This window comes from Micromonospora sp. NPDC049203, assembly GCF_043197215.1.
Taxonomy (GTDB): domain Bacteria; phylum Actinomycetota; class Actinomycetes; order Mycobacteriales; family Micromonosporaceae; genus Micromonospora.
In genome coordinates, this window is the sequence record NZ_JBICSV010000007.1 from 224,004 (window position 1) to 337,639 (window position 113,636).

A 113,636-nucleotide genomic window follows, 5' to 3' on the forward strand; every position below is an offset into this window, starting at 1 on the left:
GGTCGACGGTGCGGCCGTCGCGCAGGCGTACCCCGGTCACCCGGTCCCCGGCCGTCTCGACGGCCGCGACCTCGCCCTCGACCACCGGCACGCCGCGGGCGGCGAGCTGCTCGGCCTGCTCGTCGGTCAGCGGCGGCGCGGTGTGCCGCAGGTAGACCACGTCGTCGCTCCACTGCCGGAACAGCAGCGTCTGGTGCACCGACATCGGGCCGCTGCCGATCACCCCGATCGGCCGGTCCCGCACCTCCCAGCCGTGGCAGTACGGGCAGTGCACCAGGTCCCGGCCCCAGCGCTCGCGCAGGCCCGGCACCTCGGGCAGCTCGTCGACCAGGCCGGTGGCGACGAGCACATGACCGGCGCGTACCCGCCGGCCGTCGGCGAGCGTCACCTCGAAACCGTCGCCGTCGCGGCGTACCGCCTCGACCCGGCCCTCGGCCAGGTGCCCGCCGTAGCCGCGGACCTCGTCCCGGCCGCGCGCCAGCAGTTCGGCCGGCGGTACGCCGTCGTGGCCCAGCAGCGCGTGCACGCCGTCGGCGGGCGCGTTGCGCGGTTCGCCGCCGTCCACCACGAGCACCGACCGGCGTGCCCGGGCCAGCATCAGCGCGCCGCTCAGCCCGGCCGCGCCGCCGCCGATCACCAGTACCTCGTAGTTCTCGGTCATCGTGACCACCTCCGCGACCAGACTGCGGCGGGGAAGCGCAGAACCGCAAACTCTCTTGCTGATGTGGCAAACTGGGGGCATGGACGTCGACCTCGACCAGGCCCTCGACGCGGTCGGTCCCCGGCTGCGCGCGCTGCGGCGTGAGCGGGAGACCACGCTCACCGATCTCTCCGCCGCCACCGGCATCTCGGTGAGCACGCTGTCCCGGCTGGAGTCCGGCGGCCGCAAGCCCACCCTCGAACTGCTGCTCCCGCTCGCCCGCGCGCACGGCGTGACGCTGGACGAGCTGGTCGGCGCCCCGCCCACCGGCGACCCGCGCGTCCACCTGCGGCCGGTCGCCGCGTTCGGGATGACCATGCTGCCGCTCACCCGCCGCGCCGGCGGCATCCAGGCGTACAAGCTGATCATCCCGGCCGGCGGCCGGTCCGAGCCCGAGCCGAAGACCCACGAGGGGTACGAGTGGGTCTACGTGCTCAACGGGCGGCTGCGGCTCGTGCTCGGCGAGCACGACCTGGTGATGGTCCCCGGTGAGGCGGCCGAGTTCGACACCCGCGTACCGCACTGGTTCGGCCGCGCCGACAGCGAGGGGGTGGAGTTCCTCAGCCTCTTCGGCAGCCAGGGCGAACGCGCCCACCTGCGCGCCCGCCCCCGCGCCTCCCGCTGACTCACCCCACCAGGGCCGGGGCGTCGGCGCGTTTCGCCGTGCGGGGGCGCAGCAGCGCGTACGCGAGCACGACGGCGACCACCACGAGCCCCGCGCCGGCCGCGAACGCCGCGTGGAAGCCGCTGGTCAGTGCCGTGGCCCGGTCGTCGCCGAGCGCGGCCCGGTCCGCGGTGCGCGCGGCGGCCAGCGTGGACAGCACCGCGACCCCGAACGCCATCCCGAGTTGCTGGGTGGTGTTGAACAGCCCGGAGGCGAGACCGGCGTCCTCGGTGCGGGCGGCGGACATGCCGAGCGCGGTGAGCGCCGGCAGCACCAGCCCGAACCCGCCGGCCAGCAGCATCACCGGCAGCACGTCGGGCAGATACCGGCCGTCCACCGGCACCCGGGCCAGCAGCCCGAACATGGCCACCAGCAGGACGAGCCCGGCGGTCAGCACGGCCCGCTCGCCGAAGCGGGCGTTGAGCCGGGCCGAGACGCCGAGCGACACCGCGCCGATCACCACGGCGGCCGGCAGCAGCGCCAGCCCGGTGCGGGTGGCGTCGTAGCCGAGCACCTGCTGGAGGTAGAGCGTGACGAGGACCTGGAACGCGAACGTCGCGGCCACGGTGAGGACCTGCACCACGTTCGCCACCGCGACGCCGCGTGAGCGCAGCAGCCGCAGCGGCATGAGCGGGCGGCGCGCGGTGGCCTGCCGGGCCACGAACCCGGCGACCAGCGCGACGGCGAGCGCGCCCAGGCCGAGCGTGTGCGCCGACGTCACCCCGTACCGCTCGATGGTGACCACCGTGTAGATGCCGAGGACCAGCCCGGCGGTGACCAGCAGCGCGCCCGCCACGTCGGCTCCGGCGGCCAGGCCCAGACCACGGTCCGCGGGCAGCGTGCGGACCGCGAGGACGATGGTGGCCAGCCCGATCGGCAGGTTGATCAGGAAGATCCAGTGCCAGCCCAGCGCGTCGGTGAGCAGGCCGCCGGCGACCTGTCCGATGGCTGCCCCGGCCGCGCCGGTGAAGGCGAACACGGCGAAGGCCCGGGCCCGCCCGGCGGCGTCGGGAAAGAGCGTGACGAGGATGCCGAGGCTGACCGCCGTCGCCGCCGCGCTGCCGACGCCCTGGAGGAAGCGGGCCGCGACGAGCGTGGCGCTGTTCGCCGCCAGCCCGGCCAGCGCGGAGGCGGCGGTGAACAGCGCGGTGCCGCCGAGGAACATCACCCGGCGCCCGATCAGGTCGCCGAGCCGGCCGGCGAGCAGGAGGAGGCTGCCGAACGCGATCAGGTACGCGTTCACCACCCAGCTCAGGCCGGCCGGGGAGAAGTGCAGGTCGCGCTGGATGGCCGGCATCGCCACGGTGACGATGCTGCCGTCCAGGATGGTCATCAGGGTGCCGGTGGCGAGCACGCCGAGGGCGAGCCGGCGGGAGCGGGGAGCGGACATGGAGTCCTCCTGTCGAGAGGTGCGACAGGAGAGACCGTAACGGATGGTTCCGTTGCAGACAATCTATTGACGAACTATTGGCGGGCGCGGCGCGCCGGTTTCGGGCTCTGCACCGGCGTGGCCAGGTGCCCGGCGGTCAGGCGCCGAAGCGCGCGCAGGAAGACCTCCCGCTCGTCGTCCGGCAGGCTCGCCAGCGTCTCGGCGTGCACCCGGTCGACGATCTCCTGGCTGCGGGCGGCCACCCGGGCGCCCTCCTCGGTCACCGCGATGATCCGCGCCCGCCGGTCGGTACGCGACGGGCGCCGCTCGGCCAGCCCGGCCCGCTCCAGCGCGTCCACCGTCACCACCATCGTCGTCTTGTCCATGTCGCCCATCTCGGCGAGCTGGATCTGCGTACGCTCCTCGGGCAGCGCATGTGCGAGCACACAGTGCATCCGGGCGGTCAGCCCGATCTCGGCGAGCGCCGCCGCCACCCGCGTACGCAACACGTGGCTGGTGTGGTCGAGGAGGTACGACAGGTCCGGGCTGCTCATCCGCCCAGCGTACCGATGCTTCCGTGCCGGACGATCCGGCTCGGACCCGGTCCGGGCCGGATACGATCTTGTGAGAAGTCGTCGGCGAGAGGGGTTTGGTGCGGTGAGCGACGTGCAGGTCAGGCAAGTGGTGGTGGGTTACGACGGGTCTCCGGCCGCCAGTGCCGCCATCGAGGCGGGAGCGCTGCTGTTCCCCGGCGCGCACGCGTGGATCGGGCACCTGTGGACGCCCCCGTTCGCCAGCGAGGAACTGCGCAAGCGGCTCTGGACCGGCAACCGCAACATCAACGTGTTCGTGGAGGCCATCGAGCGCGAGGGCGGCCGGGAGGCCGACCGGATGACAGCGGTCGGCGTGATGCTGGGCCGCGCCGCCGGCTGGGACGCCGAGCCGCTCGTGTGCCGCAGCTACGGCGGTGAGGGGCTCCGGCTCGCCGAGCTGGCCGACGAGAAGCAGGCCGACGTGCTGCTGCTCGGCTCACGCGGCCTCGGCGGCGCCCGCGCGGTGCTCGGCAGCGTCTCCGACATGGCAGTGCACTACAGCCCGCGTCCCGTGCTCGTGGTGCCGCACCCGCTGCTGACCGACGAGCACGACGCGCTCGCCGCCGGGCCGGCGGTGGTCGGCTGGGACGCCTCGGCCGGGTCCGAGGCCGCGCTCGCGGCCGCCCGACGTCTCCTCCCCGAGCGGGAGATCATCCTGGTCGCCGTCGACGGCGACGAGGGGGACACGCCGGAGACCCTCGACGGGCAGCCGGTGACCACAGTGCGGGTACGCGCCGGTGGCGGCGCGCCCGGGCGCGCGGTGGCCGAGGCGCTCTCCACGGTCGCCACCGAGCGTAAGGCGAGCCTGGTGGTGGTCGGCTCGCGCGGGCGGACGGCGGTCCGCAAGATCCTGCTCGGCAGCGTCGCCATGGCCACCCTGCACCGCGCGCACCGGCCGGTGCTCGTGGTGCCGCAGAGCCCGGTCCGCGAGGCGGAGTAACCCTTCTCCGGCTTCGTTCGCCGTGCGGGTGGAACGCCGTGGGTGCCTCCGGAACCGGCAGGCACCCACGGTGTTCCACTCGCCGTCCGGCGTGCGGGACCCGCTGCCGGGTGAGCGGTCTGCACGCTGGCAGCGGTCGATGTGTGGCCACTATCCTCGGTCGTGGAGAGCCAGTCGCCATCCGACGGAGTTGTCGATGCTGAAAGGTCTGGCAGCAGACCGGCACGCGCAGGGGGACAGCCGCCGGCTCAACCTCGGCGCGCTGCTGCGGCGTGTCCACCTCACCGGCCCGGTGACGCGGGTCGAGCTGGCCGACTGGATGGGCGTCAACCGCAGCACGGTCATGGGGCTCACCGCGGAACTGGCGGCGGCCGGCCTGGTCCGGGAGGTGGCGGCGGGCGGCAGTGGCCGGGCCGGGCGTCCCTCGCGTGTGGTGCGTCCCGCCTCCGACACCGTCTACGTCCTGGCCTTCGACATCGCCGTGGACCGGCTCGTGGCCGCCCGCGTCGGGCTCGGCGGGGTGGTGTCGGCACGGCTGGAGGCGGAGCGCCCACGTGCCGGGGCCGACCTCGACTCCGTGGTCTCGGTGCTCGCCGACTTCGGGCGGGCCCTGCACCACGCCGCGCCACCCGGGTCGGTGTGCGTGGGTGTGGGCGCCTCCTACTGCGGCATGATCCGGCCGGGCGACGGGATGGTCCGGTTCGGACCGGACATGGGGTGGGTGGACCAGGCGTTCGGCGCCGAGCTGGCGCGGCGGCTGGATCTGGGCCTGCCGGTCCTGGTCGGCAACGAGGCGCACCTCGGTGCGCTGGCCGAGCATCAGCGCGGGGCCGGCGTCGGCGTGCAGAACCTGGTCTACCTGCACGGTGACGTGGGTGTCGGCGGCGGCATCATTGTGGGCGGGGAACTGCTCGACGGCGACGGCGGGTACGCCTCCGAGGTGGGGCACATGCTCGTGAACCCGTACCAGGGGCGGCCCTGCGGCTGCGGCTCGCGCGGGTGCCTGGAGGCCGAGGTCGGGGAGCGGGCGCTGCTCGACGTCGCGGGCCGCCCGGCGCGGGAGAAGGGGCGCGAGGCGGTACGGGCGGTCGTCGCCGCCGCCGCGCGGGGCGAACCCGCAGCCCAGGACGCGCTGCGGCACATCGGTGACTGGCTGGGCATCGGCGTGGCGAACGTGATCAATTTGTTCAACCCCGGCGTGGTGATCTTCGGCGGCACGCTGAGCGAGGTCTTCCCCGCCTCGGCGGCGCACGTACGCAGCCGGATCGCCGCCAACGTGCTGCCCATCTCCCGCGACAAGGCCCGCCTGCGCGTCTCCGCACTCGGCTACGACGCGACCTTGATCGGCGCCGCCGAACTGGGCTTCTCCCCGTTGTTCGCCGACCCCCTCGGCACCCCCGCCCGCGCATAGCCACGCGGGGCGGGTCAGGAGGGCAGGCGGTGGGTCAGCCAGGGGAGCAGGGACTCGCCCTGTAGGCGCTGGAACGCGCGTACGGTCGGGATGCCGGGTGGTGGGGGCTGGCGGGCGCCGTCGAGGAAGAAGCCGGTGAACCCGGCCAGCACTCCGGTCAGGTCGGCCGCGTCGACATCAGCCGTCAGCCGTCGGGCGGCCAGCAGCGCGTCGGGGTCGTGCCCGCCGTACACCTGCACGTTGACGACGGTGAGCAGGGTGTCCAACCAGGCCGGCCCGCGACAGGCCCAGGGCCAGTCGACGACGGTGACCGACCCGTCCGGGCCGAGCAGCAGGTTGTCGGCGCGTACGTCGACGTGGCAGAGCGTGTCGCCGGTGAGCGCGGCCAGTCCCCGGTCGGCGGCGGCGCACAGTTCGGGCAGGTGGGACCGGGCCCACGGGTCGAGGCCGGCCGGCGGGTCGGCGGCGAGGCGTCGCCACCCGCCGAAGTCGTGCGCGAGCAGTTCGGCGGCGGTGGGCACGCTCACCCCGGCGGGTGCCGGAGTGAGCGCGGCGGCCATGGCCTCCAGCGTGCACAGCACGGCGGCCAGCTCGTCGGCCCGCCACGGGGTGGCCGGGTGCCGGCCCTCCACGTCGGTGAGGACGAGCGCTATCCAGTCGCCGTCGTCGTAGCTGCCGAGCAGCCGGGGTGCGGGCGCGCCCGGCGGCAGGGCGGCGGTGATCCGTGCCTCGGCGCGGTACAGGCCGGGGCTGCGGTCGTTCTGCGCCGGGCTGACCGCCTTGACGAAGGCCCGGCCGCCACCCGCGGTACGGACCCGGTCGGCGGTGCCGGGGGAGAAGCCGCCCGGCTGTGACACCGCCGCCACCACCCGGTCGCCGAGGACGGCCTCGACGGCGTCGCGGACGTGCGCGGGCAGTTCGGGCCAGTGCAGCCGGATCTTCGTCACCGCTACACGGTGCGTGCCGCCCGCCGTCCGGGGCAAGCGGGTTAACCGTGGCGTGTGTAGCGCAGGACCACCACGCCGGAGTCGAACGGACGCGTCGAGGTGAGCGTGAGCCGCCGCGTGTCGAAGCCGCTGTCGACGAGCTTGATGCCGCTGCCGACGAGCACCGGGTTGAGCTTGACCACCAGCTCGTCGATCTCGTCGAGGAGCTGACCGGCGAGCTGCCCGCCGCCGCAGAGCCAGATGTCACGCCCGGGCCGGCTCTTCAGCTCGCCGACGAAGGCGGCCGGGTCGCCGTCGACGACGTGCACGTCCGGGTAGTCGGCAGGGGGCAGGGAGCGGCTGAACACGTACTGCTCCAGGTGCGCGTACGGGCTTGTCGCGCCGATCTTCAGGCCGGGCTCGTAGGTGCCGCGGCCCATCAGCACGGTGTCGAAGCGCCCGCTCGGCGGGGAGTCGACGCCGAGCTGGGCGTGGGCGAACGTGGGCAGCGTCTGGGGCCACTCGGCCACCAGGTAGGGCGCCACGTCGGGCATCAGCGGGAGGAAGTCGAACGACCCGTCGGGCGCGGCGATGAAGCCGTCGAGGGTGCTGGCGACGAAGTAGACGAGCTTGCGCAAACCGGCTCCGATGTCCGAGGTGATCCACGACGGCTGTCGTGGTTCGGTGGCGAATGTACAACACCTGTCGTGGTTGTTGCTAGTGTGTTCGCGTGGCCAGGAACCCGGAACGCCGTACCCTGCTCGCCGACGCCGGCCTGCGGGTGCTCGCCGACGCGGGCGCGCGCGGGCTGACCCACCGCGCGGTCGACGCCGAGGCGGGCGTGCCCACCGGCACCACCTCGAACTACTTCCCGTCCCGCGCCGCGCTGCTCGCCGGCCTCGCCGAACGGATCTTCGACCGGATCGCGCCCGACCCGGCCGTGCTGGCCGACCTCGGCCGCCGCGAGCCGTCGCTCGCGCTGATGACCGACTACCTGCGCGACATCGTCACCCGCACCACCCGCGAGCCGGGCCTCACCCGGGCGCTGTTCGAGCTGCGGCTGGAGGCCGCGCGCCGCCCCGAGTTGCGGTCCGCGCTCGGCGGCGTGCTGCGCCAGGGGTACGCGGACGACGTCGCCCACCACGCCGCCGCCGGGCTACCAGGCGGGGCGTACGAGGTGGCGCTGCTGCACTACGCGGTCGACGGGCTCCTGCTCGACCTGCTCACCACCTCGATCGACGCCGGGTTCGACACCGATCAGGTGGTCTCCACCCTCGTCTCCCGTCTGGTCGGCGACACCACCGGTTGAGCGTCCTCGCCGCGCGTTAACCCGGGGTGGCCAGCGGGAACGCTGGCCCGGACGCCCCTGGGAAGGAGCAACGGATGAGGGAACGCACCGGACTGACCATCGGCGTGCTCGGCTCCTACGGCGGTCGCAACCTCGGCGACGAGGCGATCCTCACGGGTCTGCTGGACGATCTGCGCCGTCACGAGCCCAACGCCCGGATCATCGTCTTCTCCCGCAACCCGGCGCACACCGCGCTGGCTCACCCCGAGGTCGAGGCGGTGCCGTGGGAGGGCGTCAGCCGGGTCGACTCGTCCCCGGTGCTCAACCAGCTCGACCTGCTCATCCTCGGCGGCGGCGGGATCCTCTACGACAAGGAGGCCCGGCGCTACCTGCGGGTGGTCCGGGTGGCCCAGGAGCGAGGGCTGCCGCTGCTCACGTACGCGGTAGGGGTCGGCCCGCTCACCGACACGCTGGACAGCGGCATGGTGCGCGAGACGCTGGCGCAGGCCGTCGAGGTGACAGTCCGCGACCAGGAGTCCCGGATGGTGCTGGAGGAGGCGGGCCTGGTGAACCCGATCACCGTCACCGCCGACCCAGCGTTCCTGCTCGAACCGGAGGAGTTCCCCCAGCAGTGGCTGCGCGAGGAGGGCGTACCGGCCGGGTCCCGGCTGGTCGGGCTCAGCGTGCGTGAGCCGGGCCGGGCGGCCGAGCGGCTCGACGTGGACGGCTACCACCGCCTGCTCGCCCAGATCGGTGACTTCCTGGTGCACCGGATCGACGCGCACGTGCTGTTCGTGCCGATGGAACGCGACGACATCCGGCACTCCCACGGCGTGCTGTCGCACATGACCGCCGCCGACCGGGGCCGGATCCTGCACGGCGACTACCGCCCGGCGCAGATCCTCGGGCTGATGCGCCACTTCGACCTCGCGGTCGGCATGCGCCTGCACTTCCTGATCTTCGCGGCCATGATGGGCACGCCGTTCCTGCCGCTGCCGTACGCCGGAAAGGTCTTCGACCTGGCCCAGCGGCTCGGTGTGCCGGCGCTGCGCGGCGTGGAACGCGAGGTGGAGGGGCCGTTGCTGGCCGAGGTGGACCGGCTGTGGGACGAGCGGGCGGCCCGGGCCGACGAGACCGCGCGCCGGGTCGCGGAGGTGTGCGAGCAGGCGCGCGGCACCTCGCAGGTGACCCGCAGCGTGCTGGACAGCATCAGGGCCCGCACGCTGACGCACGCGCTGTGAGCCGGGCCGTCAGACCGCCGGGCCGCGCCAGGCGTAGACCCACTCCCGGCCCGGCCGGTCGTCCGACTCCAGCTCGTAGATCTGCGCCTCCGCCAGACCCTGCGCCCCGAGGTGGTGGTGGGTCAGCGGCGGACGGCCGTTGCCGTCAAGCTCGACGGTGACGGTCTCGCCGTCGGCCGCGCCGCCCACCAGAGGGATCTGCACCGAGGAAGCCATGCGCCCATCCTGCCCCGGCCGGCCCGGCCGCGCAGGGGATCACGCGGGGCAGCGGGCCGAGCACACCGCGTACTAGGGTCCGGGAATGGCGCACCCGACGATCGATCCGACACTCGGTCCGGTCCTCGCCCGCACGGGCGGCGAGCGGGCGATCCTCGACGCGTTCCTCGATTTCCACCGGGCCACCGTGCTGCGCAAGGTGCGCGGCCTGACCGACGCCGACGCCACCCGGCGTCTGGTGCCCTCGCTGACCACCCTTGCCGGGCTGCTCCAGCACCTGACGGTGGTCGAGGGGAACTGGTTCCGCTGCCTGTTCGACCCCGAGCCGGGTGACGTCTACGTCACCTCCCAGGCCGACGCCGACGCCAGCTTCGCGCTGCGCCCCGGCGACACAGTCGAGGCGCTCGCCGCCGCGTACGAGGCGGCGTGCGAACAGTCCCGCCGGGTCGCCGCGCGGTTCGACCTCGACCATGTGGTGCCGCACCCGCAGCTCGGCGAGGTGTCGCTGCGCTGGGTGCTGGTGCACCTGGTCGAGGAGACCGCCCGGCACGCCGGGCACGCCGACATCCTGCGCGAGCTGACCGACGGCGAGACCGGCGCGATCTGACGGGTCACTCGCGGGGCAGCAGCCCGTCCGGGTACTCCATCCCGTCGTGCGTGCACGCGGCGGCGGCCACCCGTGCGGCGTACCGGGCCGCGTCGAGGACGTCCGCGCCACGCAGCCGGGCGGCGATCACCCCGGCCGCGAACGCGTCCCCGGCGCCGTTGGTGTCCACCACCGGCCCCGGCGGGGTGGCAGCTGGGACGTGCGCCGGCGGCGCGCCGGGGGTGTGCAGGGTCGCGCCGGCCGCCCCGCCGGTCACCAGCACCGTGCGCGGCGCCAGCCCGGCCGCCTCCGTCCCGGCCCGCTCGCCGAGCCGCGTGTCGCTGACGAAGACCAGGTCAGCGATCCGGGCGAACGGGCGGTGGTAGTCGTTCTCGCCGTCCCAGTCGTGCAGGTCGGTGGAGACCGACGAGGCGGCACGCAGCACCGGCAGGGCGTCCCGGGCCCAATCCATGATCGACAGGTGGACGTGGGCCGCCTCGGCGACCAGCGCCGCCAGCTCCGCCTCAGCGAACGGCGCCGGCCCCGACCACGGGCGCGGATCGTGCAGCGACATCCGCCGGCCGTCCGGGTCGACCAGGTTCACCGAGCGGCGGGTGCCGGCCGGCGCGTCGGCCAGTGTGGTCCGGATCGAGGTACGCGCCAGCGCCGCCCGCACCACGTCACCGGCCGGGTCGGCGCCCAGCACGTCGACGAGCGCCACCCGCAGGCCGAGCGCGTGCGCGGCCAGGGCCACGCCGGAGCCGGTGTTGCCGATCCGCAGGTCGATCGGGGGCACCAGCAGCGAGTCGGCCACCGGTGGCGGCAGGGCGGGCACCCGGGCACGGATGTCCACGCCGAGTCCGCCGATCACGAGAAGGTCGACCATGGCGCCGACGATATCCGCGCCCGGCGGCCTATCCTGACTCCCCGGGGCGCCGTCCTTCCGCCCCGGGTTGCGAGGGGGAGCAGTGCTGGTCATCCACGGGTTGTGGCTGCCCGGCGCCGGACTCGCCCTGTGGGCCGAGGACAGCACGCTCCCGGCCCGCGCGCCGCGCCGCCCCGGCCGCGTGCCGCGTGAGCGCCCGCACCCGTTCGCCGCCGACCACGCCACGCTCGCCGCCGCGCTCGACGGCATGCCGGGCGAGCCGGTCTCCGTCCTGCTGGACCTGCCGACCCGGGCCGGCTCGCCGCTGGACTCGCCGGAGCTGGTCCGGGCCACAGTCACCGAACCGGTCCGCGGCCCGGTCACCCGCGCCGGATGGCGGGCACCCGCCCTGGCGTACGCCCCGGACGCCGCGTACGCGCTGCTGCGCGCCCCGATGCCGGGCCCGGCCGGGGCGAGCCTGCGTCACCTGTGCGAGCTGGCCGACTTCGCCGCCGATCTGGTGACCCGCGGCCGGCTGCTGCCGGTCGCGCTGGAGGCGTACCCCATTGGTGTGGCCGACGGAGGGCCGGCCTTGACCGGCGGACGGACCTCGGCGCGGCGGTCACCGACGGTCCCGGGCGTCGCCGGCTCGGGCGGGGCGGCGGCCGGGCGGCGGTCCGTGGGGGCGGGTGCGGCCGGTGCGGTCTCGGGTGTCGCGGGGGCCGGGCGGCGGCTGCGGGCCGTGGGCGCGGACGACGTGGCGACGGGATGGGCGCTCTGGCGGCCGCTGCTCACCGGCACCGACGCGGCCTGGGCGCGTGACCTGGCGCTGGCGTTGCCACCGGCGGCCCGCGCCGCCCGGGAGTGGCGACCGGAGCCTCCGCTGAGCGGGTCTGCCGCGACGACGGACGCGTGGGACGGGCGGGCCGACGACGTCGGGGCCGGTGCGCTGGTGGCGGAGGCGCTGGACGCGCTCGTCGACGCCGCCGCCCGGGTGGCGCTGGCCGACACCCGGCTGCACCGGGGGATGCGCCCGGTCGGCGCGGTGCCGCGCTGGCTGGCCGCGCTCACCGGACCGGAACGCGCCTTCCCGGCCGAGCCGGACGCGCTGGCGACGCTGCGCGAGGAAATGGACGCCTGGCAGCGCGACGCTGCGGGCGGCGCGGTACGGGCCACGTTCCGCCTGGTCGAACCGGCCGTCGACCCGGTCGCCGAACTGGTCGAGGACGCGGTCTGGCGGGTCGAGTTCGGCCTGCACCCCGCCGACGAGCCGGGGCTCGTGGTGGACGCCGCGCACATCTGGCAGCGGCCCGCGCCCGCGCTCGCCGCCCGGGGCGTGGAGCCGCAGGAGACGCTTCTCGCCGAGCTGGGCCGGGCCAGCCGGCTGTGGCCGGAGGTGGACGCCGCGCTGCGTACCGCCGCGCCGGAGGGCATGGAGCTGGACGCCGAGGGCGCGCACCGGTTCCTGCGCGAGGGCGCCCCGGTGCTGCACGCGGCCGGGTTCGGGGTGCTGCTGCCGTCGTGGTGGCGGCGTTCCTCGTCCCGGCTGGGAGCACGGTTGCGGGCGCGCAGCCGTACCGCGCCGGGTGCGGTCGCCACCACCGCCGGGAAGCTGGGGCTGGACGCGCTCGTCGACTACCGCTGGGAGCTGGCGCTCGGCGACCAGCCGCTGACCGCCGAGGAACTGGCGACGCTCGCCGACCTGAAGTCGCCGCTGGTCCGGCTGCGCGGCCGGTGGGTCGAGCTGGACCCGCAGCGGCTGGAGGCGGGGCTGAAGCTGCTGCGCTCCTCCGGCGAGCTGACGGTGGCCGACCTGCTGCGGATGGGCCTGTCCGGCGACGACAACGCCGGTGAGCTGCCGGTGCTGGACGTCGTCGCCGACGGCGCGCTGGGCGAGCTGCTGGCCGGTGAGGCGGAGCGGCGGCTCACCCCGGCCGACCCGCCGCCGGGCTTCAGCGGGACGCTGCGGCCGTACCAGCGGCGTGGACTGGCCTGGCTGGCGTTCCTCCAGTCGCTCGGACTCGGCGGGATCCTCGCCGACGACATGGGCCTGGGCAAGACCGTGCAACTGCTCGCACTGCTCGCCGGTGACCCGCCGGAGACCGGGCCCACGCTGCTTGTCTGCCCGATGTCGCTGGTCGGCAACTGGCAGCGGGAGGCGGCGAAGTTCGCCCCCGCGCTGCGGGTGCACGTGCACCACGGCGCCGAGCGGGCCCGGGGCGAGGGCTTCGCCGCCGCCGTCGGGGAGGCGGACCTGGTGCTCACCACGTACTCGGTGGCGGCCCGGGACGCGTTCGAGCTCTCCGGCGTCGACTGGCACCGGGTGGTGGTGGACGAGGCACAGGCGATCAAGAACGCCGCGACCCGGCAGGCCGAGGCGGTCCGGTCGCTGCCCGCGCGGCACCGGGTCGCGGTCACCGGTACGCCGGTGGAGAACCGGCTGGCCGACCTCTGGTCGATCATGCAGTTCGCGAACCCAGGGCTGCTCGGCCCGGCCGCCACGTTCCGCAAGCGCTTCGCCGAACCGATCGAGCGGCACGGCGACGCCGAGGTGGCCGAGCGGCTGCGCCGGATCACCGGCCCGTTCGTGCTGCGCCGCCTCAAGACCGACGCGACGATCATCACCGACCTGCCGGAGAAGCTGGAGATGGAGGTGGTCTGCAACCTCACCGCCGAGCAGGCCGCGCTCTACCGCGCAGTGGTCGACGACATGATGGCGAAGATCGAGTCCAGCGACGGGATCGAGCGGCGCGGGCTGGTGCTGGCCACCATGACCCGACTCAAGCAGGTCTGCAACCATCCAGCCCAGCTGCTGCACGACGGCTCCGCGCTGGACGGCCGGTCCGGCAAGCTGGAACGCCTCGACGAGATCGTCGACGAGGTGCTCGCGGCGGGGGAGAAGGCGTTGCTGTTCACCCAGTACGCCGAGTTCGGCGGCATGCTGCGCGGGCACCTGTCGGCGCGTACCGGCCGGGAGGTGCTGCTGTTGCACGGCGGCGTCGGCAAGGCCGAACGGGACGCCATGGTGACCCGGTTCCAGTCGCGGCAGGGGCCGCCGCTGTTCGTCCTTTCGCTCAAGGCCGGCGGCACCGGGCTCACGCTGACCGCCGCCAACCACGTGGTGCACGTGGACAGGTGGTGGAACCCGGCCGTCGAGGACCAGGCCACCGACCGGGCGTTCCGCATCGGACAGCGCCGCCGCGTCCAGGTACGCAAGTTCGTCTGCGCCGGCACCGTCGAGGAGAAGGTGGCCGCGATGATCGCCGACAAGCGCAGCCTGGCCCGCTCGGTGGTGGGCAGCGGCGAGCAGTGGGTCACCGAGCTGTCGACCGAGACGCTGCGCGACCTGTTCCGGCTGGAGTCCGGGGCGGTGGTCGAGTGAGCCCCGGTTTTGACGACTACGGTCCGCCGGTACGGGTCGAGGGCGGGCTACGGGCGCGCAGCACCCGGGGCGCGATCGGGCAGTCCTGGTGGTCCCGGCGGTTCGTGGAGGTGCTGGAGTCGTTCGCGCTGGGCTCCCGGCTCACCCGCGGCCGGGCGTACGCGCGCCGTGGGCAGGTGCTCCGGCTGGACGTGTCACCGGGAACCGTCACCGCCGAGGTGCAGGGCTCCCGGCCGCGTCCCTACCCGGTGCGGATCGGGCTGGCCGCGTACCCGGAGAAGACGTGGCGGCGGATCGAGGCGGAGCTGGCCGGGCAGGCGTTCTTCAGCGCCCGGCTGCTCGCCGGTGACCTGCCGGCCGAACTGGAGGAGCTGTTCGCCGAGGCGGGCGCGCCGCTGTTCCCGGCCGACGTCGACGAACTCGACCAGCGGTGCGGCTGCCCCGACTTCGCGGTGCCGTGCAAACACTTGGCGGCCACGTTCTACCTGCTCGCCGAGGCGTTCGACGCGGACCCGTTCCACCTGCTGCACTGGCGCGGACGGTCCCGCGCCGACCTGCTGGACCGGCTGCGTACGCTGCGCGGCGCTCACCCCGGCTCGGCCGGGACCGGCGGTACGGACCGGGCCGGCGGCGCGGATGGGATTGGCGGCGCGGCGCGTGCCCTGGCCGGGTTGCCGGCGGTCGAGCCGGACGACGAGCTGGACCGGTTCTGGCTGGCGCCGGTGGCGCTGCCGGACCGGCCACCCACGCTCGCCACCGGCCCGGAGCTGCTGTTGCGTCAGCTCGGGCCGCCCGGGGCCGCAGTCGGCGGGCCGGGCCTGGCCGAGCGGCTGCGCCGGGCGTACCGGGAGTTCGGCAGCGGCGGAGCCGCGTCCCCCAGGGAGTTCGGTCGCGCCGAAGGCGAGTGTTAACAGGGGGCCCTTCCTCTACCGAATGCGTTAAGAAGGGGCCCTTCCTTACGCCTACAGCAAGCGGCGGCGGAAGCGCCACATCACCGCGGCGTTGGCGACCAGCACCACCGCGCAGATCGCCCCGGCCAGCCGCCCGACGAGCACTGTCATCGCCGGCAGCGAGGCCCACAGCACGATCGTCAACAGCATCATGTACCGGCCCCGGCGGCCCTTGGCCCGGTTGTTCAACCGGGCGAAGAACCGTGGGTCACTCTCCCGTAGATGGCGGGTGATCTGTTCGAACCTGCGCTGATCCTCTTGGCTGAGCATGGCGGTGCCTTCCCCTCACGGCTTCAGCGGTTCGGCGGCATACCCGGATCGGAGGCCGGTCACGCGCCGCCGCTGCTGCTGTTTCGGCGGGCCGGACAGGCGGAACGAGGTTCTCAGCGCAGGCTTATCCGTACCTTAAGTTTCGGTGAGGTGGTGAACGCGCCCGGCGGCGTCGCCGGGGTGCGAAACCTCGCATCCGGTCGGTGCGGGCCCGGGTCGTCCCTGCTCCGGAAGCCGCCGTGCGCCGGCCGTCGCGACCGGTCTCTCCCGTCGGTTCTCAGCACTGTCTTAAGTGCGCTCACGAGCGCGTTCGGCGCGCCTTGAGTGGCCGGGACGGCATGGCTACTTTCCCGTAGGCAACTTCTCCGGCAACCGTCGCCGCCCCTGCGTCACCCGACCCCCCGGGTGGCAGCGTGCCGGCGCTCGAAGAAAACGGGACAGCTACATGGCCGACCAGAACGTGCCACCGCGTCGCCCCCGGGACGACCGCGGCTGGGACGGATACCAGCACCCCCAACCGGACGGGTACCGCGACCTGGACGCCGCACCGTACGCCGGCGGTCACCCCGCCCCGGGCCCGCAGTGGGTCGGGCCGAACGGTTTCGCCCCCGCCGCGCCGGCCCCCGCCGGCTACCCCCAGCCCGGCGGATACGCCCAGCCCGCCGGCGGATACGGCCCGCCGACCGGCGGTGGACTGCCCGACCTGGACGACGACGGTGACGGGGCCCCCAAGCGGGGCCGGCGCCGGGCGCTGGCCACCCTCGGCGGCGCCGTGGTGGTCGCCGGTGGCGCCGCCCTGGCCATGTCCCCGCAGGTGCGTGGCCTCTTCAGTGACGCGCCGGCCGGTGACGCCACCGGCACCGTCACCACCGACGGCAGCTCCGCCCGGCCCAGCGGCCAGCAGCCCAGCACGGTACGAACCTACACCGAGCAGAACGAGAGCTACATGGGCTCCCGGGCCGGTGAGGCGCTCAAGCGCAACGCGCCGTCCGGTGGCCGCCTCTACGGCAGCCCGGCCGCAGCCGCCGAGGCGACGAAGGTGACGGTGAAGACGGTCCTCGCCAAGGACCCGATCCGGCACCTCGCGGTCCGCACCACGTTCGGCGCCACCCCGAAGGTGATGGCCGACATCAAGCGGCTCGGCATCGACGACTGGCTGCGCGAGCAGCTCGAACCGGAGAAGATCGCCCCGACGAAGGCCGAGCTGAAGCTGGCCGACCTGCAGTCGCTCAAGCTCAGCCCGACGCAGCTGCGCGACCAGCGCGAGCAGCTCAACGAGAAGGGCGTCGACCCGGCCCGGGAGACGGTGGACGCCACCATCGCCCGGCAGATCTGGTCCGACCGGCAGCTGTTCGAGGTCATGGTCGACTTCTGGAACGACTTCCTGCACGTCGCCGCCGACTTCGACGGCGGGGAGAACTACCGCAACGCGTTCGACCGGGACGTCATCCGCAAGCACGCGCTGGGCAGCTACCCGGAGATGCTCGTCGCCGCGAACAAGCACCCGGCGCTGCTGCTCTACCTGAACCAGGTCGACTCGCGCAAGGACGCGGTTAACGAGAACCTGGCCCGGGAGAACCTGGAGCTGTACTCGGTCGGCGTCGACGGCGGTTACACCGAGAAGGACGTCCGCCAGGCCGCGCTGCTCCAGACCGGACGCGGCGTCGCCGACGGCAAGTACAAGTTCTTCGCCGAGCGCCACTACCTCGGCAAGGTGAAGATCCTCGGGTTCAGCCACGCCAACAACTCCGACGACCCGGTGGCCGCCGACAAGGTGATCGACTCGTACATCCGCTACATCGCGATGCACCCGTCGACAGCGCGGTACGTGGCACAGAACCTCGCCACCCGGTTCGTCTCCGACACCCCGCCGAAGTCCGTGGTGGACCGCCTCGCCAAGGCGTACACCACGAACAAGGGGCAGATCCGCCCGGTGCTGGCCACGCTGTTCAGCTCCTCGGAGTTCTGGGCCGCGGTCGGCCAGAAGGTACGCCGCCCGATGGAGTACCTGGTCGCCACGTACCGGGCGCTGGGTGTCTCGCCGGAGGCTGCCCCCGGCTACTCCTCCGGCGACAACCGGCGTACCCCGTTCGGGCAGGGCCTGCGGCAGATCCAGGACAAGATGCGCGAGCTCGGCCAGTACCCGATGGGCAAGCCCACCCCGGACGGCTACGCCGACGTCTACCTGGCCTGGACCTCGGCCGGCACCATGATCGACGGCTGGAACGAGGCGGGCGACCTGATCGCCGGCTACCGCAAGCAGTTCACCTTCGCCAAGCCGGAGAAGCTGGTGGCGAAGCCGCCGGCCACCGCCGGGGCGTACGTGGACGCGCTGGCCCAGCGGCTGGTGCAGCAGAAGCTCAGCGCCAAGGAGAAGAAGCTCGTGCTCGCCGTGGCCGGCGTGTCCGAGAGCGCCAAGGTCGACGCCACCTTCAACGGGGCCATCGCCGCTGTCGCGCGGACGATCCTCGCGTCCCCCCAGCACCACCTCCGGTGAGGCATTCGATGGAGATGACCGTGAACCCGTACCCCCTGCACCCCGAATGCCCCGACCTGCGGCGGCTGGCCGACAACCCGGCCGAGGCGCTGCTGCGCGCGGAGGCGGACATCGTCGCGGCCGAGAACGCCGCCGAGGCCGACCGGTACCGCCGGCTGGAGGAGGTCGAGGAGGCGCAGCAGGACGGCCGGGGCGTCACCCGGCGTACCTTCGTCGCCGGCGCCGCCGCGACCGCCACCGCGCTGGCGACCGCGCAGTTCGTCACCACCTCGGCGTCGTTCGCCGCGACGAAGACCGGCACGCTGATCCACGTCTTCCTCTACGGCGGGCTGGACGGGCTGAGCCTTGTCGCACCGGCCGACGACCCGGTGCTCGCCAAGGCCCGCCCCGACCTGCTGCTCGGCGACGACTCGCTGGCGCTGGCCCGTGGCTTCAAGCTGACCAGCGCGTTCGCGCCGCTGGAGAAGTGGCTCAAGGCCGGGCAGCTCGGCTTCGTGCCGGCCGTGTCCGACCCGCGGCTGTCGCGCAGCCACTTCCAGGCCGCCGACGCCTGCAACCTGGGCGGCCTGCCCGGCGAGACCGGCGGCCGGGGCTGGCTGGACAGCCTGGTCGACTCGCTCGGCAAGGGCACCGCGTTCCGCAGCGTCGGCATCGGCAGCACGCTGCCGCGCTCGCTGGTCGGCGTGAACGGCGCGATCTCCCTCAACAACGTCGGCGACCTGCGGCTCAACGGCGACGACAAGTTCCGCGCGGCCACCGAGAAGGCCATCCGTGGCCTGTTCACCGGCATCAACCACCCGGTCGAGGAGGCGGTGCAGGAGGGCATGGGCGCGCTGGCCACCGCCCAGAAGCTCGCCGCCAAGCCGTACGCCGCCGCCGAGGGCGTCCAGTACCAGGGCGTCGGCAACGCGTTCAAGCAGCTCGCCCAGCTCATCAAGGGCGGCGCGAACGTCCGGGTGGCAACCGTCGGCATGGGCGGCTACGACACCCACGAGAACCAGGGCACCCGCGAGGGCGGCCAGCTCTGGCGGCGGCTGAACGAACTCGCAGGCGCAATGGCCGCGTTCTTCACCGACCTGGGCGACCAGGCGGCGGACGTGACGATCATGGTGTCCAGCGAGTTCGGCCGGCGGGTCGGCTCGAACGGCGGCGGCACCGACCACGGGCACGGCGGCGTGGTCACCGTGCTGTCCGGCCGCAAGCTGGCCGGTTCGCTGCTCGGCACCTGGAACGGCCTGGACAAGCTGGACAGCGGCGACGTGCCGGAATACAACAACATGTTCAACGTCTACGGATCGGTCGCGCAGGGCCGCTTCGGCCTGACCACCGCCCAGGTGGACAAGGTCTTCCCCCGGCAGAAGTTCGCCCCGGTCAAGATCTACGCGTGACGTACCAGGACACCCACGCCGCCGGCCGCCGTACCGGGCATCCCACCCCGTACGGCGGCCGTCCGGCTGCCCCCGTACCCCCGGGTCGTCCCCGGCGCGGACCCGGCGGCCGGCGTACGCTCGCCGCGGTGTTCTGGCTGGGCCTGGTCGCCGCCGTCCTGCCGTGGTGGCTGGACACCCCGGCGGGAACGCTCGCCGACACCGCCGACCTGCTCACCGCGGGCGGCCGGATCACCGGGCTGATCGCCGGTTACCTGCTGCTGGTGCAGGTGCTGATGATGAGCCGGCTCGGCGTGCTGGAACGCGCGCTCGGCGGCGAACGGATCTCCCGGCTGCACCGGGACCTCGGCGCGACGCTGCTGGTGGCGGTGCTCGCGCACATGTCGCTGCTGGTGGTCGGCTACGCCCGCCAGGAACGCAAGACGGTGCTCGGCGAGGTCGGCGCGCTGCTGACCGACTACGACGACATGATCACCGCGTTCGCCGCGGCCGGCGTCCTGGTCACCGTCGCGTTCACCGCGGTACGCGCCGTGCGCCGCCGCCTGCCGTACGAGCTGTGGCGTCTGCTGCACGCGGCCAGCTACCTCACGCTGCTGCTCGGCTACGCGCACCAGTTCAGCAACGGCGCTCAGCTCTACGAGCCGGGCCCGGTGCGTACCGGCTGGATCGCCGCGTACCTGCTGGTGGTGGCCGCGCTGGTGTGGGGCCGGGTGGTCGCGCCGCTGGTGTTCAACCTGCGGCACCGGCTGCGCGTCGCGGACGTGGTGGCGGAGAGCCCGGACACCGTCTCGGTCTACCTGACCGGGCAGCGGCTCAACCAGATCGACCTGCTCGGCGGGCAGTTCTTCCGCTGGCGCTTCCTCAACCCCGGCTGCTGGTGGCAGTCGCACCCGTTCTCCGTCTCCGCCGCCGCCAACGGCCGCTGGCTGCGGATCACCGTCAAGGTCGTCGGCGGGTACACCGCCGAGCTGCGCGACCTGACGCCCGGCACCCGGGTCTGGGCGCAGGGCCCCTCCGGCACGTTCACCGCCGCGCACCGCACCCGGGAACGGGCGCTGCTCATCGCCGGGGGCAGCGGCATCGCTCCACTGCGGGCGATGCTTGAGGAACTGCCGCCCGGCGCGGCGCTGATCTACCGGGCGCGTACCCCGGCCGACGTGCTGCTGCACCAGGAGCTGGACTGGCTCGCCCAGGCCCGGCAGACCTCCGTCTGGTACGTCGTCGGCCGCCGCGGCGACCCCGGCCCCCGCCAGGTGATGAACCCCGACGGCCTGCGCCGGCTGGTGCCCGACCTGACCCGCCGCGACGTCTACCTGTGCGGCCCGGGCGGCCTGGTCGACGAGGCGGTCGCCGCGCTGCGGGCCGCGGGCGTGCCCCGCCGCCAGATCCACCTGACCGCGTTCGAGCTGTAGGAGAGGCACCGCCATGCGTCGCGCGCTGTTCGCGATCACCGGCCTGGCCGCCGGCACCACCGCGCTGGTGGTGCTCAAGGGCGCGCCGGGCGCCGGGCAGACCGCGCCGGACGTACCGGCCGCGCTGGCCCCCGTCGTACCGGGCGGCTCGGCCGCGCCCGAACCGCCGTCGCCCACCGGCTCCGCGCCCGCTTCCACCCCGCCGGGAACGCCCCGGGCCTCGGCGAAGCCGACGGTCAAGCCCAGTGCCGACCGCAGCGCGGCCAGCCGGGGCGGCACCGGCACGCGCACCACGCCGGCCGCGCCCCGGACCACTACCAAGAGCGCGCCGAAGGTCACCACCCGCACGGTGACCGGACCGTCCGTCACCTACGAGTACGGCTCGCTCCAGGTCCGGATCACGCTCAGCGGCAGCCGGATCGTCGACGCCACGGCGATCGGACTGCCGCTGGGCGGGCAGTCCGGGCAGCGCAGCGACGACGTGCAGGCCCGCTACAGCGGCACCTCCGGCGAGGTGGTGGCCCGGCAGAGCGCCAACCTGAGCACCGTCTCCGGCGCCACCTACACCAGCACCGCGTACAAGCAGTCGTTGCAGGCCGCGCTGGACAAGGCGTGACGGTGCCGGCTCGTGCCGGCGCCGCCGTCGGTCCCGGTCCGTCCGCCGTCGGTCCCGGTCCGTCCGCCCGGCGCGGCCTGCGCCGGGTCGAACACGTCATGGGTACGGCGATCAGCCTCGACCTGGCCGACGACCTGCCCGCGTCCACGCTCGACGAGCTGGCCGAGGAGACGTTCGGCTGGCTGCGCGAGGTGGACGCGCGGTTCAGCACGTACCGGGACCACAGCGAGGTGTGCCGCGTCGACCGGGGCGAGCTGCGGGCCGCCGACGCGTCCGCAGACCTGCGGGCCGTGCTGGCGGCCTGCGCCGACCTGTGGACCGCCACCGACGGGTTCTTCGACGCGTACGCGACGGGCCGGCTCGACCCGTCCGGCTACGTGAAGGGCTGGGCGGCGCAGGTCGCCTCGGACCGGCTGGTGGCCACCGGCGCACCGAACCACTGCGTGAACGCGGGCGGCGACGTGCGGGTACGCGGCCACGACGCGACCGGGCAGCCGTGGCGGATCGGGGTACGGCATCCCTGGGACGCGACGGCGACCTGTCTGGTGCTGACCGGCACCGACCTGGCGGTCGCCACCTCCGGCGTGTACGAGCGCGGGCACCACGTGCTGGACCCGCGCCGGGGCGTACCGGCGACCGGTCTGCGCTCGGTCACCGTGGCCGGCCCCGACCTGGGCACAGCCGACGCGTACGCGACGGCCGCCGTGGCGATGGGCGAGTCGGGCCTGACCTGGCTGGACCACCTACCGTCCCCCTGGCAGCACGCCGTGGTCACCGAAGACGGTCACCTGCACCACTCCCGCGCGCTCCCCACCCTCCCGCCTTCCTGACCTGCCCGCTGCCCCGGCCGTCGGCGCGGTGATCAAGGAGTTTGTGTCCTCCAGGGCGCGCTGGGCGGACACAAACTCCTTGATCAACCGGTGGGGGCGGGGCGGGGGCGGGGTGGGAGCGGGGTGGGTCAGCGGAGGGGGCGGTGGAGGGTGGCGGGGCGGGAGCCTGTGGGGCGGGGGCGGCCGGGGCGGACGCCCAGGGGGCGGGTGAAGCCCCACGGGTGCCGGCGGCGGCGGGGCCGCGCCGGCTCGGTACCGCCGGTGTGGCGGGCAGCGTCGTCCCTGGACATGGTCAAAACCCCCGCTCTGGCGCACACGCGCCCTCGCCAGGTTCAACGAGTCCGGTGCCGGGGAGGTCGCTGTCGGACACCCGTCCGGGTCACCGGACCGGCCGTGACCAGGAGGAGCGTCAGCGGCCCCGGCGGGGCAGCGGCAGGTGGCCGGGCAGCAGTTCGGTGCCGAACGTGACCCCGGCCGCGCGCAACGCGGCGATCAGCGCGTTCTGCACCAGATAGGAGTCGGGTAGCCGCCAGCGGGCGTGCTCGGGCGCGACCACCCAGCGCACCGTCCCCTCGGGCAGCCGGGTCGGCGGGGCGGGGATCCACGAGCCGGGTCCGTGGCGCACCACGTGGAAACAGTGCTCCAACTCGGGCCGCAGCGGGTCGCCGGGGCGTACCAGGAACATCCAGCGGCCGGTCGGGGTGACCAGCGCGGGCCCGCGTACGCCGAAGCCGGCGGGATGGGTGGCGACCGCGTCCAGCACCTGCCGGCCCAGGTGGGCGGCGACCTCCAGGACGTCGAACGCGCGCCCGGTGGGCAGCAGGATGCCGTGCGGGCGGTTGCGCCACCAGGCGGCCACCCGGGCCGGGTCGGCGCTGGCGGCGTGCTCCCAGTCCTCGAGCGCCGGGTGGCAGCCCACAGTGGGGCAGCCGGCCCGGCCGCAGACGAACCGGCTGTTCGCGAGGCAGGCGCCGGGGGTGACCGGCCAGTGGTGCAGCGCGTACCGCATCGCGACCCGGCGCAGCCGGACCCGCTCCAGCGGCGAGAGGTGAGCGACGCGCGGTCGGACGTTCCTCCACATGTCTGCCGTCCCCTCTGGCCCCGCCGGACCCTCCACGAAATAGCCCGCCGGACCGTCCACAAGATGGTCCGCCGAACCGTCCACAAGCCATACGTCGAAACCCGTCACTGCCGTAACCCCCGCTCGTTGTGCTGACGAACGGCCGGTGCAACTTGCACGAAAGCTACGAGAACTGGCTGGACGGTGGACGCACAACCTGTGCGATCGGCGCAACCTGTGGGACGTGGGGGGACCGGCCGGCACCGTGAGGGGGAGGGAGCGGGGATGGACGAACTACCCATAGGCCGGCGCGTGGCGTACTGGCGGAGTCGCCGCAAGATGTCCCAGCAGGTCTTCGCCGATCGGCTCGGCAAGTCCAAGAGCTGGGTGGACAAGGTGGAGCGCGGCGTCCGGCGGCTGGACAAGTTCTCCGTGCTCTACGAGATCGCCGACATCCTCCAGATCGACGTGCAACTGCTGCACGGCCGGGACCCGGAACGGCGTACCGACGCGCTCAACTGCATCGACCAGGTCGAGGTGGAGGAGATCCGCACCGCCCTGGAGCGGTACGACTCGATGAGCGCCTACTTCGACGCGGCACCCTGCCCCCCGCCGCTCGCCGACATGCGCAAGGCCGTGAACCACGCCTGGCTCACCTACCAGTACGGCCGGTACGGCATGCTCACCCGCGCGCTGCCCAAGCTGCTGCGCGACGCCCAGGCGGCGGACGCCGGCTGCGCCGGTGACGACCAGGTACGCGAGGCCGCCCACCTGCTCGGGCAGGTCTACCAGATCGCCTCCTCGGTGCTGCGCAAGCTCGGCGAGTGCGACCTCGCCTGGCTCGCCGCCGACCGGTCGATGGCGGTGGCCCAGCGGGCCGACGACCCGCTGCTGGCCGGCATCGCCACCACGAGGGTCTGCAACGCGCTCGTCGCGATGGGCCGCCCCCGGCCCGCGCTGGAGCTCAACGTCCGCATCGCGGGCCGGCTCGCGCCCGGCGGCGACAACGACGTCACACCGGAACGGCTCTCCGTGTACGGCCTGCTGCTGCTCCAGGGCGCGATGGCCGCCGCCCGGATCGGCGACTCGGCGACGGTGGACGACCTGCTCGCGGGCGCCGGTGAGGCGGCCACCATGCTCGGCGGCGACCACAACCACTACTGGACCTCGTTCGGCCCGACCAACCTGGAGCTGCACCGCGCGGCGGCGGCGGTCGAGCTGGGCGACGGCGGCCGGGCGGTGGAGACGCACATGCGGTTGTCGGTGCCCGCGTTCAACGCGTTGCTGCCGGAACGGCGCGCGCATCACCTGCTCGACCTGGCCCGGGGCTACTCCCAGATCGGTGACGTCGCCAACGCGGGGGACATGCTGCTGCGCGGCGACCGGCTCGCGCCCTCCGAGATCCGGTGCCGCCCGATCGCGCACGAATTGATGTCCGAGATTCTCCGTCGCACACGTGGTGCGCCGCCTCCGCCGATCGCGGAGTTGGCTGAGCACATGGGAGTCGGAGTATGAGCGATCCGCGCATCGCCAGCGGGCACCGGCGCGTGCTCTACGTCATCGCCTGCGGTTCGCCGCTGGCCCGTCACGTCGGCCGGCTGGTCGACCTCGCCCAGCGGGAGGGCTGGACGGTCTGCGTGGTCACCACGCCGGACGGCGCGAAGTTCGTCGACCGGACGGCGCTGGCCCGGCAGACCGGCCATCCGGTGCGTACGCACTACAAGAACCCGGGTGACCCGGACGTGCTGCCCCCGGCCGACGCCATGCTGGTGTGCCCGGCGACCGTCAACACGATCAACAAGTGGGCGGTCGGCATCACCGACACCCTGGCGCTCGGCCTGCTGATCGAGGCGCAGGGAATGGGGGTGCCGATCGCGGCCGTCCCGTACACGAACGAGGCGATGGCGGCGCACCCGGCGTTCCGGGCCAGCCTCGACCGGCTCGCGCAGTGGGGCGTCCGGGTGGTCTTCGGCGACCACGTCGTACGCCTGCACCCGCCCGGCACGGGTGAGCGACGCGCGGACGCCTTCCCGTGGGACGCCGGCCTGACCGCCCTGCGCGGCGCGGACCGGCCGGTCGCCCCGGTCGCCTGAGCGGTGGGCGTGGTTCCCGGGCTCGCCCGGGGACCACGCGCGGCGGCGGTCGGCGTGTACCGGCGCGGACGCCGGTAAGCTGGCCGCCCGTGAGCACAACCGTCGCCGACGTGGTGGCCGCCCTGGACCGCCGTTATCCGCCTGCCTGGGCCGAGGAGTGGGACCGGGTCGGCCTGGTGCTGGGGGAGCCCGACAACCCGGTACGCCGGGTCGCCTGCGTGGTGGACGTGGTCCCGGAGACCGTGGACGAGGCGCTCGACGTCGGCGCGGACATGATCGTCGCGCACCACCCGCTGCTGCTGCGCGGCGTCTCCTCGGTGGCCGCCACCACGTACAAGGGCCGGATCGTGCACCGGTTGATCAAGGCGGACGTCGCGCTGCACGTGGCGCACACGAACGCCGACGTGGCCGACCCGGGGGTGTCCGACGCGCTCGCCGCCCGGTTCGGGCTCACCGGGCTGCGCCCGCTGCACCCGCCCCGCCCCGGCTCGCCCGCTGCCGGGCCCGGCCGGGGCATCGGCCGCATCGGTGAGCTGCCCACCCCGATGACGCTCGCCGAGCTGACCCGGCTGGCCGCCGCCGTGCTCCCGGTCACCGCCTGGGGAGTTCGCGCCGCCGGGGATCCCGGGCGTATGGTTCGTACCCTCGCCGTCAGCGGCGGCTCGGGGGACGGCTTCCTCGCCGAGGCGACCGCGGCCGGGGTGGACGCGTTCCTCACCGCGGACCTGCGCCACCATCCGGCCGGGGAACACCTCGCCGCCGGTGGCCCGGCGCTGCTGGACGCCGCCCACTGGGCGACGGAGCGACCCTGGCTGGACGACCTGGCCGCCTTCCTGGCCGCCGAGCTGGACGTCGAGACCGTGGTGTCCGACCTGGACACCGACCCGTGGACCGTGCACGCCGCCGCGCCCCGGCCGGACGACAAGGAGCCCCGACGTGAAGGCTGACCCGAAGGTGCAGCGCCGCCTGCTCGACCTCCAGGCGATCGACACCGCGCTGGCCCAGCTCGCGCACCGCCGCCGCAGCCTGCCGGAGCGCGCCGAGCTGGAGGCCCTGGCGCGTGAGCTGTCCGCGCTGGAGGACGAGCGGGTCCGCGCCCAGGTGGCGGTCGACGACCTGGACCGGGACATCGCCCGGATCGAGAAGGACGTCGACCAGGTGCGGGCGCGCAAGAGCAAGGACGAGGCCCGCCTGGCCTCGGGCAGCGGCCCGGCCCGGGAGCTGGAGGCGATCCAGCACGAGCTGGTCTCGCTGAACCGCCGGCAGAGCGACCTGGAGGACGCCGAGCTGGAGCTGATGGAGCAGCGGGAGACCGCGCAGGGTGTGCTCGACGGCATCGAGAGCCGGCTCGCCGAGACCCGCGAGCGGCGTGCCGCGACCGAGCAGCGCCGCGACGAGACCCTGGCGGAAATCGCCAAGGAGGAGGAGTTCAAGCGCACGGCCCGCCAGCCGCTCGCCGGTGACCTCCCGGCGGACCTGGTCGGCCTCTACGACAAGATCCGCGAGGACACCGGTATGGGCGCCGCGCTGCTCACCGGTGGCCGCTGCGGCGGCTGCCGGCTGGAGATGTCCGGCGCCGACCTGGCCCGCATCCGCAAGGCCGACCCGGACGACGTGGTCCGCTGCGAGGAGTGCCGGCGGATCATGGTCCGGACCAACGAGTCGGGACTGTAGCCGCCGTGGCGGTGCGCGCGGTCGTGATCGAGGCCGACGGCGGCTCCCGGGGCAACCCCGGCCCGGCCGGCTACGGCGCCGTGGTCCGGGATCCGGAGACCGGCGAGGTGCTCGCCGAACGGTCGGAGTCGATCGGTACGGCGACGAACAACGTGGCCGAGTACCGGGGCCTGATCGCCGGGCTGGAGGCCGCCGCCGAGCTGGGCGCGGCCGAGGTCGAGGCGCGGATGGACTCCAAGCTGGTGGTCGAGCAGATGTGCGGCCGCTGGCAGATCAAGCACCCCGGGCTGCGCCCGCTCGCCGCCCAGGCCGCCGGGCTGGTCGGCCGCTTCACCGCCGTACGGTTCACCTGGGTGCCCCGGGAGCGCAACCGGCACGCCGACGCCCTGGCCAACGCGGCGATGGACGCCGCCGCGTCCGGTGCCGCGCCGGAAGCGAAGGCCGAGGCGCGGGCGGCGACTGTCGTGCGGGCCACCGGCACCGATCCGGCCACCACGCCCGCCTCCTGGGAGCCGCGCCCGACCGAGGAGGCCACCCGGCTGATCCTGGTGCGGCACGGCGAGACCGAGCGCACCGTGCAGAAGCGCTACTCCGGCCGGGGCGACGTGCCGCTCACCGAGCGCGGCCGCGCCCAGGCCCGGGCCAGCGCCGCCCGGGTGGCCGCGCTGGCGCCGTCCGTCGCGGCGGTGGTCAGTTCGCCGCTGTCGAGGTGTACGGCCACCGCCGAGGCGGTCGCCGCGCAGGTCGGAAACCCGCCGGTACGCACCGACGACGACCTGATCGAGTGCGACTTCGGGGCCTGGGAGGGGCACACGTTCGCCGAGGTACGCGAGGGCTGGGCGGCGGAACTGGACGCCTGGCTCGCCTCCACGGCGGTCGCCCCGCCGAAGGGCGAGTCGTTCGTGACGGTGGCCGAGCGGACCGGGCGGGCTGTCGACCGGCTGCGGTCGGCGTACCCGGGGGAGACGGTGGTGGTGGTCTCGCACGTCTCGCCGATCAAGCTGGTGCTGCGCGACGCGCTCGCCGCGAGCGACGCGTTCCTGCACCGGCTCTACCTGGACACCGCCGGCATCTCGGTGCTGGACCTGTACCCGGACGGCGGCGTCGCGGTCCGTTCGGTGAACGACACCTCTCACCTCACGGACGTCTGACGGCCGTTCGGCGCATGCCGACGGCCGCTCGGCGCATCGACATCCCCCGATCGAACGTGACCCCTGTCACAGGGTCGTAGCCTCCGGCCGTCACATGGCCCGCTACGAATGCCCGGAGGGTGTCACATGGCCGCACCGGAATCCGAGGCGCCGGACACGGCGCGATCCAGGGCGAAGGACAAGAGTCCCTGGAACTGGTTGCTCTTCATCCCGATCGTGGTGCCGCTGATCCCGGCACTGTTCAACGCCGACTCGCCCCGGCTGTTCGGCTTCCCGCGCTTCTACTGGCTGCAACTGGTCTGGATCCTGCTCGGCGTCGGCACCACCACGCTCGTCTACCAGATGACCAAGAAGCGGGGTGACCGGTGAGCGCGAGGAGTGAGCCGGGCCTGCGAGCCCCGCAGTCGCGAACGAAGGGGGCACAGTGATGTGGCGGGACCACCTCACCGAGATCATCGTCTTCGCCCTGCTGTTCCTGCTGGTCAGCGCCATGGGCTTCGTGGCCGCGCGGTGGCGCCGGCCGACCGACATGGCCCACCTGGACGAGTGGGGACTGGGCGGGCGCAGCTTCGGCGGCTGGATCACCTGGTTCCTGGTCGGCGGTGACCTCTACACCGCGTACACGTTCGTGGCGGTGCCGGCGCTGATCTTCGGGGCCGGCGCGGCGGGCTTCTTCGCCGTGCCGTACACGATCGTCATCTACCCGCTGGTGTTCCTGGTGCTGTGCCGGCTCTGGTCGGTCTCGCACCGGCACGGCTTCGTCACCCCTGCCGACTTCGTCCGCAACCGGTTCGGCTCGCCGATCCTGGCGCTGCTGATCGCGATCACCGGCATCGTCGCCACCATGCCGTACATCGCGCTGCAACTGGTCGGCATCGAGGCGGTGCTCAAGACCATGGGCGTGACCGGGGACAGCGCGGTGGCCCGGCACCTGCCGATCATCATCGCGTTCGCGATCCTGGCCGCGTACACGTACCAGTCGGGGCTGCGCGCCCCGGCGCTGATCGCGTTCGTCAAGGACTCGCTGATCTACATCGTGATCCTGGTCGCGGTGATCTGGCTGCCGTACAAGCTCGGCGGCTGGGGCGCCATCTTCGACGCCGCCGACGCGAAGTTCCAGGCGTCACCGGCGCCCGGCGACGGCATCCTGCTCAACCAGAACAACCAGATCCAGTACGTGACACTGGCGTTCGGCTCGGCGCTGGCGCTGTTCCTCTACCCGCACAGCATCACCGGCGTGCTCGCCAGCCGGAACCGCGACGTGATCAAGCGGAACATGTCCGCGCTGCCCGCGTACAGCCTGCTGCTGGGGTTGATCGCGCTGCTCGGCTACATGGCCATCGCGGCGAACGTGAAGCCGCTGCCCGGTGCGAAGGAGGGCACCACCGACGGCAACACGGTGGTGCCGCTGCTGTTCGACCAGCAGTTCCCGGACTGGTTCGCCGGGGTCGCGTACGCCGCGATCGGCATCGGCGCGCTGGTCCCGGCGGCGATCATGTCGATCGCGGCGGCGAACCTGTTCACCCGCAACATCTACAAGGAGTACCTGAAGCGGGACGCCACCCCGGCGCAGGAGGCGAACGTCTCGAAGATCACCTCGCTGGTGGTGAAGGTCGGCGCGGTGGCCTGCATCGTCTTCCTCGACCCGCAGTTCTCCATCGACCTCCAGCTCATCGGCGGCGTGATCATCCTCCAGACGCTGCCGGCGGTGGCGCTGGGCCTCTACACCCGCTGGTTCCACAGGGGCGCGCTGATCGCCGGCTGGGCGGCCGGGATGGGCCTGGGCATGTGGATGCTCTACCAGGTCGGCAACCCGGCGACCGGGAAGAAGCACTTCGCCGGGTCGGCGTTCCCACTGGAGAAGTTCGGTTTCGACACGCCGAAGACGATCTACGTCGGCATCGTGGCGGTGCTGGTGAACCTAGTGGTGGCGGCGCTGCTCACGCTTGTGCTGCGCGCCGCGAAGGTGGCCGACGGCCCGGACGGCACCACGCCCGACGACTACTTCGCCGACGAGGGCGACCCGCGCGTCACAGCCGACGCCGACCGCGCCGACTCCGCGCCGGAGCCCGTGGCGTGAAAGGAAGGGCCCCTTATTAACGCATTCTGCATAACAAGGGGCCCTTCCTAACGCACCTCAGCGGCGGCGGTTGCGGGCGTCGAGCGCCTCGTTGAGGCGGTGCAACATCTCCGCCAGCGTCTCCCGGTCCGCCTCGGGCCAGGCGGCGAGGATGTCGCCGTACAGCCGGGTGCGGGCCGCCCGCACGGCGGCCATCCGCTGCAGGCCGGCCGCCGTCGCGGAGATCACCGTGCCGCGCCCGTCGGCCGGGTCGGGGGTACGCGAGATCAGCCCGTCGCGCTGTAGCGCGGAGACCTGCCGGGTCACAGTGGAGCCGTCCAGGCTCAGCCGCGCGGCGAGCGCCGACACGTTCTGCGGGCCGGCCGCGTCGAGGTGCCGCAGGATCACGTACGCGGCGCGGTCGAGCAGCCGGTGCTCCATCGTGCCGGTGCCCCGGCGAGTCGCCTCGCCCAGGCGCATCAGCAGCGCCACCTCGGTCTCGATCCGGCCGAGCGTGGCCTCGGGGGCATGGACGTCATCGCTCATAGCTGTATGATACAAGGAAAATACCTGTATGATACAGCTATCTGGGAGGTTGCGGGGTGGATCGCCGATCCGAGCCCAACCGCAGTGCCATCTACGCCACCACGCTCGTGGCGTTCCTCGCCATCGCCGGCATCGCCGTCGTCGACCCGATCCTGCCCGCCATCGGCGAGGCGATCGGCGTCACCGCCTGGCAGGTCGAGCTGCTCTTCACCGCGTACATCGCGGTCATGGCCGTCGGCATGATCCCGGCGACGCTGGCCAGCGGCCGGTTCGGTTTCAAGCCGGTGCTCGTCACCGGCGTCTCGGTGGTCGGCCTGGCCGCGATCGGAGCCTCGTTCAGCAACGACATCGTGCAGCTCTCCGTGCTGCGCGGCGTCTGGGGCCTGGGCAACGCCATGTTCTTCGCCACCGCCATGGTGGTGCTGGTCAACCTGGCGAACGACAGGGAATGGGTGGTCGGCCTGTTCGAGACCGCCCTCGGCCTCGGCTTCGCCGTCGGCCCGCTCATCGGCGGCCTGCTCGGCGAGGTGAGCTGGCGGCTGCCGTTCTTCGTCTGCGGCGTGTTCATGGTGCTCGCACTCGGCGTCGCCGCCCGCAAGCTCCGCGAACCGGCTCACAAACAGCCGCCGGTACGCCTCGGCCAGATCTTCGCCACCTACCGCAGACCCGCGTTCGTGACGCTCTGCGTGGTCACCGCCGCGTACAACTTCGTCTTCTTCGTCGTCCTCGGCTACACGCCGCTGTTCCTGCGCCTCGACGTCATCCCGCTCGGCCTGGCGTTCACCGGCTGGGGCCTCGGCCTGGCCGCCGGCATCCTGCTCATCGGGCACCGGCTCGCCCACCGCATCGGCGCGGTGCAGACCGTCGGCGTCGCCCTCCTCGGCCTGCTGGCCTGCATGGTCGCGTTCGCCACCTCCACCGGCACCGCCATGTCACTGGTAGTCCTGGTGATCGCCGGCCTGTTCATGGGCCTCGCCAACGCCAACCTCACCGACCTGGCGCTCGGGCTCGGCTCCGCCGACCGGCGCGTCGCCACCGGCGCGTTCAACCTGGTCCGCTGGGGCGCCGCCGCACCCGCGCCGATCATCTCCGGCAAACTCGCCGAGCACAGCCTCGCGCTGCCGTTCTGGGTCGGCTTCGGAGTGCTCGCCGCCGGCCTGATCGCCTACCTCGCGTTCGGTCACCTGATGGCGGCCGGCTACGGCGAACGGGTCATCTGGAACCGGGCCGCCCGCCGCGCCGAGCACGCACCGGAGGAGCCGGTGGGGGAGGTCTACTGACGGGTCCGGTCTTGCCGCACGGCGTCAGGTGAGCGCCCGCCACAGCAGGTAGCACCCGATGGCCGTGCCGAACACCACGATCACCGTCTTCAACACCACCTGCGGCAGCCGGCGGGCCAGCCGCGCGCCCGCGTACCCACCGAACAGGGTGGCCGGCGCGACCACCGCGACCGCCGCCCAGTTCACCGGCCCGAACAGGGCGAACACGACGAGCGTGGTCAGCCCCACCACCGCCGAGAGCAGGTTCTTCACCGCCGACACCCGGGCCAGCGTCGCGTCCAGCACCAGCGCCAACCCGGCCACCAGCATCACCCCGAGGGCCGCGCCGAAGTAGCCGCCGTACACGGTGCCGAGCGCGACCATGGTCTGGACCGTGACGGTACGGCGGCGCGCGCTGAGTCGCTCCGGGTGGCCGACCAGCCGGCGCAGCGGACCCTGGAACGCGAGTACGGCTGTCGCGCCCAGCACCAGGAACGGCACCACCAGCTCGAACGCGCGCGCCGGGGTGGCGAGCAGCAGCGCGCACCCGGCGATCGTGCCGAGCACGGCGGTGGGCAGCAGCGACCACAGTTCCCGCCCGCGCGGCAGGTCCACACGGCTGCCCGCCACGCTCGCCACGTACCCGGGAAAGACCGACACCGAGTTGGAGACGTTGGCCGCCACCGGTGGCAGGCCGGTCGCGATCATCGCCGGGAACGTGATCAGCGAGCCACCACCGGCCACCGCGTTGACTGTGCCCGCGGCGAGACCGGCGGCGAGCAGGAGCGCGGCGTCGGAGAGATCCATGGTCCCCCGAGGCTAGTACGGCGCCAGCCTCGTTGCCGCGCTGGCCTTGCGCGTCCCGTATGCGGTCTGTTCTGGCTTTGCGTGCTGCCCTGGCTCGGGGTGGACCGGGGTGGAAATGGCGGCGGCGGGTGCGTCGTTAGGATGAGGGCGCGACGGACGAGTCGACCGGGCGGTCGCGTCGACGGGCTCCGGCCCGTCGCCGAGGAACGTCCGGACTCCACAGGGCAGGGTGGTTGCTAACGGCAACCCGGGGTGACCCGCGGGACAGTGCCACAGAAAACAGACCGCCGGCCCGTCACGGGACGGTAAGGGTGAAACGGTGGGGTAAGAGCCCACCAGCACCCCGGGTGACCGGGGTGGCTCGGTAAACCCCACCCGGAGCAAGGCCAAGAAAGGGCCGTCACCGCAAGATGACGACCCGCGCAGACGCTTGAGGGCTGCCCGCCCGATGTCTGCGGGTAGGCCGCTGGAGCCTGCCGGCGACGGCAGGCCGAGATGGATGGCCGCCGCCGGTGCGCCTACGGGCGTGCCGGGCACAGAATCCGGCGTACAGGTCGACTCGTCCGTCGCCCACCAGCTCAGAGCTGTGATCAAGGCTCTGAGCTGGTTCTATGTCCGGGTGTCGATGGTCGTTCATGGTCAACATTGGGCGGCGTTTGACGCCCTGACGACGCCCTGACGCCCTGGAGACGCCCTGAGCGCCGGCTCAGTTGACCTCTTCTCGGGTCGGGCTGGCTGTGCCGCTGTGGGCCGTCTGAGGGGCCGACGCTCGACGGTTCCGGAGCGGGGCCGGCGGCTGTGGGGGAGGGTCGGGCACGTCCTGGGGTGGAGCTGGTGCCGTGACTCCCCGACACGGTGGCAAGCCAGTCCCGGGGTTGGACTGGCGCGGCAGCCGGAAGCCCGGACCACACGACCAGGTCGACTTGCAGGCTTCCGTCACGGCCTCGTTGAGGCTGATTCAACTTCCCGTGGGGGCGGTGTCCCGGCGGCTGTCGGTGGCTCACCGCCCCGGCGCCGTAGGCGGCCGGGGCGGCTTGCCGCCGGCCGGGCTTGCCGCCCCGCACAGCGCGGAGCGCGGTGCCTTGATCCAGAAAAGAGTAAATCGGCAGCATCTCCTTGCGGTGTGTTGTTCACGCGTTGCAGTTCGGAGCAGGATCGATCTAGTCAAACTCTTCTTCAAACATTTTCAGCGCTTCGGCCGCAGGCTTACCCTCGGCTAGGTGACAGAGCAAGCGGGCGAAAACTATCCAGCCAAAATCCCGATTATCTCGGGGCTCGGTTGGAAGAGAGCTCCTTACAGAGACGGACAGGACTCGGGCCGCTTTGCTCTCACCTGTGGCTAGCACGCGTGCTAGATCAAGTACACCGAACCTCCAAGCCGCACCATCTGGGGCAGCGGAGCGAGCGACATCGAGCTGAGGTAGGTCCATAATGTGAAGGAAAAAGTCGCGAGCTTCGCCGGGGGAGGGCATGAGCATCCTCGTGGCCGCTTGAAGCCCGAGATTGTGGAGGGCCATCCCCACAGCCTCTCTGTACAACGGCATATCGCCCATGAGAGCGACCAACGCATCGAGTTCTGTCCTAGCCTCCTGCCATCTGTCCTGTCGCAAAATTGCCTCGATCAAAAGTCGCCTTAGCTCCAAATAGAGGTTCCCGGCACCTGCACCTTCGTGGACCAGGCTGTTTCGACACAACAGCTCTGCCTCCTTGAAGTGATTCGACTGGATTAGGTCATTCGCGCGTAGGGCAGCCTCGCGCGCGCTGACAATGTCATGGCTAGGAAGCCTGCTTGCAAGATCTTCCAGCGTGCTTAGCAGCGGTGCCGCCAGTTGCCTATCGCAGCCGTCTCCACTCAAGAAAGCCGATACGGCCTGACTGCACAGGAAGGATGCAGCCTGTTGGGAATCGGGGTCAAGGGAAATTGAGTACAAGTAAGGCACGACTGGCTCTATAAGTTTCACGGCCTGCATGGTCTTGCGGCTGTCGCGGCCCGCCCGGTGCAGTAGCACCGTGGCGAGGTAAATTCGAGTTTGCTGCAGAATGAGCTCGTTTGGTTCGTCGATCAGATCAAAGAGCGATAGCTCGGCTTCGAGCAATCCTTGTGCATCAGTCAAATTCCCCTGCGCATGATGGAAGCTTGCAAGGTTACCTAGCATGACGGCTGCACTGTTTGTGGCAACACCCAGTCTGCGAAGATGCCCGGCCAGAATCTCCGCATGGGGAGCAATCACGTGAACGCGGCCCGCTTCTCCATTATGCATCGCTGCTTCGAGCCAAAGGTCGACATAAAATGCCACTGTATCCAAGATCGATGAAACCTCCGCTTCGGAGTGAATCTTCTCCACCCTTTCGCGGATCACCTCCTGAAGGATGCTGTTTATTGTAATTGTGGTGCGGGCTCGCGGGTCGTCGTTATACGCTGGGGGTAGAGGGAGGTCGTCGCGCGAGAACGACACCCGCTTAAGCAAGCGAAAGGCTTCAGGAATTTCCGGTTCGTCGCTGAATATTGTCCCGCGCGTGGAAGGCACCTCTTCCGGGGGGAGTCTCGCGGTCGAGACGATCAGTTGAATTGGAATTCGGCGTTGCGCAAGGTAAGAGGCGGCAATCAGGGAGTCATTCAATAGCTTTGCAACATCATCCGTCTCGGCCATAGAGTAGACGCGTGACATCCCTAGATCTATGGCGGCTACGAGTGTTCTGGGGTATCCGGGCGGCACAGAGGTCTTGTCGTTTAGCGATCGAATTTTCAAACTCTCTAAGTAGTGTTCGATATGATCTAGCCCGAATCCGCAACTGCGCAGGTAGGCGGCTGCTAGTTCCAATGCAAGAGGCCAACGCTCCAACGCTTCCGCCAGCCTGTGGACAGCAGGTTTGCTGGCTTGTACGTCAAAGGATTCATGCTGCATCCGGGCTAGAAGGAGTGCCTCGGCCTCAGGTGGAAGCATTGAGGTCACGGTTATACGTGCACTGCTTCCAAAGCTGTGAAGGCTGTCTAGGGACGTGATAATCACGTGACCATTGCCGATGCGGGGAATCCATTGCTCGGACGACGCTGCATCTGCATCATCCATGATAAGGAGCCACTTGCCCGGAAAGGAAGCCATTCGCTGGTGGATGAGCGTCCTGAGCGAATTAGTGTCAAGCTTTTGGTCGAGGTCGAACCACAGCGCGATGTTGCGGAAAGACTCAAATAGGGCCGATTCGTTGGAGGCGTCGGTCCAGAGGACTAGATCGTAAAGGTCCAGATACTCTGCGACGTATGCTGCCGCTGCACTAGACTTTCCGATTCCGGATGGACCGGTCAGCGCTGCTCGCGTTGTTGATCGAGATTTTGGCTGCTTATTCTTCAGAGCTTCGAAGAGTCGTTTTGTTATGTTCGGCCTTGCAATGTCGGGGACTGGTGGCATAACTCCAACAACACGTCCCCAATCTTGCCCTCCGAGTGCTTCGCTCAAAATCGCATCATCTAATTCTAATGTATTTCGCAATTCTTCCATCGGCCAGACGGCGCAATCAGCTGTGGCTGCTCTCCGCAGGGTGTCGGACAATAGAAAGGATACGAGCAAGCCGCTCGACTGGTGTCCTACTCCACGTCGCTGGCCCCGTCGCCATTTTAGAATCGATTCCCGTATGGCCTCGTGCAGCTGGTCGCGGTCGCGGCTGTCCGCGACCACTCGACATCGCTGCAACCGCTCGATCTGCATGTCAGTCAGAGAATTCAACTCAGCGAGAGCTCGGGGTGAGCCACGTAGAGTGTCGGCTATAGCCTCGCGCAGCGCGTCGGCCGATGAACACCTCGGAATTAGTTTTTCGAAGAAGTGTTCGAGACGAGAAGATACAATTGCGTTTGTCAGAAGTAGATAAGACTGGGCATCATTTCGTGCGATAATCTTCGCAAAGATTGTGCACGCTTCTGCCAGTCCAATCTTTGCGCCGGCGGACCGACTTTTTACCTGTGCAGCGATAAGTGCAGCTCCGGAGTCGTCAACCATGTCGAAGTCAACTGCATCCACTTCGTTGGGGTTCGCCGGGTGCGGCTCACCTTCGATGCGACATGCGAAGACCGCGGGATTGCCGATGGCCATGAGCATATACTCAAGCGTGCGCAGATACTGGTACTGAAAACCGCGAGCAGCGGCCCGCCCCCCGTCGATCCCGGTCATGGGTCCTCCCTACCGCCTCCACGCTGGGCATCGAGATCCACAGTATTGATAGAACTCAGAACTATCAAATGCTGAAATCTGACAGCGGAACTACCGCATCGGTTCCACCACCTACGAGCCTGATTCAGCTTGGCTCATGCCGCGTCATTGGCAGGCGTGGCCCTCACGCCGCTTCGAGAAGGCCGGCTGGGATCAGACGCGAGGCCCAAAAGTATTGGTTTCAGCAGCGGCGCGGCAAGCGGCAGCCTGTGGGACCGTTTCAGGCTGTCGGGTGCTGCTGGTCTCGATGTAGCCTGTACGTGCGGACGACAGTGTCGATGGAGCCGTCTACATAGGTGATGTGTTCATCCTCGATGAGGAGCGCGCCCACCTTGACAGCGAAAAGGTCGGCGAGTTGAGCATCGGCGCTGACCTCCCTCTTTTTGATGTGGGCTTCAGATCTTTCGTCTGGCCCGTCTGTGCGCTGCCGAGGGTTTGCGTAACTTCCGCGCCCGTGTTCAGTAGCAACCATTTGCGCTTCGCGCAGGACTGTTATTGCCTGGCGGATTGTGCCGCGACTGGCCCGAAACTCGGCGGCGAGGGAACTCTCAGCCGGCAAGAGGGCGCCGGGCGGGATAAGGCCGCTCTTGATGCGTTTCCCTAGTTCCTCGGCGATGGCGCGGTAGCGGGGCTGTCCGTGGTGCGGGGTGGGCACCTGCTTACCGTACCTGGCACTTGTCTTACCAAGTGTCAACCAAGCGACCTATTTCTACGTCTAGACAACTCGTCCACTTGTAGATACGTTTCGTGATGTGCGGTGAGGGTGACGGCTCGTGCCAGGGGTGGTCTCGCGCCGGCCTTGGCCGCACCTGAGCGTGGCGTCCTGTCGGGCCGGTTGCGGTAGCCGCGCGGACAAGCTGGCTCGGCGATATCCGTGACCTGTCCCCGTCGGACGGTGCGCCGTGCCTTCATTCGAGCCGGTGGCCGGCTGCATTCCCCCGTAGTCGGCCACCGGCTCTCTTCTACCTGTGGAGGTGCGATGTCCAACCGTCCTCATCGCCGCCGGCTCTTCCCCTGGTGGCCCCGGAAACGGCACCCCGTGATTTCAACGACAAGCAACGTCCCACCAGCCACGCGCCCGGTGGTTGTCCCGCCGGCCTTGCGGTGGTCGGTCGAGCAGACGAAGCGGTCGTCCACGTTGCGGCTCAGCCCGCTGATCACGCGAGTCCAGGTCTACGGGGACGGCGTAGGGCGGTGGCCGCGGTGACTCCTACGAACAAGCGTGCCGGCGTCGTGAACCATCCGGACTGGTGTGCCCCCGATCGCTGCGGTCACCTGGTCCCGCCGCTCATGTCGGAGATGGTCCGCCATCATCGTGGTCCGACGCACCGGATCGGCGACGCTCGCGGGGGCGGGATGGTGGTCGCGTACCTCATCGGCGTCGACGCTCGGACGCCCCTGATCGCGGTGCATGCGACGTGTCGGGCCGGCATCGGCTGGGCTGAACTGTCCCTGTCGCAGGCCGCTGACCTGATCGAACGCCTCAGCGGTTTGGTGGTCGACGCCGGCAGAGAGCCTGGGAGCCACAGTGACTGAGCCGAAGAACGAGCCGGGGAACGTCATGAGGCCGGTGACGGGCGCTGTCAGATGCCCTGCGTGGTGCCGAGGATGCGGGCCGAACGACGCGATGCACCGAGGTTTCCTAGCCACCGTTGGTCGGGAACGGACGGGCTGGGTCAGCGTTCAGATGCTGCTCGACCGGTTCGCGCGACGCGACCTGGTTGTGAAGCTCGACGCTACCCGCAACGGCGCGACGCAACCCGTGCTGCTCGACCGGATCCGTTTGGACCGGCTCATCTACGAGCTGACCTATGCCCGGCTGGTGATGATGACCAAGGGCCAGTACCTGGAAGAGCACGATGAGCACCCCTGAGCGTCGGCGCCCTGGCCGGGCTCCCTCGCTTGCTGGGCGACAGATCAAGCGGCCTGCGGCGCCAGTCGCTCCGGTTCCCGAACGCCCGGCCGGGGGGACCACCTGGCAGACGTTAGAACGTCTAGGGGGTACGGTGACCGGTGTGCAAGGTCGGGACTGGCGCCCTCGCTACCTGCAACTCGCGGAGGAGTTGCGGGCAAAGATCATGGGCGGAGAGTTGGCTCCCGGCACCCTGATGCCGAGTGAGACTGAGCTTGCCGAGTCGTCCGGACTGTCGCGCACTAGCGTGCGTAACGCGATCCGGCAGCTCCGCGAGTGGGGCCTGGTCCGTGCCGAGCAGGGACGCGGCACCTACGTGCGTGCACCCCGCCAACGGGTACGACGGCGCAACGCCGAGCGCTACCAGTGGGAGAAGGATCGGGTCCTGCTCGATGAGGACGAGCGGTTGAAGACCGGCGCCACCGAGCATGACACCGGCCTGACCATCGACGATCTCAAGTTCCACGCCGAGTACACGCGCGTGGAGGCCGATGCGGAGATGGCGGCGGCCTTGCAGGTTGATCCGGGCGCCACGCTGCTGCGCCGGGTCTACTGGACTTCCTCCCGGCATGAGAACGCGCCGCTGACGGTGTCTTACTCGTATCTGCCGTACGACCTGGTGGCCGCGAACCCGGACCTGCTCGACGAGGGCAAGGAGCCGTGGCCGGGCGGTACACAGCATCAACTTCACACCATCGGCATCGAGCTGGACCGGATCGACGACGAGATCCGCGCACGTCCGCCTTCGCCGGACGAGGCCGAACTTCTCGACATCGACCCGGGCGTCTCTGTCCTCACCGTCCGGAAGACCTCAGTCGACACCACGGGCCGGGTAGTCGAGGTCGCCGACGTCGTAATGCCGGGGGACCGCACTGAGCTCGTCTACTCCCACAAACTCCAGCGGTGGAAAACTTGACGCAGCTCGTCTCGGTCGTCACCCCGGTCCACGCGCCCAGCATCGAGCACCTTGCCGACGCCTACGAGTCGTTGGCAAGGCAGGAGATGCCCGCCGGGTGGGACTGGCAATGGCTCGTCCAGGAGGACGGGCAGACCGGCGCCCTGGCCGACGCGCTGCCTGACGATCCCCGGATCAGTCTCGGCGCCGGTCGTCCCGGTGGGCCTGGCGTTGCCCGTACCCTCGCGCTTTCCCGGGTCTCGGGTGACCTCATCAAGGTCTTGGACGCCGATGACCAGTTGACACCCGGGGCGCTCGCCCGAGACATCGCCGCGTTCGACGCGCATCCGCAGATCGGTTGGAGCACCTCGCGGGTACTCGATCTGCTGCCCGATGGGTCTACCGCCGGCTGGGACAAGGATCCAGTCGGCGGGGTCGTCGACCGCGGTGCGGTCCTGTCGTTCTGGCAAGCCAACGACTACCGAGCATCAGTGCACCCGGCGACGCTGTGTCTGCGGCGGGATCTCGTCTTCGCCCTGGGCGGCTGGATGGCGCTTCCCGCCTCAGAGGACACGGGCCTGCTGCTCGCCGCAAACGCCGTCAGCGCCGGCTACTTCACGCGGGAGTACGGCCTGCTCTACCGCAAGTGGCCCGGCCAGGTCACCAGCCAGGCCGCACACCGGGAGCCGGCCGAGTATCAAGGCCGAATGCGGATCATCGAGGCCAGAGCCAACGCCCTGGCCTCGATGCTGCCGAACGGTCTGCCGCTCACTCCTCTGGCGTAGCCTCGTGCCCCGGCATGCCGTGGGTGCGCCGACGCTCCTTCATCTCCGCTTCGTAGATGTGCCGCCGGCCGCCGGCCAGCTTCTCCCGCGCGTCCCGCTCGATCTCCTGGAACGCGGCGAAATAGCCGTCGTCGAACTCCTCCACGATCTGGAACGTCCAGCGCCCGGGGAGTAGGTTTCGCCCCAACAGTTCGTGTTCCACGCGGTCAGCCAACTCGTCGTGTCCTGCCTTGCGCATCAGCTCGACTACCCGATCGAGAGTCAGGTCAGCACCGCCGACCAATTGATGGGCAGAGTAGAGGTGACCCCGCACGCGGTGAACGGTCTCCAAAGCTTTGCTCAACTCGCCCAAGGCCTCAACGGTGATGTCGTCGAGGCTGGCAGGGCGCCGGTGATCCTTATGGACCGCTTGCTGCAACTCCTTGTCTGGCATGTTCACCAACTACCCCGCGAGGCGGACGCATCACTTCCTTCCTCGCCGTGCGATCAAGTCGGCGAGCAACGGTTGTGCTAGGCCAGCAGGGGGAGGCAGCCAACCCCGCCGATGACGACCAAGATCAGAGCGATGACCCGGTCGAGGATCTGGCCAGGCATCTTGATGGAGAAGTTGAGCTCGAACACGTCCGACTCCCTCGATAAATGATGTGTCTGGAAAAGACTCTAGTGATTGGGTCCAAGGTCTTGTGGTCAGGAATCTCGCTGGCGCCTTGAGTGTTTACCGCGCCGTTCTTTAGTGATACTGTCCTCAATGTAACCTCATTCATGACAACATGTATGACGTTCTGAGGTGGGGTAATTTCCAGCTCACGGCCTGTTTCTTTTGACGGTTGAGCTGATGACTCGAGGGCTGGTTGAGCCAATAGCCGAAAGCGCTCAAATCTCTAGTTGCCTGGCAATTAGGGCGCTAATTGCTTGATTCGTGGTCTCCGTCACATTGATCTTCGGGGACAATTTTTCGGTCGCCGGAGACGCTGGGCTCGCGGCCATGAGGTCAAGTTGGCCGAGGGTTCGGGCGCCCGGCCGGTCGAGTCCGTGATCGGTCCAGCTCGATTTCCGGGTGGTCTTCGCGCGACCCCACGCGGAGTTGTTGACTTGTCTGCCAAGTGTCGTCTACCTTGGAGTCTCGACTTGGCAGACATGCCAACAACCTGGAGGTTGAGCGATGGCTCTGCGTGGCGGTACGAGGTTCGCCGTGCGTTGTGAGGACGTGTTCCCGGCTGGGTGCGCGTTGGTGCCCGAGTCGATGGGTGAGGTGGAGGACTTCGACGAGAAGACGGGTCGGCGTAGCCCGGCGAAGGACAAGTTGACCGGCCAGCGGGTGTGGCAGGTCCGGGTGATGGACCTGGATCCGGAGCTTGGCAAGCGGTCGCGGGAGACGACGGTGAAGATTTCCGCCGACTACCAGCCGGTGCCGCCGACGGGTGCCCCGTTCGAGGCGGTGGAGTTCGACGGCATGACGGTGACGCCGTACGTGGCGAACAACGGCCGGATGGCGTACTCGCTGCGGGCGACCGGCATGCGTGCTCCGGCGGGTGTGGCCAAGAAGGCGGCGGCGTAGCCGCATCTGGTGGGGGCGGGGCTGTCAGGTCTTGGTGGACGGCAGCCCCGCCCTCTGTCTCTTTCCCCTGCTCTGTCGAGAGAGGTAGTGACGTGTCCAAGGGTATGCGTCCGGCTGGCCGTGGCTGGCCTCGGTGTGGCGTGTGTCAGTCCCGGTTCGACCCGGCCACCGGTGCCCACGGCCGGTGTGAGGGCTGCGTGGGGCAGCTCGTGCTTCCGTTCCCTCCGGTCCGGGATGCATCGGGTCGGTTCGTGTCGCTGCGGGGTGCCAAGTGATCGGGCGGCCTCGCGGTGAGGTGGTGACGACCTCGGCCGGTGACCTGATCGTGTTCCGTCCGAGGCGCTTCGAGCTGCCGATGTGGCTGGTGGTGCTCGGCCTGGTGCTGCGCTGGTCCGGGCGGGTGCTGTGGTGGTGCCTGCGGCATCCGGCGGCCACCGGCTCGGTGGTCCTGGCGCTCTGGCTCTACGTCGAATTCGACTGGCCCGGCCTGGTGGTGCCGCTGGTGATCGCGTCGGCGGTGTCAGCGGTGTGGCGCTGGCGCGATGAGTCGTCCTGGTGGGCATGGCTGGCGGGTCCGCTGCTGGGTTCGTTCCGGCGGGTGTTCGTCTACCGGCGGGTGTGGCGTGAGGCCATGACGCTGTGCGGACTCGCCGAGACGTTCGACCGGCGGCACGTGCTCCCTGAGCTGCTGCGGGTCCGCTCGGATCAGGCCCTCGATGTGCTGACGGTGCGGATGGTCCGGGGGCAGACGCCGGAGCAGTTCCAGCGGGTGAGTGCGAACCTGGCGTACGCGTTCGGTCGGCGGCATGCCCGGGTTTATGCGGAACGTCCCGGGGACCCGTCGACGCGTGCCGGCCGATGGGGCTGGGTGCTGCGGTTGGTGGATCGGGTGCGGTATCGGGACCGGCCGACGGTGGTCTATGTGGCGTTGGTGCGGACTGATGCGTTGCGCACGGTGGTGCCGCCGTTTCCGGTGCCGGCGGTGCCGGACATCACCGCGTTGCCGTTGGCCCGGCGGGAGGATCTGCGTCCCTGGTCGCTGCATCTGCTCGCGACTCACGTCCTGGTGGGCGGCGCCACCCGGTCGGGGAAGGGTTCGGTGCTGTGGTCGCTGGTCCGGGTCCTCGGCGGCGGTGTCGCCTCGGGGCTGGTGCGGCTGTGGGTGGTCGACCCGAAGGGCGGGATGGAGTTCGCGCTCGGTCGGCCGATGTTCGCCCGGTTCGCGTGCAAGTCGTTCGAGGCGATGGCGGACCTGCTTGACGATGCCGTGACGGTGCTGCGGAAGCGTCAGACCCGCCTGGCGGGAACGGTGCGGGTGCACACGTCGACCGAGGCTGACCCCCTGGTCGTGGTCGTCGTCGACGAGATGGCGGCGCTGACCGCGTACTTGCAGGATGTCGAGCTGCGCAAGCGCATCGCATCCTCGCTGGGGTTGCTGCTGTCGCAGGGGGCCGGCGTCGGTGTGCTGGTGGTGGCCGCATTGCAGGACCCGCGTAAGGAGGTGCTGCCGTTCCGGGACCTGTTCCCGACCCGCATCGCGCTCGGTCTGACCGAGGCGTCTCAGGTCGACATGGTCCTCGGCGACGGTGCCCGCAACCGGGGTGCGCTGGCGGATCAGATGCCCCGGTGGGCCAAGGGCGTCGGGTACGTGATCCTCGACGGCACCCCCGACCCGATGCGGGTGCGGTTCTCGTACGTCAGCGACGACGACATCCGCGACATGGCGCGGCGGTTCCCGGCGCCGGCTGACGCCTCGGACATCCTCGCCCAGGTCGGCCAAGAGACCGCCACCGAGCCGGTACGGCTTCCGTTGCCGCGTAAGCCGTCCGGGCCGCTGCTGCCCGATGCGCTGCGCAACCTCCTCGATCGGGACGGCGGGGGTGAGCCGCGGTGACCGCCACCCCGGACGGTCGTCGGTTCTACCGGCTGCGCACCCCGGAACCGGTCACCGTCGTGTCCGTGCGCGTCGACCCGGAACGGCCCGATCCGTACCCGGTGTATCTGGCGGTTGGTGCGGGCCGGCGACGGATGTCCCTGACCCCCGACGAGGCGTGGGCGCTGTGGCGCTGCCTCTCCGAAGCGGTCGCCGCGCTCGGCGCCCCTCCCGACTACATCCGCACCGACATCCGACCGGCCAGGAGGTAACTGCCATGACCACCATCACCCGCTTCATCAACCGGCTCCGTCGTCCGCTGCGCATCCGCCTCGTCGGCCCCGCCGACCAGACCGCCGCCGCCCTGCACGGCCTGGCGCACATGGTCAACCGCCGCCCCGACATGGCCGACCGGCGTATCCGCATCGACCTGACCATCCGCGACAAGCCGTTGCAGGAGTGGCGATGACCGAGCGCACCGAATCCGGCGTACGCCTGGTGATCCTGCTCGCCATCGGCGCGATGGCTGGCGCCGCCGCCTTCACCCACGTCCATGACCTGTCCGTCGCCCATGGCCAACCGGACTGGATCGGCTGGGCCAACGCTGTAGCGGTCGAGCTGATGACGATCTACCTCGGCCTGGAACTGCGCGCCCGCCGTCGCGTCGGTCGACCGGTGGGCCTGGTGGGCTCGTTGCTGGTGGCGTTCGCGTTGCTGTCCCTCGCGGCCCAGGTCGCGGAAGCCGAATCGTCGGTGTGGGGCTGGGTCGTAGCGGCGGTACCATCGCTGGCCTTCCTCGCCCTGGTCAAGGTCGTCCTGTCCAACGCCCCGGTCACCCCGCCGGCTGTCGAGCCGAACCAGCCCGACGCCTACCGGTACGAAGAGCCGGCGGAAGCCACCGAGGTCGAACCGGTCCGCCCGACCGTGCCAGCGTCACCCGTCGTCCCGGCGGTGCTGCCTCCGCGCGCTGTCCAGTCCAACCGGCCGCACGTCGTCGGGATCATCCGATGACCGCTGCGACCCTGCCCGGCCTCGCGTCGGCCGCCCCGACCCCGGCTGCTGCTCCTCGGCTGGGGTCGCGGGCGGCCCGCATGGCGCTTCCTCGTTCGGTGGACGTGCTCAAGGAGATCGCGGCCGAGTACGGCGTGTGCGTGCGTCCTCTGGCCATGCGCCGCACGGATCTCGACACCGGCCTGACCGAGGTCATCGACCTGCCCTGCGGGGCGACCCGGGAGGACAAGTGCGCGCCGTGCGCGAAGAAGAACCGCCGGCTGCGGCAGGCACAGATCCGGGAGGGCTGGCACCGTGACGACGAGCCGCTACCGCCCCCGGAGCCGGCGACCGAGGAACAGGAATCCCTGGTCCTCTTCCGCGCACACCTGGAGTTCTCCCGTGACGAGGCGTCCCGGGCGTGCCAGTGGGACCAGGTCGACGACCTCGACGAGGCAATCCGCGAAGTGGAAGAGGCAATCGCGGCCGAAGGGCTCCGGGGACGGGTCGCCCCGCCGCACGCCACCGGCGACGAGGACCAGGGCGACGACACCGGCCCGCGTCGCAAGCGCTCCACCCGGCGGCGTCAGGACGCCCCGGAACTGCCTCGCCGCAAGGTCGAGCCGCGCACGGTCGGCAGGACGTACACCGCCCCGGACGGGGCCACCTACCGGCCGTCGATGTGGCTGACGCTCACCCTCGACTCCTACGGCCCTGTCCGCCCCGACGGCACGCCGCTCAACCCCGATCGGTACGACTACCGCCGTGCGGCGTGGGATGCCGTGCACTTCCCTCGGCTGCTCGATCGGTTCTGGCAGAACCTGCGGCGGTGTGAGGGCTGGAACGTCCAGTACGCCGGTTGCGTCGAGCCGCAACGCCGACTCGCCCCACACGCGCACTTCGCCATCCGGGGCACGATTCCCCGGGACATCCTGCGCACCGTCGCGGCGGCGACCTATCACCAGGTGTGGTGGCCGGCGGTCGACGTCGCGCGGTACACCGTCGAGCGGCCTCCGGTGTGGGACGAGGACGCCTGCGCGTGGGTCGACCCGGACACTCGCGCGCCGTTGACCACCTGGACGGAAGCCCTCGACGCCATCGACGCCGACCCGGACGCGGAACCGGTGCACGTGGTGCGCTTCGGCGCCCAGGTCGACGCCTGCGGCGTCATGCCCGGCACCGCCGACGCCGAACGGACCATCCGGTACGTCACGAAGTACATCACCAAGCACACCGGCGACGTCCACAAGGCGACCACCGACCGGCAACGGGCACACCTGGACCGGCTGTGGCGGGAACTGCGCGTGACCCCCTGCACCGACCGCTGCGCGAACTGGCTGCTGTACGGAGTCCAGCCGAAGAAGGCACACGCCAAGCTCAAGCCGGGCCGCTGCAAGGGCAAGGTTCACCAGCGGGACACCCTCGGCATCGGCGGCCGGCGCATCCTCATCTCCCGCGACTGGTCCGGCAAGACCCTCTCCGACCACAAGCACGACGTGCGGGCCTGGGTGCGGGCGCTGCTCGGCGTCACCGTCGGCCTCGATGGCGTCAACGACCAGGGCGCCACCGTCGAACCGGTCCGCCACGCCTGGGAACTGGCCCGCCCCGATGATCCCGACGTGCCGGCCATGGCCCACCGGCTGCTGCGGTCGATCAGCGAACGCGCCCGCTGGCGCTCCGAACTGCTCGCCGCCAAGGACCGCGCGGCCCAGCTCCCCGCCGACGCCTCGACGACGGAAACGGACGACAAGACGGGGGAGGGGCTGTGATGACGGCCAAGGACGAGCTGTGGACGGTTCAGGACGTGTCGACGTACCTCCGGGTGCCGCAGGAGACGCTGTACCGCTGGCGCAAGGTCAAGTACGGTCCGCCGGCGGCCAGGGTCGGTCGACACCTGCGGTACGAGCCGGAAGCGGTCCGGTCGTGGGTACGTGAGCAGGCGGCGGCCTGATGGGGCATGTGGAGGATCGCTGGTACAAGAGGCTGCGTCACCCGGGCGGGCGGTCGGAGCGGGTCAAGACGGAACTGTTCGGCAAGGGTCTGCGCTACCGGGTGCGGTACATCGGGCCGGATGGCAAGGAGCGCAAGAAGTCCTTCCCGGACCGGGCCAAGCGCGACGCTGAGGCATTCCTTGTCTCGACGGAGACGGACAAGCTCCGGGGCTCGTACGTTGACCCGCTGGCCGGCCGGATGACCTTCGCCGAGTACGCCGAAACCTGGCTGCGCACGCGCTCCTTCGATGAGTCGACCCGGGAGATCACCGAGTTCCGGGTACGCAAGCACCTGCTGCCGTTCTTCGGCTCTCGGCAGCTGGCGGCGATCAAGCCGGGCCACATCCGGGAGTGGGACGCCGCCATGGTCGGGAAGCTGGCCCCGGCGACCCGGGCCGTCATCTTCGCGCATCTGCGGACCATCCTCGGCGCGGCCGTCGACGACGAGCGGATCGCGAAGAATCCGTGTTCGGCAAAGTCGGTCACCGCGCCGCGACCGGTGCAGCGTCGGGTGGTGCCGCTGCGCTACGACCAGGTTTCGGCAATCCGCGGTGGCCTCGCCCAGCGGTACCGGGCGATGGTCGACCTGGGCGCCGGCTGCGGTCTGCGGCAGGGCGAAATCCTCGGGCTCGGCGTCGACGACATTGACCTTGACGCCGGATGGGTGCACGTCTCGCGTCAGGTCAAGCTCGTCCGCTCCCGGCTCGTCTTCGGCCTACCCAAGAACGACCGGGATCGCCGGATACCGCTGCCCGACTCTGTCGCCCTGGTGCTGCGCCAGCACATCGACGACTTCCCGCCAGTGTCGCTCACCCTGCCATGGGAGAACCCGGCCGACGATGAGCGGGTGACGGTGCCGCTGCTGTTCACTACCACCCGGCGCGGCGCGATCAACCGACACACCTTCGACGACAAGAGCTGGCGCCCCGCCGTACGGGCGGCCGGCATCACGCCGACCCGGGCCACCGGCATGCACGCGCTGCGCCACTTCTACGCCTCGTTGCTGCTCGACGCGGGGGAGAGCATCAAGGCCCTCGCGTTGTACCTCGGCCACGCCGACCCTGGCTTCACGCTCCGGGTCTACACCCACCTGATGCCGGCCAGCGAGGAACGCACCAGGCGTGCCATCGACGAGATTCTGGCGAGAGAACCGCGCTCAGGTGCTGGCTGATACCGCATATTGCGCGTATCGGTAACTCAGCTTATATAGGGTCATTGGGGCGAGTCTTGTGGGTTCCGAATAGGACGGTGCCTGGTCCATACTTGGCGAGTGATTGCTCTGCTGCTGATCCGCGCTGTCGTCATGGCGACTGCGGGGGCGGTTGTGACCCTTGCTCAACTCAACCTCCCTGGTGGAGGGTTCTGGGAGAAGCAGGTTTTCCTGCAGTGGGCAAGCGTTCTGGCTCTAGCGGTATTCGTTATCTACGATGCGATTCGTTCTGTGAATCTCGCTATACAGGCCGCGCGAATTCGAGAGTACGACAATGATATGCGCGCCTGTTTGAGCGCAGCAATATCGGCGGTCATAGACGCTACTGGGGCTCCGTGGGATGAACTGTCCATCCGCTACTACGGTTTGCGGGGAGTTCTGTTTTGGCGTCGGCTGGAACTGATTGCTGCAGTATGTGCGGGCGCGAATTTGGTTGACTCGCAACGTTCATTCAGTCCGGGGGTGGGTGTTGCGGGGCAAGCTTTTGTGCAGCAAGTAAATATTGCTATCGAGTGGAGTGATTTCGTTCGAAGTGCCACTGAGGCTGGCCCGGACGCCTGGGCTGGTCGTGGTGAGCGAGAGCGTTATGGACTCACCTGGGGCCAACTGCGGAGATCCCCCCAGCCGGATGGATTGATCGCCAGTCCAACCTTCGCACTCAACGGCAACCCCAGCGGTTGCATAGTTGTTAGCGGGCCCCTGAAAGTCGTCGACTTGGCTGGCGACAGCGTGCGACGTACGCTTGATGAGTTGGCGACTGTGCTGGATCAGCTTGGCTCGCCGCCAAGGGGATGGTGGGGTTCTCATGGACGGTAACCGCGGATCTGAGTTCAAAGAGCGTCCACTGAATTCGGGCCGGGTTTCATCTCAATTCGCGCTCTTGGTCCGCAAATACGGTGGTTCGCCACGGCTCTTGCGTAGAGTTAAGGAAGTCACTAAGGACCAAGAACCTTCTTACGAGGCGGGTGCTGACGCATCTGGGGCTGGCGGCTCTCGCGCTTCCGCTGATTTCATGGAGCGGTTTTTGCGACGGAAGGCTTCGCGCGCAATCGACGAGGATCCTTCGGTGGTGGACGTACTGAATTGGTTGGATACTTCTGAGTCAGGTCGGACCATGACTGAGCCGACTAAATCTGGAAAATCGGAAGATGAGATCTACGAACTGTTCGCCAGGCAGCGCGAGCAAACGAGACAGCTTCTCGATAATTTATCCGACCTGGTCGCCTTGCGCGATTTCACCAAAGGGCTGTCTCTCCTCGCGGTGAAGCGCGCAGCTTCATCCTTGGCGTCGATAGACCAGGACACGCATGTCGATCTTCTTTCTGTAGTGGCCAGATCAAACCTGATGAGAGGTTTGGAAGGGCCGGTACACACTCCGCGCTGGGTAGTTAAAGCAAAAACGACGGCTGAGGTTGGCCCTGTGTCGCTGCCGGGGCCCCAAGCTCCCGAAGGTCGGCGAGCGGCTGCTGCCGAATTGGCTGCTATTGAGCGCCTTGTGACCAGCATGACCGACCGGCTCGGTCGTGATCATCCGGTCGTACTGGTCGGCCGGCGTGTATGGGCCGAGATTCAAGCCGCGGCTGGTGATGTGCCTGGTGCTCGTGCAGCGCTGGTAGACGTCGTGTCCGATCTCACCCGTATCGTGGGCGCTGCCCACCCGGAAACTGTCGCTGCACGGACGAGTCTGCGCGGACTTGTGCAGGGAAGCGTCCGTAGGTGACCAGATCGCAGCTACGCCCTGCAGACGCCCTGAGAAGGTTGACGGCGGCCCTTCTCGCAGGTCAGTAGGCACGGTTACTGCAGAATCCGGCGTACAGGTCGACTCGTCCGTCGCCCACCCCAGGCGCTGCGGGATAGCCGCCGAGCATGCGCTACCTCAGCCGGTCGTTCCTCCTCGGCGCGCCGCACCGCAGGAAGGAGATCGAGCAGTTCCTCGGTCCTCACGGTGAGGGCATCGAGGTTGTCCGCTGGGTGTCCAGCTGGCCATGGCAGGACGGCTGCAACGAAAATCGCTGTCCGGTCGTCGGAGACCGGTGATAGAAAGCCGCGTGGATCAAACTCTCACGTTCGCCGATCACTTGCGGCTGATCAGCGAACGCTCCGCCGCCTTCCGTGCTGCGGTCGCCGCGGCACCCGCTCTCGACATGCAGGTTCCGACCCACCCCGGCCGGACGCTGTTCGATCTCGTGCAACACGTGGGCTTGGCGCGTCGCAAGTCGGCCGCCATCGTCGCCGCGGGGCCCGCGGACGCACCCCCGGAGAAGTCGGTCTGGGACGACGGCACGGGTGCGCCTCGGGAACGTGAGGCGCTGCTGGCCTGGTGGACCGAGTCCATCGAACAACTGACGAGCGTGCTGCGTGAGGCCGGTCCGGACCGCAGTTGTTGGACGTGGTGGGACGACTCGCCGTCACCGCAGACCTCTGGTGCCTGGGCGCGGCGGCAGGTCCCCGAGATCGCGGTGCACACCTATGATGCCCAGCTCACTCTGGGCGCCCCGCAGCCGTTACCGGAAGAGGTCGCCCTCGACGGTTTCGACGACTGCCAGTTCACCCTCTGCGCGACCACTGTCGCCTGGCCGCATGCCCCCGCCGTCGTCGAGTACCACGCCGTCGAGGGTCGCTCCTGGCGGCTTCGGCTCTCCCGCGACGGCGCACAGGTCGCCCGACTCACGCCTGCTGCCGGCGAGGATTCCGTAACTGCCGACGCCTCCGCCCGGGGCACGGCGAGTGACCTGGTGCTGTTCTTCTACGGCCGCATACCGCTGGATTCGCTGCAGTTCGAGGGCGACAGTCGCATCTTCGATCAGCTCGCGGCGTGGGACCCGTCCGTGTGACAACCCGATTGTGGTGAACCGCGAGGTGGGCGGCAGGCGACGTCTGATCAGAGCCTTGTCGGATTCCCGACGTGGAGCGCGTCCGATCGGTTGGTCCGCGCCTGCGGGAAGTGGCTGACACTCGAACGTCATGGACGAGGAACCTGGTGAAGCGGCTGTCGGTGTCCTGGTCGCGGCGTTGAGCGGCACCGCGAGCGCCGGACTTCAGGCAGCGGCTGAGAAATTGCGTGCGCGAATTCATTCTCAACTGGTGGATGTGGATAGCAGCGAGATCTACGAGAATTGGGAGGTTGCCCCGCGGAGCACCCGGAAGCAGGGCGATCTGGCAGCCGCCATCGGTTTCCTGGCCAGAGACGATCCTGATTTCGGGGCCAACCTGAAGGAGCTGATCGACGAGGCCAGGGCGCTGTCGATCGTGCAGGAGGGCAGGCTGGCCGAGGGAGACCAGGCCGACAGTTCCGTCGAGGACGGTGAAGACTCCAGTTTCGTCAGCGGCCTGGTGTACGGCGATACCTACGTCGACGACTACGCCTCGAACTCACACAGCGCCACGAATTCGAAAGCCGTCATCATCGGTGGCGGAATCGTCGTGGCCTGCTTGCTGGGGCTCGCCATGTTCCTCGGTGTCCGGCAATTCACTGACTCGGGTGAGATAACGGAGGACTCGACCTGTCAGGAATTCCTGGAGGCGCCCGCTGAGGAAGCCCAGCGGGGTCTTGGTCGCATCGGAGCCGAGCTCGGCGTCAATACGGGGGTCCCGCTCGCGCCGAACGCCATTTCCTACGACTGCGGCAGGGAGCCCACCGCGCGCCTGGGTGACGTCGTCCTGCGCTACAGAGGGCAGTTCTGACCGGTAGTCGAGTGCCGGCACGGGAGACGCGGCGACGGTGCCGGGGCCTGCGACGGGTGCCGGGCGGTCGGACGGCTTGGGGATGCGGGGGGCGGCGTGTGGGACGCTGCGGAGGTGATCGAGCTTGCGGACATCGAGGCGGCCGCGCACCGGATCGCCGACGTCGTCGTACGTACCCCGACCCTGACCAGCCCGGGACTGTCCGATCTGCTCGGCGTACCTGTCACCGCCAAGCTGGAGCTGCTGCAACGTACCGGATCGTTCAAGGCCCGGGGCGCGGCGGCGAAGCTGCTCACGCTCGACGACGCCGAGCGGGCGGCCGGGGTGGTCGCGGTCAGCGGCGGCAACCACGGCATCGCGGTCGCGGTGATGGCCGGCGCGCTCGGGGTGGCGGCGACTGTGGTGATGCCCCGCAGCGCGCCCGCCCGCGCGGTCGAGATTGCCCGCGCGGCCGGGGCCGACGTGCGGCTGACCGAGGACATGGCCGGCGCGTTCGCGCTGATGAACCGGCTGCGGGACGAGGGAATGACGTTGCTGCACCCGTTCGACGACCCGATCGTGCTGGCCGGGCAGGGCACTGTCGGGCTGGAGTTGGCCGACGACGCCGGTGAGCTGACCGACGTGCTGGTCAGCATCGGCGGGGGCGCGCTGATCTCGGGTGTGGCGGCGGCGCTGCGGGCGCGGCGGCCGGGGGTACGCGTCTGGGGCGTGGAGACCGAGGGCGCGCAGGCGATGTCGCAGGCGCTTGCCAAGGGTGGCCCGGTCGAGGTGCCGCTGTCGTCGATCGTCACCACGCTCAGCGCGCCGAGCGTCTCGCAGCTCACCTACGAGCACGTGACGGCGCTGGTCAGCGACGTCCTCGTGGTCTCCGACGCCGAGGCGGTGCGGGGCACGCTGGAGCTGGCCGAGCACGCCAAGGTGTGGGCCGAACCGGCCGCCGGGTGCCTGCTGCCCGCCGCCCGCCGGGTGGTCGAGCGGGTGGGCGGCGACGTCCGGCTGGGCCTGGTGGTCTGCGGCGGCAACGCCACAGTGGCCGACGTGACCGCGTGGGCCGGCCGCTTCGGCCTCTGACCGCCCGCCGCGTCACACGAGCGGCAGGATCCAGGGGTACGCCGGCCGCCTCGGCCCGGACGGGTGGGACCGGGACGACCGGCGTACGTCAGGAGGTGGCCGGGCTGACGCCGTCGAGCAGCTCGGCGAGCCGGGCCGCGGTGGTCGGGGCGTGCAGGTGCAGCCGCGCCACGTTGATGCTGTCGGTGCCGATCACGGCGAGCAGCGCCTGCCCGTTGATCGCGTACACGCTGAGGTAACCGCCCGCGTTGCGCACTGTGGACTGCTGGAAGTCGCCCTGTTCGAGCCGGAAACCGACCTGGCGGCCGAGGCCGTACATGGTGGCGGCGAGCGCGGCCAGGTCGTCCGGGTCGGCGCCGTTCTGCAGGTTGTGCGTGACGAGCAGGCCGTCGACGCCGCCGAGGACGCAGCCGTGCACGCCGGGGATCTGCAACCGCAGCGCGGACAGCTCCTGGCCGATGGCCGGGTACGGCAGCGCCGGGTTGCCGGCCAGCGATGGCGGCAGCGCGCGTAGTGGCGGCAGCGTGCCGGCCTGGGCGCGCGAACGGCGGGGGAGGTCGTCCACCCGGCTCACAGTTCCAGGCTCTCCTCGATCGTGCGCAGTTGGTGCCGCGCCATCGCGAGGTTGGCCCGGCTCTTGCTCACCATCAGGTAGAGGAACAGGCCCTTGCCGGTGCGGTTGCTCAGCGGGCGGATCAGGTGGTATTGGCTGCCCAGCGTGATCAGGATGTCCTCGATCTCGTCGTCGAGCTTGAGCATCTCGATGGTGCGCAGCTTGGCGCGTACGACGTCGGTGTTGCCGGCGGCGGCGACGGTCAGGTCGATCTCGCCGGTGCCACCGGCGACGCCGAGGGTCATGCCACTGGTGTAGTCGACGAGCGCGGCACCGATCGCGCCGTCGATGTTCATCGCGTTCTTCAGCGCGATGTCAAGGTTGCCCACGATTTCTCTCCCCAACTCGGGCCGCTGTCGCCGGAAGCGCGACAGCGGATTCGTCCGTCGAGGCTCGCATATGGAGTCGTGCGGTGCACCAGGGCCACCGGTGATCCACCTGAGCGGGCCCCGCCGGACCGGCCACCGGTCCCGCCGAAGGGGACACACCGTCCCATTGTCGATCACCGTTCGTCCTGCTACCTCGGGGTGCACCCGCCCTATGTAGAGTTCCGATAGAGTACCGCTGTGCGACTGACCATCCCGGTGGTGAAGGTGCTCTCGGCGCTGCTCTCCGAGCCCGAGGGGCCGCGTTACGGGCTCGACCTGATGCGGCTCACCGGCCTGCCCAGCGGGACGCTCTACCCGGTGCTGCACCGCCTCCAGGCGGCCGGCTGGCTTGCCGCCGACTGGGAGGACGTCGACCCGGTCGCCGCCGGCCGCCCGGCCCGCCGCTACTACCGCCTCACCGGCGAGGGCGTCCGGTCCGCCCGGCTGGCGCTGGCCGAGCTGCGTGCCCTCGTACCCGCCGAACGTGCCGGTGGCGCGGACCTGGCCGGGGCGCCGGCGTGGTGACCCGGCGGGTGGCGATGCTGCTGTTGCGCGTCGCGGCGCGCCGCTGGCCGGTGGAGCTACGCGCCGACCTGGCCCGGGAATGGGACGCCGAGCTGCACGAGCTGGCCCGGACCAGCCGGCGGTGGGGAATGCTCCGGTTCGCCGGGAGCCTCGCGGCCGCCCGGTCGGCCACGCCACTGACCGGCCGGGCCGGGTCGCGGCGGCTGGGGCGTACCGCAGGGGTGTTGCTGTTCGCGCCGCCGGCCTGCCTCGCGGTCCTCGCGGTCGCGGCCGCGGTGATGGCCCTGGCGCACGGGTGGCTGGAGATGCGCGCCGCCGCGCAACTGCCGGCCTGGTCCGGGCTCACCGCGCTGCTCGGCGTGGCGTTCGCGCTCGTCGTCGCCCGGGCCGCCCGCCGGACCGTACGCGTGGGGGCGCTGCCCACCGCGCTCGGCGTGGTGCTGCCGATCGCCGCGACGGTGACCGTCACGTCGGCGCTGCTCGCCGCCCGAGGCGAGAGCCGGGTCTGGGAGAGAGCACCAGGGCTGCTGCTCTGGCTGGGCCTGCTGACGGCGGCGCTCTGGGCCGCCGGGGCGCTGGCGCGACGGGGCCGGCTCCGCCTCGCGTGGCTGCTCGGGCTGGCCGGCGCGCTGGTGGCGGCGGACGCGGCGGTGGTGCTCGCGGTGGTCACCTCGATCCCGGCCGGCGCACCGGTGGCGGACGGCCTGCCGCCGGACTCGGTGGACCGGATCTCCGCGCCGCTCTGGCTGTTCACCTGCTGGACCGACTCCTCGTTCGGGCTGCCCCGGCCGACCGGGTGGGAACGGTTCCTCATCACCGACCGGGTGCTCGTCGAGCCGATCTTTTACCTGGCCTGCACGCCCTACGCCGTGGCGTACGCGATCACGGCGGCCCGGCCGGCGCCGGCCGCCGTGGCCGGTCCGGCGCCCGTCCCGGTCCTCGCCTGAGCGGTCAGGCGCTCCAGCTCAGCGCCCGGCCCGCCCGCTCGTAGTGCCGCGCCAGCTCGGCGTCGATCCGCGCGGCCCGCTCCTCGGTGAGCGTCACGGCCGGATCCTGCCACTGCCGCGCGCCGAGCATTCGGTGCCGCAGGCCGTTCGGCGGGTGGGTGGCGAACAGCGAGGTTTCCTCCCGGACGGTGAGCTGGCGTTCCAGCGACAGCCGCTCGGCCGCCGCGTCCAGCGCGCGCCCCGTCTCCACCCGCCAGGTGTCCGGCCCGTGGCCGCCGCGTACCGCGTTGCGCACCGCTGTGGCCACCGAGTCGGTCCGCAGCGTCGTGTCCAGCAGCCGGGTCGCGCCCGCCGTGCCGCCGGCGCGGGCGGCCATCTCGTCGGCCAGGTACTCGGCCCGCTGACTGTCGCGCAGCGCGGTGGCGACGAGCACCACGTGCCCGGCGAACAGCAGCCGGGACAGCGTCCAGGAGGCGAGGTGCCCGAGCCACTCGCCGACCATCACCAGCAGCCCGCCGCCGTCGGACCCGCCCCGCGGCCGGAACAGGTCGGCGGCGTTGCCGAGCATGGTCAGCGCCGGCTGGGTCACCGGCCCGCGGCGTACGTCGCCGTTGACGAAGTGGCCCAGCTCGTGGCCGAGCAGCGCGACCCGCGACGGGCCGTCCAGCGCGCCCCACAGCGGCAGACCGAGGCCGAGTACGCGCCGCCGCCGCAGCCCCACCGCTGTCGCGTACGCGTTGATGCCGCCGTCGACGCCGATCACGTGCGGCACCGGCGCGCCCACCGCCGACGCCACCTCCCGGACCAGCGCGTGCAGCTCCGGCGCGTCCCGTTCGGTGAGCACGTCCAGGTCCGGGTCGACCCGGCCGAAACGCGGGCGTAGCGCCACCGCCAGCGCGATCAGCGCCACGCCGCCGACCACGGCGAGGTTCGGGAAGGGGTACGCGAACAGCAGCCACACCCCGGCCACCGCGAGTCCGGCCACGCCGAGCAGGAGGAGCACCGAGATGCCGGCGACGAGGACGCCGGTGAGCCCGCGCCCGGTCGACTCCAGCGGCCGGCCGGCCAGTGCGGCGTACTGCTGACGGGTCAGCCGTGCGGCGAGCCGGTGGGTCCGCCGGTCGATCCACGACCAGCCGAACTCCGGCGCCTGGCGGCCCGCGTCATAGGTGTCGAGGTTCCAGTCGCATCCGGCGCACCACGGCAACGCCCCGTCCAGCGACACCGGCGTCGCGCCGCATCGCGGACAGGCCCCCGTGCCCGTCGTCTTGATGATCACGAGCGCTGATCCTGTCCGGTTCGCACCGGTGCCGGTACCGGCCGTTCGGACGAGGACAGGGCTCGCGCCGGTCTTCCGCCGTTCCCCGTCGCAACTCCCCGACCAGGTCTAATGTGGAGAAGAGTGACTATTTGCGCCGTTCCGGTGGCGGACGGGCGGTTCGCGGTGCACAGTGATCGCATGAGCGACGACGGAAGTGGTGGGCACTACTACTGGTGCACGCGACACCACCGGGTCGAGACCGATGCCGACGTGTGCCCCGCACGGCATGTTCTCGGACCGTACGCCTCAGCCGCCGACGCGGACAACGCCCTGCAGACGGTGCGGGAGCGGAACGACGCGTGGGACGCCGAGGACGCCCGTTGGGCCGGGGAGGGCCGCTAGACGGCGCGGGAGGGCCCGCGTCGAGGTGATCCGTGCTCCGCGAGGGCGAGAGCACGTCCCCAGGAAAGGGAACCGAGATGGCCGAAGCACAGCAGGCCACCCGCCCGGCCGCGAAACGGACGACCGCGAAGAGGACCACCGCGGGCAGGTCGACCACGGTCACCAAGGCGTCGCCGAACGCCTCGGGTGCCGGCGCCGGACGGACGCCGGCGAAGAAGGCGGTGGCGAAGAAGGCGGCCGCCAAGAAGGTCGTGTCGGCGGTCCGCAGGGCCCCGGCCACGAAGGCCACCACCAGGACGACCGCCAAGAAGACCACCGCGAAGAAGGCAGGCACCCGGACGGCGCCGGCCGGCCGGGCCACCGCCAAGAGCGCGCCCGCCAAGAAGGCCACCGCCAAGAAGACGACAGCGAAGAAGACCACGGCGGCGAAGAAGACCACCGCCGCCCGCAAGAGCACGGCGGCGAAGTCGACGGTTACCGCGCGCAAGAGCACCACCGCGAAGAAGGCGCCGGCCCGCAAGACGACGACCGCGAAGAAGACGGCGGCGGCGACGAAGGCGACCGGAGCGCGGAAGGTCACCGCGGCGGCGAAGAAGACCACCGCCGCCAAGAAGACCACAGCGGCGAAGAAGGCCCCGGCGAAGAAGACCACGGCCTCGACCCGCCCCACGGCGCGCAAGGCGGCGGCCAAGAAGGCGCCCGCGCGCAAGACCACCACCGCGCGCAAGACCACCACCACGGCGAAGAAGACCACCGCCGCGAAGAAGGCGCCCGCCCGCAAGACCACCGCCGCCAAGAGCATCGCCCGGAAGGCGCCGGCCCGCCGCGCCTGACCCCCGCCGCCCTCCCGCGCGGCGCCGGGCGGACACGGCGCTCGCCCCGGAGGGCGGAACGAGCGGGGCGCTGTCAGGATTGACGGCGTGGTGATCCGACGCGTACTGGCGCCCCGTATCGACTTCGGCGCGCTGCGCCGCGAGCTGGGACTGCCCGAGAGCTTCCCGGCCGCGGCGCAGCGCGAGGCCGACACGGCCGCCGCCGCGCCGCCCCCGGCAGTCGCCGACCGGACCGACGTCCCGTTCGTCACCGTCGACCCGGCGACCTCGCGCGACCTCGACCAGGCCATGCACCTCACCCGCCGTCCCGGCGGCGGCTACCGCGTCCGGTACGCGATAGCCGACGTCCTGACGCACGTACGCCTCGGTGGTGACCTGGAGGCCGAGACGTGGCGCCGGGGTCAGACGGTCTACCTGCCTGACGGCAACGTGCCGCTGCACCCGCACACGCTCAGCGAGGGTGCGGCCAGCCTGCTGCCCGACGCCGACCGGGCCGCCGTGCTCTGGACCGTCGACCTGGACGCCGACGGCGGCACCGTCGCGGTCACCCTGGAGCGGGCGCTGGTGCGCAGCCGGGCCAAGCTCGACTACGGCGGCGTGCAGCGCGACGCCGACGCCGGCCGGCTGCCCGAGCCGATCGCCCTGCTGCCCGAGATCGGTGCGCTGCTCACCGCCCGGGGCCTGAGCCGGGGCGCGATCAACCTGCCGCTGCCGGAGCAGGACGTCGAGCCCGACGGCGACGGGTGGCGGCTGGTGCTGCGCGGCCCCGGCCCGATGGAGGAGCACAACGCCCAGATCTCGCTGCTGACCGGGATGGCCGCCGCCGACATCATGCTGGCCGGCCGGATCGGGCTGCTGCGCACCATGCCCGGCCCGCGCCCGGAGGCGGTCGAGCGGCTGCGGCTGGCCGCCGGACCGCTCGGCGTGCCCTGGCCGGACGGCACCCCCGTGGGTCAGGTGCTCGACGGGCTGGACACCTCCCAGCCCCGGGTCGCCGCCTTCGTCGACCAGGCCGCCGAGCTGATGCGCGGCGCGGCGTACACCGCCTTCGACGGTGAGCTGCCCGAGCAGCCCGGGCACGGCGGGGTGGCCGCCGCGTACGCGCACGTCACGGCGCCGCTGCGCCGCCTGGCCGACCGCTACGCCACCGAGGTCTGCCTGGCGCTGCACGAGGGCCGCGAGGTGCCCGAGCAGGTCCGGGCGGCGCTGCCGAAGCTGCCCGAGGTGATGGCCGCGACCGACCGGACCGCTGGAGCCGCCACCCGGGGCGCCGTGGAACTGGCCGAGGCGGTGCTGCTCGCGCACCGGGTGGGGGAGACGTTCGAGGCGGCGGTGCTCGACGTGGACGAACCGCGCCCGGCGGGCAACGGACGCCCCGGCCGTCAGCCCGGCGGCACGATCGCACTGGACGAGCCGCCGGTGCGCGCCCGCTGCACCGGCGAGCTGCCGCTCGGCGAACGCGTCCGGGTACGCCTCACCGCCGCCGATCCGGCCCAGCGCCGGGTCGCCTTCGAACGGGCGTGACCAGCGCGGCGATTGTCACAGCGACGGGATGCACCGCACGCCGCCGCGCTTTGCGAGGATGAGCCCATGGCTTACGACGCGACCACGCTGCCCGACGTCTCCGGGCTGACCGTCGGCATCATCGGTGGCACCGGCGACCAGGGACGGGGGCTCGCCTACCGGTTCGCCCGGGCCGGGCAGACGGTGCTGATCGGCTCCCGCACCGCCGAGCGGGCCACCCAGGCCGCCGCCGAGATCGCCGCCCTGCCCGGCGTACCGGAGGGCGCCGTCGTGTCCGGCGGCGACAACGAGGACGTCGCCCGGCGCAGCGACGTGGTGATCGTCGCGGTGCCGTGGGACGGGCACGCCGCCACCGTCGCCGCGCTCGCCGAGCCGCTGGCCGGCAAGATCGTGGTGGACTGCGTCAACCCGCTCGGCTTCGACAAGCAGGGCCCGTACGCGCTCACCGTCGCCGAGGGCAGCGCCGTGCAGCAGGCCGCCGCGCTGCTGCCCGAGTCCCGGGTCTGCGCCGCGTTCAACCACGTCAGCGCGCCGCTGCTGGCCGACCCGGAGATCGACCGGATCGACCTGGACGTGCTGATCTGCACCGAGGACCGGGAACTCGTGGGCGTGGTCGGCGCGCTGGCCGCGCGGATCCCCGGCATGCGGGGCATCTACGCCGGGCGGCTGCGCAACGCCCACCAGATCGAGGCGTTCACCGCCAACCTGATCGCGATCAACAAGCGCTACAAGGCGCACGCCGGCATCCGGGTAACCGACCTCTGACGTGCCGCGCCGTCGCCGCCCACGCCGTCGCGTGGACGGGCGGCGCGTTCGGCGCGCCGATGGCGCGTGTTAAGAAGGGGCCCCTCCTCTACGCGAGGCGTTAAGAAGGGGCCCTTCCTTACACCCTCAGAACGTGTGCTCGGCCGCCGGGAACTCCCCGCCGCGTACCTCGTCGGCGAACCGGCGGGTGGCGTCGGTGAGCGCGCCGGCCAGGTCGGCGTAGCGCTTCACGAAGCGCGGCGCCCGGCCGGTCCGCAACCCGGCCATGTCCTGCCAGACCAGCACCTGCCCGTCGGTGTCGGGCCCGGCCCCGATGCCGACGGTGGGGATGGGCAGCTCGGCGGTGACCCGCTTGGCCACCTCGCCCGGCACCATCTCCAGCACCACCGCGAACGCGCCCGCCTCGGCCACCGCGCGCGCGTCGGCGAGCACCTCCTCGGCCGCCTCGCCCCGGCCCTGCACCCGGTAGCCGCCGAGCGTGTGCTCGCTCTGCGGGGTGAAGCCGATGTGCGCCATCACCGGGATGCCCGCGCCGGTGATGGCCTCGATCTGGGCGGCGCAGCGCCGCCCGCCCTCCAGCTTCACCGCGTGGCAGCCGCCCTCCTTCATGAACCGCACGGCGGTGCGCAGCGCCTGCGCCGGGCCCTCCTCGTACGAGCCGAACGGCAGGTCGCCGACGATCAGCGAGTGCTTCGTGGCCCGCACCACGGCGCGCACCAGCGGCAACAGCTCCTCGGCGGTCACCGGCAGCGTGGTCTCGTAGCCGAAGACGTTGTTCGCCGCCGAGTCGCCGACCAGCAGCACCGGGATCCCCGCCTGGTCGAAGATCGAGGCCGTGTACTGGTCGTACGAGGTGAGCATCGCCCACCGCTCGCCGCGCTCCTTGGCGGCGATCAGGTCGCGGGTGCGTACCCGCCGGGTGGCCGGCCCGCCGTAGAGGGCGGTCACCTCGGCCGGGGTGGACTCCACCATGACAATCTCCTTCCTCGAGGCCGCGCACGCGGTCCCCGGGTTCCCCGCGATCGTCGCACCGGGCGGCGGGCCGCGGGCAGGTCGCAGTGGAGGATGTCACTCCCCGGCCGGGCAGCGATCAGCCGTCCTCGCGCCACCGGTTGGTGATCGGCAGCCGCCGGTCCCGCCCGAACGCCTTCATGGAGATCTTGGTGCCGGGCGCGGACTGCCGCCGCTTGTACTCGGCGGTATCCACCATCCGCAGCACCTTGTCCACCACCGCCGGGTCGTGGCCGGACTCGACCAGGCCGTCGCGGCCCAGGTCGCCGTCGACATAGCCGATCAGGATCGGGTCGAGCACGTCGTAGTCGGGCAGCGTGTCGCTGTCGAGCTGGCCGGGGCTCAGCTCGGCCGACGGCGGCTTGCCGATCGAGTTCTCCGGGATCGGCGGGGTCTGCCCGCGCCGGGCCGCGTCCGCGTTGCGCCACTTCGCCAGCCGCCACACCAGCGTCTTCCAGACGTCCTTGACCGGGTTGTAGCCGCCCACCGAGTCGCCGTACAGCGTCGAGTAGCCCACCGCCAGCTCGCTCTTGTTGCCGGTGGTGAGCACCAGGTGGCCCTCCTGGTTCGACAGCGCCATGAGGATCACGCCGCGTACCCGGGCCTGGAGGTTCTCCACCGCCACCCCGGACAGCGACATGTTCGCCAGGAACGTGTCCACCATCGGCTGGATCGGCTCGACCCGGTAGTCCAGGCCGGTGCGCTTCGCCAGGTCCTCGGCGTCGGTGCGGGAGTGCTCGGAGGAGTGCTGGCTGGGCATCGAGACGCCGACGACCCGCTCCGGGCCGACCGCGTCCACGGCGATCGCGGCCGCCACCGCCGAGTCGATGCCGCCGGACAGGCCGAGCACCACCGAGGGGAAGCGGTTCTTGTCGATGTAGTCGCGCAGGCCCAGCACCAGCGCGTGCCACACCTCGGCCTCGTCGGCGACCGGCTCGATGATGCCGCCGTCCGCCGCCGGGCCGGACGGCGCGGCCGGGATCGTGGGGATCTCGTGCCGGGCCACGCGCATCCCGTCGGTCAGCGGACCGGTCCCGCCGGGCGTGCCGGCCGCCGCCGGCAGTTCCAGGTCGTGCACCAGCAGGTGTTCGACGAACTGCGGCGCCCGGGTCAGCAGCGTGCCGTCCGCGGCGACGATCATCGAGTCGCCGTCGTAGACCAGCTCGTCCTGGCCGCCGACCATGTTCACGTACGCGACGGCGGCCCCGGCCTCGGCGGCACGCCGGCCGACCAGCGGCAGCCGTACGTCGTCCTTGTTCAGCTCGTACGGCGAGCCGTTGATGCTCAGCACCAGCCCGACGCCCGCCTTCCGGGCGACCGCGAACGGGCCGCCGGCCTGCCACAGGTCCTCGCAGATGGTCAGCGCCACGTCCACGCCGCCGACGCGCACCACGGTGAGCGTGTCGCCGGGGACGAAGTAGCGGTCCTCGTCGAAGACGCCGTAGTTGGGCAGGTGGTGCTTGAAGTAGGTGGCGACCACCTCGCCCCGGTGCAGCACCGCCGCCGCGTTGCGGGCGCCCCGGCCCGGCTCGGCGTCGGAGCTGACCTGCGGGGGCCCGTCCGCGTCCAGATAGCCGACCACCACCGGCAGGTCACCGAGACCGTCGGCGGCCAGATCGGCGGCGAGCCGGTGCAGCGCGGCCCGGGACGCGGCCACGAACGAACGGCGGAACACCAGGTCCTCGACCGGGTAACCGGTGAGCATCAGCTCGGGGAACAGGACGAGCTGGGCACCGGCGTCGGCGGCCCGGCGGGTCCACGTGCGGACCAGGCCGGCGTTGCCGGCGAGGTCGCCTACCGTCGGGTTGACCTGGCACAGGGCGAGACGCAGGGTGGGCATGTCTCCATCTTCCCCCAGCCCTCCGGGCCGAATCCGACAGGTCGCGGGAGACCGGGGCGGCGCCGCGCGTGTCCCGGCCGACCGGACACGGCGGGACGGCCGGCCGGGGGAGGGCGTAACGTCGGCGTAACGAGCCCGGTGGAGACTGGGCGGTCAGGCCCGGCCGGCCCGACCGGTGCGGACGTAAGTGTCACGAGGGGTGGAAGTGGACCGTCAGCAGGAGTTCGTCCTCCGCACGCTGGAAGAGCGGGACATCCGTTTCGTCCGGCTGTGGTTCACCGATGTGCTCGGCACGCTCAAGAGCGTCTCGGTGGCCCCGGCGGAGCTGGAAGCCGCCTTCGAGGAGGGCATCGGCTTCGACGGTTCAGCGATCGAGGGTTTCGCCCGGGTCTTCGAGTCGGACATGGTCGCCATGCCGGACCCGACCACGTTCCAGGTCTTCCCGTTCGAGGGCGGCGTCAGCGGCGAGAGCGCCCGGATGTTCTGCGACATCATGCTGCCCGACGGCAGCCCGTCCTGGGCCGACCCGCGGCACGTGCTGCGCCGGATGCTGTCCCGGGCGGCCGACAAGGGCTTCACCTTCTACACCCACCCCGAGATCGAGTTCTTCCTGCTGGAGAACGGTCCGCAGGACGGCTCGGTGCCGATCCCGGTGGACACCGGCGGCTACTTCGAGCACACCACGCACGCCGTCGCGCGGGACTTCCGCCGCCAGGCCGTGCTGGCGCTGGAGCGCATCGGCATCTCGGTGGAGTACAGCCACCACGAGGTCGCCCCCGGCCAGCAGGAGATCGACCTGCGCTACGCCGACGCGCTCACCACCGCCGACAACATCATGACGTTCCGGCACGTGGTGAAGGAGGTCGCGCTCTCCACCGGCGTGCAGGCCAGCTTCATGCCGAAGCCGTTCACCGACCAGCCGGGCAGCGGCATGCACACGCACCTGTCGCTGTTCGAGGGGGAGCGCAACGCGTTCCACGACGCCGGCGACCCGATGAAGCTGTCGAAGGTGGCGAAGTCGTTCATCGCCGGGCTGCTCACCCACGCCCGGGAGTACACGGCGGTCACCAACCAGTGGGTCAACTCGTACAAGCGGCTGTTCCCGCAGGCGCTGCCGGACCGGATCACCGAGAGCCCCGCGTACGTCTGCTGGGGTCACCTGAACCGGTCCGCGCTGGTGCGGGTGCCCGCGTACGGCAAGCCGAACTCGGCCCGGGTCGAGGTCCGCTCGCTGGACTCCGCGACCAACCCCTACCTCGCGTTCGCGGTCATGCTCGGCGCCGGCCTCAAGGGCATCGAGGAGGGCTACGAGCTGCCCCCCGGCGCCGAGGACGACGTCTGGTCGCTGAGCGGCGCCGAGCGCCGGGCCATGGGCTACGAGACGCTGCCGGAGAACCTGTCCGAGGCGATCGACGTGATGGCCGAGTCCGAGCTGGTGGCCGAGGTGCTCGGCGAGCACGTGTTCGACTTCTTCCTGCGCAACAAGCGCTCCGAGTGGGAGCAGTACCGGCGCGAGGTCACCCCGTACGAGCGGCAGCGCTACCTCTCGCTCTAGATCGTTGTGGCGCGGTGCCGCTATCGTCTGCGGCACCGCACCGGCACCCCCGCCGGGCGGCGTGAGCCGGGGAGGCGTTGGTGCTGGGAGATCTGCTCGACGGGGCGTGGCAGAGCATCGTGTTCGGGATCGTCGGGGTCGCCCTGATGGCGGCCGGGTTCCTGCTCGTCGACCTGCTCACCCCGGGCAAGCTGCGGGAGCTGATCTGGGTACGCCGCAACGGCAACGCCGCGCTGCTGCTCGCCGCCAACCAGCTCGGCATCGCCGGCATCGTCTTCACCGCCATCCTGACCAGCTACAGCTCGTTCACCAAGGGGATCGCGTCCACAGTGGTCTTCGGGCTGATCGGCCTGCTGGTGATGGCGCTCGCGTTCCTGGTGCTGGACCTGCTCACCCCCGGCCGGCTGGGCGACGTCATCGCCGCCGACGAGCCGCACCCGGCGGCCCGGGTCAGCGCCGCCACCCACTTCGGCGCCGCGCTGATCGTCTGCGCCTGCATCGCCTGAGCGGTGTCGTACCCCCGGGTTAGCGTCCGGGGGTGAACCGTACCGACCGCCTCTACGCCCTGGTCGAGGAGCTGCGGGCGGTCTCGCCGCGCCCGCGTAGCGCGAGCTGGCTGGCCCGCCGCTTCGAGGTGAGCACCCGCACCGTCGAGCGCGACATCTCCGCGTTGCAGGGCGCCGGGGTGCCGATCTGGGCCGAGCCGGGCCGCACCGGCGGCTACGTGGTCGACCGGGCGCGCACGCTCCCGCCGGTCAACCTGACAGCGGCCGAGGCGGTGGCGATGGCTGTCGCGTTGCACCGGCTCGGTGGTTCCCCGTTCGCCCCGGCGGCCGGGGCCGCGCTGCGCAAGCTGGTCGCGGTGATGCCGCCCGCCGCGGTGGCCGAGGCGCACCGGCTCGCCGGCCGGGTCCACCTGGTCGGCGACGGGCCGGGCACGCCCGTCCCGGCCGCCGTCGCCGACGCGGTCCCCGCCGGGCGGGTGCTGCGCCTGCGGTACGCCGACCGCGGCGGCACGGATTCGCTGCGCGACGTGGAGCCGCTGGCCTACCTGGGCAACTCCGTGCACTGGTACCTCGTCGCCTGGTGCCGGCTGCGTGACGGCGTGCGCTGCTTCCGCACCGACCGGATCGTGTCGGTGCGTCCGCTGGCCGAGCCGGTGACCCGGGAGTGGCGTCCCGGCGATCTCGATGTGCCGGTCGACCGGGTGCGCCCGCTCACCCTGGTCTGATCCGGTGGAAACACCGACAGGTCCGATCCGGTGGAAACACCGACAGGACGCTGTCGTGGCCCGGCCTCAGGCTGAATCCTGACGACGTCGGCCGACCGCCGGCGCGAATCCCAGGAGGAAGCATGTCCAGTACGCCCGTGACCTGGTTCGAGATCGGCTCCGACCGCCCCGACGAGGCGCAGCGGTTCTACGCCGAGATGTTCGGCTGGAGCTTCGAGCGGGGCGGCCCGGGTGGGTCGTACCGGCAGACGACGGCCGGCGGTGAGCGGGGGATCGGCGGCGCGATCCGGGGCACCGACGACGGCAACTACGCGACCTTCTACGCCCAGGTGGCCGACGTCGCGGAGACCTGCCGCCGGGCGGAGAAGGCCGGTGGCACCGTGCTGACGGCGCCGGTGACCACGCCGGCCGGCCTGGTGCGTGCCATGCTGCGTGACCCGTCGGGCAACCTGTTCGGCATCTTCAGCCCGCCCGCCGAGGGCTGAGCGCGCGCCCTTGCTCCCGGTCCGGCCGGTCGCCGGCCGGGAGCAAGTCGTTGCGGGCGGTGCAATCCGTTGCGCCCGTGTCTACTGTGAACCTCTGGTTTCGGGTGATCGAAGCTGGTAACTTCCTGGCACCACGCGTCGCAAGTTCTTGCAACGCCTTCATCCCCTTGCGCCCATCGTGCGGGCGTGGGTGTCAGGAGAGCGCCATGAGGGGCACCACCACCACCACCAACCGCCGCCGCTGGGGAGCGCTCGCGCTCGCCGCCGGCATGCTCGCCGCGCTGCTGCCGTACACCGCCGCCGCGGCGGCGAACACCGTCACCGTCTACTACCAGCCACCGGCCGCCTGGGGCACGTCCGTCAACATCCACTACGGCGTGGACGGGCAGGGCTGGACGCCGGTGCCCGGTGTGCCCATGGACGGTGCCTGCGCCGGCTGGCGCCGCAAGGTCGTCGACCTGGGCGGCGCCGCCGGCCTCCAGGTCGTGTTCACAAACGGCAGCGGCGTCTGGGACAACAACGACGGCGCCAACTACCGCCTCGGCACCGGCACCGTGACAGTCGCCGGCGGCCGGGTCGGCACGGGCGACCCGTGCGGCACCGCATCCCCGACGCCGAGCCCGTCCGCCACGGTCGCGCCGAGCCCGACGCCGTCCGGCGCCGCCGGGAACACCGCCGAGGTCTGGTACCACCTCACGCCGCGCGGCTGGACCGCCGCGAACCTGCACTACCGGCCCACCGGCGGCGCCTGGAGCACCGCCCCGGGCGTCGCCATGGAGACGCGCTGCGCCGGCTGGGCCCGCCGGGTCGTCGACCTCGGCACGGCCACCGGCCTGACCGCCGCGTTCAACAACACCGCCGGGGCCTGGGACAACAACGGCGGCGCGGACTACACCCTGGGCGCGGGGCGCAGCGTCGTCGACAACGGCCGGGTCACCGCCGCCGCCGCGGACCCGTGCGCGCCCGCCACCCCGGACACCACGCCGCCGTCCACGCCCGGTGGCCTCACCGCCGTCGCCGACGGCTTGGCGGTCACCCTGACCTGGACCGCCGCCACCGACGACCGGGGCGTCACCGGGTACGAGGTGAGCCGCACCGGGGGAGCCGGCGGCACCACGGTCACCAGCACCACCACCCGGCACGTCGCGTACGACCTGCGGCCCGATACCGCGTACACCTGGACCGTGCGGGCCCTCGACGCGGCCGGCAACCGGTCGGCGGCGAGTGCGCCCGCCTCCGCGACCACCGGCGCCCCGCAGACCGGCGGCGTCCCGCTGGGCGGCGACCCGCGCGAGGACACCATCTACTTCGTGATGACCGCCCGGTTCGCCGACGGTGATCCTGCGAACAACCGCGGCGGCAGCCAGCACGTCGCCTCCGGCAACGCGGCGAACGACGACCCGATGTTCCGGGGCGACTTCAAGGGCCTGGTCGACAAGCTCGACTACATCAAGGCGCTGGGCTTCTCGGCGCTCTGGATCACCCCGGTGGTGCTCAACCGCTCCGACTACGACTACCACGGTTACCACGGCTGGGACTTCTACCGGGTGGACCCGCGGTTGGAGAGCGCCGGCGCCTCCTACCAGGACCTGATCAACGCGGCGCACGCCAAGGGCATCAAGATCTTCCAGGACGTGGTCTACAACCACAGCTCCCGGTGGGGCGCGAAAGGCCTGTTCACGCCCACCGTCTACGGCACCCGCGACGACCAGTGGAGGTGGTACTACGACCAGCCGCAGGCCGGCCGGGAGTACGACCCGACGGTCGAGGCGACGGGGAACGACCCGGCGCTCACCCCGGCGCAGAACGCCAAGGCCAAGGGCCGGCCGTACAACGGCGACGTGTGGTCGTCCGCCGCGCCCGCCGGCAACCAGTGCCTGAACTGGGGTACGCCGACCGGCGGGCGCAGCCCCGAGGGCTACACGCTCTACCAGTGCCAGTGGCCGGTCCCGACCAGCAAGCTCTTCCCCGCCGACAAGTACCACCAGTGCTGGATCGGCAACTGGGAGGGCGAGGACTCGCGCAGCTGCTGGCTGCACGAGGACCTGGCCGACTTCAACACCGAGAACGCCGCCGTGCAGCAGTACCTGATCGACGCGTACAACAGGTTCATCGACATGGGCGTGGACGGCTTCCGGATCGACACCGCCGTGCACATCCCCCGGGTCACCTGGAACCGGCGCTTCCTGCCCGCCATCCAGGAGCACGCGGTCGCCCGCTTCGGCGAGAAGGGCAAGGACTTCTACGTCTTCGGCGAGGTCGCCGCGTTCGTCAACGACAAGTGGAACCGCGGCTCGGTCAACCACTCCGCGCAGTTCTTCACCTGGTCCGAGCGCAAGGAGTACAGCCCGGACGACGTACGCGCCGCGATCGAGCAGTACGACCACGAGCAGCTGATCGGCCCGAACGGGCAGCCCACCACCGACAACGCGTTCCTGCGCGGCAACGCGTACCACGCGCCGGACCGCTCGCGGTTCTCCGGCATGAACGTGATCGACATGCGGATGCACATGAACTTCTCCGACGCCGGCAACGCGTTCGGCAACGGGAAGGACTCCGACGACAGCTACAACGACGCCACGTACAACGTCGTTTACGTCGACAGTCACGACTACGGGCCGAACAAGTCCTCCACCCGGTACACCGGCGGCACCGACGCCTGGGCGGAGAACATGAGCCTGATGTGGACGTTCCGCGGCATCCCGACGCTCTACTACGGCTCGGAGATCGAGTTCCGCAAGGGCGCCCGGATCGACTGCGGGCCGAGCTGCCCGCTCGACACGACCGGCCGGGCCTACTACGGCGACCACCTGGCCGGCACCGTCACGGCCAGCGACTTCGGGGTGGTCGGCTCGGCCGCTGGGACGGTCGCCACCACGCTCGCCCAGCCGCTGGTGAAGCACGTGCAACGGCTCAACCTGATCCGGCGGGCAGTGCCGGCCTTGCAGAAGGGGCAGTACTCGACCGAGGGCGTGAGCGGCGCGATGGCCTACAAGCGGCGCTTCACCCAGGGCGCGGTGGACAGCTTCGCGCTGGTCACCGTGTCCGGCGGCGCCACCTTCCGCGGGGTGCCGAACGGCCGGTACGTGGACGCGGTCACCGGTGACGTGAAGACGGTCACCGACGGCACGCTCACCGCCGCGGTCGGCGGCAAGGGCAACCTCCGGGTCTACGTGCTGAACCTGCCCGGCAACCCGGCGCCGGGCAAGATCGGCGCGGACGGGCCGTACCTGCGCTGACACGCGCGCGGCGGGGGGGGGGGGGGGGGGGGCCCCCCCCCCCCCCCCCCCCCCCGGGGGGGGGGGGGGGCCCCCCCGGGGCCCCCCCGCGGGCGGGGCCGCCCCGGGGGGGGGGGGGGGGGCCCCCCCCCCCCGCGCGCCGGCCCCCCCCCGCCCCCCGCCCGCGCCCCCCCCCCCCCCCCCCCCCCCCCCCCCCCCCCCCCCCCCCCCCCCCCCCCCCGCTGCGGTCGGTCAGTCGACTCAGCTGAAGGAGTCGCCGCAGGCGCAGGAGTTGCCCGCGTTCGGGTTGTCGATGGTGAAGCCCTGGGCGTCGATCCGGTCGGCGAAGTCGATGGTGGCGCCGGTCAGGTAGGGGGCGCTCATCCGGTCGACGACGACCTCGACACCGTCGTAGTCGGTGACGACGTCACCGTCGAGCGAGCGCTCGTCGAAGAACAGCTGGTACCGCAGGCCGGAGCAGCCACCCGGCTGCACCGCGACCCGGAGCCGCAGGTCGTCGCGGCCCTCCTGCTCGATCAGGGCCTTGACCTTCTGCGCCGCGACGTCGGTGAGGACGACGGTGCTGGGGGCCTTGGCCTCGGTCGACTCGGTCTGCGCTGGCGTGGTCACGTGGAAGTCTCCCTGCGCGGTATAGGTCCGGACGTCCTGGCCAACGCCGCACGTCCGCCAGTGATTCCCGGTGTGGTCCGTCTTTCGATCGTACGCCGCCTCCGGCGCCACCACCCGGCGGCGTGAGCAGCGGAACCGGTCAGCGGCTCCATTGCCGGGCCAGCCGGGCGCCGAGCGCGCGCAGCCCCTCGGCCGGGCGGGTCATCGCCGCGTCCACTCCCCCGTGCTCCTCGCCGCCGAAGTGCTCGACCAGGCTGTGTGCCTCGGTCACCCCGGCCGCGGCGGCCTCCCGCCGCCCGGTGCTCACCCGTCCCGCCAGCACCACGCAGGGCACGCCCCGGTCCCGGGCGGCCCCGGCCACGCCGGCCACCACCTTGCCGCGCAGCGACTGGTGGTCGAACGAGCCCTCGCCGGTGATCACCAGGTCGGCGGCGTCGAGCGCGGCGTCCAGCCTCACCGCGCGGGTGACCAGCCCGATGCCGGACTCGCACCGGCCGCCCAGCGCCAGGACCGCCGCGCCGAGACCGCCGGCCGCACCGCCGGACGGCAACGCGCCCAGCCCGGACGGGCAGCCCGGCAGCCGCTCGGTGAGCACCTGCGCCCAGCGGGTCAGCGCGGCGTCCAGCAGCAGCACGTCGGCCCGGTCGGCACCCTTCTGCGGGCCGAAGACGCTGCTCGCGCCGTGCAGCCCGAGCAGCGGGTTGTCCACGTCGGTGGCGGCGACGAGCGTCACGCCGCGCAGCCGGGGCTCGCCGTCGAGCGCGGCCACCTCGGCCAGCGCCGCGCCGCCGTACGGCAGGGCCCGGCCCGCGCCGTCCAGCGGCGTGACACCCAGCGGTACGAGCATCCCCGCGCCGCCGTCGTTGGTGGCCGAGCCGCCCAGCCCCACCACCACAGTCCGCGCGCCCGCCTCGACCGCGGCGGCGACGAGCAGCCCCAGCCCGTAGGAGGTGGTGGCCTTCGGGTCACGTTCGGCGGCGGCGAGCAGGTGCAGTCCGCACGCCTGCGCGCTCTCCAGGTACGCCGTGCCGTCGTCGGTGAGCAGGATCTCACCGGCGGCCGGGCGGCCCAGCGGGTCGACGGTGGGCACCGGCAGCCGGCGTCCGCCGAGTGCCCCGGCGAGCACGTCGACGAACCCCGGCCCTCCGTCGGCCAGCGGCCGGACCAGCAGTTCGTCGCCGGGGGCGACGTCCCGCCAGCCCTCGGCCACCGCGGCGGCCACGTCGGGGGCCGGCAGCGTGCCGGCGAACTTGTCCGGGCAGAGCAGCACGCGCATGCGCAGCAGTGTGGCAGGCCACATCCGACGCGGCTGCGGCGCGGGCGCGCTGTGCGACCATGGGGGGCGTGACTTCGACCTGGGTTGAGCCGTCCAACACCGCCACGGCGCTGCTGCTCCTCGGCCGCGGCAGCGACCCCGCCACCGAGCGTGGCGTGGAGTGTCCGGGTGATCTCCCCGCTCCGAGCGACCCCGGCCTGGTGGCCCGCGCCGCCGCCGCGAAGGCCGCGCTCGGCACCAAGGTGTTCGTCCTGGGCCACCACTACCAGCGCGACGAGGTGATCCAGTTCGCCGACGTGACAGGCGACTCGTTCAAGCTGGCCCGGGAGGCGGCGGCCCGCCCGGACGCGGAGTACATCGTCTTCTGCGGCGTGCACTTCATGGCCGAGAGCGCGGACATCCTCACCTCGGACGCGCAGAAGGTGATCCTGCCCGACCTCGCGGCCGGCTGCTCGATGGCCGACATGGCGGTGCTGTCGCAGGTCGAGGCCGCGTGGGACACGCTCACCGATCTGGGCATCGCGGCGGACACCGTCCCGGTGACGTACATGAACTCCTCGGCCGACATCAAGGGCTTCGTCGGCCGCAACGGCGGCGTGGTCTGCACCTCGTCGAACGCCAAGCGGGCCCTGGACTGGGCCTTCGAGCAGGGCCGCAAGGTGCTGTTCCTGCCCGACCAGCACCTGGGTCGCAACACCGCGGTGCTGGAGATGGGCTTCTCGCTCGACGACTGCGTGCTCTACGACCCGCACAAGCCGAACGGCGGGCTGACCCCGGAGCAGCTGCGCGACGCGAAGATGATCCTGTGGCGCGGCCACTGCTCGGTGCACGGACGGTTCACGCTCGACAGCGTCAACGACGTGCGCGAGCGGGTGCCGGGCGTGAACGTGCTGGTGCACCCGGAGTGCCGCCACGAGGTGGTGAACGCCGCCGACCTGGTCGGCTCGACCGAGTTCATCATCCGGACCATCGAGGCGGCCCCGGCCGGCTCGGCGTGGGCGGTGGGCACCGAACTGAATCTGGTCCGCCGGCTCGCGCTGGCCCACCCGGACAAGCAGATCATGTTCCTCGACCGGGCGGTCTGCTACTGCTCGACGATGAACCGCATCGACCTGCCGCATCTGGTCTGGGCACTGGAGGAGCTGGTCGCCGGTCGGGTGGTGAACCAGATCACCGTCGATCCGGCGACCGCTCGACACGCCCGGTCGGCGCTGGACCAGATGCTCGCGCTCCCGGGAGCTTGATCACCGTCGGTGACGCAGCTGGCACGGAAACGCACCTGACACCCCGGTTCGTGCCCTCGCTGGCGATGTGACCGATTCCATTTCCGTCACGGAGGGCTATGCTGCCGGGGCGACGACACACGCGGCCCGTTTTCCCATGACCGCGTTCCGGGTAGCGATGAACTTCGTGCACCCATCACTAGACACGGCAGCACCCAACGCGCTGGAGGTTGCGTTGACCGACGACGTCCTGGTCGTACACGGAGGTACTCCGCTCGAAGGGCGGATCCGCGTGCGCGGCGCGAAGAACCTGGTGTCCAAGGCGATGGTGGCCGCCCTGCTGGGCGACACACCCAGCCGGCTGTTCGACGTGCCACGCATCCGTGACGTCGAGGTCGTCCGCGGCCTGCTCGGCCTGCACGGCGTCAAGGTCAGCGACGGCGACGAGGAGGGCGAGCTCGTCTTCGACCCCTCGAACGTCGAGAGCGCCAGCACCGACCAGATCAACGTGCACGCCGGGTCCAGCCGGATCCCGATCCTGTTCTGCGGCCCGCTGCTGCACCGGCTCGGCCACGCCTTCATCCCCGACCTGGGCGGCTGCCACATCGGCCCGCGCCCGATCGACTTCCACCTCCAGGCGCTGCGTGAGTTCGGCGCCACCGTCGAGAAGACGCCGGAGGGACTGCACCTGTCCGCGCCCAACGGGCTGCACGGCACGAAGTTCTCGCTGCCGTACCCGAGCGTGGGCGCCACCGAGCAGGTGCTGCTCACCGCGGTGATGGCCGAGGGCGTCACCGAGCTGCGCAACGCGGCGGTCGAGCCGGAGATCGTCGACCTCATCTGCGTGCTGCAGAAGATGGGCGCGATCATCAAGGTGCACACCGACCGGGTGATCGAGATCCAGGGCGTCAAGAAGCTGCACGGCTACACCCACCGGCCGATCCCGGACCGGATCGAGGCGGCGAGCTGGGCGGCGGCGGCGCTGGCCACCCGCGGCCACGTCGAGGTGCTGGGCGCCCAGCAGGCCGACATGATGACCTTCCTGAACATCTTCCGGTCGGTCGGCGGCGAGTACGAGGTCACCGACCTGCGCCCGCCGCGCGGCGGCAGCCCCGGCCAGGAGGGCGGCATCCGGTTCTGGCACCCGGGCGGCGAGCTGAACGCGGTGGCGCTGGAGACCGACGTGCACCCGGGTTTCATGACCGACTGGCAGCAGCCGCTGGTGGTCGCGCTCACCCAGGCCCGTGGCCTGTCGATCGTCCACGAGACGGTCTACGAACAGCGGCTCGGCTACACCGAGGCGCTGAACACGATGGGCGCCAACATCCAGGTCTACCGGGACTGCCTCGGCGGCACCCCGTGCCGCTTCGGCCGGCGCAACTTCAAGCACTCCGCGGTGATCGCCGGGCCGAGCAAGCTGCACGCGGCCGACCTGGTCATCCCGGACCTGCGGGCCGGTTTCAGCCACCTGATCGCGGCGCTGGCCGCCGAGGGCACCTCCCGGGTGTACGGCGTGGACCTGATCAACCGGGGCTACGAGGACTTCGAGGCCAAACTGGCCGACCTCGGCGCGCACGTCGAGCGTCCCTGACCGTCCCGCCCGCCCGACCCGGCCGCGTCCGGTGCACCCGTGATGTGCACCTGGCGCGGCCGGTTGGCTACCCTTGCCGCGTGCCGTCGCTGTTTCGCCGCAAGTCCGCCGACCTCGTCGAGGATTCCGTCACCACTGTGACGGCCGACGAGGAGTCCGCCGCCGCCCGCCCCCGGGGCTACACGCCCAGCAAGAAGGAGCTCGGGCAGGTCACGCCGAAGCGTCCGGTCGCCGGCCGCCGGCCGACCGCGCCGGCCAAGCCGCTGACCAAGGAGGAGGCCCGCGCGCAGCGTCGCGCCGCCCGCGCCGAGGCGGCGGCCGAGTTCCGCCGCGAGGGCGGCCCGCGTGACAGGGGCCCGGAGCGGCTGCTGGCCCGCAACGTGGTCGACTCCCGGCGCACGATCGGCACATGGTTCTTCGGCGGCGCGCTGATCGTGCTGTTCGGCTCCAACCAGGCCATGCCGCCGATCGTGCGGCTGCTGTCGAACGTGCTCTGGGGCGCGCTGGCCCTCGGCGTGCTGATCGACTCGGTGCTGATCTCCCGGAAGATCAAGCGGCTGGTCCGCGAGCGCTTCCCCAAGAGCACCGAGAAGCTCGGCTCGCTCTACTTCTACGCGATCATGCGGTCGATCACGTTCCGCCGGATGCGTGCGCCCGCACCCCGGGTGAACATCGGCGACAAGGTCTGACCGACCCCGGACCGGCCCTTTCCCGCCCCGGCGGGGAGGGGCCGTCGTCGTTGTCAGGCCACCCCGAGCAGGCGCAACACCCCGGTGGTGGCCGCCGCCGCGACCACGACCAGCACGAACGGGGCCCGGCGCCAGGCGAGCAGCAGGCCGACGAGCACTCCGGCGGGCCGGGCGTAGCCGGCGAAGCCGCCGGCCTCGGTGAGCGCCGCGGTGGCGGCGAGCGCGGCCAGCAGCGTCGCGGCGCCGACCGGCAGCAGGTGGCGGGCCCATTCGGGCAGGTCCAGCCGGTCCCGCAGCAGCACACCGGCGACCCGGAAACCGTAGGTGCCGGCGGCCAGCGCGAGGATCACCGCGATCAGCACGAGACCTCCCACGCCCGCACGCTCCGGCCGTCAGCCGCCTCGCCGGCGGTCCCGTCCGGGGCGGCGTCCCGGTCGGACGGCACGGCATCCGCGTCCAGCAGCGCGGCATCCGCGCCGGGCCGTGCGGCATCCGCGCCGGGCCGTGCGGCGTTCGCGCCGGGCGGTGCGGCATCCGCGTCGTCCGCCGCGGCGGGTGAGCGGCGGCGGGCCAGCAGCGGCAGGGCCAGCGCGGCGAGCGCGAGCAGCACCGGCAGCCCGGCCGGCAGCAGCGGGGTCGCCAGCACGGCGAGTACGGCGCCGAGAATCGCCACCCGGCGGGTCTCCCGGTCGCGCAGGCTGGGCAGCAGCAGGGCGGCCAGTCCGGCCGGGAACGCGGCGTCGAGTCCCAGGGCGGCCGGGTCGCCGGCCGCGCCACCGGCGAGCACGCCGAGCGCGGTGCCGGCGTTCCAGGCGAGGAACAGCAGCACCCCGGCGAGCCAGAACGCCCGGCGCCGCTGCGGCCCGGCCGGACGGGCCAGCGCGAACGCCGTCGCCTCGTCGGTCATCAGGTGGCTGCCGAGCAGCCGCTGCGTCCGCCGGGTGCCCAGCGCGCCGCCGAGAGCCAGGCCGAACGGCAGGTGCCGGGCGTTCAGGAGCAGGCCGGCGAGGACGGCCGCGAGCGGGCTGCCGGCCGCGACGAGCCCGACGGCCATGAACTGGGCGCCCCCGGCGTAGACCAGCACCGACATGGCCAGCGTGGCCCAGACCGGCAGGCCGGCGGCCACCGCCATGGCACCGAACGACGCGCCGACGGCGAGCATCGCCGCGCCGATGGCGGCGACGTCGCGGAGCACCCGGGCGTCGCCCGTTCGGTATGCCGTACGCATGTCCATTATCCTGAACGGGAACACGCTTGTTCGTCAAACCGAACAAACCGACCGATGGAGCGAACACATGGCGATAGACCCCGCTCCCCCGCTCGCCACCATCGCCGCCGCGCTGCGCCGCGAGCGCGAGCGGGCGGGCCTGTCGCTGACCGAGCTGGCCCGCCGCGCCGGGATCGCCAAGTCCACCCTGTCCCAGTTGGAGTCCGGCGCCGGCAACCCCAGCGTGGAGACGCTCTGGGCGCTCGGCGTCGCGCTGGACGTACCGTTCAGCCGCCTGGTCGAACCGCCCACCGCCGCCGTCCGGGTGGTACGCGCCGGGCAGGGGCCCCGGATCCGGTCCGAGCACGCTGACTTCTCGGCCACCCTGCTCGCCGCCGGAGCGCCGCACGCCCGGCGCGACGTCTACGTGATGGAGCTAGAACCCGGCGCGGTACGGATCGCCGAGGCGCACACCCCGCGCAGCGTCGAGCACGTCGTGGTCGCCGCCGGCCGGATGCGCGTCGGCCCGGAGGCCGACCCGGTCGAGCTGGGACCCGGCGACTACGCCGCCTTCCCCGGTGACATCCCGCACCGGTACGAGGCGCTGGCCCCCGGTACCTTCGCCGTACTCGTCATGGAGCACCCGTGACCGCTGACGTCTCGGCCGGCGCCCGGTAGAGCCGCGTCACCACCTCCTCGATGTCCGGCTCCACGATCGAGATGTCCCGCAGCGTGGTCAGGCCGGCCAGCCCGGCCACCACCTCGGCGACGCTCGCCCGCTCCAGCGCGAAGACCAGCCGCCGCCCGTCCGCCTCCACCCGCTGCACCGGGGCGCCGGGCAGCACCGGCGGCTCGGGCAGCGCCGCGTCCAGCTCGGCGACCACCATCCGGCGCGAGCCGTACCGGCGGTGCAGCTCGGCGATCGACCCGTCGTGCACCACCCGACCGTGGTCGATCACCACGAGCCGCCGGCACAGCCGCTCGATGTCGGCCAGGTCGTGCGTGGTGAGCACGAGCGTGGTGTCCCCGGCCCGGCCCAGCTCGGCCAGGAAGCCGCGTACCGCCTGCTTGCTGACCACGTCCAGGCCGATCGTCGGCTCGTCCAGGAACAGCACCTCCGGGCCGTGCAGCAGCGCCGCGGTCAGCTCGCCGCGCATCCGCTGACCCAGCGAGAGCTGCCGGACCGGAGTGTCCAGGAACCCGTCCAGGTCGAGCAGTTCCCGGCAGCGCGCCAGCCGGGCCGCGTGCTCGCCGGCCGGCACCCGGTAGACGTGCCGCAGCAGGTCGAACGAGTCCCGCAGCGGCAGGTCCCACCAGAGCTGCGAGCGCTGCCCGAACACCACACCGATGCGCAGCGCCAGCCGGGTCCGGTCGGCCACCGGGCGCAGCCCGCACACCCGGGCCCGCCCCGCCGACGGTGTCAGCACGCCGGTGAGCATCTTCAGCGTGGTCGACTTCCCGGCGCCGTTCGGGCCGATGTAGCCGAGCATCTCGCCGCGCTCCACCCGCAGGTCGACCCCGTCGACGGCGGTCACCGTCCGCTTCTCGCGCCGCAGCGGCCCGGCCTTCACCCGGACCGTGAACTCCTTGCGCAGACCGTCCATCTCGATGACGCTCATGACCCCGTACTCCGGTAGTGACGGACCCCGACGCGCCAGGCCAGGGCGGCCAGCGCCGCGGCGACCACCGCGACGCCCGGCGCGGCCCAGCCCGTCAAGGGCGGCAGGCCGAGCGGGTCGGCGCGGCCCAGCAGCGCCAGCGCCGGGTGGTAGCTGACGAAGGCGAACCCCATCCCGTACGCGAACAGCGCGCGGAACCACCCGCCGTACACGGTGACCGGGTACGAGGTGAAGTCGCGCCCGCCGTAGGTGACAGCGTTCGCCAGCTCACCCGAGTCGACCCAGTAGAACGACACGGTCGCGGTCAGCACGAAGACCGACCCGAAGAAGACCACGGCGGCCAGCGGGGCGACCACCGCCAGCGCGACCCGCCCCGGCGTCCAGTCGATGCCGGCCGAGGCGAGCGCGAACAGCAGCACGGCGAGCCCGAACACGGCCCGGGACAGCTTGCGCAGCGGCAGGTCCATCAGCAGCAGTTGCGGCAGCGCCCCGAGCGGGCGTACCAGCACGGCGTCGAAGAGGCCGGTGCGCACGTACCGGGGAAGCCGTTCGATGTTGCCGACCAGCAGATCGGCGGTGGCGAAGCCGCACGACGACAGGCCGACCACGACGAGCGTCTCGCGCAGCGTGAAGCCGCCCAGCTCCCGCGTCACGCCGAAGATCACCAGGACGGTGACCACGTCGAACACGGTGGCGCCCACGTTGCCGACCAGGTCCACCACGAACGAGGTACGGTACGACGCCTGCGACCGCGCCTGCGCACCGAGCAGCGCCCGGTACGCCCTCAGCTCAGCCAGGTCAGCCAGGTCAGCCACCCTGGACCACCAGACGGCGTTCGGCGCGGCGCTGCACCAGCCGGCACAGCGCCAGCAGCAGCACCGCCCAGTCGGCCTGCACCGCGACCAGGGTGAGACCGGTGGCCATCGGCTCCCGCTCGACCAGCACGTCCAGCGGCACCTGGAGGATGCTGGGGAACGGCGTGGCGTACCGCAGGACCGTCTCCAGCGGGCCCGGCAGGAAGCCGAGCGGGAAGTAGAGCCCGGCCAGCACACCGGAGCCGAGCGTCCACAGGATCATCGGGCCCCGGACGTCCTGCAGCCAGTACGCGGTGGCGTTCACCAGGTAGCGGCAACCGAAGCAGACCACCACCGCGAGCAGCGCGGAGAGCAGGAACAGCGGCACCGTGGCCCAGTGCCGGGGCACGTACACGGCGAAGAAGAACGGGCCGACCACCAGCGGCGGCACCATCCGGACCAGCGACGCGAACCCGGCCCGGCCCAGGTCGGTGGCGAGGTAGCTGGTCACCGGGTGCACCGGCCGCAGCAGGTCGGCGGCCACCTCACCGGTACGGATCCGGTCGGCCAGATCGGTCCAGCCCCAGATGGCGATCACCGCGAGCAGTCCCTGACCGGCCCAGACGAACGTGGCGAGCTGCGCCCGGTCGTAGCCGGCCACGGTGCCCGCCGCGCCGGTGGCGGCGAGGAAGATGTAGCAGCGCAGGAAGCCGAACACGGTGTTCGTGCACAACCCCGCCACTGCCGCCTGACGGTAGGTCGCGTGCCGCCGGAACCCGGCCGCCGCGATCGCGCCGAATGTCCGAAACCATGGGGTAACGTGTGCGCCGGTGGGTGGTGCCACAGTGGCGGTGACCGAGCCCACGCCGTTACCCTCCTTCCGCAGCCACGACGTGCTGGACCGGGCGACTGTACCGGCATGTCCGGGCCCCAGCGCGAGAATTTCCAATGAGGTGACACCGCCGTGAGCGAGCGACGCGAGCCGGCCCCGGGGCCGTCCCGCGCGAGCGGCGGGAGGGGTTGCCGATGAGCGGCTGGGGCAGCTGGCGCGAGCCGGCCGAACCGGCCTGGGCCGCCGAGCCCACCCACGAATGGCAGCCGCAGTTCCCCGGGCAGCGCTACCCGGGTGACATCGGCATCGAGAACCTGACGCCGCGCCCCCGCGCCGTGGTCGGCCGGGCCGAGGTACGCCCGGTCAATCCCACCGCCGACCCGGTCAGCCCGGCCGCTCCCCGTGACGCGTACCCGGTCAGCCCGGCCGGTCCATACGGCCCCTACCCGGTCAGCCCGGCTGCGCCGCACGACTCGTATCCCGTCAGCCCGGCCGGCCCGCACGGTACGCACCCGGTCAGTCCGGCCGGGCCGCACGGCACGCATCCGGTCAGCCCGGCCGGTCCGCACGGCACGCATCCGGTCAGCCCGGCCGGTCCGCGCCGGGCCGATCCGGTCAGTCCGGCCGGCGTGCACGGCACGTACCCCGTCAGTCCGGCCGATCCGTACGGCACGTACCCGACGAGTCCGGCGGGCCCGCGCGGGGCCGAGTCGAACGGTCCGGCGGCTTCCCGCGGGGCGTACCCGGCGGGTCGCGGCGGGTTCGCACCGGACGACCGGCGTGGGCACCCGGACGGACCCGGCGCGGACGGACGGCGGCCCTGGCCGGAGGACCGGCATCGACCCGGACCGCCGGTGCCGCCCGAGCGTCTCGACCAACGCTGGACGCGCCCCGACGCCGCGCCGCGCCGGCCGTCCCAGCAAGGCTGGATGCCGGAGCCGAACGAGTTCCCGCACGCCGCCGAGCGCCGGGCCGATCGCCCGCACCCGGCCGACGGCCGGCCGGCCGCGTCGGGACAGCGGTGGGGTGCCGCGCCCGACGCGCGGCAGCCCGACCACTCCCCCACCGGGCGTCGCGAGTCTCCGTCCGACGGACGCCGTGGCGTCTTCCCGGACGACCGCCGGGAATCCCCGTCGGACGGACGGCGTGACCACGGCACCGGGCGCTCCGTCGACCGGCGCGACGGCACTGTGACTCCGCCGGTGCGGGACGCGGCGGGATGGGCCGGACCGGCGCGCGACGGCTGGCGCGAACCGCACCGTGACGGCCGGCGCGAGCCGGACCGGCGCCCTCCGGCGGACGGGCATGAGCCGGTGGACCGGCGGGAGCCGGTGGACGGCCGCGCGCCGGGCCGGGAGGCTGCCGCGTACTCCGAGGCCCAGCGTCGCGCGCCGGAGAACGGCCGGGCGCAGACCGAGCCCGACCGCTACGGCGCCTCGCGTCCCGCTGCCGACCAGCGGTGGCACGATCAGCGTCAACCGGCCGACCGCCCCCGCCCGCACCAGGGCGAGTGGCCGATCGTCGGACCACGTTCCCGCCCGGAGGCGGATCCACGGCAGCCGGACGAACGCCGGCGCCCGACCACGGACCGGCCGGCGGCGCAGCGGTACCCGATGCCGCCGTCCGAAGCCGCCCGCGCCGACGTACGCCACCCGGAGCAGGGCGGTTCCGGCCGTCCGGCCACCCGGCCGGCCGGCCCGGGCGACCAGCCCGACCTCGCCGGTTCCCGCGATGAGCCGCGCTCCCGGCCCTCCGCCACCCGGCCGCCCACCGCCCCGCCCCGCGCTGAGCCCGGCCGGCCGCAGCCGGACCTCACCGCCCGTCCCGAGGCCCATGCCCCGCAGTGGCCGGCACGCCCGGACGGGCACCGGCCGGGATCACCCGATCGGGGTCCGGCACCGCCGGCCGACCACCGTACGCCGCCGGCACCGTCGCACGACCGGCTGGCGGCGCCGGGCGATCCCCAGGCGGCACCGGGCGTACGCAGGCCGGCACCGTCGGATTCGCCCAGGTCCTCGCCGCCGGCGCAGTGGCCGGTACGGCCTGCCGCGCACCCGCCTGCCCCGGTCGGTGACGGCCGGGAGACGGCACCCGTCGAACCGGCCGCACACACGCGCCCCGACGCCCGTCCCCGGTTCAGCCCGGAACGACCCGGCCCCGTGCCGCCGCCGGCTGCGCCCGTCCGCCCCGGTGACGGCCCGGCCGTGCCCCGAACCGGCGACGCCCCACGACCCACGTCTCCTGCGCCGGGGTCCGGCGTGCCTGTCGCGGGCGCCCCGGCTCCCGGCACGGGCACCCCCGTGGCGCCGTCGGCAGACCGGAGCGAAGGCGCGACCCGGCCGGCACCACAGCAGGACCGGAGCGGCGATCGTCACTGCCCGCCTCCCGTCGATCGGGCGAACCCGGTTGCGGCCGCGTCGGCTCGTCCGGCACCGCCGGCCTACCCCGGCGCCACACCTGCCGGGGCGCCCGCCGACCAGTCGGCCGTACCCGCGCCGGCCGGTCCGACCGAGCCGGCCATGCCCACGCCCACCGACCCGGTGGAGCGCCAGGTCACCCCACCGGTTCCGATCGTCTCCCGACCCGCCGCCGAGGCGGGCGTAGCCAGCCGGCTCGAGGCCACTGTGGACGGCGCGGTCACGCCGGGCACTGTGGACGGCGCGGTCACGCCGGGCACGGCTGCCGATCGTCGTCAGTCCGAAGTAGCCGCCCTGCCCACACCGGCCACCGAGGCCGACCGCCAGGAGGGCGTCGTGGACGCCGCAACGACGGCCGGCACAGCACGGCGTGAGGCCGGGGAGACCACCGCCCGCACCGTCGAGCCGGCGGAACGGGCAGAGCACGGCCCGACGGACAAGACCTCCCCGGTCACGGCCTCCGGCGCCGAGGCGTGGTTCCGCCCGAACCAGCCCGTCCCCTCACCCTCGCAGAACGCGGAACCGTCAGAGATCTTGGAAGATTCCGGCCCTTCCGAGGGCCCTTTCGTACCAAGATCTTCGACGGACGGGGCCGAGCCGGCGACCGGCGATGCCACGCGGGGGCCCGCCGACGTGGCGGTGCCGCCCGTCGGCGCAGCGGCCGGCCCCGTACCCACATCCACCGCTGGTGGGCCGACCGGCCCCGCCCCGGAGGCGACGACCGGGCCCGCGCCCACCACCGAGCCAACGCGCGTTTCCGCACCGGCCGCCGGCACACAGGTGGACGCCGCGACGACCACCGGTCCGGCGGCCGGGCACCCGCGCACGCCCGCCCGCGCCGTTGACGACGAGCAGGGCACGCCAGGCGGGGCGCCCACGGACCCTGGAAACGCAGACCTCGGCAACGCGCATCCCGGGGACGCTGACCGCGCACCGGCAGGCGGCACGCCGGTATCGGCCGACGCCGATCGTGCGGAGGTCACGCCCACCGCACCCGCAACCGGCGACAGTCCCGGCAGCACGGCGGATCCGGTCGACGCCGGCCACACCGACGTGACGCCGGCCCCGCAGGCGGCCGACGACGAACCCGCGCCCAGCCGCACCACGACCGGCGCCACCGCAACCGCCGAAGCCGACACCACGGGACCTGCCGAGGGCGGCCACACCGGCATCGCGCCCACCGAGCCCGCACCGGCAGACGAGCCTGCCACCGACACGGCCGAACCCGCCGGCACGCCGCAGGACACCCCGGTGACGCCCGCCGGGACGGCGACCGACGAGCCCGCCACCGAACCCGCCGAACCGGAGCACGACAGCGAGCCGGCAGCACGACCCGACCCGGCCGGCCGGACCGACGACGCGCCGTCTCCGCGTACCCCCGAACCGGCGGCGCCGCCCCCGGCGGACCCGGAGCAGGCCCTCGCCGCTGTCGCCTGGCGGCTGGACCCGCGGACGCTGCGCGAGGAGGCGCCCGATCCGGCGCGGCTGCGGGTCATCCGGGACGGGCTGACCGGCAAGCTGGACACGGCGCTCGACAACCGCAGCCGGGCCCGGCTGCTCAGCCTGCGCGCGGTGGCGTCCCGGGTCCTCGGTGACCTTGACGACGCGCTGGACGACGCGCGGCTGGCCGTCACGTACGCCGAGGCTACCGGCGAGTTCCGGCGGACCGCGCTGGCCCGCGCGCGGCTCGCCGAGGCGCTGCGGTGGCGGGGTGACCACGCGGAGGCGGACCGGTTGTTCGCCGAGGCGAACTCGCCGGAGCTGCCGGACCGGCTGCGCGCGCTGCTGCACGAGCACGCCGGGCGTTGCTGCTACGACCAGGGCCGGCTGACCGAGGCGTGCCTGCACTTCGAGCGGGCGCTGGACCTGCGTCACGGCGAGGACGCACAGCTCAACGCCCGGGTCGAGGTCGCGCTGGACGCGGTCGCCGAACGGGCCGCCGCCGACGGGTTCGGGCCCGCGCCGCGCCGGCCCGAGGAGGTGCTCGGCACGCCACGTCCGCCGGTGGCGACGTTCGACGAGGAACAGCGGCTCTGGGGGTACGCGGACGCCGACGGCGAGATGGTCATCGCGCACCGGTACGCCGAGGCGCAGCCGTTCCACGAGGGACTGGCCTGGGTACGGCGACCGGAGGCGTCCCGCTGGGCGCTGATCGACACGTCCGGCGCGGCGCTGATCGAGGCGAACAACGGCTACCGGTCGGTGCTGCCGTTCTCCGACGGGCTGTCCTGGGTGTCGATGGACGGCAAGAGCCGGTGGATGGCCGTCGACCGGATGAACATCGTGAAGATCCCGCCCGGCTACGAGGAGGCCCGGCCGTTCCGCAACGGCCTGGCGGCGGTACGGCAGAACGGCGGCTGGGGCGCGGTGGACCTCGCCGGCGAGGTGGTGGTGCCGACCCGCTACCACCGGATCGGCACGCCGCTGGCGGACGGGCGGGAGGCCGACGGGTTCACCGCCGACGGACTGGCGGTGGTCGAGCTGGCCGGCCGCCGGGGCGTGGTGGACCGGACCGGACGGGTGGTGGTGACGCCCGCGTACCCGACGGTGGTGGTGCACCCGGTGGCGTTCCTGTTCGCCGCCGAGTCGGGCCGGTGGGGGGCGCTGGACCGGCGCGGCGAGCCGCTCATCGACCCGGTGCACCCGGGCCGCTCGGCGGTGGTCGCGGAGATCGACAGACTGCTGGCCGACGCCAGCCCGGTGCTCTGACCCGGGCGGGTCTAGGGTCGGAGCATGGAATTCCGTCACCTGGGCCGCTCCGGCCTGATGGTCAGCGAGATCTCGTACGGCAACTGGATCACCCACGGCTCGCAGGTGGAGGAGGACGCGGCGGTCGCCTGCGTCCGGGCCGCCCTCGACAGCGGCATCACCACCTTCGACACCGCCGACGTGTACGCGGGCACCCGCGCCGAGTCGGTGCTCGGCCGCGCGCTCAAGGGCGAGCGTCGCGAAGGGCTGGAGATCTTCACCAAGGTCTACTGGCCGACCGGTCCCGGCCGCAACGACAGGGGTCTGTCCCGTAAGCACATCATGGAGTCGATCGACGGTTCGCTGCGTCGTCTCCAGACCGACCACGTGGACCTCTACCAGGCCCACCGCTACGACTACAGCACGCCGCTGGAGGAGACGATGGAGGCGTTCGCCGACGTCGTCCACTCCGGCAAGGCGCACTACATCGGCGTCTCCGAGTGGAAGGCGTCCCAGCTGCGCGAGGCGCACGCGCTGGCCCGCGAGCTGCGCATCCCGCTGATCTCGAACCAGCCGCAGTACTCGATGCTGTGGCGGGTCATCGAGACCGAGGTCGTCCCCACCAGCGAGGAGCTGGGCATCGGCCAGATCGTCTGGTCGCCGATGGCCCAGGGGGTGCTGTCCGGCAAGTACCTGCCGGGCCAGCCGCCGCCGGCCGGCTCCCGCGCCACCGACGAGAAGTCCGGGGCGGGGTTCATCGCCCGGTTCATGACCGACGACGTGCTCACCCGGGTGCAGCGGCTCAAGCCGCTGGCCGAGCAGGCCGGGCTGACCATGCCGCAGCTCGCCGTCGCGTGGGTGCTGCAGAACCCGAACGTCGCCTCGGCGATCGTCGGCGCGTCCCGGCCGGAGCAGGTGCACGACAACGTGAAGGCGGCGGGCGTGAAGCTCGACGCCGACCTGCTCAAGGCGATCGACGAGATCGTCGAGCCGGTCACCGAGCGGGACCCGGCGAAGACCGAGAGCCCGGCCCAGCGCCCGTGACGTCGCGTCGTTCCCGGGCCGGTTCGCGCCGGCCCGGGGACGACCGGGCCGGCTACTCCCAGAAGCGGATCAGGGCGTAGCCGATCTGGTACAGCTCGCGCGGCAGGCCGAGCGCGTCGCCGACCGCGAAGACCGCGCCGAAGAACACCCTGTTGATCTGCGGGCTCCACAGCAGCGCGAACAGCAGGATGAAGCCGTACGGGGCGAACAGGTCGTACATCCGCCGGTAGGCGGGACTGAGCCAGGGCTGGAGCATGTTGCCGCCGTCCAGGCCCGGCACCGGCAGCAGGTTGAGCACGCTGGCGGTGAGCTGGAGGAACGCGAGCAGTCCGACGCCGGCCCAGAACTCCAGCGGCCCGCCCAGTTCCGGCCCCCACGCCACGGCCGCCACCAGCACCAGCGTGAACAGCACGTTCGTGGCGGGCCCGGCCAGGCTGACGAGCGTGTGCCGCAGCCGGCCGGGGATGGAGTGCCGGTCGACCCAGACCGCGCCGCCGGGCAGGCCGATGCCGCCGAGCAGCACCACGACGACCGGCAGCACGATGGACAGCAGCGGGCTGGTGTACTTCAGCGGGTTGAGCGTGAGATAGCCGCGGTGCGCGATGTCCCGGTCGCCGGCCCGGTACGCGACCACGGCGTGCGCGTACTCGTGCAGGCAGAGCGAGACCAGCCAGCCGGAGACGACGAAGAGGAACACGTCGAAGCCGACGTTGCCGTACCGGTTCCAGGTCATCACCCCGGAGGCGACGAAGAGCGCCACCAGGGCCAGGAAGATCGGGCTCGGCCGGAACGCCGCCCGGGGCACGCCGAGGACCAGCGGCTCACCCGGGCGGTCGTAGCCGGTCATTCGGCCGGGGGTTGCAGGCTCATCCGGTAGTCCACCCGGTCGTCCTCGACGAGCACGACTGTGGTGACGCCGGATGCCGCGAGCTCCCGCCAGGTCTGGCCGATCCACGACTCGGCGTCCGCCTGGCTCGTGAACGATTCGGCGGGTCCGTCGACCGCGTCGCCGTTCGTGCCCTCGTACCGCCAGCTCCACGCCATGCCGCGTCTCCCCTCGCCGCCGTCGTCCCGCAGGACGCCAAACCTCCGCAAGCCTAGTCGCCCGCCCACGACGCTTCACCCCTCGACCGGCGCGGGCCGACGCGCGGGTGCCCGCAAGGTTCGGCCGTCACCAACGGGGTATCCACGCCCGACGTCGTCAGCGAGGGAGGACACCATGCGGCCGTTGCGGGAGATGGACACCGAGGAGGTGCGGGCGATGGCGGTACGCGGCGGCATCGAGGCGGCCCACGAGATGGACCGGGAGGAGCTGCTCGACGCGCTCCTCGCCCGCCCCGGCGAGGGAGCCTGGCAGGAGGATCCGAAGCCGGTTGACGTGAATCCCAACGACTATCGCTTCGAGGCCCCCGAGCGCCGACCGCGATGAGCCACCTCTCACTGCCCCGCCCGGGCGGCGGCATCTAAGGTACGGGGCATGTCCGTTGACGGGTGGCACACCCTCCTCGTGCTCGGCGGTATCCGCTCCGGCAAGTCCGAGTTCGCCGAGTCACTGGTCGCCGACGCGCCCACGGTCCGGTACGTGGCCACCGCCCCCGCCGGGGACCCGGAGGACACCGAGTGGGCGACCCGCCTCGCGGCGCACCGCGCCCGCCGGCCGGGAAGCTGGACCACCGAGGAGACGGCCGCGAACCCGGGCCGGCTGGTCGAGGTGATCGCCAGCGCCGGACCGAACGAGACGCTGCTCGTGGACGACCTGGGCGGCTGGGTGACGGTGCTGCTCGATCCGGCCCACCAGCCGGCCGACGACACCGCCACGATCACCGAGCTGGCCACGGCGGTGCGCTCCACCGCGGCCCGGGTGGTGCTGGTCAGCCCGGAGGTGGGCCTGTCCCTGGTGCCCACCACGCCGCTGGGCCGGGCGTTCACCGACGCGCTCGGCGCGACGAACCGCGCGGTCGCCGACGCCTGCGACGCGGTCGCGCTCGTGGTCGCCGGGCAGACCGCGTGGCTCAAGCCGGCCACCCCGGCGCACGCCGTGCCGCCCGCCGCCACGTCGCCCGAGGCCGCGTCGATCCGCACCGCGCCGACCGGGGCCACCACGAACCAGACCGTGTCGGCCCAGGCCGTACCGGCCGACCTCGGTGCCGGGGACGTGACGCTGCCCGAGGTGCTCACCCCCGCCGCCGCCCCGGTGCCCGCACCGGCCACCCCCGAAGCACCGGATACCGGCGACTGGGCCGCACCGACCATGGCGCTGCCGATGATCGCCACCGGCCTGGTCATCCAGCCGGGCATGGAACTGCCGATGCCCGACGACTACACCGGGCCGCAGGCCGTCGACCGGCTCGCCACCCTCGACCTCCCCGGCGCCGGCCTCGGCGTGCTGGAACAGGTGGTCGGTTTCGCCGCCGCCACCCAGGGCACCTCGACGCCGCGTCCGTGGGACTCGGTTCGCGTACTTCTGATTCAGGGCGACCACGCGGGCGGCGCGTCGGCCGGCGCGACGCCCGGTGAGTCGGGCCGCCGCGCCCGGCAGGCCCGCGCCGGCCGGGGCGCGCTGGCCCGGCTCGCCGCCGAGAACCGCGCCGGCCTCCAGATAGTCGAGGCGCCCGCCTCGGCGCCGATCGAGGACGGTCCGGCGCTGTCCGCCGACGAGGTGGAGGCGGCGCTGCGCTACGGCTGGCGGCTCGCCGAGCAGGCTGCCGACGCGGGCGTGCGGTTGCTGGTCCTCGCCGCGTGCGGTGCGGGCGCCGAGACCGCCGCCGCGGCGGTGCTCGCGGCCACCGCGGGCGCGGAGCCGCCGACGGTGCTCGGCCGGGTGATAACCGAGCAGGGCGAGATCGACGACGCCGCCTGGATGGTCCGCTGCGCGGCGGTGCGGGACGCGCTGCACCGCACCCGGCGCTCCGCCCGCGAGGCCAAGGACGTGCTGGCCGAGCTGGGCGGCGGCGACATCGCGCTGGCCACCGGCGTGCTGCTGGGCGCCACCGCCCGCAAGGTACCGGTGCTGCTGGACGGTCCGGTGGGCACCGCCGCCGCCATGGTCAGCCGCGACCTGGCCGGCCAGGCCCGGCACTGGTGCCTGCTGCCCGACCACGGCGGCCGTCCGGGCGTACGCCTCGCCGCCGACGTGCTCGGCCTGACCCCGCTGGTGGACCTGCGGCTCGACCTGGGCGAGGGGGCGACCGCGCTGGCCGCGCTGCCGCTGCTGCGCTCCGCGCTGACGCTCGCCGCCACGCTGCCGGTGCACCCGTCGCTGGGCGGCCCCGACGACGACAGCGACACCGGCACCGACGACGGCCGGACCGACGACGACGAACCGGACTTCGCCGAGCCGGAGCCGGCCGGCCCGGGCCCGGCCACGACCGGGTCCGACGAACCGGTCTCCCCCGGCCGACGTGCCGACTGAGGCACGGCTCGCCGACGGCATCCGGCTGGCGCTCACCACGTTCACCACCGCACCGGTACGCGCCGGACGCGTCGACCGGGCCGCCGCGGGCACCGCGATGGCGCTCGCCCCGCTGGTCGGGGCGCTGCTCGGCGCCGTACTCGGCGGGGTGCTGCTGCTCACCGGCGCGCTCGCGCCACCACTCGTCGCCGCCGTGGTCACCGTGGGACTGGGCGCGCTGCTCACCCGGGGCCTGCACCTGGACGGGCTGGCCGACACCGTGGACGCACTCGGCTCGTACCGGCGCGGGCCGGCCGCGCTGGAGATCATGAAGCAGCCGGACGTCGGCCCGTTCGGGGTGGTCGCGCTGGTGGTCGTACTCCTGCTCCAGAGCGCGGTGCTCGCGGAGCTGGCCGGCCGGGGGGCGCTCGCCGCGTTCGCCGCCGTGGTCGCGGCCACCGCGGCCGGGCGGCTCGCCGTCGGCCTGGCCTGCCGGCGCGGCGTGCCGGCGGCCCGGCCCGAGGGCCTGGGCGCGCTGGTCGCAGGCACGCTCGGGTGGGGCGCGCCGGCGCTCGGCGCGCTCGCCGTCGCGCTGGCGGCCGTGCCCGCCGTCCCGGACCGTCCGTGGCAGGGGCCGCTCGCCGTGCTCGGCGCGCTCGCCGTCGCGGCCGGGCTGCTCCGGCACCTGGTACGCCGCTTCGGCGGCATCACCGGCGACGTGCTCGGGGCGCTCGTGGAGGTCGTCACCACGCTGTCCTACCTGGGACTGGTGCTGACCGGCTGAGCGTGACCGGTCCGGGCGGGTAGCGTTCGGGGCGAGTGCACCGGCGCGGTCGAGGGGGACGGCATGCTCATCACGGACGACTTCCTGCCGGTACCGGTGCCCGAGTCGCTCGACGCGACCTACCTGGTGCCGATCACCGGGCTGCCGAAGGTGAGCCCGAAGACGGCTGTGGAAGGGCTGGCCGGACGGCTCGCCGAGCCGGTGCACGGGCTGGCCCGGCAGATGCTCGACAGCCCGCTGATGACCGTTGACACCCGTACCGTCGACGAGTTCCCCGAGCTGCCGCCGGACCTGCTCACCGCGTTCGGCGCCACCGAGGAGCAGCTCGCCCGGCTGGCCGCCGCCACCCACCTGGTGGTGGTGCAGGCCGAGTACCGGCCGGGCTGGCCGCCCGCGCACGAGTGGGCGGCCCGCGCGGTGGCCGCGGCGGTCGCCGAGACGGTCGGCGGGGACGTGGTGGACGTCTTCGGGCTCCAGTTCCTCGACCCGGCCACGGCGTTGCGTTCCCTGCCCGACGAGCAGGGCCGGATCCGGCTCGTCGACTGGGTGCTGGTGCCCTACTCCTCCGACGCCGACGGGTTGTGGTTCACCACGAAGGGGCTGCGCCGGTTCGGGCTGCTGGAGTTGCAGGCCCAGGGCGTGCCGGACCACCTGACCCGGGCGTGGGGCGCGGTGATGACGGGCGCGGCCCGGCGGTTGCTGCGGGACTGGACCGACGGGCTCACCGGCGAGGAGGTGCCGGCGTTCGTGCAGCTGCCGGTGCTGGCCACGGTGACCGGGCACGACATCGCCGTCGCGTACGGCAATCCGGAGCAGCACGGCGCGACCGCGCCGGTGCTGCTGCGGCTGGAACTGGACCCGGCCACCGACCCGGACGCGGACTCGTTCCTGAGCCTCAGCCCGCCGCCCGGGCATCCGGGGCCGCCCGGCCGCTACTTCGCCGCCGCCTGCGCGACGCTGTTCAACGGCATCCAGCCGGACGTGCGCTACACCCGCACCGGTGACGCGATGAGCCGCGCGGTGGAGACCGCCCGCGCGGCGCTCGGCGACATCCGGGCCCGGTTCCTGGCCGGGCGGCTGCCCGACGAGAGCCAGCTCGTGGTCAAGTACGGGCTGCCCGGCGACGACGGCCCCGAGTACGTCTGGGCCGGGGTGACCTCGTGGGACACGCCGGAACGGATCGTCGCGGCCAGCGCCAGCGACGCCAACACCGACCCGAGCGTGCGGATCGGCTCGCCCGTGGTGGTGGAGGCGTCGGACGTGGTCGACTGGGCGGTGCTGGACGGCACCGGCGTGCTGGAGGGCGGCTGGACGCAGGCGGTCCTCGACGCCGGGGAGCGCGGCGAGGGCTGACCCGCGCTGCTCAGCGCACCGACGGCTCGACGAACGGCGGCCTGGTCAGGCGCATCCGGGCCCGGCGGCCCCGGATGTCCACCTCCAGATCGTCCCCGTCGGGCAGCTTCGGGTCGGTGTCGACCAGCGCCAGCGCGATGCCGTGCTTGAGCGTCGGGCTGAACGTGCCGCTGGTGACGGTGCCGACCCGCCGGTCGCCCGCGTACACGGCCATGCCGGGTCGCGGGATGGCCCGGTCGACGGCGGCGAGGCCGCGCAGCGTACGGGCCGGGCCGGCGGCCTTCTCGGCGCGCAGCGCGTCGCGGCCCCAGAACGCCGGCTTGTCCCAGCCCACCGCCCAGCCGGAACGGCCCTGCACCGGGGTGATCTCCGGGGAGAGGTCCTGTCCGTGCAGCGGGTAGCCCATCTCGGTGCGCAGCGTGTCCCGGGCGGCCAGGCCGCAGGCGCGTACGTCGCCTGCCGCCGCGAAGAGCGCGTCCCAGACGGCGACCGCGTGCTCGGACGCCACGACCAGCTCGAAGCCCAGCTCGCCGGTGTAGCCGGTGCGGCAGACGGTCAGCTCCACACCGTCCAGCGTGGCGGTGGAGAAGCTCATGTAGTCGTGCCCGGTGGGCAGCCCGAGCGCGCCCAGCAGGTCGGCGGAGCGCGGCCCCTGGACGGCGAGCACCGCGTACGCCTCGTGCTCGTCGGTGACGGTGACGCCCTCGGGCGCGGCGGCGCGCAACCGGCGGGCGACCTCGGCGGTGTTCGCGGCGTTGGGGATCAGGAAGACGTGGTCGTCGGCGTGCAGGTAGGCGATGATGTCGTCCACCACGCCGCCGGTCGCGTCGTCGCAGCAGAGCGTGTACTGCGCCTGGCCGGGGCCGATCCGGCCGAGGTCGTTGCTGAGGCAGGCGTTGACGAAGTCCGCGGCGCCCGGCCCGGTGACCCGGATCTTGCCCAGGTGGGAGACGTCGAACACGCCGACGCCCTCGCGGACGGCCGTGTGTTCCTTGAGCACGCCGCCACCGGCGTACTCGAGCGGCATCTGCCAGCCCCCGAAGGGGGCGAACTTCGCGCCGAGCGCGGTGTGCCGCTCGTGCAGCGGGGAGCGGCGCAGCCGGGTCTCGGCGGCGTCGGAGGTCACCTCGGTCATGGGTGGCAACTTACCGGCCGGGGCCGCTGTGGATAGCATCGGCGGGATCCCGTCGGCACGCATCGGCGGGACAGCCACGCCTCCCGGCGGGTAGGTTGCCGCCGGAGACACCTTCATCGCCGGTACGCGACGACGCGGCCGGCCCGGCCCGCCCGGAGTAGCTTTCGTGACATCGCCCCGCACCACCCTCAGCCTGGTCGACACCGACCCCGCCGAACTCGCCGTCGACGCGATCGTGATCGGCGTGCACAGCCAGACCACGGAGCCGGGCAGCGGCGCACCCGCCCGCGCCCTGCTGCTGGCCACCGGCGGGGAGAGCATCGCCGCCGCGTTCGACGGAAAGCTGACCGAGACGCTGGCCCTGCTGGGCGCGACCGGTGGCCCGGGCGAGGTGATCAAGCTGGCCACGCTGGGCACGGTGACCGCGCCGCTGGTCGTGGCGGTCGGCCTCGGCCCCGAGCCGTCGGGCGCCGCTCCGGCGCCGGAGTCGCTGCGCCGGGCCGCCGGCGCGGCGGTGCGGGCGCTGGCCGGCGCCTCGCGCGTCGCCCTGGCCCTGCCGCTGCCCGACGACGCCGACGCCCCGGCCGCGCTGCGCGCGGTCGCCGAGGGCGCGCTGCTGGGCGGCTACCGGTTCGCCGGCTACAAGACCAAGCCGCAGCCGGCCCGGCGGGAGCCGGTGGCCGAGGTGCTGGTGGCGGTGCCGGACGCGGCCGACGCGACCGCGCAGGCCGAGGTCGCGCGGGCGCAGGCGGTGGCCGGCGCGGTGCGGACCAGCCGGGACTGGGTGAACACCGCGCCGAACGAGCTGCGTCCCCCGGCGTTCGCCGACGTCGTCTCCGCCGCCGCCCGCGAGGCGGGGCTGGAGGTCGAGGTGCTGGACGAGGCGGCGCTGGCCGCCGGCGGCTACGGCGGCATCCTGGCCGTCGGGCAGGGCTCCGAGGCCCCGCCGCGGCTGGTGAAGCTCACCTACACCCCCGAGGGCGGCGGCAACGGCAAGCGGGTCGCGCTGGTCGGCAAGGGCATCACGTTCGACACCGGCGGCATCTCGATCAAGCCGGCGCAGGGCATGTGGGAGATGAAGTCGGACATGGCCGGCGCGGCGGCGGTGGGCGCGGCCATGCTGGCGGTCGCGGCGCTGAAGCCGTCGGTCACGGTCACCGGCTACCTGCCGATGGCGGAGAACATGCCGTCGGGCACCAGCTACCGGCCGGGCGACGTGATCAGCATGTTCAACGGCAAGAAGGTGGAGGTGCTCAACACCGACGCCGAGGGCCGCATGGTGCTTGCCGACGCGATGGCGCGGGCCTGCGCGGACGGCGCGGACTACCTGTTCGAGACCTCGACGCTGACCGGCGGGCAGGTGATCGCGCTGGGCAAGCGGATCGCCGGCGTGATGGGCACCCCGGAGCTGTGCGAGCGGGTGCGGTTGGCCGGTGACGCGACCGGCGAGCCGGCCTGGCCGATGCCGCTGCCGGACGACGTGCGCAAGGGCATGGAGTCCGACGTCGCGGACATCTCGCAGGTGAACGCCGGGATGGACCGGGCCGGGCACATGCTCCAGGGCGGCGTGTTCCTGCGCGAGTTCGTCACCGACGACGTGGCGTGGGCGCACATCGACATCGCCGGTCCGGGCTACCACTCGGGCGAGGCGACCGGCTACTGGACCAAGGGCGGCACCGGCGTGCCGGTGCGTACGCTCGTGCACCTGGTCGAGGACGTCGCCACCAACGGCTGACGTGTAAGAAAGGGCCCCTTCTTAACGCCTCGCGTTGTAGAAGGGGCCCTTTTTAACACCCGCGTCAGAACAGCTCGGGACGGCGCTTGCGGCGCTCGTTGTAGTCGCGCATGCGCTGCGGGTAGCCCATCAGCCGCACGTCGTAGATCGGGATGGCGATCCGGTGCGCCCACCGGCGAGCCTCGTCCGGCCCGCCGACGCGGCGCCGGGTCCACTCGCCGTCGTCGGCGATCAGCATGATCGTGGTCTCGGTGACAGTCGTCCGGGGCTCGATGTACGCCTCGACACCCTTGCGGGTCCGGACGAAGTTCTCCAAATGGTCCAGATCGGCGCGGTCGGCAGCGCGATCGCGGCTCGCCGGGGCCGCCCGCTTGCGTCGTCGGAACAGCCCCACCGAATCCACTCCTCCCCCACGCGTGATCGAAGACGGTGCCAAGGGTACGTGTCACCGACGTGTCGTTGGGCACCTCGGTACGCGCCCGGTCCGTGGTGGTGACAAGATGACCGAGGTGGGGTGTGCCTGTTACTCCGCCGTAACCCCCGATGCAGTGACGCGACCTGGGAGTTGGATGTGAGCGAGCCGAACGACACGACCTTCGACATCGTCATCCTCGGAGGTGGTAGCGGCGGCTACGCGGCGGCGCTGCGTGCCGCCCAGCTGGATCTCTCCGTCGCCCTCATCGAGAAGGGCAAGCTGGGCGGGACCTGCCTGCACAACGGGTGCATCCCGACCAAGGCGCTGCTGCACGCCGCCGAGATCGCCGACCAGACCCGCGAGTCCGAGCAGTTCGGCGTGAAGGCCGAGCTGGTGGGCATCGACATCACGGCGGTCAACTCGTACAAGGACGGCGTGATCTCCCGCCTGTACAAGGGCCTGCAGGGCCTGGTGGGCAGCAGCAAGAAGATCACCTTCGTGGCCGGCGAGGGCAAGCTGGTCGGCAAGAACGTGGTCGAGGTGGACGGCAAGCGCTACACCGGCCGCAACGTCGTGCTGGCCTCCGGCTCGTACGCGAAGACGCTGCCCGGCCTGGAGGTCGACGGCGAGCGGATCATCACCAGCGACCACGCGCTCACCATGGACCGCATCCCGTCTTCGGCGATCGTGCTCGGCGGCGGCGTGATCGGCGTCGAGTTCGCCAGCGTCTGGAAATCCTTCGGCGTGGACGTGACCATCGTCGAGGCGCTGCCCCGCCTGGTCGCCGCCGAGGACGAGGAGTCGTCGAAGGCGCTGGAGCGGGCGTTCCGCAAGCGGAAGATCAACTTCAAGGTCGGCAAGCCGTTCGAGAAGGTCGAGAAGACCGACAAGGGCGTGAAGCTGACCATCTCCGGCGGCGACACGGTCGAGGCCGAGCTGCTGCTGGTCGCCGTGGGCCGCGGCCCGAACACCGCCGGCCTCGGCTACGAGGAGCAGGGCGTCAAGATGGACCGCGGCTACGTGCTGACCGACGAGCGGCTGCGCACCAGCGTGCCGAACGTCTACGCGGTCGGCGACATCGTGCCCGGCCTGCAGCTCGCGCACCGCGGCTTCCAGCAGGGCATCTTCGTGGCCGAGGAGATCGCCGGGAAGACCCCGGCCGTGATCGACGAGGCCGGCATCCCGCGCGTCACCTACTGCGACCCGGAGCTGGCGTCGGTCGGCCTGACCGAGGCGAAGGCCAAGGAGCAGTACGGCGCCGACAAGATCAAGACCTACAACTACAACCTGGGCGGCAACGGCAAGAGCCAGATCCTCAAGACCGCCGGCCACGTGAAGCTGGTCCGGGTGGACGACGGCCCGGTGGTCGGCGTGCACATGGTCGGCGCCCGGGTCGGTGAGCTGATCGGCGAGGCGCAGCTCATCTACAACTGGGAGGCGTACCCGGCCGAGGTGGCGCAGCTCGTGCACGCCCACCCGACGCAGAACGAGGCTCTGGGCGAGGCGCACCTGGCCCTGGCTGGCAAGCCGCTGCACGCGCACGCCTGACACGACAACCGCGGCGTCCGGCGACGGGCGATGATCCCACCAGGGGAATGAAGGAGTCTGGAGAACATGCCGGTATCGGTCACCATGCCCCGGCTCGGCGAGAGCGTCACCGAGGGCACCGTCACGCGCTGGCTCAAGCAGGAGGGCGACACCGTCGAGGTCGACGAGCCCCTGCTCGAGGTGTCGACCGACAAGGTCGACACCGAGATCCCGTCCCCCGCGGCGGGCGTGCTGAGCCGGATCGTGGTCGGCGAGGACGAGACCGCCGAGGTCGGCAGCGAACTGGCGGTCATCGCGGGCGAGGGCGAGGACGCCGGCGCGGCGCCCACCCAGGAGGCCGAGCCGGCCACCGAGCCGACGGCCGCCGCCGAGGGCACCGGCCCCGAGCCGGAGCAGGCCGAGGAGGCCGACGAGGCCGCCGCCGAGCCGGGCGCCGAGGCCGAGCAGCCGGCCGTCGAGGAGCCGGCCGAGGCCGCCGCGCCATCGGGCGAGGGCACGCCGGTGACCATGCCGGCCCTGGGCGAGAGCGTCACCGAGGGAACTGTCACCCGCTGGCTCAAGCAGGTCGGCGAGACCGTCGAGGTGGACGAGCCGCTGCTGGAGGTCTCCACCGACAAGGTCGACACCGAGATCCCGTCGCCGGTCGCCGGCACCCTGCAGGAGATCAAGGTCGCCGAGGACGAGACCGCCGACGTCGGCGCCGTGCTGGCGATCGTCGGGGTGGCCGGCGCCGCGCCCGCGAAGGCGGAGCCGAAGCCCGAGCCCAAGCCGGAGCCGAAGGCCGAGGCGAAGCCCGCGCCCAAGGCCGAGCCGAAGCCGGAGCCGAAGGTCGAGGAGCCCACCCCTGGCGCTTCCTACAACGAGCCGGCCGCCGAGGCGGAGCAGTCCGCCCAGCCGGTCAAGGCCGAGGAGGCCGCGCAGCCGGCAGCGCCGGCCGCCGCGCAGCGCCGGAGCGTTCCGGCCGAGCACGGCGAGGACGCCGCCGGGTACGTGACGCCGCTGGTGCGCAAGCTCGCCGCCGAGCACGGCGTGGACCTGGGCTCACTCAAGGGCACCGGCGTGGGTGGCCGCATCCGCAAGCAGGACGTGCTGGAGGCGGCCGAGAAGGCGAAGGCCGCCAAGCCCGCGCCGGCCGCCGCCGCTGCCCCGTCCGCACCGGCCCCGGCCCAGCCGGCTGCCAAGCCGGAGCCGAGCGTCAAGCGGGGCACCACGGAGAAGCTGCCGCGGATCCGTTCGATCATCGCGAAGCGTCTTCAGCAGTCCCTGCACGAGACGGCGCAGCTGACCACCGTCGTCGAGGTCGACGTCACCAAGGTCGCCAAGCTGCGGGCGCGGGCCAAGGACTCGTTCCAGGCCAAGCACGGCGTGAAGCTGTCCTTCCTGCCGTTCTTCGCGGTGGCCGCGATCGAGGCGCTCCAGACGTACCCGATCATCCAGGCCAGCATGGACCTGGACGGCGGGACGATCACCTACCCGGGCGCCGAGCACCTGGGCATCGCGGTGGACACCGAGCGCGGGCTGCTCACGCCGGTCATCCACAACGCCGGTGACCTCAACATGGGTGGCCTGGCCAAGCGGATCGCCGACCTGGCCGAGCGCACCCGGGCCAACAAGATCACCCCGGACGAGATGGCCGGGGCGACGTTCACGCTCACAAACACCGGCAGCCGGGGCGCGCTGTTCGACACCCCGATCGTGCCGTCGCCGCAGTCGGCGATGCTCGGCACGGGTGCCGTGGTGAAGCGCCCGGTCGTGGTCAACGACGCGGAGCTGGGCGAGGTCGTGGCGATCCGGTCGATGGTCTACCTGGCTCTGTCGTACGACCACCGGCTGATCGACGGCGCCGACGCGGCCCGCTTCCTCACCGCGGTGAAGGAGCGGCTGGAGGGCGGCAACTTCGAGGCCGAGCTGGGTCTGTAGATCCGAGACGGATCGAGGGGCGCGCGGCGACACGCCGCGCGCCCCTTCTCGTGCCGGGACGGGTTACGCCGCCGGCCGGGCTGACCGGAATCGCCCCGCGGCCCGGACGCGCGCTGACAGACTCGGCCGGTGGGCTCGTACGGGTGGCGGGGACGCCTGGGGCCGGCCGTGCCGGTGGCCCCGGGCGCCCGGGTCGACCGGTTCGAGATCTTCTTCGACCTGGTCTTCGTCTTCTCGTTCTTCATCATCACCCGGGCCACCGCGCTCCAGGTGACCGGCGGGGCGCTGCTGCACGCCCTGCTGGTCCTCGCCGTGCTCTGGTGGTCGTGGGTGGTGCACAGCGTGGTCGCCACCCGGGTACGCCTCGGCGAGGGCTTCGTCCCGGTGCTCATGACGGTCGGCATGGCCGCGCTGTTCACGTTCGCGCTGTCGCTGCCGAACGCGTTCCGCGACCCGCGCGGCAACGCGGCCGGGCCGATGGTCGCGGCGCTCAGCTACACCGTCCTGCGGCTGGTGCACCTGCTGCTCTACCGGCACGCCGTCCGGGACAGCCCGAACGAGCGCCGGCAGCTGATCCGGTTCGCCCCGGAGCTGATCGGCAGCACCGCGCTGCTGCTGATCGCCGCACTGCTGCCGCCGAGGATCGACGACCTGTTCTCGGCGGCCGTGCTCCGGGACGTGCTGTGGGGCGCCGCCATCCTGCTCCAGTACGGCACCGGCATACTCGCCGGCACCTGGGGCTGGGGCGTCGCGTCGGCCGAACACTGGACCGAGCGGTACGACCTCATCCTGATCATCGCGCTGGGCGAGTCGGTCATCTCGGTCGGCGTGGGCAGCAACCTGCTCGGGCAGCCGCCCACCTGGCCGGCCGTGGCGGCGTCGGTGCTCGGCATCTTCTTCACCGCCGCGCTCTGGTGGGCGCACTACGACATGGTCGGGCCGGCCGCCCGGATCGCGTTGCACGCCGCGCAGGACGGCCCCCGGGTGGCGATGGCCCGGGACGCGTACGCGTACCTGTTCCTGCCCATGATCGCGGGCATCATCCTGTTCGCGCTCGGCGCCGAGACGATCGTGCACGACATCGCCGACCCGAACGTGCCGCCGAGCGAGCCGGCACACGGTCCCGGCGTGCCGCTGCTGTTCGGCGGCGTCATCTGCTACCTCTGCGGCAACATGCTGTTCCAGCTGCGTACCCTGCACACGCTGAGCTGGACCCGGGTCGGCACGGCGCTGCTGCTCGGCGTGACCATCCCGGTCGCGGAGCGGGTGCCGGGGCTGGCGGCGCTGGGCCTGCTGACGGCCGTCACGGTGGGCATGGTGGCCGTCGAGGTGATCGTCTTCGCCGAGGGCCGGCACGCGCTGCGGAAGCTGGTGTTCGAGGAACGCGCCAGCCACGAGGCGCACGAGGCGGCCTGGCGGGCCCGCTGGCACGACCGGCCCGACGAGGGCGAGTGAACCCCGGTGCCCGGCTGTTAAGAAGGGGCCCTTTCACCTCCTCAGGCGTTAAGAAGGGGCCCTTCCTTACGGTTCGGCCGTCGGCAGAATCGGCGCGCGGGGTGGCCCGCGGCCCGGCGCGCGCCGATGCTGGGGCGATGGCGACCTTCTCCGTACAGGCCCACCCCACAGACGCGGCGAGCTGGACCGAGCTGGCCCGTACCGTCGAGGCGGCCGGCTTCGACGCGCTGTTCGCGGCCGACCACCCCGGCTCCTGCGCGTCGCCGTTCGTCGCGCTGGCCGCCGCCGCGGCGGTGACCAGCACGCTGGGCCTGGGCTCGTACGTCTCCAATGCCGGCGTCCGGGAGCCGATCCTGCTCGCCGCCGACGTGGCCACCCTGGACGTGGTCTCCGGCGGGCGGGCCCGGTTCGGCGTCGGCGCGGGCCACACGCCGGCCGAGTGGCGGGCCGTCGGGCGCGAGCGCCCGGACGTCGCCGGCCGGGTCCGCCGCTGCGTCGAGGTGACCGAGGCGGTACGGGCGCTGCTGGCCGGCGACGAGGTCACCGTGGACACCGAGGAGTTGACCGCGTACGCGGCACGTCTCGACCGGCCACGGCCGGTGCGGGACCGGATCCCGCTGACCGTCGGCGCCTCCAACTCGACGTTGCTGCGCTGGGCCGGCAGGCACGCCGACGTGGTCGGCCTGGCCGGCCTGGGCCGGACGCTGCCCGACGGCCACCAGCACACCGTCCGTTGGCGGGCCGACCAGATCGAGGCGCAACTCGCGCAGGTGGCGGCCGGTGCGGCCGGACGGGAGACGCCGCCGGTCCTGGAGGCGCTGGTCCAGCACGTCGCCGTGACCGACGACGCGGAGGCGGCCGCCGCCGGGACGGCCGCCGAGACCGGGCTCACCCCGGCGGAGGTGCTGGCCACCCCGTTCGTGCTGGCCGGCACCCCCGACGAGATCGTCTCGGCGGTGGCCGGGCACCGGCGCCGCTGGGGCGTCACCCGTTTCGTGGTACGCGCCGGAGCCGTTGACGCGCTCGCCCCGCTCCTGCCCCGGCTGGCGGGAAAAGAGCTGGACTTCGAGCCCACTCGAACGTGAACACTGTGGCGCATGACGACGACACGACGGCTGGGCCGCAGCGGCATCGAGGTCAGCGCGATCGGCATGGGCTGCTGGGCGATCGGCGGCCCGCTCTGGGACGGCAGCCAACCGCTCGGCTGGGGTGAGGTGGACGACGACGAGTCGGTGCGTACCGTGCACCGGGCCCTCGACCTGGGCGCGACGCTGTTCGACACGTCCAGCAACTACGGCGCGGGGCACAGCGAACGGGTGTTGGGGCGCGCGCTCGCCGGCCGCCGGGACCGGGCGGTCATCGCCACCAAGTTCGGCTACCCCACCGACGAGGAGACCCGCCAGGCGCTCGGCGAGGACGCCAGCGCCGAGTACGCGCGGCGCAGCCTGGAGGGTTCGCTGCGCCGGCTCGGCACCGACCACGTCGACCTCTACCAGCTCCACCTGGGCGGCCTGCCGGTGCCGCGGGCGATCGACCTTGTCGGCACACTGGAGGATCTGGTCGCCGAGGGCAAGATCCGGGCGTACGGCTGGAGCACCGACGACCCCGCCTCGGCGCGCGCTTTCGCCGAGGCCGGACCGCACTGCGCGGCGATCCAGCACGACCAGTCGGTGCTGCGGGACAACGCCGCGATGCTCGCGGTGTGCGCGGAGTTCGACCTGGCCGCCCTGAACCGGGGGCCACTGGCGATGGGCCTGCTCACCGCGAAGTACCAGGACGCGCCGGCCGCCCGGGGCGGCGACGACGTGCGCGGCGTGGCACCGGAGTGGCTGGACTGGTTCACCGGCGGCGTACCGCGCGCCGAGTGGGCGCAGCGGGTGGCCCGGGTCCGCGAGGCGCTGACCTCCGACGGCCGGAGCCTCGCCCAGGGCGCGCTGGGCTGGCTGCTCGCGCGCAGCCCGCACACGCTGCCGATCCCCGGCTGCCGGACCGTGGCGCAGGCCGAGGAGAACATCGGCGCGCTGGCGTACGGGCCGTTGCCGGAGGCGGCCTTCGCCGAGGTGGAACGTCTGCTCGCCGACCTGCGCACCGCCCCGGCCGACGCCTGACCCGCCCGAACAACTACTGCGCACGCGGGTGTGACGAGTGAGTGATTTCGCTCCACGCATCCGAATCGCGCTCCGTACTCGAAGATGGAAGCATGCGGATCCTCATGGCCGGCGTGTCCGGCTTCCTCGGCACCCGACTTGTCGACTGCCTCGCCGCGGACGGCCACCAGGTCACCCGCCTGGTCCGCCGCCCACCACGCACACCCGCCGAGCGGCAGTGGAACCCGTCCGCCGCGCAACTGGACCCGCAGTGCGTCGCCGAGGCCGACGCGGTGGTGAACCTGGCCGGTGCCGGGGTGGGCGACAAGCGGTGGAACGACGAGTACCGGAGGCTGATCCGGACCAGCCGGGTGGACAGCACCACCACGCTCGCCATCACGATCGCCGGCCTGCCCGCCGCCGACCGGCCCGCGGTGCTGCTGAACTCCTCCGCCGTCGGCTGGTACGGCAACACCGGCGACCGGACGGTCACCGAGGAGGCGCCGGCCGGCGAGGGGTTCCTCGCCGACGTCTGCCGGGTCTGGGAGGCCGCGACCCGTCCGGCCGAGGATGCCGGCGTACGGGTGGTGCGCCTGCGTACCGGACTGCCGCTGCACCGCGACGGCGGCCTGCTCAAGCCGCAGCTCCTGCCGTTCCGGCTCGGCGTCGGCGGCAAGCTGGGCAACGGGCGGCAGTGGCTGCCGTGGATCGCGATGCGGGACTGGCTCGACGCCGCGAAGTTCCTGCTCGCCCGCGACGACGTGGCCGGTGCGGTGAACGTGGTCGGCCCGGCGCCGGTCACCAACGCCGAGTTCACCAGCGAGCTGGCCCGGCAGCTGCACCGCCCGGCGATCATGCCGATCCCGGCGCTGGCGCTGAAGGTGGCGCTCGGCGGCTTCGCGCAGGAGGCGCTGACCAGCACGCGGGTGCTGCCGGGGGTGCTGGACCGGGCCGGTTTCCCGTGGACGCATCCGGACCTGCAGGGCGCGCTGCGCGCCGCCCTCACCGGCTGAGCGGCGAGGGCGGCGCGGCGGTTCAGCAGCCGATCACCCAGTACGCGGGCCCGGTCTGCTTGAGCGTGCTCGTGTAGAAGGTGTTGTAGAGGCCCATCCGCTGCCCGCTGCCGAGCGCGTAGGCGTACCCGCCGGACTGGTACGCCCGCCCGGCCACCACGTGCGCGTAGTTGCTGGCGGTGACGCAGACCGGCGCGGCAGTGGGCGTGGGTGACGCGGTCGGTGTGGGCGAGGCGGTCGGCCTGGGCGACGCGGTCGCCGTCGGGGCCGGGCTCGGCGAGGCGCCACCGCCGCCGAGCCCGAAGAAGACCGCGTCCCGGTACGTCGAACAGATGGTGTCCAGGAAGTACGCCCCGGCGGTGCCGCACTGGTCCGCGCCCGTACCCGGGTCGACGGGGGTGCCGTGGCCCATCCCGGAGACCCGGTAGAGGCGGACCTGGTCGCTGCCGTACACCTCCAGGCTGGTGCCGGCCGGCAGGGTGGACGTGCTGGTCGGGGTGGTCGACAGGCCCAGCACGTTCGTCCACTGGTCCCGCGACTCGGCGGCGTTGGCGGTCGCCACAGTGGTGTCGCTGGTGCCGTGCCAGATCGCCACCCGGGGCCGCTTGCCGGAGTAGCCGGCGTACGCGCCCCGGACCAGGTCACCCCACTGCGCCGGGGTCTTGTCCACGCCCGGGTTCATGCAGCTGAACGCGGTGACGGTGCTGGTGGCGCAGCGGTACGGGACGCCTGCGATGATCGAACCGGCGGCGAAGACGTCCGGGTAGGCGGCGAGCATGGCCGCGCTCATCGCGCCGCCGGCGGAGAGGCCGCTGACGTAGACCCGGGTGCCGTCGGTGCCGTACGTGGTCTTCGCGTAGTCGACCATCTGCTTGATCGACAGCGCCTCGCCCTGGCCGCGCGCGGTGTCGCCGGTCTCGAACCAGTTGAAGCAGGAGTTGGCGTTGTTGCCGCTGGGCTGCTGCGGCGCGATGAGCGTGAACTTCCACTGGTCGGCGTACTTCTGCCAGCCGGAGTTGGCGACGTAGGTGGAGGCGTTCTGCACGCAGCCGTGCAGCAGCACCACGGCGGGCGCGCCGGCCGGCAGTCCGTCCGGGCGGTACGCGTACATGGCCAGGTTTCCGGGGTTGGAGCCGAAGCCGGTGACCTGGGTGAGCGTGGCGGCCTGGGCGGGGAGGGCGGCGACCAGCGCGGTGGCCGCGGCCAGCACGACCCCGGCCGCCGCCCCGGCGACGCGGGCGATGAGGGATGAGGAGCGGGGCACGGGACCTCCCGATCGTGGAATGTGAACTGAGTCACCTCCGGGTTGCCGAGACGTTACGGCTGCGTTTCGTCACACCGGAATGGCCGCCGCTCACACATTCACGACCGCCGAAGTGTGCGGGCGAGTTCCGCGTCCGGGCGGTCTGCCCAGGTCCGGTTGGTAACGTCCGCTGCGTGCCCTCCTCCCCGTCCCCGGCCACCGGCCCGGCGCCGACACGCGTCCGCGACCGGCGTGCCGACCTGCTGGTCACGCTCGCCGCGCTGGCCCTCGCCCTCTGGGTGACAAGTGGCATGTGGCGGGATCCGAACAGCCGCGCCATCACCGTCAACTCCAGCGACCAGGCATTGTTCGAGTGGCTGCTGGCGTTCGGCGGGCACGCGCTCACCCACGGGCAGAACCCGCTGTACACCACGTTGATCAACGTCCCGGACGGGGTGAACCTCGCGGTGAACACCTCGATCACCGTGTACGCGGCGGTCTTCGCGCCGCTGACCTACCTGATCGGGCCGCCCGCGACGTTCCTGGTGATCCTGACGCTCAACCTGGCCGCGACGGCGGTGGCCTGGTACTGGCTGCTCAGCCGCCACCTGGTGCGCAGCCGGCTGGCCGCCGCGGTGGGCGCGCTGTTCATCGCCTTCTGCCCGGCGATGGTGTCGCACGCGAACGCGCACCTGAACTGGACCGCCGGATGGCTGGTGCCGCTGCTGATCTGGGGCGTGTTCCGGCTGCGCCGGACCGGCCGGGCGGTCACCGGCGGCATCGTGCTGGGCCTGCTGGTGGCTGTCGCGTTCTCGATCGCCGCAGAAGGGCTGTTCTTCACCGCGCTGGCGCTCGGCGTGTTCCTCGCCGTCTGGGCGCTGCACCCGGCCCGCCGGTCCGAGGCGCGCGCCGCGCTGCCCCGGATGGCGGCCGGGCTGGGCGTGACAGCGCTCGTCGCCGGGGCGCTGCTGGCGTACCCGCTCTGGTTGCACTTCCTCGGGCCGCAGCGGTTCCACGGCACCGGGTTCGACCCGCTGATCCACTCCGAGGACATCGCCGCGTACGGGTCGTTCCCGCGCCGCTCGCTCGCCGGCTGGGCCGGGTGGGGCACCTCGCTGGCGCCCAACCCGACCGAGGAGAACTCGTTCTTCGGCGTACCGCTGCTCCTGCTCGCCGTGGCCTGCTTCGCGCTGCTGTGGCGGCGCGCGGACCGCGCGTTCCGGGCCACGCTCGCGGCGCTCGGCGTGACCGCGGTGGTCTTCGCGGTGCTGTCCTGGGGCCCGTCGGTCAAGTGGAACGGCCGCCGCTTCGACCAGACGCTGCCGTTCGGGGTGCTGGACAACCTGCCGGTGATAAACGCGGCCCTGCCGTCCCGGCTGGCGCTGGTGGTCGCGCCGGTCATCGGCCTGCTGCTGGCGTACGCGATCGACTCGCTGCGCGCCCGCCCGCCCCGGCACCGGGTGAGCGGGTTCGCCTGGGCGCTCGGCTTCGTCTCGGCGCTGCTGCCGCTGGTGCCCACGCCGCTGCTGACAAGCGTCCGGGAACCGGTCCCGGCGTTCGTCACCACCGGTGCCTGGCAGCGCTACGTCCCGCCCGACGGGGTGCTCACCCCGCTGCCGCTGACCGTCGACGTCTACCCGGACGGGCAGCGCTGGCAGGCGTACGCGCTCGCCCACCGGCAGGGTGAGTTCCGGATCCCGTCCGGGTTCTTCCTGGGGCCGGGCGGGCCGGAGGGCCGGGGCCGGATCGGTCCGGTGCCGCGCACCTTCGACTCGCTGATGGACCAGGCCGGCCGGACCGGGCTGGTGCCGATCATCACCGACGGCAGCATCCGCGAGTCCCGGGCGGACCTGCGCTACTGGGGCGTCCAGGCGGTGGTGCTGCCGGACCGGGTGCACGGCGCCAAGTTCGACGTCGACGAGGAGGCGCTGCGGCGCACCGCCACCGCGCTGCTGGGCCCGCCCGAGCGGGTGGAGGACGTCTGGCTGTGGCGGGTGCCGGACTGACGCGACGAGGCTCACGGGTCCGGTTCCCGGACGGCGGGACTAGGCTGGACGGGTGAGCGTGACGACTTCCGGGTTGACCGCCGTCCACGCCGGCCTGCTCGACTACCAGGCCGCCTGGGACGAACAGCGCCGGCTGCACGAGGCGGTGGTGGCCGGCGAGCGGGGCGATACCGTGCTGCTGCTGGAGCACCCCAGCGTCTACACCGCCGGCAAGCGCACCGAGCCGTGGGACCGGCCGATGGACGGCACCCCGGTGGTGGACGTGGACCGCGGCGGGAAGATCACCTGGCACGGCCCGGGGCAGCTCGTCGGCTACCCGATCGTCCGGCTGCCCGACCCGGTCGACGTGGTCGCCTACGTCCGCCGCACCGAGCAGTTGCTGATCGACGTCTGCGCCGAGTTCGGGCTGGCCGCCGGCCGGGTCGAGGGCCGCAGCGGCGTGTGGGTGCCGGAGGACGACAGGGGCCCGGCCCGCAAGGTGGCCGCGATCGGCATCCGGGTGGCCCGCGGCGTCACGCTGCACGGCTTCTCCATCAACTGCGACTGCGACCTGGGCTTCTTCGACCGGATCGTGCCCTGCGGCATCCGCGACGCCGGGGTCACCTCGCTGACCGCCGAGCTGGGCCGGCCGATCACCGTCGCCGACGTGCTGCCGGTGGTCGAACGGCACCTGCCGACGCTGACCCGGGTCTGAGCCCCCGTGCGGCTCGACCTGGTCACGCTCGTCGTGACCGAGTACGACCCGGCGATCTCCTTCTTCACCGAGGTGCTCGGCTTCGAACTGACCGAGGACACGCCCTCTCTGACGAACGACGGCCGGCCCAAACGCTGGGTGGTGGTACGCCCGCCCGGCGGCGGCACCGGCCTGCTGCTGGCCCGCGCCGACGGCGAGCACCAGTCCGGTGCGGTCGGCGACCAGACCCACGGCCGGGTGGGCTTCTTCCTCCGGGTCGACGACTTCGAGGCGGTGTATCGCCGGATGCTCGACGCGGGCGTCGAGTTCGTCCGGCCACCCCGCACCGAGCCGTACGGCCGCGTCGCCGTCTTCCGGGACATCGCCGGCAACCCCTGGGACCTGCTCGGCCCGGCCTGACCGCCCTCTCTCCCCCGCCCTCGGCCACCGCGCGTCCGCTCGACGCGCGGTGGCCGACCGGTCCGGCTCGCCGCCCTCCGGATCCGATCTGACGGTCGTCACCGTGAGCGACGTTCCGGCACCCGAGGCATACGTCCTCCTGGCGACTTTGCTCTGCAGCCGGATACGCAGCGGTAACTCATGGTCGATCATTGCGCCCGCGGCTGCAGAGCAAAGGGCGCAGAAACCCATCCCTCCCGCTCGGCCGCCGTTCGTCATAACCCCTGTTCAGCGCGATCCGTCAGCCACCAGGGCCTCCCGGCGACCCCGGACACGCCATCACCGAACGTGACGATCGACGACGCGCCCCTTCCTCACTCTCAGTCGCCACTGAGCCGCCCTCCGCCAACCAGGGCGCCGGCGAAACGCCGACGAGCAAGCCCCCCGGCCGGCAGGGAGCAGGCCGCACCGGCCCGTCGTCAGGGCGTGAGGCGGTGCAGGTCGCGCGGGAAGGCGGTCACCTCGCGGACGTTCGCCGCGCCGGTGAGCCGGGCGACGAACCGCTCCAGCCCGATCGCGAAGCCGCCGTGCGGCGGCATGCCCTGCCGGAACGCGTCCACGTACCCGGCGTACGGCTCCACCGGTTCGCCCCGCGCCGCGAGCGCGGCCAGGTAGTCGGCGTGCCGGTGCAGCCGCTGCCCGCCGGTGACCAGCTCGACGCCCCGGAACAACAGGTCGAAACCGTTTGAGTACGCGGGCCGGGCCGGGTCCGGGTGGGTGTAGAAGGGGCGTTTCGCCATCGGATAGCCGGTGACGAAGAGGAAGTCGCTGCCGTGCTCGCGCAGCGCCCACTCCCCCAGCGCCCGCTCGTGCGCCGGCGCCAGGTCGGGTTCGTCGGCCGGCGCTCCGGCGATCTTCAGCGCGTCGGTGAAGTGCACCGCCGGGATCTCGGCCGGTGCCGCCGGCACCGTCACGCCCAGCGTGGCCAGCGCACCGCCGGCCCGGTCGGCCACGGCGTCGAGCATCCCGGCCAGGGTGTCCCGCAGCACCGCCATCACGTCCCGGTGGTCGGCCACGAACCCCAGCTCGACGTCGAGCGACGTGTACTGGGCCAGGTGGCGGACCGTGTCGTGCGGCTCGGCGCGGAACACCGGCCCCACCTCGTAGACCCGCTCGAAGACGCCGACCATGAGCTGCTTGTAGAACTGCGGCGACTGGGCCAGATAGGCGGGCCGCCCGAACCAGTCCAGCGCGAACACGTTCGCCCCGCTCTCGGTGGACGAGGCGACCACCTTCGGCGTGTGCACCTCGACGAAGCCCTCGCGGTCGAGCGTGGCCCGGAAGCCGGACACGGCCGCCGCCGAGATCCGCAGCGCGGCGGAGCGGACCGGGTGCCGCAGCGCGACCGGCGCGTGGTCGAGCTGGGTGGGCAGGGTGGCGGTGAGCACCGGCCGGTACAGGTCGAACGGGGGCGGGACGGCGGGCGGCCCGAGCAGACGTACCGTCGGCTCGACGACCTCGACCCCGGCGGGCGCGGCGGGGTTCGCGACCACCGTGCCGACGACCTCGACGACCGTCTCCTCGGTGAGCGCCTCGACCTGCTCGCGCACGGCGGGTGCGGCGACCACCACCTGGGCGAGCCCCGCGGCGTCCCGCAGGATCAGGAAGGCCACCGACTTGAGCAGCCGGCGGCGGTGGACCCACCCGGCGAGCCGCACGACGGCGCCCACCTGGGCGGGGAGTTCTGTGGACAGGATGCGTTGCACGACGACTACCTCCTTGACCAATCGCAACGCGATCCCCAGGGAGGTGTGGGCGAGCGGGAACCTCGCGGTGCCACCACACCTTCGCCCCCGCCAGGGCGGGAGCCTCGTTCGTCGCCTTTTCACCGGGGCCGGCCGGGCGGGCTCTACTGGGCGCGACGCGCCGTTCTTCCCGCAGCTCGGGAGGGTCTTCGCGGACCGGCGCCAGACCGCCTCGCAGCAACCGGCGGCTCTCTCGACTGACGGATCGGTCCGTTACTCGGCTCCGTCACAGCTCTGCCCGGCACGCTAGCACCGCGCAGGCGTCGCTGTGACCGGGTTTTTTCGCCCTTGGTGTCCGGTGTCACAGCGATTCGGGCGTGACGGCCGTCGCCCGCCGTTCATCGACCGGCGCCGACCGGCGTACGCTCGGTTTTGTGACGATCGAGCAATCCGCGCCGACGACTGAGCAGCCAGCGCGCACCGCGACTGTCGCCCCCGAGGGGCGGCGGATGCTGCGGATCGAGGCGCGCAACGCCGAGACGCCGATCGAGCGCAAGCCGCCGTGGATCAAGGTGAAGGCCAAGATGGGCCCGGAGTACACCCAGCTGCGCGGGCTCGTCTCGCGCGAAGGGCTGCACACGGTGTGCCAGGAGGCCGGCTGCCCCAACATCTACGAGTGCTGGGAGGACCGGGAGGCCACCTTCCTCATCGGTGGTGACCAGTGCACCCGGCGCTGCGACTTCTGCCAGATCGACACCGGCAAGCCGGCCGAGTTCGACGCCGACGAGCCCCGGCGCGTCGCCGAGTCGGTGGCGGCGATGGGCCTGCGGTACGCGACCATCACCGGTGTCGCCCGCGACGACCTGCCCGACGGCGGCGCCTGGCTCTACGCCGAGACGGTCCGGCAGATCCACGCGCTGCAGTCCGGCTGCGGTGTCGAGCTGCTGATCCCCGACTTCAACGCGGTGCCCGAGCAGCTCGCCGAGGTCTTCGGCTCGCGGCCCGAGGTGCTGGCGCACAACGTGGAGACGGTGCCGCGCATCTTCAAGCGCATCCGGCCGGCGTTCCGCTACGAGCGTTCGCTGGACGTGATCCGCCAGGCCCGCGCGGACGGCCTGGTCACCAAGAGCAACCTGATCCTGGGCATGGGCGAGGAACGCGCCGAGGTGTCCCAGGCGCTGCGCGACCTGCACGAGGCGGGCTGCGAGCTGATCACCATCACGCAGTACCTGCGCCCCTCCCCCCGGCACCACCCGGTGACCCGCTGGGTGAAGCCGGAGGAGTTCGTCGAGCTGCGCGAGGAGGCCGAGGAGATCGGCTTCGCGGGCGTGATGAGCGGCCCGCTGGTCCGCTCGTCGTACCGCGCGGGCCGCCTCTACCAGCAGGCGCTCGCCGCCCGCGAGCAGGTCGCCGTCGCCGGCTGAGGCCGGCCGGTCACCGCGTCGCCCACCACCGCCGCGCGCCGGATGTCATGATCACAGGCATGACCGCCGGGGTACGCGAGGAGCCACGCGAGACCGTGCGCCCTCGTACGCCCCGGCGGCTGCCGTCTCCGACGCTGCTCGCGGTGCTCGTCGGGTTCGCCGCTGTGGGCTACCGGCTGGCGCTGCTGTTCGCCGACGTGCCGCCCGCGAACAGCGACGAGGCGACGATGGGGCTGGCCGCCCTGCACATCGCCGATGGTGACGGCTTCCCGGTGTGGTTCTACGGCCAGGCGTACATGGGCACGCTGGAGGCGTACCTGGCCGCGCCGCTGGTAGCGCTCGCCGGGCCGTCGGTGCTCGTACTGCGGCTGCCCACGCTGGCGTTGTACGCGTTGTTCCTGCTGCTGTCCTGGTGGCTGACCCGGCGACTCGGCGGTGACCGCTGGTACGCGCTGCTCGTCGTCGCCGTGCTGGCGCTCGGCTCCGACCGGGTGGTGAAGAACCAGCTCATCGCCGGTGGCGGCTACCCGGAGCTGAACCCGGCCGGCGCCGCGCTGGCGCTGCTGACGGTCGGCCTCTGTGTGACCGGGGCGGGCGCGCGGCTGCCCCGCTGGGCGGCCTGGGGGCTGATCGCCGGGGTGCTGCTCTGGGTGGACCCACTGATCCTGCCGTACGTGCTGACGCTCGGCGCGCTGCTCGTGGCGTGGCGGTGGCGGGAACTGGCCGGACGGGCCGGGATGGTGCTGGCCGGTGCGCTGCTGCTGGGCGCGGCGCCGATGCTCGCCGACAGCATCCGGCACGGCCGCAACCCGGTGGCCGCGGTGCTGGCGGCAGGTGGCACGGGCGCACCGGCGGACTGGGTGGACCGGCTGCACGGCGGGCTGGTCCTCGGGCCGCCGCTGGCGATGGGTTTCTGCTCGCCCGGCCGGTGCGCCACCTGGCAGCTCTGGTGGGCCGTCGCGTTCCCGGTGCTGCTGGTGCTCGCCGTGCTCGCCGCGTGGCACACGCTCCGCCGTGCTCCCGGCGGCCCGCCCTCGCCGGAGCGGGTGTCGGCCGGGGTACGGCTGGCGCTGCTCGGCGGCGCGGCGGGCGTCCTCGCCGCGTACGCGGTGAGCAACGCGGCCGGGCGGACGCCGATCGAGAGCAGCCGCTACCTGTCGTGCCTGGCGGTCGCCGTGCCCGCCCTGCTCTGGCCACTGTGGCGGGCCGCCCGCCCGCTCGCCGCCCGCCGGACGGCCCGCCCCGCTGCCCGGCGGCGCGGGATGGCCCGGGTGGCGGGGGCCGGGGCGCTGGCGGTGCTCGCGGGCGTGCTCGGCACCGGTGCGGCGGCCACTGTGGACGTGATCCGTACCGCGCCCGACGTGCACGCCGAGGCCGACCGGCACCGGTCGCTCGTGGACACGCTCGGCGCGCTCGACGTCCGGCACGTACGCGGCGGCTACTGGACGTGCAACCGGCTCACCTACGCGACGGGCGAGAACGTGCTCTGTGCCGTGGTCGACGACGACCTGAGCCCTGGGTTCGACAGGCTGCCCGCGTACCGGCGGGAGGTGGCGGCCGACCCGGACGCCGCGTGGGTGGCACCGGCCGGCTCACCGCTGGCCGCGCGGCTGGACCAGCGCGTCGGCACCGCACCGGGCAGGCTCGACGTGGTCACGGTGCCCGGCTGGCGGATCTACCTGCCGCGCCGCTGACGCAGGCCCGGCGGCGCAGCTTCGAGCAGGCCGAGGCGGTGGGCCAGCGCGGCGGCCTCCACCCGGTTGGTCACGTCGAGCTTGGCGATGATCCGGGACACGTGCACGCTCGCCGTCTTCGGCGAGATGAAGAGCCGCTCGGCGATCCGGCTGTTGCTGTGCCCCTCGGCGACCAGCCGCAGCACCTCCCGCTCCCGGCTGGTCAGCAGGTCCGGACCCGGTCGCCCGGTGCCCCGCAGCCCGACCCGGCGGGCCAGCGTCGCCGCCTGCTCGCCCAGCGGGGTGGCGCCCAGCCGGGCGGCCAGTTCGGCCGTCTCCCGCACCCCGGCGGCCACCTCGTCGCGCTCACCGGCCGCCGCTGCCGCCTCGGCCAGCCCCAGCAGCGCCCGGCCCAGCGGGTACGGCTGCCCGGCCTTACGCCACGCCGCCACCGCCGCCCGCCACGCGGCGAGCCCGCCGGCCGGACCGGCGGGCGTCATCCCGCCGAGGATCGCCGTGACGTGGGCGGCGTGGGCGTGCTCGGCCGGATGCCGGGCGGGCAGCGCGGCGGCCACCGCCGACACGTCGGCGGCGAGCGTCGCGTCCCCGGTCAACGCGGCGGTACGCGCCACCGCGTTCAGCACCGGCCAGCCCTCGCGGGGCAGGTCGGTCAGGTGCGCGTCGGCCAGGGCGGCGCGCGCCGCGCGTACCGCCTCCGGCCGGTCGCCGGCAGCGAGCGCGGCCTCGACGCGCAGCTCGTGCAGCGGCAGCCGGTGGTTCGGCCAGAGGTAAGGCCGGCCGAGGAACGCCAGCGCCCGCCCGACGACCTCGTCCGCGCCGGGGTGGGCGCGGGCCAAGTGGAGCCCCGCGCGCAGTTGCAGCCAGTGCAGCCCGGACACACCGGGCGGGTCGATCCGGGCCGCCTCGGCGCAGGTGGCGTCCGCCTCGTCCCAGCGGCCCAGCGCGATCAGCGCCTCGGCCCGGTTCGACAGCAGGTACGCCCCGATCGAGCGGCTGATGCCGACCCGGCGTGCCTCGCTCACCCCGGCCGCGGCCGCCTGTTCGGACTCGTCGTAGCGGCCCAGCTCGTAGAGCACGTCGGAGAGGAAGACCAGGGCGCTGACCAGAGCCCACGAGTCGCCTGCGGCCCGGGCCCGCGCCTCCACCCGGCGCAGCTCGGCCAGCCCGCGCTCCGGCGTGCCGTCGATGCGGTGCAGCAGGGCGATCCGGGTGGGCAGCAGCACCAGGTCGGTGCCGACCTCGGACGCGCCGGCGGCGGCCTCGGCGGCGACCGAGGCGGCCTCCCGGGGGTCGACCTTCATCAGGTGCGACGCGATGTCGGCGAGCACGCCGAGGCGTTCCGGGCCGTGCGGCGCGCCCGCCGCCAGCCGGTACGCCTCGCGCAGCTCGGCCGCGCCGTCGCTCTTGCCGAGCAGCGCGAACAGCCGGCCCCGGTGGTCGAGCAGGCGCGCGGCACGCAGCGGTTCGGCGTCGGGGTCGACCTCGGCCAGCGCGGCCCGGGTGAGCGTGAGTGCCCGGCTGAGGTCCCCGGCGGTGACCGCCGCGGTCAGCGTGTCCTCCAGCACCCGCAGGTGGTCCATGCCGAGCCGGTCGGCGGCGTCGGGCACCTGCTCCCACAGCTCCAGGACGCGCTCCAGCAGCCGGCTCTGCTCGGCGTACGCGTACCGGTCGGCCGCCGCCTCGGCGGCGAGCCGGGCCGCGGTGAGCGCACGCGCATGGTCGTGTGCCGCGTACCAGTGGTGGGCGATCTCGGCCGGCGCGCGACCGGCGGCGACCAGGTGCGGATGGGCCTCGATCGCGGCGGCGTACCGGGCGTGCAGCCGCGCGTGCTCGCCCGGCAGCAGGTCGTCGTGCACCGCCTCGCGGACCAGCGCGTGCCGGAACTCGTAGTCGCCGTCCGGGTCGGCCACCACGAGCTGCCCGGCGACGGCGGCGCGCAGCGCGTCCTCCAGTTCGGCCTCGGGCAGGCCGGCCACCTCGGCGAGGAGCTGGTGGGCGAAGCGGGTCCCCCCGGCGGCGGCGATCCGCAGCACCCGCTGAGCCGGCTCGGGCAGCCGGTCGACG

Annotated in this window: 106 protein-coding genes and 1 other RNA gene (2 of these 107 cut by a window edge); 73 read left to right on the forward strand and 34 right to left on the reverse strand. The window is 72.5% G+C overall.

From position 1 onward, the window contains the following. On the reverse strand, positions 1-661 hold the 5' portion of the coding sequence (locus ACGFIA_RS20735; protein WP_210868837.1) for an NAD(P)/FAD-dependent oxidoreductase. 311 nt of this gene lie to the left of the window's left edge; only the first 661 of its 972 coding nucleotides appear in the window; its start codon is at positions 659-661; its stop codon lies off the left edge, out of view. Positions 662-740: 79 nt separating this feature from the next. On the opposite strand from ACGFIA_RS20735, the gene ACGFIA_RS20740 reads away from it, so the two are divergent. After that, entirely contained in the window at positions 741-1,325 is a 585-nt protein-coding gene (locus ACGFIA_RS20740; protein WP_393261435.1) for a helix-turn-helix domain-containing protein, read from the forward strand. Between the two features lies 1 nt (position 1,326). Here the strand turns inward: ACGFIA_RS20740 and ACGFIA_RS20745 are convergent, their stop codons facing one another. Together ACGFIA_RS20745 and ACGFIA_RS20750 are read right to left on the reverse strand one after the other, a co-directional pair. Further along, positions 1,327-2,754 carry an MFS transporter gene (locus ACGFIA_RS20745; protein ID WP_393261438.1) on the reverse strand — a complete coding sequence of 476 codons (1,428 nt, stop codon included), beginning with the start codon at positions 2,752-2,754 and terminating at the stop codon, positions 1,327-1,329. Between the two features lie 74 nt (positions 2,755-2,828). Next, positions 2,829-3,287: a MarR family winged helix-turn-helix transcriptional regulator gene (locus tag ACGFIA_RS20750; RefSeq protein WP_357389143.1), complete on the reverse strand. Its 459-nt coding sequence runs from the start codon at positions 3,285-3,287 to the stop codon at positions 2,829-2,831. A 103-nt stretch (positions 3,288-3,390) separates the two neighbouring features. Here ACGFIA_RS20750 and ACGFIA_RS20755 point away from each other — a divergent pair, with 103 nt between their 5' ends. Then, positions 3,391-4,266: a universal stress protein gene (locus tag ACGFIA_RS20755; RefSeq protein ID WP_393261440.1), complete on the forward strand. Its 876-nt coding sequence runs from the start codon at positions 3,391-3,393 to the stop codon at positions 4,264-4,266. Between the two features lie 196 nt (positions 4,267-4,462). Then, on the forward strand, positions 4,463-5,677 hold the full coding sequence (locus ACGFIA_RS20760) for an ROK family protein (RefSeq protein ID WP_393261443.1): 1,215 nt from the start codon (positions 4,463-4,465) through the stop codon (positions 5,675-5,677). Between the two features lie 14 nt (positions 5,678-5,691). On the opposite strand, the gene ACGFIA_RS20765 is transcribed toward ACGFIA_RS20760, so the two are convergent. Continuing rightward, the gene (locus ACGFIA_RS20765) at positions 5,692-6,624 is read right to left on the reverse strand and encodes a phosphotransferase family protein (RefSeq protein WP_393261446.1); all 933 of its coding nucleotides are present in this window, start codon (positions 6,622-6,624) and stop codon (positions 5,692-5,694) included. A gap of 41 nt (positions 6,625-6,665) precedes the next feature. Next, complete coding sequence (locus ACGFIA_RS20770; RefSeq protein ID WP_393261448.1) at positions 6,666-7,241, reverse strand: dihydrofolate reductase family protein; 576 nt, start codon at positions 7,239-7,241, stop codon at positions 6,666-6,668. A gap of 92 nt (positions 7,242-7,333) precedes the next feature. On the opposite strand from ACGFIA_RS20770, the gene ACGFIA_RS20775 reads away from it, so the two are divergent. After that, positions 7,334-7,912: a TetR family transcriptional regulator gene (locus ACGFIA_RS20775; RefSeq protein WP_357470419.1), complete on the forward strand. Its 579-nt coding sequence runs from the start codon at positions 7,334-7,336 to the stop codon at positions 7,910-7,912. Positions 7,913-7,986: 74 nt separating this feature from the next. Then, entirely contained in the window at positions 7,987-9,132 is a 1,146-nt protein-coding gene (locus ACGFIA_RS20780) for a polysaccharide pyruvyl transferase family protein (protein WP_357470416.1), read from the forward strand. Between the two features lie 9 nt (positions 9,133-9,141). Here ACGFIA_RS20780 and ACGFIA_RS20785 read toward each other — a convergent pair whose 3' ends face one another. Next, the gene (locus tag ACGFIA_RS20785; RefSeq protein ID WP_357470412.1) at positions 9,142-9,348 is read right to left on the reverse strand and encodes a hypothetical protein; all 207 of its coding nucleotides are present in this window, start codon (positions 9,346-9,348) and stop codon (positions 9,142-9,144) included. Positions 9,349-9,433: 85 nt separating this feature from the next. On the opposite strand from ACGFIA_RS20785, the gene ACGFIA_RS20790 reads away from it, so the two are divergent. After that, the gene (locus ACGFIA_RS20790; RefSeq protein WP_357470409.1) at positions 9,434-9,955 is read left to right on the forward strand and encodes a DinB family protein; all 522 of its coding nucleotides are present in this window, start codon (positions 9,434-9,436) and stop codon (positions 9,953-9,955) included. A gap of 4 nt (positions 9,956-9,959) precedes the next feature. Here the strand turns inward: ACGFIA_RS20790 and ACGFIA_RS20795 are convergent, their stop codons facing one another. After that, the gene (locus ACGFIA_RS20795; protein WP_357470405.1) at positions 9,960-10,820 is read right to left on the reverse strand and encodes a carbohydrate kinase family protein; all 861 of its coding nucleotides are present in this window, start codon (positions 10,818-10,820) and stop codon (positions 9,960-9,962) included. An 82-nt stretch (positions 10,821-10,902) separates the two neighbouring features. On the opposite strand from ACGFIA_RS20795, the gene ACGFIA_RS20800 reads away from it, so the two are divergent. Next, entirely contained in the window at positions 10,903-14,181 is a 3,279-nt protein-coding gene (locus tag ACGFIA_RS20800; RefSeq protein ID WP_393261452.1) for an SNF2-related protein, read from the forward strand. Continuing rightward, positions 14,178-15,092 (forward strand): SWIM zinc finger family protein, encoded by a 915-nt coding sequence (locus tag ACGFIA_RS20805; protein WP_357389122.1) that lies wholly within the window; start codon positions 14,178-14,180, stop codon positions 15,090-15,092. The genes ACGFIA_RS20800 and ACGFIA_RS20805 overlap by 4 nt, the downstream gene beginning before the upstream one ends. Positions 15,093-15,143: 51 nt before the next feature. Here ACGFIA_RS20805 and ACGFIA_RS20810 read toward each other — a convergent pair whose 3' ends face one another. After that, on the reverse strand, positions 15,144-15,401 hold the full coding sequence (locus ACGFIA_RS20810; RefSeq protein ID WP_354872192.1) for a DUF3040 domain-containing protein: 258 nt from the start codon (positions 15,399-15,401) through the stop codon (positions 15,144-15,146). 445 nt (positions 15,402-15,846) lie between these two features. Between ACGFIA_RS20810 and ACGFIA_RS20815 the strand changes: the two genes are divergently transcribed. The 5 genes from ACGFIA_RS20815 (at position 15,847) to ACGFIA_RS20835 (ending at position 22,144) form a co-directional block, all read left to right on the forward strand. Further along, positions 15,847-17,898 carry a DUF1800 domain-containing protein gene (locus tag ACGFIA_RS20815; protein ID WP_393261456.1) on the forward strand — a complete coding sequence of 684 codons (2,052 nt, stop codon included), beginning with the start codon at positions 15,847-15,849 and terminating at the stop codon, positions 17,896-17,898. 14 nt (positions 17,899-17,912) lie between these two features. Next, entirely contained in the window at positions 17,913-19,286 is a 1,374-nt protein-coding gene (locus tag ACGFIA_RS20820; RefSeq protein ID WP_357470656.1) for a DUF1501 domain-containing protein, read from the forward strand. Beyond that, entirely contained in the window at positions 19,283-20,698 is a 1,416-nt protein-coding gene (locus tag ACGFIA_RS20825) for a ferredoxin reductase family protein (protein ID WP_357389118.1), read from the forward strand. Before ACGFIA_RS20820 ends, ACGFIA_RS20825 begins: the two co-directional genes overlap by 4 nt. 13 nt (positions 20,699-20,711) lie before the next feature. Then, positions 20,712-21,314: an FMN-binding protein gene (locus tag ACGFIA_RS20830; protein WP_357389116.1), complete on the forward strand. Its 603-nt coding sequence runs from the start codon at positions 20,712-20,714 to the stop codon at positions 21,312-21,314. 98 nt (positions 21,315-21,412) lie between these two features. Further along, complete coding sequence (locus tag ACGFIA_RS20835) at positions 21,413-22,144, forward strand: FAD:protein FMN transferase (protein ID WP_357470653.1); 732 nt, start codon at positions 21,413-21,415, stop codon at positions 22,142-22,144. Positions 22,145-22,553: 409 nt separating this feature from the next. Here the strand turns inward: ACGFIA_RS20835 and ACGFIA_RS20840 are convergent, their stop codons facing one another. Beyond that, positions 22,554-23,225, reverse strand: a complete 672-nt coding sequence (locus ACGFIA_RS20840) for a bifunctional DNA primase/polymerase (protein WP_357470390.1) — start codon at positions 23,223-23,225, stop codon at positions 22,554-22,556. Between the two features lie 264 nt (positions 23,226-23,489). Here ACGFIA_RS20840 and ACGFIA_RS20845 point away from each other — a divergent pair, with 264 nt between their 5' ends. From ACGFIA_RS20845 to mctP, 7 genes are all read left to right on the forward strand, one after another. Further along, the gene (locus ACGFIA_RS20845; RefSeq protein ID WP_357389112.1) at positions 23,490-24,719 is read left to right on the forward strand and encodes a helix-turn-helix domain-containing protein; all 1,230 of its coding nucleotides are present in this window, start codon (positions 23,490-23,492) and stop codon (positions 24,717-24,719) included. Continuing rightward, positions 24,716-25,297: a flavoprotein gene (locus ACGFIA_RS20850; protein WP_357389110.1), complete on the forward strand. Its 582-nt coding sequence runs from the start codon at positions 24,716-24,718 to the stop codon at positions 25,295-25,297. The genes ACGFIA_RS20845 and ACGFIA_RS20850 overlap by 4 nt, the downstream gene beginning before the upstream one ends. 89 nt (positions 25,298-25,386) lie before the next feature. Beyond that, complete coding sequence (locus ACGFIA_RS20855) at positions 25,387-26,244, forward strand: Nif3-like dinuclear metal center hexameric protein (RefSeq protein ID WP_357476570.1); 858 nt, start codon at positions 25,387-25,389, stop codon at positions 26,242-26,244. After that, positions 26,234-26,971: a zinc ribbon domain-containing protein gene (locus ACGFIA_RS20860; RefSeq protein ID WP_151501372.1), complete on the forward strand. Its 738-nt coding sequence runs from the start codon at positions 26,234-26,236 to the stop codon at positions 26,969-26,971. The genes ACGFIA_RS20855 and ACGFIA_RS20860 overlap by 11 nt, the downstream gene beginning before the upstream one ends. A gap of 5 nt (positions 26,972-26,976) precedes the next feature. Beyond that, positions 26,977-28,122 carry a bifunctional RNase H/acid phosphatase gene (locus ACGFIA_RS20865; RefSeq protein WP_357389106.1) on the forward strand — a complete coding sequence of 382 codons (1,146 nt, stop codon included), beginning with the start codon at positions 26,977-26,979 and terminating at the stop codon, positions 28,120-28,122. A 126-nt stretch (positions 28,123-28,248) separates the two neighbouring features. Beyond that, entirely contained in the window at positions 28,249-28,491 is a 243-nt protein-coding gene (locus ACGFIA_RS20870) for a DUF3311 domain-containing protein (RefSeq protein WP_357389104.1), read from the forward strand. Positions 28,492-28,549: 58 nt separating this feature from the next. Further along, entirely contained in the window at positions 28,550-30,202 is a 1,653-nt protein-coding gene (mctP, locus tag ACGFIA_RS20875; protein ID WP_357389177.1) for a monocarboxylate uptake permease MctP, read from the forward strand. Positions 30,203-30,259: 57 nt separating this feature from the next. Here mctP and ACGFIA_RS20880 read toward each other — a convergent pair whose 3' ends face one another. Then, positions 30,260-30,727, reverse strand: a complete 468-nt coding sequence (locus tag ACGFIA_RS20880) for a MarR family transcriptional regulator (RefSeq protein ID WP_357389102.1) — start codon at positions 30,725-30,727, stop codon at positions 30,260-30,262. 56 nt (positions 30,728-30,783) lie between these two features. Between ACGFIA_RS20880 and ACGFIA_RS20885 the strand changes: the two genes are divergently transcribed. Then, positions 30,784-32,007: an MFS transporter gene (locus tag ACGFIA_RS20885; protein ID WP_393261463.1), complete on the forward strand. Its 1,224-nt coding sequence runs from the start codon at positions 30,784-30,786 to the stop codon at positions 32,005-32,007. Between the two features lie 24 nt (positions 32,008-32,031). On the opposite strand, the gene ACGFIA_RS20890 is transcribed toward ACGFIA_RS20885, so the two are convergent. After that, a complete protein-coding gene (locus tag ACGFIA_RS20890; protein ID WP_393261465.1) occupies positions 32,032-32,793 on the reverse strand; it encodes a sulfite exporter TauE/SafE family protein in 762 nt (253 codons plus the stop codon). 157 nt (positions 32,794-32,950) lie between these two features. Between ACGFIA_RS20890 and rnpB the strand changes: the two genes are divergently transcribed. Beyond that, an RNA gene (gene rnpB, locus ACGFIA_RS20895) (RNase P RNA component class A) lies at positions 32,951-33,359 on the forward strand. Between the two features lie 594 nt (positions 33,360-33,953). Here rnpB and ACGFIA_RS20900 read toward each other — a convergent pair. Then, a complete protein-coding gene (locus ACGFIA_RS20900) occupies positions 33,954-36,956 on the reverse strand; it encodes a hypothetical protein (protein WP_393261468.1) in 3,003 nt (1,000 codons plus the stop codon). Positions 36,957-37,215: 259 nt separating this feature from the next. After that, a complete protein-coding gene (locus ACGFIA_RS20905) occupies positions 37,216-37,650 on the reverse strand; it encodes a GntR family transcriptional regulator (protein WP_393261471.1) in 435 nt (144 codons plus the stop codon). 578 nt (positions 37,651-38,228) lie between these two features. Here ACGFIA_RS20905 and ACGFIA_RS20910 point away from each other — a divergent pair. The 4 genes from ACGFIA_RS20910 to ACGFIA_RS20925 all read left to right on the forward strand — a co-directional run bounded on the left by ACGFIA_RS20910 (position 38,229) and on the right by ACGFIA_RS20925 (position 40,587). Further along, entirely contained in the window at positions 38,229-38,531 is a 303-nt protein-coding gene (locus ACGFIA_RS20910; protein WP_393261474.1) for a hypothetical protein, read from the forward strand. Between the two features lie 151 nt (positions 38,532-38,682). Beyond that, positions 38,683-38,868 (forward strand): hypothetical protein, encoded by a 186-nt coding sequence (locus tag ACGFIA_RS20915; protein ID WP_393261477.1) that lies wholly within the window; start codon positions 38,683-38,685, stop codon positions 38,866-38,868. 133 nt (positions 38,869-39,001) lie between these two features. After that, on the forward strand, positions 39,002-39,823 hold the full coding sequence (locus tag ACGFIA_RS20920) for a GntR family transcriptional regulator (RefSeq protein WP_393261479.1): 822 nt from the start codon (positions 39,002-39,004) through the stop codon (positions 39,821-39,823). Next, on the forward strand, positions 39,811-40,587 hold the full coding sequence (locus ACGFIA_RS20925; RefSeq protein WP_393261482.1) for a glycosyltransferase family 2 protein: 777 nt from the start codon (positions 39,811-39,813) through the stop codon (positions 40,585-40,587). The genes ACGFIA_RS20920 and ACGFIA_RS20925 overlap by 13 nt, the downstream gene beginning before the upstream one ends. On the opposite strand, the gene ACGFIA_RS20930 is transcribed toward ACGFIA_RS20925, so the two are convergent. Further along, a complete protein-coding gene (locus ACGFIA_RS20930; protein ID WP_393261484.1) occupies positions 40,571-41,020 on the reverse strand; it encodes a hypothetical protein in 450 nt (149 codons plus the stop codon). The genes ACGFIA_RS20925 and ACGFIA_RS20930 overlap by 17 nt on opposite strands. 729 nt (positions 41,021-41,749) lie before the next feature. On the opposite strand from ACGFIA_RS20930, the gene ACGFIA_RS20935 reads away from it, so the two are divergent. The 14 genes from ACGFIA_RS20935 (at position 41,750) to ACGFIA_RS21000 (ending at position 52,964) form a co-directional block, all read left to right on the forward strand. Then, entirely contained in the window at positions 41,750-42,145 is a 396-nt protein-coding gene (locus ACGFIA_RS20935) for a transcriptional regulator (protein WP_281585541.1), read from the forward strand. Positions 42,146-42,500: 355 nt separating this feature from the next. Continuing rightward, the gene (locus ACGFIA_RS20940; protein ID WP_393261596.1) at positions 42,501-44,039 is read left to right on the forward strand and encodes a cell division protein FtsK; all 1,539 of its coding nucleotides are present in this window, start codon (positions 42,501-42,503) and stop codon (positions 44,037-44,039) included. Beyond that, positions 44,036-44,290: a hypothetical protein gene (locus tag ACGFIA_RS20945; RefSeq protein ID WP_393261487.1), complete on the forward strand. Its 255-nt coding sequence runs from the start codon at positions 44,036-44,038 to the stop codon at positions 44,288-44,290. The genes ACGFIA_RS20940 and ACGFIA_RS20945 overlap by 4 nt, the downstream gene beginning before the upstream one ends. A gap of 5 nt (positions 44,291-44,295) precedes the next feature. Next, complete coding sequence (locus ACGFIA_RS20950; RefSeq protein WP_393261490.1) at positions 44,296-44,487, forward strand: hypothetical protein; 192 nt, start codon at positions 44,296-44,298, stop codon at positions 44,485-44,487. Further along, entirely contained in the window at positions 44,484-45,029 is a 546-nt protein-coding gene (locus ACGFIA_RS20955; RefSeq protein ID WP_393261493.1) for a DUF2637 domain-containing protein, read from the forward strand. Before ACGFIA_RS20950 ends, ACGFIA_RS20955 begins: the two co-directional genes overlap by 4 nt. Further along, positions 45,026-46,777 carry a replication initiator gene (locus tag ACGFIA_RS20960; protein ID WP_393261496.1) on the forward strand — a complete coding sequence of 584 codons (1,752 nt, stop codon included), beginning with the start codon at positions 45,026-45,028 and terminating at the stop codon, positions 46,775-46,777. The genes ACGFIA_RS20955 and ACGFIA_RS20960 overlap by 4 nt, the downstream gene beginning before the upstream one ends. Further along, positions 46,777-46,959 (forward strand): helix-turn-helix domain-containing protein, encoded by a 183-nt coding sequence (locus ACGFIA_RS20965; protein ID WP_393261499.1) that lies wholly within the window; start codon positions 46,777-46,779, stop codon positions 46,957-46,959. Before ACGFIA_RS20960 ends, ACGFIA_RS20965 begins: the two co-directional genes overlap by 1 nt. After that, the gene (locus ACGFIA_RS20970) at positions 46,959-48,170 is read left to right on the forward strand and encodes a tyrosine-type recombinase/integrase (RefSeq protein ID WP_393261502.1); all 1,212 of its coding nucleotides are present in this window, start codon (positions 46,959-46,961) and stop codon (positions 48,168-48,170) included. Before ACGFIA_RS20965 ends, ACGFIA_RS20970 begins: the two co-directional genes overlap by 1 nt. 99 nt (positions 48,171-48,269) lie before the next feature. Further along, positions 48,270-49,025, forward strand: a complete 756-nt coding sequence (locus ACGFIA_RS20975; RefSeq protein ID WP_393261505.1) for a hypothetical protein — start codon at positions 48,270-48,272, stop codon at positions 49,023-49,025. Continuing rightward, complete coding sequence (locus ACGFIA_RS20980) at positions 49,015-49,929, forward strand: hypothetical protein (protein ID WP_393261508.1); 915 nt, start codon at positions 49,015-49,017, stop codon at positions 49,927-49,929. The genes ACGFIA_RS20975 and ACGFIA_RS20980 overlap by 11 nt, the downstream gene beginning before the upstream one ends. A gap of 146 nt (positions 49,930-50,075) precedes the next feature. Continuing rightward, on the forward strand, positions 50,076-50,246 hold the full coding sequence (locus ACGFIA_RS20985; RefSeq protein ID WP_357389096.1) for a hypothetical protein: 171 nt from the start codon (positions 50,076-50,078) through the stop codon (positions 50,244-50,246). An 11-nt stretch (positions 50,247-50,257) separates the two neighbouring features. Further along, a complete protein-coding gene (locus tag ACGFIA_RS20990; protein ID WP_393261511.1) occupies positions 50,258-51,043 on the forward strand; it encodes a maleylpyruvate isomerase family mycothiol-dependent enzyme in 786 nt (261 codons plus the stop codon). A 130-nt stretch (positions 51,044-51,173) separates the two neighbouring features. Next, entirely contained in the window at positions 51,174-51,893 is a 720-nt protein-coding gene (locus ACGFIA_RS20995) for a hypothetical protein (RefSeq protein ID WP_393261514.1), read from the forward strand. A gap of 114 nt (positions 51,894-52,007) precedes the next feature. Then, a complete protein-coding gene (locus tag ACGFIA_RS21000; protein WP_393261517.1) occupies positions 52,008-52,964 on the forward strand; it encodes a threonine/serine dehydratase in 957 nt (318 codons plus the stop codon). Positions 52,965-53,052: 88 nt separating this feature from the next. On the opposite strand, the gene ACGFIA_RS21005 is transcribed toward ACGFIA_RS21000, so the two are convergent. Further along, the gene (locus ACGFIA_RS21005) at positions 53,053-53,538 is read right to left on the reverse strand and encodes a roadblock/LC7 domain-containing protein (RefSeq protein WP_357389088.1); all 486 of its coding nucleotides are present in this window, start codon (positions 53,536-53,538) and stop codon (positions 53,053-53,055) included. Further along, positions 53,535-53,906, reverse strand: coding sequence for a hypothetical protein (locus ACGFIA_RS21010; protein ID WP_013287772.1), 372 nt, complete (start codon positions 53,904-53,906; stop codon positions 53,535-53,537). The genes ACGFIA_RS21005 and ACGFIA_RS21010 overlap by 4 nt, the downstream gene beginning before the upstream one ends. Positions 53,907-54,143: 237 nt before the next feature. Here ACGFIA_RS21010 and ACGFIA_RS21015 point away from each other — a divergent pair, with 237 nt between their 5' ends. Both ACGFIA_RS21015 and ACGFIA_RS21020 read left to right on the forward strand, forming a co-directional pair. Beyond that, entirely contained in the window at positions 54,144-54,470 is a 327-nt protein-coding gene (locus ACGFIA_RS21015; RefSeq protein ID WP_357474752.1) for a PadR family transcriptional regulator, read from the forward strand. Further along, a complete protein-coding gene (locus tag ACGFIA_RS21020; RefSeq protein WP_357474749.1) occupies positions 54,464-55,417 on the forward strand; it encodes a hypothetical protein in 954 nt (317 codons plus the stop codon). Before ACGFIA_RS21015 ends, ACGFIA_RS21020 begins: the two co-directional genes overlap by 7 nt. 4 nt (positions 55,418-55,421) lie before the next feature. Here ACGFIA_RS21020 and ACGFIA_RS21025 read toward each other — a convergent pair whose 3' ends face one another. After that, the gene (locus ACGFIA_RS21025) at positions 55,422-56,642 is read right to left on the reverse strand and encodes a M48 family metalloprotease (RefSeq protein ID WP_393261522.1); all 1,221 of its coding nucleotides are present in this window, start codon (positions 56,640-56,642) and stop codon (positions 55,422-55,424) included. Between the two features lie 234 nt (positions 56,643-56,876). Between ACGFIA_RS21025 and ACGFIA_RS21030 the strand changes: the two genes are divergently transcribed. From ACGFIA_RS21030 to npdG, 4 genes are all read left to right on the forward strand, one after another. Continuing rightward, positions 56,877-57,080: a hypothetical protein gene (locus ACGFIA_RS21030; protein ID WP_018787041.1), complete on the forward strand. Its 204-nt coding sequence runs from the start codon at positions 56,877-56,879 to the stop codon at positions 57,078-57,080. A 77-nt stretch (positions 57,081-57,157) separates the two neighbouring features. Beyond that, positions 57,158-57,913: a histone gene (locus tag ACGFIA_RS21035; protein ID WP_357474743.1), complete on the forward strand. Its 756-nt coding sequence runs from the start codon at positions 57,158-57,160 to the stop codon at positions 57,911-57,913. 87 nt (positions 57,914-58,000) lie between these two features. Next, positions 58,001-59,437, forward strand: a complete 1,437-nt coding sequence (locus ACGFIA_RS21040; RefSeq protein WP_357474740.1) for an RNB domain-containing ribonuclease — start codon at positions 58,001-58,003, stop codon at positions 59,435-59,437. Positions 59,438-59,503: 66 nt separating this feature from the next. Further along, positions 59,504-60,202, forward strand: a complete 699-nt coding sequence (gene npdG / locus ACGFIA_RS21045; protein WP_355015308.1) for an NADPH-dependent F420 reductase — start codon at positions 59,504-59,506, stop codon at positions 60,200-60,202. A gap of 126 nt (positions 60,203-60,328) precedes the next feature. On the opposite strand, the gene panB is transcribed toward npdG, so the two are convergent. After that, positions 60,329-61,174: a 3-methyl-2-oxobutanoate hydroxymethyltransferase gene (panB, locus tag ACGFIA_RS21050; protein WP_047891539.1), complete on the reverse strand. Its 846-nt coding sequence runs from the start codon at positions 61,172-61,174 to the stop codon at positions 60,329-60,331. Between the two features lie 118 nt (positions 61,175-61,292). Then, complete coding sequence (locus ACGFIA_RS21055) at positions 61,293-63,053, reverse strand: NAD+ synthase (protein ID WP_357474737.1); 1,761 nt, start codon at positions 63,051-63,053, stop codon at positions 61,293-61,295. Positions 63,054-63,258: 205 nt separating this feature from the next. Here ACGFIA_RS21055 and glnA point away from each other — a divergent pair, with 205 nt between their 5' ends. The 5 genes from glnA to ACGFIA_RS21080 all read left to right on the forward strand — a co-directional run bounded on the left by glnA (position 63,259) and on the right by ACGFIA_RS21080 (position 69,563). Further along, on the forward strand, positions 63,259-64,608 hold the full coding sequence (gene glnA, locus ACGFIA_RS21060) for a type I glutamate--ammonia ligase (RefSeq protein ID WP_357380518.1): 1,350 nt from the start codon (positions 63,259-63,261) through the stop codon (positions 64,606-64,608). 80 nt (positions 64,609-64,688) lie between these two features. Further along, positions 64,689-65,114 (forward strand): DUF350 domain-containing protein, encoded by a 426-nt coding sequence (locus ACGFIA_RS21065; protein ID WP_357380520.1) that lies wholly within the window; start codon positions 64,689-64,691, stop codon positions 65,112-65,114. A 32-nt stretch (positions 65,115-65,146) separates the two neighbouring features. After that, positions 65,147-65,839 (forward strand): WYL domain-containing protein, encoded by a 693-nt coding sequence (locus ACGFIA_RS21070; protein WP_357380522.1) that lies wholly within the window; start codon positions 65,147-65,149, stop codon positions 65,837-65,839. A 122-nt stretch (positions 65,840-65,961) separates the two neighbouring features. Next, positions 65,962-66,324, forward strand: coding sequence for a VOC family protein (locus ACGFIA_RS21075; protein ID WP_357380524.1), 363 nt, complete (start codon positions 65,962-65,964; stop codon positions 66,322-66,324). Between the two features lie 206 nt (positions 66,325-66,530). Further along, on the forward strand, positions 66,531-69,563 hold the full coding sequence (locus ACGFIA_RS21080) for a carbohydrate binding domain-containing protein (RefSeq protein ID WP_357380526.1): 3,033 nt from the start codon (positions 66,531-66,533) through the stop codon (positions 69,561-69,563). Positions 69,564-69,803: 240 nt separating this feature from the next. On the opposite strand, the gene erpA is transcribed toward ACGFIA_RS21080, so the two are convergent. Together erpA and ACGFIA_RS21090 are read right to left on the reverse strand one after the other, a co-directional pair. Then, the gene (gene erpA, locus ACGFIA_RS21085; RefSeq protein WP_269704820.1) at positions 69,804-70,172 is read right to left on the reverse strand and encodes an iron-sulfur cluster insertion protein ErpA; all 369 of its coding nucleotides are present in this window, start codon (positions 70,170-70,172) and stop codon (positions 69,804-69,806) included. A gap of 139 nt (positions 70,173-70,311) precedes the next feature. Further along, a complete protein-coding gene (locus ACGFIA_RS21090) occupies positions 70,312-71,472 on the reverse strand; it encodes a glycerate kinase (protein WP_357476631.1) in 1,161 nt (386 codons plus the stop codon). Positions 71,473-71,516: 44 nt separating this feature from the next. Here ACGFIA_RS21090 and nadA point away from each other — a divergent pair, with 44 nt between their 5' ends. The 3 genes from nadA (at position 71,517) to ACGFIA_RS21105 (ending at position 74,951) form a co-directional block, all read left to right on the forward strand. Beyond that, positions 71,517-72,692, forward strand: coding sequence for a quinolinate synthase NadA (gene nadA, locus ACGFIA_RS21095; RefSeq protein ID WP_357380601.1), 1,176 nt, complete (start codon positions 71,517-71,519; stop codon positions 72,690-72,692). Positions 72,693-72,906: 214 nt separating this feature from the next. Next, the gene (gene murA, locus ACGFIA_RS21100; protein WP_357380599.1) at positions 72,907-74,262 is read left to right on the forward strand and encodes a UDP-N-acetylglucosamine 1-carboxyvinyltransferase; all 1,356 of its coding nucleotides are present in this window, start codon (positions 72,907-72,909) and stop codon (positions 74,260-74,262) included. A gap of 80 nt (positions 74,263-74,342) precedes the next feature. Then, positions 74,343-74,951, forward strand: coding sequence for a DUF3043 domain-containing protein (locus ACGFIA_RS21105; protein WP_357380596.1), 609 nt, complete (start codon positions 74,343-74,345; stop codon positions 74,949-74,951). 53 nt (positions 74,952-75,004) lie between these two features. Here the strand turns inward: ACGFIA_RS21105 and ACGFIA_RS21110 are convergent, their stop codons facing one another. Beyond that, complete coding sequence (locus ACGFIA_RS21110; RefSeq protein WP_357381152.1) at positions 75,005-75,313, reverse strand: AzlD domain-containing protein; 309 nt, start codon at positions 75,311-75,313, stop codon at positions 75,005-75,007. Continuing rightward, positions 75,307-76,179 (reverse strand): AzlC family ABC transporter permease, encoded by an 873-nt coding sequence (locus ACGFIA_RS21115; RefSeq protein ID WP_357380594.1) that lies wholly within the window; start codon positions 76,177-76,179, stop codon positions 75,307-75,309. The genes ACGFIA_RS21110 and ACGFIA_RS21115 overlap by 7 nt, the downstream gene beginning before the upstream one ends. A 67-nt stretch (positions 76,180-76,246) precedes the next feature. Here ACGFIA_RS21115 and ACGFIA_RS21120 point away from each other — a divergent pair, with 67 nt between their 5' ends. Further along, positions 76,247-76,807, forward strand: coding sequence for an XRE family transcriptional regulator (locus ACGFIA_RS21120; protein ID WP_357380592.1), 561 nt, complete (start codon positions 76,247-76,249; stop codon positions 76,805-76,807). Here the strand turns inward: ACGFIA_RS21120 and ACGFIA_RS21125 are convergent. The 4 genes from ACGFIA_RS21125 to ACGFIA_RS21140 form a co-directional block, all read right to left on the reverse strand. After that, positions 76,791-77,777, reverse strand: a complete 987-nt coding sequence (locus ACGFIA_RS21125; protein ID WP_357380590.1) for an ATP-binding cassette domain-containing protein — start codon at positions 77,775-77,777, stop codon at positions 76,791-76,793. The genes ACGFIA_RS21120 and ACGFIA_RS21125 overlap by 17 nt on opposite strands. Next, the gene (locus tag ACGFIA_RS21130; protein ID WP_393261599.1) at positions 77,774-78,583 is read right to left on the reverse strand and encodes an ABC transporter permease; all 810 of its coding nucleotides are present in this window, start codon (positions 78,581-78,583) and stop codon (positions 77,774-77,776) included. Before ACGFIA_RS21130 ends, ACGFIA_RS21125 begins: the two co-directional genes overlap by 4 nt. A 1-nt stretch (position 78,584) precedes the next feature. Beyond that, positions 78,585-79,436 carry an ABC transporter permease gene (locus ACGFIA_RS21135; RefSeq protein ID WP_393261533.1) on the reverse strand — a complete coding sequence of 284 codons (852 nt, stop codon included), beginning with the start codon at positions 79,434-79,436 and terminating at the stop codon, positions 78,585-78,587. A gap of 2,407 nt (positions 79,437-81,843) precedes the next feature. Then, a complete protein-coding gene (locus ACGFIA_RS21140) occupies positions 81,844-82,080 on the reverse strand; it encodes a hypothetical protein (RefSeq protein ID WP_393261536.1) in 237 nt (78 codons plus the stop codon). A gap of 793 nt (positions 82,081-82,873) precedes the next feature. On the opposite strand from ACGFIA_RS21140, the gene ACGFIA_RS21145 reads away from it, so the two are divergent. Continuing rightward, a complete protein-coding gene (locus ACGFIA_RS21145) occupies positions 82,874-84,529 on the forward strand; it encodes a WG repeat-containing protein (RefSeq protein WP_357469696.1) in 1,656 nt (551 codons plus the stop codon). A 24-nt stretch (positions 84,530-84,553) separates the two neighbouring features. Beyond that, positions 84,554-85,552: an aldo/keto reductase family protein gene (locus tag ACGFIA_RS21150; protein ID WP_357380582.1), complete on the forward strand. Its 999-nt coding sequence runs from the start codon at positions 84,554-84,556 to the stop codon at positions 85,550-85,552. A gap of 52 nt (positions 85,553-85,604) precedes the next feature. Here ACGFIA_RS21150 and ACGFIA_RS21155 read toward each other — a convergent pair whose 3' ends face one another. Together ACGFIA_RS21155 and ACGFIA_RS21160 are read right to left on the reverse strand one after the other, a co-directional pair. Further along, on the reverse strand, positions 85,605-86,399 hold the full coding sequence (locus tag ACGFIA_RS21155) for a site-2 protease family protein (protein WP_357380580.1): 795 nt from the start codon (positions 86,397-86,399) through the stop codon (positions 85,605-85,607). Beyond that, on the reverse strand, positions 86,396-86,596 hold the full coding sequence (locus tag ACGFIA_RS21160; protein WP_120568738.1) for a hypothetical protein: 201 nt from the start codon (positions 86,594-86,596) through the stop codon (positions 86,396-86,398). The genes ACGFIA_RS21155 and ACGFIA_RS21160 overlap by 4 nt, the downstream gene beginning before the upstream one ends. Positions 86,597-86,771: 175 nt before the next feature. Between ACGFIA_RS21160 and ACGFIA_RS21165 the strand changes: the two genes are divergently transcribed. The 4 genes from ACGFIA_RS21165 to ACGFIA_RS21180 all read left to right on the forward strand — a co-directional run bounded on the left by ACGFIA_RS21165 (position 86,772) and on the right by ACGFIA_RS21180 (position 91,080). Further along, on the forward strand, positions 86,772-86,981 hold the full coding sequence (locus ACGFIA_RS21165) for a hypothetical protein (RefSeq protein WP_030500114.1): 210 nt from the start codon (positions 86,772-86,774) through the stop codon (positions 86,979-86,981). A 48-nt stretch (positions 86,982-87,029) separates the two neighbouring features. Beyond that, positions 87,030-88,964, forward strand: a complete 1,935-nt coding sequence (locus tag ACGFIA_RS21170; RefSeq protein WP_393261540.1) for a bifunctional adenosylcobinamide kinase/adenosylcobinamide-phosphate guanylyltransferase — start codon at positions 87,030-87,032, stop codon at positions 88,962-88,964. Continuing rightward, the gene (gene cobS, locus ACGFIA_RS21175; RefSeq protein ID WP_357380575.1) at positions 88,954-89,727 is read left to right on the forward strand and encodes an adenosylcobinamide-GDP ribazoletransferase; all 774 of its coding nucleotides are present in this window, start codon (positions 88,954-88,956) and stop codon (positions 89,725-89,727) included. Before ACGFIA_RS21170 ends, cobS begins: the two co-directional genes overlap by 11 nt. A gap of 63 nt (positions 89,728-89,790) precedes the next feature. Then, a complete protein-coding gene (locus ACGFIA_RS21180; protein ID WP_357380573.1) occupies positions 89,791-91,080 on the forward strand; it encodes a DUF2314 domain-containing protein in 1,290 nt (429 codons plus the stop codon). A 10-nt stretch (positions 91,081-91,090) separates the two neighbouring features. Here ACGFIA_RS21180 and gcvT read toward each other — a convergent pair whose 3' ends face one another. Further along, positions 91,091-92,215, reverse strand: coding sequence for a glycine cleavage system aminomethyltransferase GcvT (gene gcvT, locus ACGFIA_RS21185; RefSeq protein WP_357469702.1), 1,125 nt, complete (start codon positions 92,213-92,215; stop codon positions 91,091-91,093). Positions 92,216-92,381: 166 nt separating this feature from the next. On the opposite strand from gcvT, the gene ACGFIA_RS21190 reads away from it, so the two are divergent. Next, on the forward strand, positions 92,382-93,950 hold the full coding sequence (locus ACGFIA_RS21190; protein WP_357380569.1) for a leucyl aminopeptidase: 1,569 nt from the start codon (positions 92,382-92,384) through the stop codon (positions 93,948-93,950). A gap of 64 nt (positions 93,951-94,014) precedes the next feature. Here ACGFIA_RS21190 and ACGFIA_RS21195 read toward each other — a convergent pair whose 3' ends face one another. Then, on the reverse strand, positions 94,015-94,344 hold the full coding sequence (locus ACGFIA_RS21195) for a hypothetical protein (RefSeq protein ID WP_013287729.1): 330 nt from the start codon (positions 94,342-94,344) through the stop codon (positions 94,015-94,017). A gap of 177 nt (positions 94,345-94,521) precedes the next feature. On the opposite strand from ACGFIA_RS21195, the gene lpdA reads away from it, so the two are divergent. From lpdA to ACGFIA_RS21225, 6 genes are all read left to right on the forward strand, one after another. Beyond that, complete coding sequence (lpdA, locus tag ACGFIA_RS21200) at positions 94,522-95,913, forward strand: dihydrolipoyl dehydrogenase (RefSeq protein ID WP_357476612.1); 1,392 nt, start codon at positions 94,522-94,524, stop codon at positions 95,911-95,913. A gap of 66 nt (positions 95,914-95,979) precedes the next feature. Further along, on the forward strand, positions 95,980-97,833 hold the full coding sequence (gene sucB, locus ACGFIA_RS21205) for a 2-oxoglutarate dehydrogenase, E2 component, dihydrolipoamide succinyltransferase (RefSeq protein ID WP_357380565.1): 1,854 nt from the start codon (positions 95,980-95,982) through the stop codon (positions 97,831-97,833). Between the two features lie 129 nt (positions 97,834-97,962). After that, complete coding sequence (locus ACGFIA_RS21210) at positions 97,963-99,288, forward strand: low temperature requirement protein A (protein ID WP_357380563.1); 1,326 nt, start codon at positions 97,963-97,965, stop codon at positions 99,286-99,288. Positions 99,289-99,425: 137 nt separating this feature from the next. Continuing rightward, positions 99,426-100,373, forward strand: coding sequence for an LLM class flavin-dependent oxidoreductase (locus ACGFIA_RS21215; protein ID WP_393261547.1), 948 nt, complete (start codon positions 99,426-99,428; stop codon positions 100,371-100,373). Positions 100,374-100,385: 12 nt separating this feature from the next. Beyond that, on the forward strand, positions 100,386-101,396 hold the full coding sequence (locus ACGFIA_RS21220; RefSeq protein WP_357380559.1) for an aldo/keto reductase: 1,011 nt from the start codon (positions 100,386-100,388) through the stop codon (positions 101,394-101,396). 92 nt (positions 101,397-101,488) lie between these two features. Continuing rightward, positions 101,489-102,388, forward strand: coding sequence for a TIGR01777 family oxidoreductase (locus ACGFIA_RS21225; protein WP_357476607.1), 900 nt, complete (start codon positions 101,489-101,491; stop codon positions 102,386-102,388). 22 nt (positions 102,389-102,410) lie between these two features. On the opposite strand, the gene ACGFIA_RS21230 is transcribed toward ACGFIA_RS21225, so the two are convergent. Further along, positions 102,411-103,652, reverse strand: coding sequence for a PHB depolymerase family esterase (locus ACGFIA_RS21230; RefSeq protein ID WP_393261551.1), 1,242 nt, complete (start codon positions 103,650-103,652; stop codon positions 102,411-102,413). 173 nt (positions 103,653-103,825) lie between these two features. Between ACGFIA_RS21230 and ACGFIA_RS21235 the strand changes: the two genes are divergently transcribed. From ACGFIA_RS21235 to ACGFIA_RS21245, 3 genes are read left to right on the forward strand one after another with little or no spacing between them, the layout of a single operon-like run. Then, on the forward strand, positions 103,826-105,637 hold the full coding sequence (locus ACGFIA_RS21235; protein ID WP_393261554.1) for a DUF2079 domain-containing protein: 1,812 nt from the start codon (positions 103,826-103,828) through the stop codon (positions 105,635-105,637). A gap of 52 nt (positions 105,638-105,689) precedes the next feature. Continuing rightward, a complete protein-coding gene (gene lipB / locus ACGFIA_RS21240; protein ID WP_357380551.1) occupies positions 105,690-106,331 on the forward strand; it encodes a lipoyl(octanoyl) transferase LipB in 642 nt (213 codons plus the stop codon). A 6-nt stretch (positions 106,332-106,337) separates the two neighbouring features. Next, on the forward strand, positions 106,338-106,730 hold the full coding sequence (locus ACGFIA_RS21245; RefSeq protein ID WP_357380549.1) for a VOC family protein: 393 nt from the start codon (positions 106,338-106,340) through the stop codon (positions 106,728-106,730). 458 nt (positions 106,731-107,188) lie between these two features. Here the strand turns inward: ACGFIA_RS21245 and aspS are convergent, their stop codons facing one another. Then, the gene (aspS, locus tag ACGFIA_RS21250; RefSeq protein WP_357380547.1) at positions 107,189-108,475 is read right to left on the reverse strand and encodes an aspartate--tRNA(Asn) ligase; all 1,287 of its coding nucleotides are present in this window, start codon (positions 108,473-108,475) and stop codon (positions 107,189-107,191) included. Between the two features lie 356 nt (positions 108,476-108,831). Here aspS and lipA point away from each other — a divergent pair, with 356 nt between their 5' ends. Both lipA and ACGFIA_RS21260 read left to right on the forward strand, forming a co-directional pair. Then, on the forward strand, positions 108,832-109,878 hold the full coding sequence (gene lipA, locus ACGFIA_RS21255; protein WP_357380545.1) for a lipoyl synthase: 1,047 nt from the start codon (positions 108,832-108,834) through the stop codon (positions 109,876-109,878). A 59-nt stretch (positions 109,879-109,937) separates the two neighbouring features. After that, positions 109,938-111,572, forward strand: coding sequence for a DUF423 domain-containing protein (locus ACGFIA_RS21260; protein ID WP_393261559.1), 1,635 nt, complete (start codon positions 109,938-109,940; stop codon positions 111,570-111,572). Here the strand turns inward: ACGFIA_RS21260 and ACGFIA_RS21265 are convergent. After that, positions 111,554-113,636, reverse strand: partial view of an ATP-binding protein gene (locus ACGFIA_RS21265; RefSeq protein ID WP_393261562.1) — the 3' portion only. It continues 842 nt past the right edge of the window; the window shows 2,083 of its 2,925 coding nt (coding positions 843-2,925); its start codon lies beyond the right edge, outside the window; the stop codon is at positions 111,554-111,556. The two genes, ACGFIA_RS21260 and ACGFIA_RS21265, sit on opposite strands and share 19 nt — an antisense overlap.

Bases quoted from the DNA above. Each gene is read 5' to 3' on its own strand.
- ACGFIA_RS20740 (WP_393261435.1), top strand. From the start codon at position 741: ATGGACGTCGACCTCGACCAGGCCCTCGACGCGGTCGGTCCCCGGCTG.
- ACGFIA_RS20745 (WP_393261438.1), bottom strand. From the start codon at position 2,754: ATGTCCGCTCCCCGCTCCCGCCGGCTCGCCCTCGGCGTGCTCGCCACC.
- ACGFIA_RS20750 (WP_357389143.1), bottom strand. From the start codon at position 3,287: ATGAGCAGCCCGGACCTGTCGTACCTCCTCGACCACACCAGCCACGTG.
- ACGFIA_RS20760 (WP_393261443.1), top strand. From the start codon at position 4,463: ATGCTGAAAGGTCTGGCAGCAGACCGGCACGCGCAGGGGGACAGCCGC.
- ACGFIA_RS20780 (WP_357470416.1), top strand. From the start codon at position 7,987: ATGAGGGAACGCACCGGACTGACCATCGGCGTGCTCGGCTCCTACGGC.
- ACGFIA_RS20785 (WP_357470412.1), bottom strand. From the start codon at position 9,348: ATGGCTTCCTCGGTGCAGATCCCTCTGGTGGGCGGCGCGGCCGACGGC.
- ACGFIA_RS20790 (WP_357470409.1), top strand. From the start codon at position 9,434: ATGGCGCACCCGACGATCGATCCGACACTCGGTCCGGTCCTCGCCCGC.
- ACGFIA_RS20795 (WP_357470405.1), bottom strand. From the start codon at position 10,820: ATGGTCGACCTTCTCGTGATCGGCGGACTCGGCGTGGACATCCGTGCC.
- ACGFIA_RS20810 (WP_354872192.1), bottom strand. From the start codon at position 15,401: ATGCTCAGCCAAGAGGATCAGCGCAGGTTCGAACAGATCACCCGCCAT.
- ACGFIA_RS20815 (WP_393261456.1), top strand. From the start codon at position 15,847: ATGGCCGACCAGAACGTGCCACCGCGTCGCCCCCGGGACGACCGCGGC.
- ACGFIA_RS20820 (WP_357470656.1), top strand. From the start codon at position 17,913: ATGACCGTGAACCCGTACCCCCTGCACCCCGAATGCCCCGACCTGCGG.
- ACGFIA_RS20830 (WP_357389116.1), top strand. From the start codon at position 20,712: ATGCGTCGCGCGCTGTTCGCGATCACCGGCCTGGCCGCCGGCACCACC.
- ACGFIA_RS20835 (WP_357470653.1), top strand. From the start codon at position 21,413: ATGGGTACGGCGATCAGCCTCGACCTGGCCGACGACCTGCCCGCGTCC.
- ACGFIA_RS20840 (WP_357470390.1), bottom strand. From the start codon at position 23,225: ATGTGGAGGAACGTCCGACCGCGCGTCGCTCACCTCTCGCCGCTGGAG.
- ACGFIA_RS20845 (WP_357389112.1), top strand. From the start codon at position 23,490: ATGGACGAACTACCCATAGGCCGGCGCGTGGCGTACTGGCGGAGTCGC.
- ACGFIA_RS20850 (WP_357389110.1), top strand. From the start codon at position 24,716: ATGAGCGATCCGCGCATCGCCAGCGGGCACCGGCGCGTGCTCTACGTC.
- ACGFIA_RS20870 (WP_357389104.1), top strand. From the start codon at position 28,249: ATGGCCGCACCGGAATCCGAGGCGCCGGACACGGCGCGATCCAGGGCG.
- mctP (WP_357389177.1), top strand. From the start codon at position 28,550: ATGTGGCGGGACCACCTCACCGAGATCATCGTCTTCGCCCTGCTGTTC.
- ACGFIA_RS20880 (WP_357389102.1), bottom strand. From the start codon at position 30,727: ATGAGCGATGACGTCCATGCCCCCGAGGCCACGCTCGGCCGGATCGAG.
- ACGFIA_RS20890 (WP_393261465.1), bottom strand. From the start codon at position 32,793: ATGGATCTCTCCGACGCCGCGCTCCTGCTCGCCGCCGGTCTCGCCGCG.
- ACGFIA_RS20900 (WP_393261468.1), bottom strand. From the start codon at position 36,956: ATGACCGGGATCGACGGGGGGCGGGCCGCTGCTCGCGGTTTTCAGTAC.
- ACGFIA_RS20915 (WP_393261477.1), top strand. From the start codon at position 38,683: ATGCTGCTCGACCGGTTCGCGCGACGCGACCTGGTTGTGAAGCTCGAC.
- ACGFIA_RS20930 (WP_393261484.1), bottom strand. From the start codon at position 41,020: ATGCCAGACAAGGAGTTGCAGCAAGCGGTCCATAAGGATCACCGGCGC.
- ACGFIA_RS20935 (WP_281585541.1), top strand. From the start codon at position 41,750: ATGGCTCTGCGTGGCGGTACGAGGTTCGCCGTGCGTTGTGAGGACGTG.
- ACGFIA_RS20940 (WP_393261596.1), top strand. From the start codon at position 42,501: ATGTGGCTGGTGGTGCTCGGCCTGGTGCTGCGCTGGTCCGGGCGGGTG.
- ACGFIA_RS20950 (WP_393261490.1), top strand. From the start codon at position 44,296: ATGACCACCATCACCCGCTTCATCAACCGGCTCCGTCGTCCGCTGCGC.
- ACGFIA_RS20955 (WP_393261493.1), top strand. From the start codon at position 44,484: ATGACCGAGCGCACCGAATCCGGCGTACGCCTGGTGATCCTGCTCGCC.
- ACGFIA_RS20960 (WP_393261496.1), top strand. From the start codon at position 45,026: ATGACCGCTGCGACCCTGCCCGGCCTCGCGTCGGCCGCCCCGACCCCG.
- ACGFIA_RS20965 (WP_393261499.1), top strand. From the start codon at position 46,777: ATGACGGCCAAGGACGAGCTGTGGACGGTTCAGGACGTGTCGACGTAC.
- ACGFIA_RS20970 (WP_393261502.1), top strand. From the start codon at position 46,959: ATGGGGCATGTGGAGGATCGCTGGTACAAGAGGCTGCGTCACCCGGGC.
- ACGFIA_RS20980 (WP_393261508.1), top strand. From the start codon at position 49,015: ATGGACGGTAACCGCGGATCTGAGTTCAAAGAGCGTCCACTGAATTCG.
- ACGFIA_RS20985 (WP_357389096.1), top strand. From the start codon at position 50,076: ATGCGCTACCTCAGCCGGTCGTTCCTCCTCGGCGCGCCGCACCGCAGG.
- ACGFIA_RS20995 (WP_393261514.1), top strand. From the start codon at position 51,174: ATGGACGAGGAACCTGGTGAAGCGGCTGTCGGTGTCCTGGTCGCGGCG.
- ACGFIA_RS21030 (WP_018787041.1), top strand. From the start codon at position 56,877: ATGAGCGACGACGGAAGTGGTGGGCACTACTACTGGTGCACGCGACAC.
- ACGFIA_RS21035 (WP_357474743.1), top strand. From the start codon at position 57,158: ATGGCCGAAGCACAGCAGGCCACCCGCCCGGCCGCGAAACGGACGACC.
- npdG (WP_355015308.1), top strand. From the start codon at position 59,504: ATGGCTTACGACGCGACCACGCTGCCCGACGTCTCCGGGCTGACCGTC.
- panB (WP_047891539.1), bottom strand. From the start codon at position 61,174: ATGGTGGAGTCCACCCCGGCCGAGGTGACCGCCCTCTACGGCGGGCCG.
- ACGFIA_RS21055 (WP_357474737.1), bottom strand. From the start codon at position 63,053: ATGCCCACCCTGCGTCTCGCCCTGTGCCAGGTCAACCCGACGGTAGGC.
- ACGFIA_RS21075 (WP_357380524.1), top strand. From the start codon at position 65,962: ATGTCCAGTACGCCCGTGACCTGGTTCGAGATCGGCTCCGACCGCCCC.
- ACGFIA_RS21080 (WP_357380526.1), top strand. From the start codon at position 66,531: ATGAGGGGCACCACCACCACCACCAACCGCCGCCGCTGGGGAGCGCTC.
- ACGFIA_RS21090 (WP_357476631.1), bottom strand. From the start codon at position 71,472: ATGTGGCCTGCCACACTGCTGCGCATGCGCGTGCTGCTCTGCCCGGAC.
- ACGFIA_RS21115 (WP_357380594.1), bottom strand. From the start codon at position 76,179: ATGCGTACGGCATACCGAACGGGCGACGCCCGGGTGCTCCGCGACGTC.
- ACGFIA_RS21120 (WP_357380592.1), top strand. From the start codon at position 76,247: ATGGCGATAGACCCCGCTCCCCCGCTCGCCACCATCGCCGCCGCGCTG.
- ACGFIA_RS21125 (WP_357380590.1), bottom strand. From the start codon at position 77,777: ATGAGCGTCATCGAGATGGACGGTCTGCGCAAGGAGTTCACGGTCCGG.
- ACGFIA_RS21150 (WP_357380582.1), top strand. From the start codon at position 84,554: ATGGAATTCCGTCACCTGGGCCGCTCCGGCCTGATGGTCAGCGAGATC.
- ACGFIA_RS21155 (WP_357380580.1), bottom strand. From the start codon at position 86,399: ATGACCGGCTACGACCGCCCGGGTGAGCCGCTGGTCCTCGGCGTGCCC.
- ACGFIA_RS21160 (WP_120568738.1), bottom strand. From the start codon at position 86,596: ATGGCGTGGAGCTGGCGGTACGAGGGCACGAACGGCGACGCGGTCGAC.
- ACGFIA_RS21165 (WP_030500114.1), top strand. From the start codon at position 86,772: ATGCGGCCGTTGCGGGAGATGGACACCGAGGAGGTGCGGGCGATGGCG.
- ACGFIA_RS21170 (WP_393261540.1), top strand. From the start codon at position 87,030: ATGTCCGTTGACGGGTGGCACACCCTCCTCGTGCTCGGCGGTATCCGC.
- ACGFIA_RS21180 (WP_357380573.1), top strand. From the start codon at position 89,791: ATGCTCATCACGGACGACTTCCTGCCGGTACCGGTGCCCGAGTCGCTC.
- gcvT (WP_357469702.1), bottom strand. From the start codon at position 92,215: ATGACCGAGGTGACCTCCGACGCCGCCGAGACCCGGCTGCGCCGCTCC.
- sucB (WP_357380565.1), top strand. From the start codon at position 95,980: ATGCCGGTATCGGTCACCATGCCCCGGCTCGGCGAGAGCGTCACCGAG.
- ACGFIA_RS21215 (WP_393261547.1), top strand. From the start codon at position 99,426: ATGGCGACCTTCTCCGTACAGGCCCACCCCACAGACGCGGCGAGCTGG.
- ACGFIA_RS21220 (WP_357380559.1), top strand. From the start codon at position 100,386: ATGACGACGACACGACGGCTGGGCCGCAGCGGCATCGAGGTCAGCGCG.
- ACGFIA_RS21225 (WP_357476607.1), top strand. From the start codon at position 101,489: ATGCGGATCCTCATGGCCGGCGTGTCCGGCTTCCTCGGCACCCGACTT.
- ACGFIA_RS21260 (WP_393261559.1), top strand. From the start codon at position 109,938: ATGACCGCCGGGGTACGCGAGGAGCCACGCGAGACCGTGCGCCCTCGT.